Here is an 84,280-nt window from a genome sequence, read left to right on the forward strand (position 1 = left end):
TATTTGGTATTTTATCCATCATTACAACTATGTTTTGAGCCAATGAATATCTAATCACTACATATTTATCACTACCCGAAAATCAAACTCATGTAATCCGTGGTGGTTCGTGGCGTAATGAACCCTTACGATGTCGTTCTGCCAGCCGCTGGTACAATAATACCAACAAACCATCTCAAAATATTGGTTTCAGGATTGTTCGCTCTTTATAGCTGACTATATTCCAATATGTTTTTATGTCGTTACTATTCCTAAGCTATCTCATCTTCATCTATATATGCGTCGATTAAGGTTGTATCATCTGATTTTCTTCGTTCTGCTACTTTAGTTCTGTGGTATTCGTAGGCTTGAGGTACTCTTTCACATTTTTCAATCGTCAAAGTCCCAGTCTCTCGCTCAAGTTCTTGTACAATTTGCTCAATTTCATTGAATGAAACCCTAAAAAACTCTCTTCTTTCATTTTCTATATTCACTCTTCTATCATAAAACTGCTCATGAAAATGCTGTATTGTGGCTGAAGCATCGTCTGAAACAATCTTATAATGAATATCAAAGGGGAATGGAACGTAAGGATTCATGGTTCTGATATATACATCTGGGTCACTATTCTTCGTCATAAATATCCTATATACATCTCGTCCGAGAGAACCAATATTTGAAATGACATAAATGTAACCAGACTTGAGCATTCTGGAATATGAAATAACTTTTTCTTTAGCTTTTTCTTTATCTGTTTGAGCTTGAGAAAGCCCCTCTTTAAGATATTTACTTTGACTCTCATATTCTTCTGGCTGTAAACCAGCAACTTTTTTCTTTTCTAGACCTACAAGCTCTTCTTGATATTGCCTTTCTCTTTGCTCAGCTTCTTCAGCTTCTTGTTGCGCCTTTTCCATTTTTATGCGCTCTTTTTTTTCTTGTGCCATCTGTTCTTTGATTGCTCTTTCTCTTGCTTTTTCTTTCTCTTTTATATATTCTAATTCATACTCGATATCTAGCTGTATCAATTTAAGACTTAAATACTCTTCGGAAATCTTACAGTCTATTTTTTGCAAATACCTATTAATCTTGTCACAATAGTTATTTATCTTCTGCTTTAAATTGTCAAGGTTTTTATATGTAACTTCTTTGCAAACATACTTGCACTGTTCTTCAAATACAAATTCTATCATTTTTAAGAGGTTTTTTATCATTTTTTTACCTTCATTTTCTCCTTGTTTACCTTCTCCTATACTCCAGGGAGTATTAGAAATAAAAGCTTCGTTATTGCGTTGCATTTTTAGCTGTCTTTTTTCAACGTCTCCTAATTGTTGTAGATAATCTCCAGACTTTATAAAATCATATTTTGGTTCGTAAGCCTCTATAGATATCAAATACTCTTTAGCCTCAAGTTCACGCAGTTTAGATTGTAAGTTTTTGATAGATGTTCTTATGGCTTCCTGTTGTACATCCAGTTCTTGTAGCTCGTTTTGTTTTAACTGAATGTTTGAATCTAGTTGCTTTTCTGTTTCTTCCCTGGAAGTTAAACTCTGATACTTACTCAGAGCCTGTCTAAGCGAATCCCGATCGTGTCGCATTTGGATAAACGCTATAGTCAGGTAGATTATTAATGATATACCAACCAAGGCTACTATCGTGGTTAACAGAAGAGGTGTTGACAACATTTGACTCAATATTTTTACTTATGCGTTATTAACCTAGTTTACAGGATATTCAGTTCTGGGGCAAGCGTTACAGATAGGCGATCGCATTTACCAATCTTGGCATGGTATAATATCTATCTTCGATTCCCATCGACAACTCATGAAAACAGACACCATTTTCTACAGCCTGTTTCAAGAATTTCCCAGCTTCTTCTTTGAACTAATCGATCGCCCTCCAGACGAAGCCGCCGCCTATGAATTCACCTCCCGCGAAATCAAACAACTCGCATTCCGCATCGATGGGTTATTTCTGCCCACAACCGAAGCACCTGAAAAACCATTTTACTTGGCGGAAGTTCAGTTTCAACCCGATCCAGACTTGTACTACCGCATCTTTGGCGAACTCTTTCTCTACCTGCGACAATACAAACCAGTCAATCCTTGGCGCGTCGTTGTCATCTATCCCAGCCGCCGCATCGAACACGAACAGATGCTGCAATTTCAGGAACTCTTAACCAGTCAGCGGGTGCAACGGATTTACCTCGATGAATTGCCAGAAGCCGCAGATCGATCGCTGGGAGTGAAAATTGTTAAACTGGTAATCGAGCCAGCAGAGACAGTGGCAGAACAAGCACGGCAGTCGATCGCAATGGCCCGACAACAGTTGTCCGATCCAACCGTTCTACGCGATTTAATCAGCCTCATCGAAACAATTATTGTCTACAAACTCCCCCAAAAAAGTCGCGAGGAAATTGCCGCCATGTTGAATTTAAGCGAACTCAGACAAACCAGATTTTATCAAGAAGTCAAGCAAGAAGGTTTAGAAGAAGGACTCGAACAAGGTGAGCAGCAGGCGAAGTTAGAAGCCATTCGTCGGATGATCGCGTTTGGAATGAATTTAGAGACGATCGCGCAATTATTAGATTTGTCAGTAGAATTTGTGCGGCAAACAATTCACAAAATCCAACGCGAATCAATGTCAGTCTCCGAACAAAATATCGACTCATTGATCGAACTATTAACTCAGCAGCGATCGCTCTTCGGGGCCGAACAATTAACCGAACTAGCGCAGCTAATTGAACCTTTATCTGATGACAGCGATGTTCTTGCAGAAGCGATTTTATCCTGGGGTGAAAATTACCCTTCAATTCAGGAAGCTCAAGCCAAACTGCTCGAACCACTACCGCCGGCTAAAACATCAGAAAAAGCAGCAGTCAGCGGAGAAAGTAGTGAATCTCAAATTGGCGATCGCCTCAACAAACAAGCTCTCAAAAATGCCATTTTATTGTAGCGCGATATTCGATAATATTGTAGGGACACGGCACTGCCGTCTCCTAATTTCTAAAAAACAGAATAGTCTGAGCCCCGATTTTTTCAAGAAGTCGGGGCTCAGACAGTGAAAAAGTTGAGATTACTTTCTAGTTTAGTCGGCGGGAGTGAGGGAAACTAACAGAGTGATGCTGTCAACGCCGATGACATAAACAGTGTCTCCCGGTGTGAGGGTGATTTGGCGATCGCACCGTGCGGGCCACCAGCTACCTTGAAAGCGGACGCGACCTGTTTGATTTGGGTAAATCGATTCATCGACGACGGCTTCTTCGTTGAAGTAGTGAAAATTGGTGTTGATGTAGTTGTCGATTAACATATTATTTGCTGTGCTGTAGGTGTGAATAGAAAAAATAGAACCGAAAGCTTTTGCTAAATTGAACATTTTATTGACTCCTTTTGTGTTAAAATATATGGAATTTTTAGATGCTATTTCTGCTATTTGAAAGGCTGCATTTCCTGGTTTTTGATGCTGTGAATTAGTCGGCTGGAGCGAGGGAAACTAACAGAGTGATGCTGTCAACGCCGATGACATAAACGGTGTCTCCGGGTGTAAGAGTGATTTGGCGATCGCACCGTGCGGGCCACCAGCTACCTTGGAAGCGGACGCGACCTGTTTGATTCGGGTAAATCGATTCATCGACGACGGCTTCTTCGTTGAAGTAGTGAAAATTGGTGTTGACGTAATTTTTGATTAACATATTGTTGGCGGTGCTGTATCCTTGAGTGGAGAAGATAGAGCCGAAAGCTTTTAGTACGTTGAACATGATATTTACTCCTGTTGTGTTAAAATATATGGATGTGTAATTGTCTGTTTCTGCTATTTGAGAGGCTGCATTTCCTGGTTGAGATTGATTAATTTACCAGATATTTCATTGTTCGTGTCTGGGGTGCTTCCATCCGGATCAAAAACAAAAATTTTTTGATTTTTTTGGGGGATTTGAGCGGCGGTTGCGGGGAGTCTAAATTGAGTAATTCCGAGGTATTGAATTAAGGATTTAGCTGTCGATTAGTTGCTGGGATTTGTCTCACTGGTAGATGTTGTTAGCTACATTAGCGCTTGGCTGATTCCGCATTACTGCTGCTGTGAAAATGTTTTATTTTTGGGTTTGATGATTTTTTGAATCGGTTGTGACTCGCTTGCTTTACACTTACTAATTTATAAAAAGTCGAAGGTATGTGGTGCGATCGCCCTGACACTTTCTCTCTCTGGTATTGGCACAGGACAATTTCACAACCGCAATCAACGATTTATCAATTGTTTCAGCCTACGAATCTGGCTGATAGTTGTGCCAATTCAGCCAAGTGGACTACCGCAGGCTGTGAACTCTGAACTTACGCAATCTCTGTAGCCCCATCAGGAAGATCCATATATATCTAGTCCATGACTGACACCATCTCCGGTAAAATACCCGTTATGAGTTTGTAGTGACGAATGCAAGTGCGATCGAGTCTGATGAGGTAGAAGTTTTTGATGAATGCAGGTCGATCGCACCCTGCAATCGAGTCTGAGACGCATAATCTCTATATGTAGGGCGATGCACACTGCACCGCGAATCCTATAAGTAGCGTACAAAACCACTTTTTAGCTTTAGCCCTGTAATCGCAATTATGGAACAAGTCGAAATTAAAATCAATTCATAAATTCAGAATCTTAAATTCATAAAAGTCATACTTATAAAAAACTTTCTCGATACTGCATAATTGTTACAGGAATTCTGAATAAAATTTTAGCTAACTGAGACAAACCGAACTTAAATTTAAGCGACTGCGGCAAATCTTGCACGGAAACTTCTACAAAACCAAAGCGAGTATAAAATGCTGCAAGTCGCGTCCCCAAACATTCTAAGTATAGTGGTTTTGTAGCCTGTTGAATTAAATGTTTTGTGAGATAAATGCCCAAACCGCGATCGCGCCAATCCTTCGCCACCACCAAACTACCCAACTCTTGCGCGCCGGAAAAGTTCCGCAACTGTCCGCAAGCAGCCAACTTTCCCTCACATTCGATGACCCAGAATTGCTCCCAGCGCAACTGAGTAGGATCGAGTTTGGCACTCCAGACTAACTTTCTAATTGATTTGATATCTTGCTCCGACGCTTGGCGTAGAACGCATTCTGACGGTAAAGAAACAGAACTTGCAATCATGAGTTATAGCTGGAAACTACAGCAGCGATTCGTTTGAAAATGCGAAAAACTTCGTAAAGTTCGTTTCCGGGGTTCCGAATATCAAACAACTTAGATAAAGCATACTGCGGTGTATCTTGTTTAGTCACTTTGATGAATCGGAAACTGCTGCCATTGGTCAGAAGCCCAAACGTTGGTTGTTCTGAATTTGGGTCATTCAGCATATAAGATAGTAATTGAGGAAGTCCAGCTTCAACGGAATATTGCGATCGCTTGGCTTCGATCGCCACGATCCAAAAAGATTGCAGCAATAATAGGACATCTATGCTGCCCCTAACAATTATATCTTCATCTTCGACAATCAGTTCAACAGATTTTTCACATTCTATGTGAAAGGGAGTCAGGAAAAAATCTGCTACAAATAGCAAAGGAGCTAGTACCACCATTTTTACAGTATCTTCTAGGAAAGGGAATGAGGTACTGTTGATATAGCCTGCTTTTACTTTGTCGAGCGATCGCTTTTCTGCGTCTGCTATTTCAGGCAAATCATCAATCCATTCTCGAAAGAATTGCTCGTCTTCAGACAACTGTAGATTAAATTTAGTTTGAACATCACCCAGTGTCAGTGTTTTTGCTTGAACGGTTTGTGTCATAATTTTCAGTAGCTCTTAGCTATTTGTAACTTATTGTAGCATATCAAATGTCGATCGCCCCCAGCAACACCTCCGCGCCAAACCGCACCGGATCGGTACAAGGCAATCGCGTTTGTGCTTGAATTTCAGCTATTGCTAACAGCGCATCTGCCTCATTTAAGTGATGAGTGTTAAGGGCGATCGCGCTCACTTTGGCCCCAACAAAAGCACCCGCAGCCGCAGCCACCATTTCGTACAATTCAACCACTTTCGACAAACTCGGAATCGATACGTGCGGGTGATGGCGAAGGTGAATTTGTCCGGCTCGGTGCGCTAAAATTAAGTGAGTTGGCTGCGTACCACGCAACAGCGGCAGAGTCGCCGTCGAACCCGGATGCAGTAGCGAACCTTGCCCTTCTACGTGCAGAATATCGCATTCAGAACCCAATTTTATCACCGCTTGTTCCACTGCACCGGCGGCAAAATCAACTCGCACTGCATCCAAAGCAATGCCTTCATTTCCAATCATTAAACCCGTTTGTCCAGTTGCTAAAAATTTGGAACGCAAACCCCGCTGCAAACAAGTGCGATTGAGTTCCAAACTGGTTGACATTTTGCCAACGCTCATATCTGTACCGACAGTTAACACGCGGCGACAGCTTAATTTAGCAGCGGCCGCAGAGGCGATCGCCCCAACAGACTTCGGTTCCTGACGCACGTCCCAAATCCATTGATTTTCGGTTAACGGAACCGTTATCAAAGGTGCAAGTTTCCCGTGCAAACCGTTGACAACCGACAAGCCTGCTGCTACCGCTTGATTAATTTCTGGCAACCATTCCGGGGGCAAAACACCGCCAGATGGAGCGATACCAATTAGCAGAATATCCGGCACAAATTGCAGTGCTTCTGCAACGGAAGCAACAATCGGTACTTGTTGAGGAATGCCAGTTAATTCAGACAAAGATTTTCCTGTACATTGGCGGTCAATTACTGCTACAATTTGTGCTGCGCTGTAGCGCAAAAATGCTAAGCCTGTTTTGCCGGAATAGCCGAGAATTCCCTCGTGCAGCAAGATAGCAACTTTGCCATTTTTGATAGGATAGTTTTGAGTCATTGGTTCACTTTTAAGCTCGGATTGTAGATTGTAGATTAAATCTACAATCTACAATTGATTATTCGCTATGATTTGCGATTACTGGTTTAAAGCATTCGGATCTTCTCCCAATTCTCGCAATCTGGCCTCTAATCGCGAGGCTCGCTGTTGAGCAGCTTCTGCTTGCTGTTGAGCAGCTTCCGCTTGCTGTTGAGCAGCTTCCTCCGGTAACAGAATTAGATTGCCAGACTCGTCGTAGAAACGCGCCCAGACTGCTGTTTCTCGATCGACAATTCCTTCCCAAGTACCCAACCAAAAACCTAGGGTTTCGCACCACAGCCAACCCCGCTCGTCGGGCACTAACGGCTGATAGCGCAGGTTGGCATCTAAACGCCATCCCTGCAAAGAATTCGGATCGAAAGGATCGAATACAAAGTAATCAGGCGTTCTAAAAACCTGCTCGTAAATATCCTTTTTTTTGCCTGTATCCTGATTAGCCGTTGACGGCGACAGCAGTTCCACAATGACATCCGGGTAACGTCCGTTTTCTTCCCAGACTACCCAACCTTGTCGGGAAGTATTGCCGTCAACACCCAATACAGCGAAAAAATCCGGCCCTCTAAAATCCTGATTCCGAACCTGTTTAACGCTGTAATAAATAAACATATTACCACCGACAAAAAAATCGTTCCGGTGAGCTAAACCTTGTTCTAAGGAACGGATTAAAACAGTCATTGCTATACGGTGGCGGTTGCTTTCCATTTCTGCACCATCATCAAAAATTAAATCAGTCGGCGGCTTGTGTTCTTCAAAGAAAAGCTTGGCTTCTCGATCGATTCCCTGTCCAATTGATTCTACTGGTATCATACTATCTCCAGATTTATTTTTATCTGTCAACTGTCAACTGTCAACTGTCAACTGTCAACTGTCAACTGTCAACTGTTTAACGATACTTTTATTCTACAATGTCAATTCGCCGCACTCCCAATCCCGATCGCCCGTTTGGCACCAAACACCCATTTTCTATGCTTGCACCCGTGAAAGGATCGTCGATTAAATTTAAGTGACTGTCCAAATCCAAGTAATCAGCGAGGGGCGAAAGTTGTGCGGCTGCGGTATTGGCGATCGCACTATCGGAATAGCAGCCGAACATCACTTGCAAATTGCAGGCTTTGGCGATGTGAATCATCCGCATAGCTTCGCTCAATCCGCCGGATTTCATCATTTTGATATTGATGCCGTGGACGCATTGTGCTAACTTCGGTATATCCGAACTATTAAAACAACTTTCATCAGCAAAAATTGGCAGCGGTGATTGACGGTAAAGTTCTGCGAATTCAGCCAAATCTGCTACTGGTGACAGCGGTTGTTCGACATAATTTATGTTATATTTTTCCAGCCAGCGACACATTTCGATCGCGCCCTTTAAACTCCAGCCACCGTTAGCATCAACACTGATTTGAATGTTAGCTGGGGCTTCGTCTAACACTGCGATTAACATAGCTTTGTCGGCTTCAATTCCTTCGGGATTGCCCAATTTAATTTTGACGGCGCGGTATTGGATGCTGGCGGGCTCTGTCGCATTTTTGCCAAACCAATCGCGCACTCTGTCTCTCGCTCCAGACGGCGAATTTATGCCGATGGTGACGGATGTGGGGACGATGCGCGATCGATCTAATCCCCACATTTTCCACAGCGGCAAGCCTACTTTTTTGCCCAGCCAGTCGTGGATTGCCATGTCGATGCCGGCGCGGGCGGCCGAGGGTAACTCGACTTCGATGAAGATTTGTTCGACTTTTTGGCGATCGCACGGAGTAAACTTTTCTAGTAGTGGTGCAACTTTCTGCAAAGCTACTAGCAGACTCTCGGTAGTTTGTGGCTTAGCACCTGTAGAAAAGGGCGATGATTCTCCCCAACCTTCGATACCTTCATGGGCTAATTTGACCCACAAATTCGTACTTTGGGATGTTGTACCGCGACTGATGGTAAGCGCAAACCGCTTGCGGACAGTGAAGGTTTCTATTTTAAGCTGCATGATTAGTTATAAGTAGTGGATGGCAGTTCATTCAGTTGACAGTTGACAGTTGATAGTTGATAGGGGCGGTGCCAAGAGTGCCCGCCCTCTCAGTTGACTTTAAACCAATTATTTCTGATCAAAAAATTTTACTATTTTACTAAAAATTTGTAAAAAAACCAATTGCCAATTGTAGATTGTGGCATAATTATAGGTAGTGTAAAATGCGTAGTAAATCATAAAATACCACAAAATATTATGACAATTTACTTTTACAGCACTCGCAGCGAATACGGTAGTTTCTCTAATTTTTCCCGTCACGGATTCGAGTTAGACGGAGAACACTGGCCGACTACCGAACATTATTTTCAAGCACAAAAGTTTCCCCAAACGGAACACTGCGACCAAATTCGCCAAGCAAAAACGCCGAAAGATGCTGCGAAAATGGGGCGCGAGCGCTCTCGTCCCCTGCGCCAAGATTGGGAACAAGTCAAAGACGATATCATGCGAAAAGCTGTACTCCGCAAATTTGAAACTCATGCCGATATTCGCGAAATTTTACTCGCTACTGGCGAAGAGGAAATTGTCGAAAATGCACCGGGAGATTATTATTGGGGTTGTGGGAAAGATGGCAGCGGCAAAAATATGTTGGGACAGATTTTAATGGAAGTGCGAGAGATTTTGCGAAAAGGCACTTCATTCAGTTGACAGTTGACAGTTGACAGCGACCTCTACCTAAAAGGAAGAGGATTGGAGTAATGAATAGTTTTCTTTTAATTTCTCGCCTTTAAGGGAGAGGCTTTAAACCAATTCTTTCTGGTAAAACACAACCTAAGAAACCGGGGTTTTTACCTGAATTGTAGGCTGTAACAAAGTATTTTCGTAAAAAATCCGGTTTCTGGCTACCCGTGCTTCCAAGACTAGCATAACTAAAATTTTCCACAAAACTAAAGCAGGACTTATTTAATAGTAAGTCCTGCGAGGCTGCTAAGGGAGCATTACCTCAATTTTCTTAAACACCGAACTCAAAATTTTACCTGATCAACTCTCGAATTGTGTGCCAATCTCCTCGGACTGTTCTAGTAGAGGGTTTAGCCTCTCCTAGGAGACTGTAAAGCAGGGGAAACGGTAAAAACCCTGCACCACTTGTTTGTTTTAACAACTATTGTGAAACCGTAATTCACTTTGAGCGTGGCAAGTACAGCATTGTTCGCCAGTCGCCTCCCGGACACCGTTCTCCTTAGGTTGGCGATTCACAGGTTACACAGCAAAACACCTGTTCTGGTTAAGGTTTGTTGTTTATTTATGTTGTATGTTTCTATTCTGTGCGATTTCTCTAAAATGTTAGCTGTTGTACAGAATTCTTTACACTTTTTCGATCGAAAAGATGATCCGTCGGTTTTGAGTAAGGGATCGATCGCACTTTTGGAATCTTCCCTCAGACTTAAGTTTAGGACTCGCAGCTTAAGTGAGTTGCAACCAAATTTTAAGATTGCTGACTGTTAAGATTTTTGAGTTATTTAGCTGTATTCGCACCGAACTGCCGCCGTTGCTGTTGAATTCGGTTGAATTCTTTTTCTTCTTCTGTCAGTAAAGAATTGTCGATCGGCGATCGCATATCCCACTGCAACTCAGACAGTAAAATTAGACAGCCTGCGATCACAATTCCGGTTGTCAAATACTGCCAAGGTGCGACAAAGGGCAATAATCCGATCGCAAATAGATGAGTTAGCCCGATCGCCATAAAAGTGCGCGATCGCAAACCAAGCCCAGTACAAAAATAGCCGATCGCGCTCAACCCCAACCACAAATCGCACAGATGCAGCAACCAAAATCCCCAACTCGCAAAAATACTGCAATCCGTCAGCACCAAACCAGAAATCATCAAAATCGCCCAAGAGTAAAGAATCCAGCTAACACGCTCAACCTTTACCCAAAACAAAGTCAAAACCGCCATGATCGCAGTGCCAATTAGAGTCAAAGTTGACCACAGAATCGCCTGAAAGCTCCAACTAAGCGGGACAAACTGAGCCGTGAAAAAAATCCCCGCCGTCACCAAAGCCCAAAGCAAAAAAGTTTGGTCAATGCGGGTATAAAATCCTGAGAAAAGAGTAATATTTCCGACTTTCCAGTGGAGGCGCAAGAGGCCTGCGAGGTCTTGTACGTCGAGATGTTCTTGTTTGGAGCGGATCGGGGGTTCACAGGGGTTGAAGAAGGTCATCCAGTGTGGTTTAAAATATCAAGTTTTGCGTATTGTAACAAAACTACACGAATATTTTACAGATTTTTATAGCGTTTTTTCTAGTTCCCTGGCTCTGCCTGGGGACGTAGATCCAAAAAGATTTTTGGACGGGTTCTTCGGTTCATTCCACAGGAGAGGGGACGAGATCTTCGGCCCATCCCACAAGAGTTTGATTGATTTTGTGTGTCTAACCGGAATATACGTTGGATTTGACGTACAATGAAAACAACGTAGATTTTACGAATATAATTAAGGAGAGAATATGAAAGCAAATCCCGGTGGAACAATTGCGCCAGCAGAAGTCATGGGCAGAGACAAGCTGATTTTGGATTTGTGGGGGATTTTAGAGCAGCAAAGTGTCATATTGAGTGCTGAGCGGCGGATGGGTAAAACGTCGGTAATTAAGAAAATGCAAGCGGAAGCTACCGCAGATAAATTGCCGATTTATCGTGATTTGGAAAATGTGCGATCGCCCTTAGAGTTTGTCGAGACAGTTTTTAAGGATGTCGAAGAATATTTAAGCCGTTTTAATAGCACCGCCAAGAAAACTCGCGGATTCCTCACTCAACTGGGAGGTACAGAATTTAGCGGTTTCAAGTTGCCGGAGATTGCCGCGCCTCACTGGAAAGCTTTGCTGACTCAAACCATAGCAGATTTGGTCGAAAATCAAAACCGCACAGTCGTACTGCTTTGGGATGAAGTGCCGTATATGTTGGACAATATCGGCGATGCAGCGGCGATGGAATTGCTCGATACTTTGCGATCTATCCGCCAGATGTACCCGGCTGTCAGAATGGTTTATACAGGTTCGATCGGCTTGCATCACGTGCTTGGTGTCCTCAGAAAAGCGGGCTATACAAACGACCCGACTAATGATATGTATGTCCAAGACGTGCCGCCGCTATCCGATAAAGATGCAACTATTTTAGCTCGCAAATTGCTTGAAGGTGAAAAGATTGCCACACCGGACATCCAAGGAAGTGCAGTTTTTATCGCCGATGAATTAAGTAATATTCCGTTTTACATCCACCATTTAATTGCTAAACTCAAATTGCGCGATGATTCAGGGGACATCGCCGCTATTAAGGAAGTCATTGCTGATTGTTTGGACGACCCGCTAAATCCCTGGAAAATGGAATATTATCGGGAGCGAATTGATAGTTACTACGATGAAAAACAGCGTCCTTATGCCCTAAATTTGCTCGACATCTTGGCGGCGGCGGGCGCGTCTTTGTCCTTTGATGAGTTATTTGCTGGTATCAAGCAAGAGTCGGAAACTCAAGATAAAGAAATGGCGCGTAAAGTTTTAAGACTTTTGGAGCAGGATTATTATCTTTATAAGAAAGATGGCAGATATCAATTTCGGTATGCGCTGATTCAAAAATACTGGAAATCCTTAAGATGTTGAGATTCTGCTCGTTACCAGGAACAGGCTGGAAATCAATTAATCTTCTTGAGTCCGCGGAGGCGGACATCGTTTGTGTAGACGCGGTTTCAACCGCCGTCTCTTGAGTCCGCGGAGGCGGACATCGTTTGTGTAGACGCGGTTTCAATCGCCGTCTCATCTAAAACAACCAACACAATCAATCCATGAAAAACACATTAATCTCACGATTCACTCCCAGCTTGATGGCACCAGAAACCCTCGAAGCCATCCTCGTACAGCGTCACAAACTAGCAAACCATTTAGTAGAAAACATCCGCGAAAGCGCCCTCACACCCAACAAGCATTATCAACTGCTAATCGGGCCGCGCGGTATTGGCAAAACCCACTTAGTATCTCTGATTTATCACCGCATTTCTAAGATGGAGGATTTGCAGGATAAATTGCTAATTGCATGGCTGAGGGAAGAAGAATATGGGATAGCATCTTTCTTGGATTTGTTGATTGCGATATTGCGCGCCATTGGTAAAGAATATCCTGCCGAATATCAAGCCGAGTTACACGATGCTGTCGAAGGGCTTTATGAGTCGCCGGAGGATGCTGAATCTGTGGCGGCACAATTGTTGAGAGATTTTATTGGGAATCGCGTTTTGCTGTTGATTGTCGAGAATTTGGATGATGTATTTAGCGGGTTGGGCGATATCGGACAAAAGCAGTTTAGGGCTTATCTTCAAACTTATGGGTTTTTGACTATTTTGGCAACTTCCCAAAGTTTGTTTGATGGCATTGAATCGCGCGATCAGCCTTTTTACGGCTTTTTTTATAGTCATACTTTAAAAGAATTAGAACTAGATGATGCTGTAGCTTTGTTGCATCAGATTGCTAGCTTGGAAGGGAAAAGCGAATTAGCATCTTTTATTCAAGATTCAACGGGACGAGATCGCATAAAAGTTGTGCATTTCCTTTCTGGCGGCAGTCCCCGGATTTATATGGTTTTTTCGGATTTCCTGGTGAACCGGGAATCTCTAAATAAACTGGTGGAAACATTTATGGCGATGCTGGACGATTTAACGCCGTATTACCAGGATCGGATGAAATATATCTCAAATCAGCAGCGCAAGATTGTGGATTTTTTGGCGGATTTGCGCCACGCGGTATCGGTAAAAGAAATTGCTAAACGCTGTTTTATCACTCACCAAACTGCATCTAGTCAACTGAAAAATTTGCGGCAAAAGGGTTATGTAAAAAGTGAAGAAATCGGGCGGGAGTCTTGGTACGAATTGCGGGAACCGCTGATGCGTTTTTGTTTGGAAGTTAAGAAGCAGCGCAATGAACCGATTAGATTGTTGGTGGATTTTTTGCGGGTTTGGTATACGAAGGAAGAGTTGCAGCAGCGATTGGGATTGAGGATGGCGGATGTTGATTTTGCGGATAAGAAAAGTCGTTTTGAGTATCGGCAAAATTTGCCACCGATTCCACCTGATGCTTTGATGGAACGAGAATATTATACGCGGGCGCTGGAGGCTATTGATAGAAATGAGGAAGATCCGCGTTGGAAGGCTTATTTTGATGAAATTGAAAATTGTCGCGAACAGAAAGACGATGTTTCTGCTTTAGAATATGCGGAAAAATTGGTAACAAGTCGCGGGGAAGCAAAGGATTGGTCGGCAAAGGGACGCTGTTTAAATAGGCTGGAACGCTACGATGAAGCTTTGGAATGTTTAGACAAAGCTATTGAAATTGACTGCAATTATGCGAGGGCTTGGACTAATAAAGGTAATGTACTCACCAACCTCGAACGCTATGATGAAGCCTTAGTATCCTTAGATCGCGCCATCGAACTGGATGCCAATGATCAGTCGGCTTGGGCTTGGCGAGGCTACGTACTCGGCGAACTTAAATGCTATGAAGAAGCCTTAATATCTTACGATCGCGCGATCAAACTTGATGCCAATGATCAGTCGGCTTGGTTTAGCCGAGGCTGGACGCTGTATAATCTCGGCCGCTATGATGAAGCCTTAGTATCTTTCGATCGCGCGATCGAACTTGATGCCAATTATCAACGGGCTTGGTATTGGCGAGGCAATGTACTCAACAACCTCAAACGCTATGATGAAGCCTTAGCATCCTTCGATCGCGCGCTCGAACTTGATGCTAATGATAAGTGGGCTTGGTATTGGCGAGGCAATGTACTCAACAACTTCAAACGCTATGATGAAGCCTTAGCATCCTTCGATCGCGCGCTCGAACTTGATGCTAATGATAAGTGGGCTTGGGTGAATCGAGGCTATGTACTCAACGACCTCAAACGCTATGATGAAGCCTTGGTATCCTTCGATCAGGCGATCGAACTTGATACCAATGATCAAGGGGATTGGGTTTGGCGAGGCGATGTACTCGACAACCTCAAACGCTATGATGAAGCCTTAGTATCTTACGATCGCGCGATCGAACTAGATGCCAATTATCAGTGGGCTTGGTTTAGCCGAGGCAATGTACTCGACAACCTCAAACGCTATGATGAAGCCTTAGTATCTTTAGATCGCGCGATCGAACTGGATGCCAATTATCAGTATGCTTGGCGTATGCGAGGCGATGTACTCGACAACCTCAAACGCTACGATGAAGCCTTAGTATCTTTAGATCGCGCGATCGAAATTGATGCCAATTATCAGTGGGCTTGGGCTAATCGAGGCAATGTACTCACCAACCTCAAGCGCTATGATGAAGCCTTAGTATCTTACGATCGCGCGATCGAACTTGATGCCAATGATAAGTGGGCTTGGTTTAGCCGAGGCTGGATGCTGGATATTCTCGGCCGCTATGAAGAAGCTTTAATATCTTGCGATAAAGCGATCGCACTTGGTAAGGAAGGTGCATCTGTTTTCTTCAACCGCGCCATTGCCATTCTCGGATTGAATCGTTGGAATGAAGGCATCACCGCCTTAGACGACGCATTTAAACGCCTAGAACTCGATAATGAAGCAGATTCAGATGATGCCGAATTAATTATCAGCAACATATTCGCGAACACGAACGATCGAGCTACATGGATACCTCGCATCGCCAGCCTAATTGCAGTTTACGAAAAACACAAAAATCTCTCAGTCTTAGGACAGGGAATCGTGCGAAACATCCCCGCGCTAATGTCAGAAATGGTCAGCGACAAAGCCGCCCGCACTTGGTTAGAATTGTGGCAAGAACAAACCAGCAACTACGAACAATTTCAAATTCCCATCCGCCTGCTGAATGCCGCTGTCCGCTATAAAGAAACCAAGGGCGACAGACGAGTTTTGCTAGAACTTCCCATTGAAGAACGCAATCTATTAGAACCGTTGGTGTCAGGAAAAGTAGAATAGGCGATTAGAAATTACGGTCACGATTGAGGCCCCCGGCGATTGGAAATCGCGGCTACACAAACGATGTCCGCCTCCGCGGACGGAAGAAAGGAAATTCAACCCGCGGAGGCGGGTTTTGTGTGTGTAGACGCGGTTTCAACCGCCGGGTTTCCCCAACCCATGAACATGGTTTTTGTTGAAATAGGTATAAAATAGAAATTGATGATACTAGCAAAGGACTCATCCCCATGACCGCAACAATTCCCACTAAAACCTCATCAGAAATCATCTATCCCGACAGCGACGGTAAACCCATGTCAGACAATACCAAACAGTTTGAACTAATTGTCACCATTCAAGGCGGAATAGATGCCCTATACAAAGAAGACGAAAATGTCTTTGTAGCAGGTGACTTGCTCTGGTATCCCGTCGAAGGAGATAACAAAACTCGCCAAGCACCTGATACGATGGTAGTGTTTGGCAGACCGAAAGGTTACAGAGGTTCCTACCAACAGTGGCTGGAAGATAATATCGCCCCGCAAGTTGTCTTTGAAATCCTTTCACCTGGAAACCGAATGGGATCGCTGTTTAAACTGTTTAATTTTTATCAGAATTATGGAGTAGAAGAATATTATGTCTACAGTCCAGAGGATAATGAATTAATGGGTTGGCTGCGAAGTGATGGAAAACTCAACTATATTGAATTAATGGATGGTTGGGTGAGTCCGCGTTTGCAGATACTTTTTGAAACTGCATCGGGAGAATTGGAAATTTATCGGCCTGATGGACAGAAGTTTTTGTCTTATGTGGAGTTGTCAAGACAACAGGAGTTAGCACAGCAAAAAGCCGATCGCCTTTCCGACAAATTGCGAGAAATGGGCATCAACCCCGACGAAATCTGAACAAAGAAAACCGGGCGCTTGAAACCGCGTCTCTACTGATTTCAATCGCCATTTCCCGACTCTCCCGACAAAATCCCAACAAACTCCGCGTGTTCCGGCGAATTAATCCCCTCCTGCAAAACCGCCATCACCTGCGCCAAATCTCCCGACAACAAAGCGGGTACAGCCAACCACAAACCAGGAAAAACTAGACTCCGCACCACACCATTCTCATCAGGTTCCAGAGAAACATACTTGCCTTCATTCAAAGTAAACCAATGCAAACGTTGTTTGTTAATCTGCCAAACCATATACTCCTGCACTCCATTTCGCCGATAAGCCTTTTTCTTATCGTGCAAATCTTTAGATGCGGTACTAGCAGCTATTTCTACAACCAATTCCGGCGCACCTTGGATGTAATCATCATCAGTAATTTGCGAATTTCCCCCATTCTCAATTCGCAGCAAAGCATCTGGCTGCGGTTCGTTGTCCCCGTCTAAGAATACCGTTGCGTTATCACCCAGTCGCACCCCAGGCGTAGCAATCCGATAATTCCACAGCCACCCAATAATGTTACTGTGAGGTTCAGCATGAGGTACAAATCTTACTGGGGATGGCATATACACAATTCCTTCAATTAATTCGGCTTTCTTGACGTGCGGCATGGCGAGATAGCGATCGTGAAATTCAGGCCGCGAAAGCCGATCGCCATTTTCCAGCGGCAGCATTGTTTCGGATTCTTCAACAACAGGAGTTTGTCGATCGATATTTTTTGTACTTCTTACAGATGTTTGAGTCATAATGTATTACCTTAGAACGAGGTACAGAAACTCGAAACAGAAAATGATAAAATAAATCAGCAGTTATTAATATTATACACTTAACATTGTGTAAGTCATTTTATTTAATATCTTCAGGAGTTACGCACTCCGACGTAAGAAACCGGGTTTTTCGCGACAAGACGCATTGTGACGCGCAGATTCCCTAAAAAACCCGGTTTCTGAACCCCACGCGAAGTCCCAATTTAAATCATGCAAAATCCCCGCCAAATAGCCTTTCTCGCACTCCGCGAAGTCCACCGCCGAGGCGCATTCGCAGACGCAGCCCTCGATCGCACTTTCCGCAACTCCCAACTCAGCGACCTCGATCGCCGTTTAGTCACAGAATTAGTGTACGGTAGCGTTAGGAGAATGCGATCACTCGACTTCATCATCGACAAACTAGCCACAAAAAAATCCTCCCAACAACCGCCAGACCTCCGCACCATCCTGCATTTAGGCATATATCAACTGCAATATCTCAACAATATTCCCCCCTCCGCCGCCGTCAACACCACCGTTCAACTAGCAAAAGAAAATGGCTTTGCAGGACTCAGCAGTTTTGTCAACGGTTTGCTGCGACAATACATCCGTTTAACAGAAACCGACTTAAACCCATTAACAATTACTAACTATAAATCATCAGTCGAACGCCTCGGAATTCTGCACAGCTTCCCCGACTGGCTAGTAGAATTGTGGATCGAACAAATAGGCGAAACAGAAACGGAACAACTCTGTGAATGGTTCAATCAATCCCCCACAATTCACCTCAGAATCAATCCCTTAAAAACCTCGATCGCCCAAATCGAGACCGCCTTCCAAGCCCAGAACATCTCAACCAGCAGAATCCCCCATTTACCCCAAGCATTAAGACTAAATGGTAGCACCGGCGCAATCCAAAACCTCCCCGGATATAGCGAAGGTTGGTGGACAATCCAAGATAGTAGCGCTCAATTAGTCACCCATTTACTCGATCCACAGCCAGGGGAAATCATCATCGATGCCTGCGCCGCGCCGGGAGGGAAAACCACCCACAGCGCTGAATTAATGCAGGATACAGGCACTATTTACGCCTGCGACAAAACCGCTAGCAGACTTAAAAAACTTACTGAAAATGCCGATCGACTCCAGATGAAATCCATTAAAATTCATACCGGAGACAGCCGCGAGTTCCCAGAATTTATCAACCTAGCAGACAGAGTTTTATTAGACGCACCCTGTTCCGGCCTCGGAACCCTGCACCGCCGCGCTGACGCCCGCTGGCGACACACACCCGAAAATATTCAACAACAATCGCAACTGCAATCGGAATTGTTAGCAAATTCAGCGACATTTGTCAAGTCCGGCGGCGTCTTAGTGTATGCAACTTGCACGATTCATCCCTTGGAAAATGAACAGGTTGTGCGATCGTTCTTAGATAGCAATCCTGACTGGCAAATCGAAGCACCAACCATTGAGTTACCCGTACAGCCATCACCCGAAGGATGGGTGAAACTTTGGCCGCACAAACATATAATGGATGGCTTTTTTATGGTGCGACTCAAACGAAATTAAGAAGACCGGGCGGTTTCAACCGCCGTCTTATCTTATTGTGGCGGTTCTTGATAGGCTGGTTCTTGATAGGCTGGTTCTTGATAAGCAGGTTCTTGATAGGCTGGCTCTTGATAAGCAGGTTCGCGATACCGGGGTTGAGGATTGGGATTGTAAGGTACGATCGCACCATCCTCATTGACAATCATCCCCCGAATAATCTCGTTGGGCTTGACCGGTTTTGCCTTAATACTGCCTTTGCGGCCCTCCAACTTCGGCAACTTCGGAAACTCCTCAACCGGCATTCCTTTGACAGCTTGACTCATAAAATCGCGCCAATTATAAGCAGCCGTACCGCTAGTTCCCCCCGTCGGATAATTGTCATCATTCCCTAGCCAAACCCCAGTCACCACCTGCGGAATATAACCGATAAACCACAAATCCCGCACATTTTCTGAAGTACCAGTTTTGCCAGCAACAGCGCGATCGGCTAAAGCAGCAGGCCCGCCCGTACCCCCAGTCACCACACCCTCCAACATCCAAGTAGTAATCGCAGCACTATCCTTATCCAAAACCCGCTTCGGTTTAAAATCAGCCTGATAAATCACATCTCCCCGCTGATTAATTACCTTAGTAATTCCGTGCGCTTCAATAAAATTACCTTGGGATGCCAAAGTACCGTAAGCATTAGTTAACTCCAGCAAATTCACCTCAGAAGAACCCAAAGCCAGGGAATAAATCGGACTTAATTTAGACTTAATTCCCATATCGTGGGCTAATTTCATCGCCGGTTCAAAGCCGACATCGACCAACACCTTCACCGCCACCACATTCACCGACGCCCTCAAAGCGTCAGACATCGATCGCCAACCGCTAAACTTTTTCCCGTAATTATTCGGTTGATAGCCGTCGAAAATAATGGGCTCATCTTCATAGCTGTCGTAAGGCGAAAAACCGGCTGCTATCCCCGCCGCATAAACCAACCCCTTAAAAGTCGATCCGGGCTGCCGCAAAGCCTGCGTAGCGCGATTAAACTGACTTTGATTAAAATTTCCGCCGCCGACTAGCGCCTTAACTTCCCCTGTTTTGGTTTCGATCGAAACTAAAGCTGCTTGTTCAAAACCTTGACGGCGGCCATCAACCTCGATCGCATCTTTAACCACCTTTTCCGCTATTTTCTGCCACTTCAAATCCACCGTCGTCTCGACAGTCAAGCCACCCGATTCCAAAGCATCCTTAGAAACATAGCGCGGCAATTCCTTGCGAATGTAACTAGCAAAATAAGGCGCCATCACTTGAAATCGCTTCGGTGCACTTGGTTTAACAGTCATAGGTTCTGCCATCGCCTCCTTCGCCTGCGCTTCTGTAATTACCTTTGCTTCCTGCATTTGTTTGAGCACAATATTGCGGCGTTCCTTAGCAACATTCGGATTAACCAAAGGCGAATATTCACTCGGTGCCGGAGGCAAACCCGCCAAAGTTGCCATCTCTGCCAAAGTTAATTTATCGACTGTTTTGCTAAAGAAAACCCAAGCCGCATCTCCCACCCCGTAAGCATCCGATCCCAAATAAACCAAATTTAAATATCTTTCTAAAACTTGGTCTTTACTCAACTCCCGCTCTATTTTCTGAGCTAAAAGTGCCTCCCGAACCTTTCGCTTAAGACTTCTTTCTTGATTGAGAAAAACCACGCGAGCCAATTGTTGAGTAATTGTACTGCCGCCCTGCACGAAATCTCTCGCCATCACATTAGAAGCGATCGATCGCACAATACCTTGATAATCCACCCCGCCATGTTCGTAAAAACGGCGGTCTTCGATAGAAATAAAAGCTTTCTTCAACAAATCGGGAATTTCATTAAGTTTTAGCTTATCTCTAGTTGCGGGCCCCGACTGCAATAAAATCGTATTATCTGCCGCCTTAATTGTCAGCGTTCCATCACGGTTAAAAGCCGACAAATCGTTAACATCCGGCAAACCTTTATCTAAGGTGTGCAAAATCCATAAACCGTATATTAAAGCGCCACCGCCCATACTAGCCACACCTATGGCTATCCAAAATCTCGGGCGGCGGGACAGGAGTTTTTTTAACTTTTTCTGTGGTTTTATATCTTCCTGCGGTGCGCTATTTTCCGGTAGCTCAGTATTTATTGGCAGTTGGGTGTCCGCCAGCGCGCTATTTTCTGGTAATTCAGTATTGATTTGTTCCAGTTGGGTGTGCGGCAGCGCGCTATTTTCCCGTAATTTGCGACTATTGTATCTCTGGGATTTTTTGGGTGATTTAGTTCTGTGCCCACTCAATCCCGGCTGCAACAATTCTCTTCCCTTTGCTTGCAACGTAGTAATTAGAGGCTCAATTTCCAACCAAATAATTAAGCGCCTCAACCCTTGCCAATTGCGCTGGACTCTTGGATATTCATCGTCTTCTGAGTCAGAATAATATTCTGATGCTAATTCTGACTCTTCTGGAGGTTCAGCATCTTCTGATACCACATAATCCGATCGCGCATCTGTTGTCTGTGCAGACAATTGATCCGGAGATGGCGGCGAGTTTAGCCCGGTGCTATTGGCAGCATTTGGCGATTCTAGATCGGAATTACCGCCTACTCCCTTAGTGACTTTGCTCAATTTATACTTAATATTTGAGAAAAATTCTGACACGTTCAGACCTTCATACCTCATCAATTTAAGTTAAAAATTAAAAATTAAAAAGGCGAGCCATCTTCAATTTTTAATTTTTAACTTGATATTTTGTATCCAAGAACACTGTGCAGAGTCTTGAGTTATCTATTTTAAGCTAAAAACTCTTTAACTCAAAATAGATAACTCAAAATTCTTCTCAACCAGCATGGCCTAGCGCCAAACCCGCTACCAGCATACCCAACACCAGGAAAGGCTGAGCACTTGCCTGATATTTAACATCATTTTCCAGGGGATTGCGCAAAAAGTACATATCCTGAAAAGTGATTTGGGGAACGATCAGCAGCAAGAGAATGACAGCGTAAAGGTTTTGGTCAATGCTGATCAGGTAGCCTGCTATCCCTGCTTGAAATATGTCGATCATCAACACGCAAATCCAAGCTGCGGTGTCGATGCCAAACATCACTGGCAAAGATTTTAACCCTAATTGGCGATCGCCCTCAACACTTTTGAAATCATTAACTATCGCAATCCCCAGCCCTGCCAAACTGTAAAACAGGGTCAAAACCATAATGGTGGGATTTAGTGTACCAAACAAAGCTTGACCAGCCCACCAAGGCAGGGCAATGTAACTAGCACCCAGGGCATAATTGCCCAACCAGCCATTCTGCTTGAGTTTCAGCGGTGGCGCAGAGTAGATGTAAGCCAAAAATGCGCCGCCGAGAGTCAAAACAGTCATGATCGGGAATTCATGACCCGCCCACAAGTCTAGAGCATAGGCTACCGCAATGCCTGCGACTAATAATACCAAAATTTGCGTTACTACTTGAGGAATCGAGATGATACCAGAAGGAATCGGACGGTAGGGCTCGTTAATTGCGTCGATGTCGCGATCGTAAAAATCGTTCAAAGTTTGAGTGTAGCCAGTCAGCAAAGGCCCTGACATCAACATACACGCTGCGGCGATCGCAAAATTCTCTAAATTCCAAACATAGTTTCCCGAAGAAGCCGCCCCGCACACCACGCCCCACATCAGGGGAATCCAGGTAATCGGTTTCATCAGTTGCAAGCGAATCTTCCAGATGGAAGTTTCCCCGCTAGAGGCCCCTTTCATACCCAACATTTGGCGAGTTTTGGCACTGCGGCTTTCGGTAGCAGCGCTTGGAGGTGTGGGTTCTGGGGTGACTTGGGATGGAGGAGAGTCAGACATAAGTGTGATGTGAGCGGTACTGCTACTATTGTCTAGTTTTTGGTTTCAATAATAATTCTGTAGGACACCACTGATATTTCAGGCATCGTCTGGAAAACTTACCCAGGATTGGAGTTGATGCTAGAGAAAAATCTGGGTTTTACCAATATATTTAAATATCATTATTTTGTGAAAATGTCAAGAGGAGCAATAGTCAGTTGACAGTTGACAATTGACAATTGACAGTCTTCGTAGGGTGTCTAGCCATTTTTAAACTCTCGGATTCAATCGCAGATTAAGGCAGATTAACACAGATTAACGCAGATAATTTCAAGATATGTCTGTGAATGGCAATCTGATCTGGAATTGCTCGCCCGCGTACTTCACTTAATTGAGAAATGCTATGCCGTTAAATCGTCTCATCGGGCAGAAACTCTGGCAGAAATTCAGAATCTAGAAGCTGGACAGCAGAGTAGATACATGATGGCGGAAACCTGTCTACAGATAATCCAGTTTTAGCACTTGCTTGTTCTACTGCATCCGCATAACATTCAGCCAAAATTTCTTCAAGATATGGTTTGAGACTGGGGGAATCTTTTAGGGTTTTGCGAATGCGTCTGCGATGTTCAACAATGCTGCCTTTCCAACTACCACTTCTTCGATCCGGTTGAAATTGCCACTTCAGCAAGTGTAGGATAATTACCACAAGATTGCTTTCTAAACTCCGGCGTTCGCTTCGCCCCATGTCTTCTATTTCTGCAATCAAGTTTTCCCATTCGATGTTTGAAAAGTCGCGAATCCGCAACTTTTCTACAGTGGTTTCAATCCATCTGAGGTAATCGGTATCATACAATTTATGTCGATTAAATTCTAATTTTGTTGTCATAACTTGTTCCTGATTCAACAATTCCGACAGTTTCAGGACTTACGCACAGGGGCAAGAAACCCGGTTTTTACGAGTTTTGCGTCGAGTCACGAGAAATCTAGTCACAAACCGGGTTTCTGATCTCTGCGTGCGTCAAACTCTTGTGGATCGTTGATCCTACCCCGCCCCGAATATAAAATATAAATGAGCGACAGCTTAACAACGACCAATTAACAAATATGGCGGTATGAATCAAAAGGCAATCCCGTCCGTCGCTTGACATCAACAACTGATTTGTAGGCGCCTTTAATCTGCCTTTCTCTAACTATGGTTTCAGCAACCACCCGATCTAAACCGCTTTGGATCAACTCTTCCGGCGAAAGAATGTTTAACCGTTTCCAAGTAAACTGGGATTCTTTTTGATAATTGTAGCTGAAGCAAATCATCGGGGCGATGCGTCGGACGTGACTTTCGGGAACTCCGGCGATTTCCGATAACTCTTCGGCGTGGGTAAAAAGGTAGCCTTCGTTTTGCAAAGATTCAATATCGTTAGCATAGACGATCGGCAAACCCAAGATTCTCACCAAATCATCTTTGGTGCACTCGTTAATATCTATTTTGCCGCGCAGGTTGGCTAGTTCTTCGGCATTTGTTGCAGTTGCAGGAACCAGCAAACCTCTGGGTGCGGTTTTGATCAGATAGCGCTTTTTCAAAGTAAAAGCAGTGACAATTTGAGCTATCCAAACCAGCGTACCAAAATTAGCAGAAGAAGATAGTGCTAGTGCTGCTAAAGTAAAGCAAGCACCCCATCCAATCCAACTGCGCATATTTGACTTTTGGCCTGCATAACAAATTGACAATCCGCCGAAGTAGGGAATAAAAGAATACCACACCCAGTTTGGAGTTTGACGCAGCCAGTATAAATCTTGAGACACTTTAGTTCTATCCTCGATCTACTTTTATTTGATTCTTATTTAAATCCCACCCTTTTTCGAGTGGATTCTGTTCTTTCTTCTTCCTTATTTTTACCTTGAGGGAAAGCGAAGCCGAAAGGCTCTTTTCCTTCTTCCTTCTTCCTTCTTCCTTCAGAAATTACAATTCTCGCAGCAGTTTTTGGCGTTTTTCTTCATATTCTTCGGCGGTAATTGCGCCCATATCATAAAGTCCTTTCAATTCTGCGATCGCCCCAGTCACATCTTTTGCCCCTCTGAGGGCATACCCAGACGGCAACACTCCGGCATTGTACTGTACTTGAAAAGCTTGTTCCGACATCAGCAGCAGGCCGATAAAATCGAAAAACGCGAACAGTGACGGAATTAATGTCCAAGAAAATAGCAAATAAAATACTCCTGCTACATTGTTACCCAAATAAAATTTGTGACCTCCGAAACCTCCGATAAAGAAAGCTAACACAACTGCTACGGCTTTATCTTTTACCATTTTTCCCTTTCCCCAGTTTTTTTACTTTAACTTGTGCGATCGACCTTTAACGATCGAGTTCAGTAATCTTATGACTAATTTTTACCAGAAATAATTGGTTGAAAGCCGGAACCCTTGTAGTAAAACATTAAAACAAGACTATTCATTACTCCAATCCTCTTTCTTCTTTTGTCAAGTGCTGTCAACTGTCAACTGTCAACAGTCAACAGTCAACTGTCAACTGAATGAATCATTTATTTGGGTTTTTACGAAACTTGGACATCGCAAAATACAGGATAACTATACCGGCTTGAGCCTGTAGAATGACAAAGTAACCTCTCCAGAAATAATCGAGTTCGCTACTTGCATTCAGAGAAAATATTAAAGTGCCTAGGGCTGCGTAGGGTGCGAAACGCATCCAACTCGGCGTTCTCTCTAACTTGCGGCTGTTAAAATTGCTCATTAGTTCGACCATCCACAAAAACCGGACAAGGTATTACTTCCATGTTAAGACAAGTTTTTCCGTTTAGCTTCCAGATTTGGGAGTAAATTTAAGCTCAGGTGCGGGCGGCGCACCTGCCTAACTTCCTATTTCTCAAATTTGTGAAAAAAGCAAGGTTAATTCACAATTATTAACAACCGCCCGAATTAACTGGCGCCGCCGCCCAAAAGAAACAGACTCAAGAGAGTGCCGCTATTCCAAAGACTGTGGAGAAGCATGGGGGCGAGGAGATTGCGCGATCGCGTGTACACAAACCCCAACACCGCCCCCAACGTCGCCAAAGGCAGAATCTCAGAGACACTCAGGTGAGCCACCGCAAACAAGAAAGCCGAAGCTGCGATCGCCCCGGAAACAGGCAAATAGCGAGTCAGAGAAGGCAGTAGAAAGCCCCGAAACACGATTTCCTCAAAAACCGGAGCGGCGATCGCAGCAGTGCCGAAAAACACCGCCAGAGCCACGTTATCCCTACCTTCAAGGACGATCGGCAAAATCGGATTACTGCCACCTTGTCCCTGCCAGAATTGCTGATTGATCAACGACACCACAACCACCAAAGGCAAAGCAACCAAATAGCCGCCAAAACCCCACAAAAACCAATTTCCCCGCCAATTAATCCGAAACCAACCATCAGGTAAAGGCAAAAAAGACTTAACCGAAAAATACAGTACCGAAAGCCCGCCAGCCGACAGCAACAAATAAGTGGCAAAGATATAAAAAGCCTTTTCGCGCGGGTCAAAAGTAGCAGGACTCAGTTTAAAAACAGCCAGAGAAACTGGCAGTAATAAATAGGGAATCAAGATTTGCCCGACAAAGAAAAAGCCGACCACAAGCACCTGCCAAACAATCTCGCCATCCCAAGGCACATCCCAAGCCAAGCTCCCATTTCGCGCCAACAGCGGCCCGGAATCTGCTTGATCTAACTGCTTCCGTTGCAACAGCCACTGCACAGTCAAACCAACCAGCAAAACCGTGCCAATACAAAGAGAGATAGCCGGAACACCGACAATAATTGCCAACTTTTCTATAGCTTGTTCAGCCGTTACTTGCTCAGCAGCTTGCAGCGCCACTAGCTCCTTAGAACGTTCTTGCAGCTTGTAAAGTTGAGCTAAAGCGCGATAGCGAAACCAGCCGTCCAAAGACTTTTGAATCCGTGGCTCCGCATCCGGCAAAAGTTGAGGTGGATTGCTCCAAATTCCCGTTAAAACCTGAGCACTTGCCACGGAAGGGTCGGCATCAACGTCAGTTTTGTACCGCGTAACTAAACTTTTCCAAGTTTGGATCGCCTCATCATTTTTGCCGCTAGTTGCCTGCAAAATTCCCAGGCGCAACTCAAGTTCATTTAACAGCGTTGACTGTTGAATCACTAACTCTTGTACAGCCTTTTTTTGTGCAGATTTGATAGCAGGATTTTCCGATTTCGATACCAGTGTCGGCGGAATTTCTTTAAGTTGTGATTGAGTTATTTTGAGAGTTTTTTGAGTCGAGTCTCGCGCTTCTTGATATTGCGTCAAAGCCGTATTTAAAGGATCAGAACCGATAATATTGTTGCGCGCTGAACTTAAATTAGCACTAGAATTATTTTCTCCTTGCCACTCCGAGGCGTGTAGCAGCAAATTTGTCTGATAGAGTTCCAGCCGGCTTTGAATTTGCGGCTCATTCCAACTAGCAAGTAAAGATAAACCGACCAGGGCGATCGCGATCGCTGTTAAAATACCTAAAATTATCCGCTTCAGTGTCATTCCTGCTTTCCGTCCCGCGCGAATCTGTGGCTAAATCTTGTCCGTCTTTAATCATAGGTCGTTGCAGTCGAGAGTATCCCCTCTACTGGTAAAATTTCACTGGCTGATCTTTTTGACTCGCCTCGCACCCTTCGACTGGGTAAGGTACGCACCGCAAGGCGTGTCAACAACCAGCTCAAACGTAGTATCAGTCTACAGTTTGACGACTAGGCCCCGATCCCCCCTAGCCCCCCTTAAGAAGGGGGGGACAGGAAACGCTCAAAGTCCCCCTTCTTAAGGGGGATTTAGGGGGATCGAGACTAGGCTAAAAGCGAGATTTTTCAATGAGGTAAGGTGTGCACCGCGCACCCTTCGACTCGGTAGCAGCGTAAATCTAAAATCTAAAATCTAAAATCTAAAATCGAATGACTCGCATTATCCTAGTCCGTCACGGCAAAAGCACATACAATCAAGAACGGCGCATCCAAGGCCGCCTCGATAAATCAGTTTTGACAGAAGCAGGCCGCGCTGGCGCAAAGCAAGTAGGTGACATCCTGGGCAGTATCGCCTTTGATGCCGCCTACACCAGTCCCCTGCAACGAGCCAAAGAAACAGCGGAAATCATCGTGTCGCGCTTGACAAATCCGCCAGAACTCCAACCAACTGATAAATTGATGGAAATCGATTTGCCATTGTGGGAAGGAATGCTGCGCCAAGATGCGATCGACCAATTCCCCGAAGCATATCAGCAATGGCAACAACATCCCGACAAATTTTCCATGAAAATCCCCTCCCCCGAAGGAGAAATCGAACACTTTCCGGTACTAGCCGTTTTTGCTAGCGCCCGCAAGTTTTGGGAAGAACTTTTATCACGCCACACTTCTGGCACAATTCTAGTAGTAGGTCACAACGGAATCAACCGGGCGCTCATCGCTACAGCCTCAGAAATTGCCCCAGATTACTATCAATCAATTCAACAATCAAATTGTGGAATTAGTGTCATCAATTTTGGATTTACCGATGAAACAACAGAATCCAACAAGAAAATTGCAGTTCAATTAGAATCCTTAAATTTAACCGCCCATACCGGAGAAATCTTCCCAAAACCGAGAGATGGACACCGCGGCCCGCGCTTATTGCTAGTACGTCATGGCGAAACAGACTGGAACAGAGCAGGTAAATTTCAAGGACAAATAGATGTACCTCTCAACGATAACGGCCGCGAACAAGCTCGGCAAGCCGCAGAATTTATCAAAGATGTAAAATTAGATTTTGCGATTAGCAGTTCCATGCTGCGCCCGAAAGAAACTGCCGAAATTATTCTCAAATATCACGGCGGTTTGCAACTGGAACTCCGCGACGAATTGAGAGAAATCAGCCACGGACTTTGGGAAGGAAAATTTGAATCAGAAATAGAAGCATCCTATCCGGGTTTGCTTGCAGAATGGAAAATATCTCCCGAAAAAGTGCAAATGCCAGAAGGAGAAAATTTAGAGCAAGTTTCCATTCGGGCGATCGCAGCGTGGCGAGAAATCGTACAATCAGTATCTGGCACAGGAATTGTAGTTGCCCACGACGCCGTTAACAAAGCCCTTCTCTGCCACCTGTTCAATTTAGAGCCCGAACACTTCTGGAAATTCAAACAAGGAAACGGTGCAGTTAGCGTAATTGATTATCCCCACGGCCCCGACGGTTTACCCGTACTGCAAGCAATGAATATCACAACTCACTTAAGCGGCGGCGTATTCGACCAAACAGCAGCCGGAGCACTGTAATTAGTAAAGTTATCGGCACGAAGTATAGCAGAATAAATCCCCTCTGCTACACTTCCCCCGTCGAACGAATGTCTGAACTTTCATAGCAGAAACCCTTGCTTTCATTCCCTCCTCATTCCTCCCTCTTCCTTCGTGTCCTGAGCGTCTTCGCGATTCGTTATTCCCTCTTCCTTCTTCCTTCTTCCCTCTTCCTTCTTCCTTCTTTATGACTCGCGAACTGCTACAAAATGTAAGGGTGCTAGATCCAGTTTCAAAGATCGATCGCACCACTGATATTCTAATTACAGACAATCAGATCACAGCAATCCAAGAAAACATCACTGAAATTCCCGCAGACACAGAAGTGCGGGATTGCCAAGGACTAATTTTAGGGCCAGGATTAGCTGATATTTATAGTCATAGCGGAGAACCGGGTTTTGAGGAACGAGAAACCCTAGAATCCTTAATGCAGGCTGCCGCGGCTGGCGGTTTTACGCGAGTGGCAATTTTGCCCGATACTTCGCCGCCTATGGACAATTTGGCCGGTTTAGCTTTGTTGCAGCAACATATCCGCAATTTGTCGCCCTCCCTACCGCGTTTGTATTTTTGGGGCGCACTGACAGCGGGCGTTAAAGGGCAGCAGATGGCCGAGTTGGGCGAGCTTGCCTCCTCTACGGTGGTGGGGTTTGCGGACGGTTTGCCGCTGTCTAATCCGGCTCTGGTGAGGCGTTTGCTTGAGTATATCCAGCCTTTGGGCAGGTCGATCGCATTGTGGCCGTGCGATCGAACTTTGGCCGGAAACGGCGCAGCGCGGGAAGGTGCGGTGTCAGTGCGCTTAGGTTTGCCGGGAATTCCGGCGAGTGCCGAAACATCGGCTTTGGCGGCAATCCTGGAGTTGGTGGCATCTGGAGGTACTCCCGTGCACATCATGCGCGTTTCAACCGCCCGCAGCGTGGAATTGATTCGGGATGCTAAGGCGCGGGGTTTGCCGGTGCAGGCGAGTGTAACTTGGATGCACTTGCTGTTGAATGTCGGCGCAATTTCTGGAAATGCCAAAGATTGCGGAGGCGGGAAAAATGCTCTGACGGCTTCATTTCCTTACGATCCAAATTTACACATAGAACCGCCGTTAGGCACTCGCAACGACCAATTAGCGCTGATTCAAGCTGTGAAAGATGGGGTGATTGATGCGATCGCGATCGACCACAATCCGCGTACCTACGAGGAAAAAACCGTGGCTTTTGCTGATAGTCCCCCAGGGGCGATCGGCTTAGAATTAGCATTACCTTTGCTGTGGCACGGACTGGTAGAAACTGGCGAATTTTCGGCTTTGGAACTGTGGCGAGTGTTGAGTACAGGGCCGGCGGTTTGTCTCGGTCAAACCCCGGCTACGGTTACGCTGGGTGTCTCTGCTGAGCTGATTTTGTTCGACCCGCTCATGACTTGGACTGTTGAGGGGCATAGTCTGAAGTCGCGATCGGCAAACACACCTTGGTTGGGACAGCAAATAGCAGGAAAAGTTGTGCAAACTTGGATTAATTGACCCTTGAAATAGAAGTTCATCTGTTGTAGCACAGGCATCTTGCCTGTTTCTGGGAATGCTGATGTCAATCATCACAAAACATAAATACATGACTGCTGCTATTGATTCGTGGAATTCCCCACCGCAAAACCTGACATTAGACATCAACGAAATTCATGTTTGGCGCGTCTCTCTAGCTCAAACAGAATCAGGCTTGCAAACTTTAGCACAGACTCTCTCTACCGACGAACAGACAAAAGCAGAGCGTTTTCACTTTCCCAAAGGTCGATCGCAATTTATTGTGAGTCGCGGCGCACTGAGAGCAATTCTGAGTCGCTATCTGCACATAAATCCCAGCCATCTACGCTTTGAATACAACCCCTATGGCAAACCCTCTCTCATCATCGCCCAAAGTGGAAATACCCTGCGTTTCAATTTGTCTCACTCTCGGAGAATGGCTCTAATTGCTCTTACCAAAAATAGAGATATTGGTGTCGATATTGAAGGGATTAATCCCAACTTTCCTTGTCTGGATATTGCTGAAAGGTTTTTTTCACCATTAGAAAACTCTGTGCTGCGTTCACTTCCAGAGCATCTCCAACCCACAGCTTTTTTCACCTGCTGGACTCGCAAAGAAGCCTACATCAAAGCAGTCGGTAAAGGATTATCTATTCCCCTGAATCAGTTTGATGTCACCCTCGCACCAGGAGAACCAGCAGCACTGTTAAATATTGAACAAAACCCCGAAGAAGCATCGAGATGGTCTTTAATTGAATTAATTCCCAGTTCAGATATGGTGGGGGCTGTTGCGGTTGCAGGAGATTGCTGGAAACTTCATTGTTGGGAGTGGAAAGGGGAGTTTTGAGTTATAGTTCGCAGTCAGGAATGCAAGTCTTTCCTTGCGTCCCGGACTTAAATAAAATCCGATCGACTTTGGGGCAAAATTACTTGGATTTCCTGACAGCGTTCCAGATAATTTTGCGCCACCTTATCCAGGGGATTCTTTCGCACGCAATCAGCAAATAGCTCTGCCGCTTCTTGATGTTTAGCAGCAGCGTAATTATACAGTGCTTCGACAAATACGGGTAAAGTTGCTAACTTGCCCTCTTTTACTTCTGGTGTATCGGCATCAAACACTTCGTAAATTGTTACCAAATCTGATTTACCTTTTACTCGGACACAGCCGATATTTCGGATTGAGTAACTTGCCGGATTGCTCAACTGTAAAAAAGTATTTTGAGTAATCAACATCGACACTCCGTAACTTTTCGTCAAGCTTTCCACCCGCGAGGCTAAATTCACCGCGTCGCCAATCACCGTACTGTCCATCCTGTTAGTTGACCCCACTGTTCCTAACATCAATGAACCCGTATTGATACCAATCCCAATTTTAATCGGTGCGTAGCTGCAACTCATGCGATGTTGATTGTATTCGTCGAGACTATGCAGCATAGAAATTCCAGCGTTCACAGCATCGGCTGCACTGTCACCGAACAAAGCCATAATTGCATCGCCAATATATTTATCAATAAAGCCATTATTTTTAATAATGCTTGGCTCCATTCGACTCAAATAGGAATTAATAAAATTGAAATTTTCTTGAGGTGTCAGACTCTCAGAAAAAGCTGTAAAATCCCGAATATCGGAAAACAATATTGACATTTCCTTTTCCACGCTGTCGCCTAGTCGAACGTCGCTCAAGCTATCATGGCTTAGCAGCGAGACAAATTGATTCGGCACAAAGCGTTTAGCAGCTTCTGTTAATTTTAATTGCTGTGACAGGGCAACTTCTAACTCCTGATTGATTTTCCGAAGTTCGGCATTTTGTTCTGCTAGTTTTTTATCCAGACTGTAGCTGTGGACGGCTTCTGTCACAGTCAATTTCAAGTCTTGAGTTTGCCAAGGTTTGCCGATATAGCGGTAGAGTTTCGCGTGTTTGATGGCATTTCCTACCGCCTCAATAGTCGCCTGACCCGTCAGCATCACCTTGAGAGTTTTGGGAGAAATTTCGTGAACTAGCCGCAACAATTCATCTCCTTTCATGTCAGGCATTACATAATCCGAGATGATTAAAGGGATTTCATACCCGTCTTCGAGTAATTCAGCAATTAACTCTAGGGCATCTTGACCTCCTTCGGCAATTTCAATCTGATAAGTATTGCCCAAAGCCTCTTTTAATTCAGTTTTAAGACTTTTCAGAATTGTTTTTTCATCGTCAACGCAAATAATGACTTGTTTTGTCATAACGATAAGGCTGTTTTAATGGCTTCGATCAACTCTGATTCCGACCAAGGTTTTTGCAAACACCGATGGAGGTTGGCTTCGTCAAAAGCCCTCTTTACTGCCTGTTCATCGGCTTGACCTGTTAACATAATTTTGACTATTTTGGGAAATTTTTGATGAACGCGAATCAGAAATTCATCTCCTTTCATTCCTGGCATTAACCAATCCGATACAATCAATACAATCGAAATTTCGTCCTCATTTAATTCATCAATTAACTCTAAAGCCTCGGCGGGATTTTCCGCTATCTCGTAAAGATAAGCATTCCCAAAGGCAGATTTAAGTTGGGTTTTGAGGCTTTTTAAAACTACTGGTTCGTCGTCAACACACAGGATAATTGGTTTAGACATCTTTGATTATTTAACTAATTATTTAGGGGCGATTTATAGGTAGAACAACTGTAAAAGTAGTTTTGCCGGGAACGGATTCAACTTCTATTTTACCGTGATGTTTGTCAACTATTTTTCTGACTATATCGAGACCCAGACCGCTGCCTTCTCCGGGGGGTTTTGTGGTAAAGAAGGGAGCGAATATTTTGGGCATGACTTCGGTTGGAATTCCTGCACCGCTATCCGTAACGCCGACTTTGATATTGTTGCCTTCCTGAAGGATTTCTAGAGTTAATGTGCCTTGATTGTCCATCGCTTGCAGGGCGTTGTGAATCAGATTTGTCCATACTTGATTTAGTTGGTCTACATAGCACATTATGGGCGGTATTGTTTGGAAATTGCGGATAACTTCTACGCCGTATTTGAAGTTATTTTGATACAGGGTGAGTACGGTTTCTATGCCTTGAGTTATATTAGATTCAACCATCGTTTCTGATGAGTCGTAACGGGCATAGGTTTTCAGGGCAAAGACGACTTTAGAAGCGCGATCGGCTGCGGTATTGATTATTTGGGTTCCTCGCTGAATTTCTGAGAGTTTGTAAGCTATTTCTAAGATGCGATCGCGATCGACCTTTTGCAGCAGAGACAGAAAGTCGTCAGCCTCGTAAATGCCCATATCCACCAATGTATCCGCGATATTATCTGCTTCGTCAATGTCTTCGCCTTCGAGTTGACGAATCAAAGTCCGCTTTAACTTCCTTTCTTCTCTAGCTGTTAAAGTCATATCTTTTTGTAGCGAGCGATACATTAATTGACTAAAGTTTTCAGATTCTGCGGGGGAAAGCGACTGAAACAGTGAGGGCAAATTAGTGATAGTTTGACCCAAAAAATTAATCATATTTCCCGCACTCGATCGAATTGCACCCAACGGAGTATTCAATTCGTGAGCAACTCCGGCGACTAATTGACCTAAAGCTGCCATTTTTTCCGATTGAATCAGCTCTTCCTGAGTGGTTTGCAGGTTGTCCAATGCTGTTTTGAGTTCTTGGGTTCTTTCCGCGACTTGGATTTCGAGAGTGCGGTTGTATTCCGCTACCAATTTTTCGGCTTGTTTGCGTTGAGTGATATCGGCAAAAGCTGCGATCGCATAACTCACCTTTCCTTTATCATCATAGATGGGCGTGCCCCAAACCTCGATCGGAATAATCCTGTCAGGCTGGCGAATTTCCATATCATCAACATTAACACTAGCCCCTTTAAAAGCATTAATAATTGGATCTTTTTCGGCTGGATAAATTTCGTTGCTACCTGTCAGATGAATTTTATAAATTTCGCGAAGTTCCTCCGAAGTATTAGCGACTATACCTTTCCCTAATAAATCCTGAGCGCGAGAATTAACATAGTAAAGTTTGCCGCTAGACTCGGCGACAAATATCCCCACCGGAACGGCTTCTAAAATTTGGTTGAGCCGACTTTCACTCTCAGACAATTCGGCATTCAAAGCTTGCATTTCTGTGAAAGATACTTGCAGTTGCGCCGCCATACTATTAAATGAGTTGGCAAGTTCTCCGACTTCATCATCGCGATTAATTGTGACACTTTTGCCCCATTCACCTTTAGCAATATTTTTGGCAGCCTCGTTCAAAGATAAAATCGGTTTTGTTACCCACCTTGCCGTAACAACGCCGACAATTATAGCGACGATCAAAGCAGCAGCACACAACAAAATAGTTGCGGTAGTGTTGGCATTAATTTGTGCCATGAAATCCGCTTCGGGAACAACCACCACAATCAACCAATCCAATCCTTTGTCATCTTGCCAAGGTAGAACTTGTAAAAATTGTTTATTACCCTGAACATCAAATTCTAGTGACTGCGAACTTTTCAGAGATTGGAATTCGTTAAAATTGGTTGCTAAATATTGAGCAGTGGTTTTGGTGAAAGTATTGTTACTATCAATTGCTTTAACTCGTTCAGCGCCGTAGTCTTTTTTCACGGTATGAAACGGTTTTTCTCCTGTCGAAGTTGCGACCAGCATTCCCGATCGCTCTATAATAAAAACTTGTCCGGTTTTGCCGATTTTTAAGCTTTCCAAAAACTTGCCAATGGTGGACAAATTAATATTAGTTAATAGTACGCCTTGCAATTTGCCTTGTTTGTCGTAGAAAGGCATAGATGCGCCAAGATAAGCAGTAATGCCGGCCGTATTGGGATAAATCTGACTCCAGGTGGGTTTGCCAGCAGCTACCGCAGCTTTGTACCACGGGCGAGTGCGCGGGTCGAAATTAGTTTTGTTGTTTAAAAATTGGGCGATTTCACCGGATTCATTGGTAGTATATGTGCGGAAATCATAGTTACTTGCTGCTGTCGATATTCTCAAAGTCAGCGAGCCATTGTCGAGCCTTTCTGCCCCCAAGTTGTCTTTTTGTTCTAACCCTAAACCCGTAAAAGTGAGCGTGTCAAATATCTGAAGCTGCCGCCAAAAATGACGTTGTAAAATAGGTAAATCTTCCAGGTTCAGGGTGCCGAGTTCGATCGCCGCAGCATTGATCTGGTTGACCTGATGGGGTACAGTCAGGTAAGTACCAAGATTTTGTTGGACGCGGCTGCCTACTTCTGCCATTAGTCGATCGGCAATTTCGTTGACTGCCTTCTGTCCATTTTTAAACGAGAGATATCCTACCAGTCCCACCGCAGCGAAGAGTTGCAAGACGAAGGGAACTATCAGAACTGTTCGCAAGGTTCGGGAGCGAGCAGTTTTTGTGGCTTTGGGGCCAGTAGATTGGGTTGGGTTCACAACGTTGGTGCTTGTTTTGCGTAGAAACCGGATTGACGATCGTAAGTTTTATCTCTGTTATGGACTGTTGTCAAAGTCTGCTGATTTTTTAGATGCTACCTGTGAACTGCTAGCAGGCGGCAGAACTCTACAATATTTTTACGATCGAATTAATAAAATCAAAACGCCTGCTTTTGATTGTACAGCAAAATAGAGGTAATTTCGCGATCGCTAAGGCATTTGTTGCACTTTTTAACTCAGAGTGCGTGGTGTGCAAGCTTCGCCCTCGGCGCTAATTCGATCGCGGGCGAGAAACAAATAAGAAAGAAAATCCAGAAGGTTTGTATGTACTAATTTTTATGAATTGCAGATTTAGCCTTTCATCCCGTAAATCAACAACGCCAAATTTTGTGGCGAGCAATCTCTGTTCTTTTTTTCCTGGGAGGTCAAATCTCCCGATCGCACTCAAACCCGAATCTCTCACCTTTTGTAACACAACTCGCTGGACTTAAGTATAGCGATTCTCAAAAAAGTGAGGAGAGCCTCATGCCCTATGCCCTATGCCCTATGCCCTATGCCCTATGCCCTATGCCGTTCGCGTACCTCATTTTTCTGAGAAAGGCTATATATATTCGGCTCACTGGTGGTCGATCACACGGAAAATATGCACTACGATAATTACCCTACACATACAAATAAGGACACAAAAATGTTGTGTCCCTACGTTATATTTGACTGCAACTTGGAGCCCTACAACTAATTTAAACAATCAACCAAATCGATAGCCGAATCCCCGTACTGTAATGATGTAGTCCGGTTGACTAGGATCTATTTCCAACTTTTCGCGCAGCCAGCGGATGTGAACATCAACTGTTTTGCTATCTCCGATAAAATCTTGACCCCAAATTTTTTCCAGCAACCGATCGCGAGACCACACTCGCCGGGGATTACTCATAAATAGTTCTAGTAAGCGAAACTGTTTAGGAGAAAATTTTACTTCAATGCCGCGAACCAATACGCGGCATTCTTCGGGATACAGAGTTATGCTCTTATATTGCAGCATCACCGGCTGCGACAACTGACCGAGGCGTTGGCGACGCATCAGCGCTCGACAACGAGCGATAAATTCCCGCATTCCAAAAGGCTTGGTGAGATAATCATCTGATCCGGCTTCTAAATAAAAAGCGCAATTGTTGGCACTTCCTCTAGCACCGATAATCAAAATAGGTACGGGATTTCCTTGATGCCGTAACATTCGACACAGATCCAAACCATTAATTGAATCCATAATTAATAGGTTAAAGGCAAATTCACCGTGGTATGACGAGGAAGTCTGCACAGAAGGCAGAGCGTTGCGCCCGTCGCTAGTAACCACCACCTCATAGCCCTGTTCTTTCAGGGCTAAAGCTAGCATTTCCCGCAACAGGTCTTCACCTTCCAATAACAGGATACGGCCGGCTTGTCCAACAGCCAACCTTGAAGGACATTCGCTTAATTCAGCAGAAGACATAAATATCAGTGGGAGTTGTGTTTGTATGTGGCTAGCCGGAGGTGCGTTCTTCAGTAGCTGAGGCACTCTCGCGCTGCGATCGCTTTGTATTAACGATCGACTATTCAATCACTTATCATCTTTCGCCAGTCCATCCGACAGACATACGCTCGACTGTTTTTACTTGTTCGTGCAAGAAATATAGTCGTTGAGCAGTTGCGATAGCTGCGCTGTCTTCCTCAGTCCAGGCGTTAGAAGCCTGGTCATTGTTAGGGGTCGGTATTACTTTGTAAAACATTGCCCACTTTAAATTGACCAGGTTACACCCAATTTACTGGGAGATGGGTTTATCGTACAGGCAAAAGGTTATCAAAAGGTAAAGTTTTAGTAAATAAACGGTTAATTTATTAAAGCTGAGTAATGTTGTTCTTAAATTTCAACCGAACCCTACATTTTTAGTTGAAGATACAATCTCGATCGCATTTATGCTCGGAAACCTGATTGCTCTAAAAATATTGGGGAAAAGTCAGGATAAATCTGGGCATCAATCGAGTTTTTGAGGAATCGTGCGTCTTGGGTTGAACGCGATCGCCGATCGCGCTACAACTGACTCAGGCCCGCTACGATCGACAATAGTAAGTAAAAATTCTGTAGACTGCCTATAATGTTGCTGCATTTAACTACCTGGCCCGAAGTAGAAGCTTATTTAGAGAGCTCGCGAGGCATAATTATCCCGATCGGCTCCACCGAACAACACGGGCCCACCGGCTTAATCGGAACTGACGCGATTGCTGCTGGTGCGATCGCCCAGAGTGTCGGCGCAGCAGCGAATGCCTTAGTCGGCCCGACAATTAATGTAGGCATGGCCCTGCATCACACGAGCTTTCCCGGTAGCATCAGCCTCCGACCGCAGACGCTGATATTAGTAATTAGGGATTATATCACATCTTTGGCAAAAGCCGGATTTGAGAAATATTTTTTCATCAACGGTCACGGTGGCAACATTGCCACGATGAAAGCAGCATTTTCCGAGACTTACGCGCATTTGTCGGACTTGAATTTACCAAATGCCGATCGCATCCAGTGTCAAATTGGCAACTGGTTCATGTGCGGTTCAGTCTACAAACTAGCCAAAGAATTGTACGGAAACCAAGAAGGTTCCCACGCCACCCCCAGCGAAATCGCCTTAACTCAGTACCTTTATCCAGAAGCAATCAAGCAAGCACCGCTTTCGGAAGAAGTTGCATCCGGGCACAAAATTTATAGTGCTACAGACTTCCGCCGCCGATTTCCCGACGGGAGAATGGGTTCAAATCCAGCCTTAGCAACTCCCGAACACGGCCAGCAATTTCACGAATTAGCAGTCAAAGAATTAACTAATAATTATTTGGAGTTTTTGAACTCGGATTAACGTTTTTGCCTGAAAATCTTGATAAATCGCGTTTTGATCCGAGGCCAGATCCCCCTAAATCCCCCTTAAGAAGGGGGACTTTGAGATGAATCCTGTCCTTCTTCTTAAGGGAGACTTTGACAACTCCCTTGTCTTTCCCCTTTCTTAAGGGGACTTTGACAATTCTCTTGTCCCCCCCTTCCTAAGGGGGACTAGGGGGGATCTAGGCCTAACTATCAAACAGTAGATCCGTACTACTAAGACGTTAAGTTAACAAGATTTCTAAGCAGCGACTTCAGCTTCAGCTTCAGCTTCAGGTGCATCTGGGACATCTTGCTTGATCGTCAAATAGCGAATCACTTCTTCGCTCAGACGCATCGCGCGTTCCATAGGAAAAATTGCAGCGCCCGGAGCTGTATAGTTCATTTGAACGTATACTCCGTCGCGGTGCTTGCCGATTTCGTAAGCCAAGCGACGCTTGCCGCGGTGCTGAGTTTCGATATTTTCAGCACCTTGATCGCGCAAAATGGTTTGATATTTCGCGATCGCCTGGTCAGTCATTTCTTCACCCAAATCTGGGCGCAGAATGTACATTGTTTCGTAAATAAACGGTTTCATGGCAATAATCCCTTATGGACAAACAAGGCTTCTCACGAAGCAAGGACTTATTATCATATCCCAACTATGAACAATCTCAAAACTAAAAAATCAAATTCCCTAAACAGCCGTCCCTCGCGGTGGAGCACGCTGTGGACATACAGTATCATGGGGGCGATCGCACTTTTAATGCTCTTCCCCTTGCTGTGGCTGCTCAGCACATCCCTGAAATCCCCCAGCGAAAACATCTTCCAATATCCCCCGCAACTGTGGCCGCAACAGCCAACCCTCGAAAACTTCATTAAAGTCTGGCAAACCAACCCCTTCGGCCGCTACCTGTTCAACAGCAGCCTGATTGCAGGCCTCACAGTCAGCATCAACGTTTTATTTTGCGCCCTCGCCGCATACCCCTTAGCCAGACTCAACTTTCGCGGTCGCGAAGCCATCTTAATTACGATCGTTTCCACAATCATGATTCCCTTCCAAATAGTCATGATTCCGCTGTACATATTGACAGTACAACTAGGATTAAAAAATAGCTATTTAGGCGTAATATTTCCCGGACTAGCCTCAGCCTTCGGCATATTTTTATTGCGGCAAGCATTCCTAGCAGTTCCCAAAGAACTAGAAGAAGCCGCCCGCATTGATGGCTGCACAGAATTAGGCATTTGGTGGCACGTCATGATTCCGGCAATTAAGCCAGCTTTAGTGACTTTAGGAATTTTCGTATTTATCGGTTCTTGGAGTGACTTTTTGTGGCCGCTTCTAGTTTTAGACAGGCCGGAATATTACACATTACCGTTAGGTGTCGCGAATTTAGCCGGGACATTTTCTTTGGATTGGCGTTTGGTGGCCGCGGGTTCGATTATTTCGATCATTCCTGTTTTAGGACTGTTTTTGCTCTTGCAAAAATACATTGTGCCCACAGAAGCGGCCGCCGGAGTGAAAGGATAAAATCAATCTAACATCAGGATAAACCCAAAATTCATCTGCGTTTATCCGCGTACCCTTCGGGAAGGCGAAGCGCCTACATCTGCGGTTTTAAAACTCTTAAACTCAACACTTACCTAAAGTAGCCAAGGTTATTTGCCATGTACGAACTCCCAGAAATCCGCTGGATTGTTAACCGCGCTGCTGTCATAGATGCGATCGTAGCATTCGCAAATGCGATCGACGCCAAGGACTGGGACAAATTGCGATCGCACCTAGCCGACGAAATAGATATCGACTATTCAGACTTCAGGAGTGAAACTCCCAGACGAGTAACCGCAGAAGCATACATAAAACAGCGGGTAGAGGGACTTGCCGGTTTGCAAACGCTGCACGTCAGCACGAATCAAGAAGTAACTCTTAACAACGATACCGCCAAATGCCAATCGGCATACCAAATTTATCGACTTGACCCCACTCGCAAATTGGGAGAGAATCGACTGGATACAGCAGGAAACTATTTTCATTCCTTGATTCAAACAGACGGACATTGGTTAATCGACGGAATCAAGCAAACTGTCGTGATTTTGAGTGGCAATCCTCAAGTTCACGGTGCCCTGCGTGGTACATCTTAAAAGCGATTGCCTCTCAATAAAATCTTTAACTCTTTAACTCTAGGAATTATCTCATGTGGTAAAATACCCCATTTGAATATAAGTCCCAAATTTTAACTAGCAACTTATCTCTACCTCGGAGTAAAAACCGCACTAGGATAAGCAATCCGCTTGTGATTGAACTGTTCCCAAACCCGCACAAAAATCTCTGCAATTAGAGACATATCCTCCCGCGTTAAACCCGAATCAATCAACTGATTATCCTGCCAACGAGCTCGCAAAATCTTATTAACCATATTCAAAGCTTCCTCGTGAGTAGCATCCTTGAGCGATCGCAAAGCAGCCTCACAAGAATCCGCCAACATCAGAATCCCCGTTTCCCGCGACTGCGGAATCGGCCCGTCATAGCGAAAATCTTCCTCCCTCACTTCCCGACTTTCGATTGTTGACTTTAAATTACCCGCATCTGGCAAAGCAATCTTTAAATCTTCTGCTTCTTTTGCAGCAATTTGCTGCGCTTGGTGGTAAAAATAAGCAATTAACATTGTGCCTTGATGTTCAGGAATAAACGCCTGAATTGCCTTCGGCAATCGATGCTTCCGCGCCATCACCAAGCCCTCGCTAACGTGCTTTTTAATAATCTCAGCGCTCGCCCAAGGGTCATTAATTTCATCGTGTTTGTTACCCCCGCCCATTTGATTTTCACAAAATCCGAGCGGGTCGTGCATTTTTCCAATATCGTGGTATAATGTCCCAGCTCTGACCAGCTCAACATTGCAGCCGAGTTCCCGGGCCGCAGCCTCCGCCAAACTTGCCACAAACAGCGTGTGCTGAAAAGTCCCCGGAGTCTCGGCAGCCAATTTCTTCAACAGCGGGCGGTTGGGATTGGCAAGTTCCGCCAGCCGGATCGGCGTAATCAAGTCAAAAACGTGTTCCAAATAAGGGCTGATGCCGATCGCCACAACACTCCAAGCCAAGCCGGCCAAACTTTGCGCGCCCACCGTACCGAGCACGACGTACCAAATCGCACCCGCAGCCGCGCTGGCAATCAAAGTCCCCACCAGATAGACGCTGCCCTGAGTCAAGCCGACAGCCACGCCCAACAGAGCCAACTCCTCGCGCGATCGCAACCTTCCGGCCATAAAAGCGCCCAGCAATCCCCCCGCCGCGCTAGCTACCAAATGAATCAACTCTACACCCAAGCCAATGGGTAGCAGTGCCGACAGCAGCCCCACCACAGTCACTCCCACCGCCGAACCGTAGAAGCCGCCTGCTAAAATGCCGATCGCGGGCAAACTCGTCCAAGGCAGCCCCAAACTCACCAGCACCGGCGCGCTCAAAGTCAGCAGCAGCAATAGCAAATGATCTCTGCGGCGCAAGCGGTAGTGCCTTTCCACCAACAGTACGATCGCAATTGCCCCTGCGACTAAACAAACAAACCCCGCCAGCCCCAACCAATTCACCCCCCGCCGGCTCAAACCAAAATAGTCCAGCAACACGAAATCTTGCTGCGAGATATCTTTTCCTTGTGCAACAATTACCTCGCCCTGCTGTACTGCGATCATCACCGGTTGCACCTTTTGCGCAGCTAATTCAGCTAGCTGTTTGGTTTCCTCGCGATCTCTCACCAGATTTGGCTGCAAAATCGCTGTTAAACCCTCCACCGCCAAAGCTTGGGACTCTAACGGCACTTCATCAGCCACTTGCAGCTTCACAGCTTCTTTCAAAATCTCTTTTGGCAATCCCTGCAGGATACCTTGAGCCACCATCCTTTTTGCCGCGCGATTCATGCCTGTTTGGGTTTTCTGCCAAGCTGCATCCGACAAATCAAACACCGAAGTATCGTAAATCTGGGGGAACCCGGAAACCAACGGTTTTTCCAGCGCCTCCACAGCATTGAGATAGCTGCGGCGAGCAGAGGAAATACTGTCTGTCAGGCTTTGAAACTCTTCCGCCCGGACCGATCGGCTGTAAGCTTGCAATTGAGCGATAGCATCCTGCTGAGACTTGTTCTCCGTCGGCCCAGCAACTGCGGGAGAATCCAAACTCAAGCGATCGGAAGTTTGACTTTTTTCCTTAGCTTGCGCCAAAATAGATCGCCACTCCCACTCGGGACAGCCTCGCAAGTAAACCTGTGCAGCAAGTGAGAGCGCCGAGGATTTCGCAAACGGAAACGGCCCTACCGCCTCCCGTAGATCGCTCCCCTGCTGCAAAAATTGTTGCAATTCTTGATAAATTTGTCGATTGACCGCAGGATCTAGCATTAATATCGCTACAGCCCCGATCCGCGCTGCTTTCCGCTGTTCTTCAGTAGTTTTGTAATCCGGGACGCTAGCAGTATCAGGAGCCTTAATCGTCTGAGGAGCTTTCGTCCCCACATCCAGTTTCGGCTGGTTGTAGAAGCGGTGCCCCAAAGTGCTGCTGAGGGAAACTACCGCCACCAGCGCCAACATAGGGGAACGAGCTTGATTTTTGAGGCTTGATTTGGAGGTTTTACTTGTAAATTTAGTAGTAAAAGCCTCGGGAAGAATCCATTTCGGGCGCGACAAACGGCTCAGGAGAGGCCCGCCAGCGCGATCGGTATCTGCTTTGCTGCTGCCATTTTGCACTTTAGCAATGTGTTGGCGCAGTGAGCGCGCAGCCCCTAGCTGCTCAATCTGCCGCATCAATGAGGAGAGCGTATTCATTTGTGTCGAAGATATATCACTGTTATCCAGCAGCTTTGTCAGAATTTCTGACTATGCATCTTGATTGATTTTATCCGAACTAACCTGGCTGAATATTCAACCTTGTCTATCTTGAACAGAACTCGCGCGCGATCGCTAAAAACCTTGTTTATCCGTAGATTTTTCGTTTCCCAACCCCATATTCTCGTTTAAACCTGGCTTGTTGGGGCAGGCGCGTCCGATTTAATTTTTCACATTTAATTTTTCACTTTTTAATTTTTAATTGTCGCTCTCCTTCCACTTTCGCTTTTGACTTGTTAATGGCTACTTGCTAATTTCTGGTTTCCCCTTACCGTTAAAAGCTCCAAACTTTATATTTTACGAGGTCTAATGACATAAGGTGCAGCCACCGATCGGGCTAGCGCTGCGGAATCCAGTCCGGTATCGGGCTTGTAAACTCCCGCCCAAACAGCAAACAGGTTATTTGCTAACTCTACAATTTTTGCATCGCTGCCAGTTCCCCAGAGCGAGGGTTCTCGGCCCTCGGCTAGCTGCTGGGATTTAACCTCAGCCAAAGATACCTGTCGCCATTCTACAGGAATCCCCGCAACGCCGTTATAGGCTCCAGACAAAGCTCCCGTCAAAGCGCAGGTTATTTGTCCAGTTATGCCACAGCGGGCAGCACGCACCACTGACAAGCGCAAGTCTTCTGGGGTGTTCAAAAAGCAGTAGAAAGCTAAGGCAATGGGAATCAAATTTTCTGGGTTGACAATTGACTCGGTTTGTAATTTTTTTTCACCTTCGCCCTGTCTTTCTCGCAAAGCTGTCGCGCTTTTGCACAGATGAGTGGCGGCTGTTTCTAAATCGGCTCCTTTTTCTAGTAGTATTTGCACTTGCAGCAGCAGTTCTGTTAAGGCATTATCTGTTTTCAGGTAGGCAATTGTTTGTTCGATCGCTGTTGCGGGGTCAAGTCTTTGTTTGAGCGATCGGGCGATCGCATATCCGATAGCTAAAACGGCTGTTTGCAATTCTGCCTTATTTTCGTTGGGCAAAACATCTGTCGCCAGCATGATTTTTTCTCGCAGCTTAGCCTTATTTTCGTGAAAAAACATCGCGCACGGCAGCGCAGCAACCGCAACTTCACAAGGGTTAAGCAGGCTTTGAAACTCTGTGTTTTGCGAATGGTAGATTTCCGACTTGGCGAATACTTCCCAAGTATCGCCCCAATCTTTGAAATCTAAACCGTTACACCGAATTAAACTTTGAGCGGACGCCACTGCAAGTCTCCCGCATTTGGAGTGTTTGCTAGTTAGGATTTTGCTGCTGGCAGAATTCAACGCCAATTTTGCCCCACTCAGGGTCAATTGTTGGTGTTTCGTCAGTTGTAAAATCGGCTGCAAGTCTTCTGTTCGGCGAGGGATACCCGCCAGTTCCCTCTGGTATTGCAGGCCTATAGAGTCTCCTAAAACTGCCCCCAGGATGGTTCCTTGAAACTTGCTCAACAGGGAATGCCGCATTTGAATTTAACTTAAGTTGTTAGTCATTAGTCATTAGTCATTAGTCATTAGTCATTGGTCATTAGTCATTGGTCATTAGTCATTGGTCATTAGTCATTGGTCATTTTTTTGCTGTGTTATTACCCATTAAGCTGTTGTTGCATTTAAATTGTGTGTCAATAATCAATCAAACTCTTGTGGGCATTTGCTCCGAGCATCGCGCAGAATATGCAATTAAAATGCGCAACAGCTTACCAATTACCCATTACCAATTACCAATTACCAATTACCCATTACCCATTACCAATTACCCATTACCAATTCTTGTGATGAATTTGAATTAAACCCAAACATATAAGGGCTGGTTTTCCATCTAAAACCGGCCCTCATCCGATCGCTAGAATCGGTAAATTTTTAATTTTTCATCAAGTGACTAACGAGAGCTTGCAGCCCCAGCCGATAACTCTCCGAGCCAAAACCGCTGATTTGCCCGATCGCCACTGGTGCGATATACGAGTGCTGTCGAAAAGCTTCCCGCCGATAAATATTGCTCAGATGAACTTCCACCGCAGGAATATTCACAGCGGCGATCGCGTCTCTAATTGCCACACTCGTATGAGTATAAGCTCCAGCATTAATCAATAAACCTTGGTGCTGCCCCAACATCGAATGAATAGCATCCACCAAAACCCCTTCGTGATTCGACTGCTGAATAGAGACTTGCACCTGGAGAGCTTGCGCTTCTCGTTCTAGCAACTCGTTGATATCCTTTAAAGTCGCAGAACCATATACTCCAGGTTCTCGCTGACCCAATAGATTCAGATTAGGGCCATGAAGTACCAGGATATTTAACAATTTTTTAAATTCCAGCGCCACAAAACTTTGAGTTTTGACTTGAATTCGATCGCCAACATCAAATCTCAAACCCAGTCTCAACTATCGGCGATGCCTAGGTTGGTTAACTGGAATAGGAATCGGTTGCAGTTCCGGTTGAGCTTCGGGACTCAGAAGTCCTTCTATCAACTTGCGAACCCATTTTTCAATTTGTTCCAGCACCTTTTCAATGTTTTCCATTGAACGGATAGCTCCTTTTTTTATAGTCTAGACTGCTAAACCGACGGCTAAATTTCTGAAACATAAGCAAGCACGACTTTGAAATCAAAGGTCAAACTTGCTGTCTCGCTTGCTGGTTGTTTTGAGCAAAGGAGAGAGTTCAGTATATTTGCCAATCAGTTCTATCTTATTATCATAACGAATCTTTACAGATAATCAAGAGGTTATCAGAAAATTACGGAACAATCTGGGTTCGCAGAGTGTTAAATAAAGATTAAGCTTACTGCTAACAGTTGACAATTGACACGGCCTTGGATATTTTCTACGCTTTTACCAATAATAATTGACGCCGGAGTCGATCGAGCGCCGTACAGCTACTGAGATGCCGAATCCAATCGCGGCCTCGCGCATCGCCGAAACGGTATTCAAAACTTTCTGTCACGCCGTCGGGGCCAGCTAAACCGACATAAACCAGTCCCACAGGTTTAGCGTCTGTACCGCCTCCTGGCCCGGCGATGCCTGTAATGCTCAATCCCCAATCGGTATTGAGCCTCGCGCGCACTCCTGCCGCCATTTGTTTTGCTACTTGCTCGCTGACTGCGCCGAATTCGGCTAAATCTTGCGGATTAACACCTAATAATGATTCCTTAACCCGATTGTCATAAGAAATAATCCCGCCCCAAAAATAGCTCGAACTGCCGGCAACAGCCGTCAGCATCGCCCCTAACCCTCCTCCCGTGCAGGATTCAGCCACACTAAGAGTTTGCCCCGCATCCAGCAACAATTGCCCGACAGTCGAAGCGAGGGTATCGGTGTCGGCACCGTAACAGTCTAGGCCAGTAATCTGCTGCAATTGTTGCTCGATCGGCTCAATTAACTTTTTCGCAGCCGCTTCCGAGTCAGCGCGGGCAGAAATCCGCAATTTGACTTGACCGTGATTGGCGTAGGGAGCCACAGTAGGATTAGTTAAATTCAGAAAAGATTCTACTTTTTCCGCCAGCGCCGACTCAGCAATTCCCCAAAATTTCAACGTGCGGCTGAAAATAGTGGCGCTGCACCAACCGCCATTTTTCAGGTAAGGAACGGCGGTTTCTCTCCACATCAAGTGCATTTCCGCCGGTACGCCGGGAAATGTCATCACTGTCACGTTGGGAATTGGCTGCCAAATAATGCCCGGTGCAGAACCACTGCGGTTCGGCAGAATATCCGCCGTTTCTGGAAGTAAAGCTTGTTTGCGGTTGCTGGGACTCATGGTGCGTCCGCGCAGGGCAAATTTTTGTTCGATATCGGCGATAATTTCCGGTTTTTCGATTAAGGGAACGCCAAAAAAATCGGCGATTGTTTCGACTGTGAGGTCGTCTGGTGTCGGGCCTAGACCTCCTGTGAAGAGTAAAAGTTGCGATCGACCTACAGCGATTTGCAATACTTGTTTGATGCGTTCTGGATTGTCCCCCACCACGGTTTGATAATAGTGAGGGATTCCCAAACTCGCTAACTCCTTGGCTAAAAACTGGGAATTGCTATTGAGAATATCCCCTAACAGCAATTCAGTGCCAACACAAATAATTTCAGCAACCATTAGTTATTGGTAATAGGGCATTGGGCATTGGGCATTGGGCATTGGGCATTGGGCGAAGCGAAGCGGAGGGATTGGGCATTGGTAATTGCTAATTGTTAATTGTTAATTGCTAATTGCTAATTGGTAATTGGTAATTGCTAATTGCTAATTGCTAATTGGTGGTAAATGATAACTGTCAACTGTCAACCATCAACCATCAACTGTCAACTGTCAACTGTCAACTGTCCACTGTCAACTGTCAACTGACTATCGAGCGTGTCTCCAAACTTTCCAGCTAGCGTATCCCAGCAAACTTGTCGCACCCATCGCGTAAATGATGCCGCTTGGAACCGAAAAAGCTAGGGCTAAACTCCCTACCCACAGTGTCAGCGAGTAAATAAATAAAACCGCAAATTTATGGGATAGTCCGGCTTCTAGAAGTCGGTGGTGGAGGTGGCGCTTGTCAGCAATAAATGGTGATTTGCCGTTGCGGAGTCGATCGAGAATCACGGCTGACATATCTAAAATCGGTACAGCTAAAATTAAATATGGCAGCAACACAGAGGTAATAGCCGTAGTTTTAACTAACCCAATTACTCCCACTCCCGCGAGAGTGAAACCGATAAAATAAGCGCCGCCATCTCCCATAAAGATTTGAGCCGGATTGAAGTTGTAGCGCAGAAATCCCAAAGTGCCGCCTGCTAAAGCCGCTGCAATTAGGGCTGCTGCGGGTTGGTGCATTGACAGACTGACTATCAGCATCACAACTGCTGCAATGCCTGAAACTCCGGCTGCTAAACCGTCCAAACCGTCAATCCAGTTGATGGCGTTGGCCATACCGACGAGCCAAATTACGGTAATTGGCAAGCTCAGCCAGCCAAGATCTGTCAGTCCCAAGGATGGAACTGTGAGAAACTCAATTTGTACGCCCGCGTACCAAGCGATGCTGGATACGCCAATTTGCATGAGCAAGCGTTTGATGGCTGAGAGCGAAAATAAATCGTCTGCTAAACCGATGAGGAAGAATCCGACGCCGCCGAGGGTGACTCCCCAGATTTCGTATTCGTCTTTGCGATCGAGAATTTGTCCGCTAGCATCGATGAAGCCTCCTGAGAGCCAGACAAATAACAGAGCAGTCAGAGTGCCCATAAAGATGGACACTCCTCCCAAGCGCACCATCGGGCGCTTATGGACTTTTCGCTCGCCTGGCCGATCGACTCGCCCGCTTTTGAGACCAATTTTTTTGACTATTGGTGTACTGTAGAGGACGACGATCGCAGAAACCAGAAAAGCAACTACGTGGTACAGATACTGATACGGCATCTGAAATCAATTTTAAATAATAGTGCGGGGCAATTAGGCTGTCAGGCAGAGTCTACTACATTTCAGATGGCTTATCACAAGGAAACATCTTTAAAGTGCGACTGGGGGGTTTGGGAGCCGGAAATTTGTTGGAGTGGAAGTTGCCCGATCGCCAAAAAGTGAGATTTTTCACTTAGTAACTCTCAAATTAAGACCCTTGGGGATCTATGCTGTGATCGCGAGACTGTCGATCGACACATCGATCCGAGTGGATTTATCCCTGGAAGGGGGCGGGTAGATCGATATCTTTGGCTACCGACAAATATCTCGGGTAAAACCCGCCCCACGCGATCGATATATGTACGTTAAAACAGGGGGCGATCGCGAATGGCAACTCTCAATCTTTTCCGGCTCTTTTACCCTTTTACCCGTACACTTCCAACTACCAATTTCTCATTGCCAATCAGGAAAATTAAGCTAATGCCGGCACTTTCAAGAACAAGTGCGGATATAACGGGAAGCGATCGCAAAGTGCAGCTACTCGCCGCAGACAATCGGCGGCGACGCTTTCATCATCTGGATTCAGGAGTCGATCGGCAATAATATTACCAATTTCGGTAAATTCAGTAGTTCCCATGCCCCTGGTTGTCATCGCTGGCGAACCGAGTCTCAAACCGCTGGTGACAAAAGGCGATGCCGGATCGAAAGGCACGGTATTTTTATTAGCAGTAATATTCACACCGCTAACTAATTGGTCGGCTCGCTTGCCTGTCATGTTTGCCGATTGCAAATCTACTAGCATTAAGTGATTGTCCGTGCCGCCGGAAACGAGTTTTAAACCCCGCTGCTGCAACTGTGCAGCTAAAGCCCGCGCATTTTCTATTACTTGACCGGAATAAGTTTTAAATTCGGGTTTTAATGCTTCGCCGAAAGCTACTGCTTTGCCCGCAATAACGTGTTCTAAGGGGCCGCCTTGAGTGCCGGGAAACACTGCTTTGTCAAACTTTTTGCCAAGTTCGGGGTCATTAGTCATAATCAATCCGCCACGGGGGCCTCGCAGGGTTTTGTGAGTGGTGGTGGTGACTGCGTGACAGTGGTCAAGGGGGCTTGGGTGGTGGCCTGTGGCGACTAACCCGGCGATGTGGGCGATGTCGGCGAGCAGGTAGGCTCCGATTTCGTCGGCGATCGCTCTAAACTTTTCAAAGTCGATAATTCGCGAATATGCTGAATAGCCGCAAATCAGCAATTTCGGTCGGTTTTGTTTCGCCAGTGCCAAAATTTCGTCGTAGTCAAGCTGTTCTGTTTCTTTGTTAACGCCGTAGTGAAAAGCTTTGAACCATTTGCCGGATACGTTGACGGGCGAACCGTGGGTCAAGTGTCCGCCGTGGGACAAATCCATGCCCATAATTCCGTCCCCAGGCTCTAGCAAGCTCAAAAACACTGCAAAGTTCGCTTGAGCGCCGGAGTGGGGCTGGACGTTGGCGTGGGCTGCTCCAAAGAGCTGTTTGGCGCGATCGATCGCGATTTGCTCGATGCCGTCAATAAATTCGCAGCCGCCGTAGTAGCGTTTGGCTGGCAGTCCTTCAGCGTATTTATTGGTCAGCACTGAGCCTTGAGCTGCCATTACGGCTGCGGAGGTGAAGTTTTCGCTGGCGATCAGTTCTAGGTGGTCTCGCTGCCGCTGGAGTTCTTGCCCGATTAAATCGGCAATCTGCGGGTCGGTTTTGGAAAGGAATTCAAAGTTAGTGTCGGTCACAATAATCAACCTCTTGACAATTTTGGGATTGCGAATTGGGGATCTTTTACCCTACTACGGATTTCGCACGATTGATCCAAATATTACATTGTGTTCAGCTTAAGCCGTTTGTCCCAAGTTCCTGACATACAATGAAATTACTGGTATGAAACCTGCCGGAGGTATCAAATGTTAGTTATTCTAATGGAAAATCAGATGCTTGCCCCTCAGTGTGTTTGCCAAGGTTGTGTGCTCGCCGATCGCACGGGCCAACCGCGCTGGAGTGGTGGAGAGCTTCGCTGCGGGCATCCAGTTGCTAAACCTACGGAAAATTTGCCCGATCGATACGAGTGTCTAATGGGCTTCGTCATTGCCAATATCAAATAATCATGGGGCATGGGGCATCGGGCATCGGGCATCGGGCATCGGGCATGGTGACTATTGAACCCGACTCGATCTAAGTACCCCTGAATCTACTAGGCTCTGAGTGTGGGTAAATTCCGGGCGAGTCGGAACTGAGCCTGCTGCGTTATCCTGAGTTTAACGGGAATTGATAGTTAAATCGATCGACTCAGGAGAGTTCATTATGACTTGGCGCGGATCTACGACTGTTCCAGACCGGATTTTTGCTTGTTTGCCTTACTTGCTGCCGCTGATTGACGGGCTTGCCTTTGGCAGGTTTCTGTTTACACAGTTTCCTATCCTGCAACTGTTGTTGATACCGCTATCTCCATTGATGCAAATTTATAGTTTGCCCTTTGCTAGCTTGGTTATTTTCTTTGCCCTGTATTTAGGAGTAGTTAGAAACGAAAACATCAGTCACTTCATTCGTTTTAATGCGATGCAGGCGATTCTTTTAGACATTGTTTTGATGCTGTGCGGTTTGGTTTTGCCAATTTTCTCAAAAGGCTTGCAAGTCGCATTTATTGCAGAAACTCTGTATAACATGGTGTTTTTGGGCGTTTTGGCTGCATTTTTCTATGCAGTCATTCAGTCGGCGTTGGGACGCTATGCAGAGATTCCTCCGCTTTCGGATGCTGTTTATATGCAGGTACGTTAGTCAGTTGACAGTTGACAGTTGACAGTTGACAGTTGGCAGTTGACAGTTGGCAGTTGACAGTTGACGGTTGGCAGTTGTTAGTTGGTTATTATTTGTTGGTTCTAATGCCCAATGCCCAATGCCCAATAACTAATAACCAATAACTAATAACCAATAACTACGGTATTTTCCAGACTGCCAATACCTTCTATCTCAATGCGGACTCGATCGCCTATTTGTAGCGGCCCTACCCCTTGCGGCGTTCCTGTCAGTATCACATCGCCGGGAATTAGAGTCATGATTTGACTGATGTAGGAGACGAGAAAGTCTGGGGAAAATACCATGCGATCGATCTGGGATGACTGTACAGGTCGATCGCTCTCATTGACAAAAGTCTGCAACTGTGCAGCGGGACTCAGTTCGCGGACAATCCAAGGCCCCAAGGGACAAAATGTATCGAACCCTTTCGCCCTCGCCCACTGGTTGTCACGCTTTTGCAAATCTCTGGCTGTCACGTCGTTGGCGATGGTATAGCCCCAAATCTTGCCGTGTGCTTGTTCGGGAGTGCAGTTGCTACAATATTCGCCAATTACCAAGGCCAATTCTCCTTCGTAGTCTACCCTTTCCGACTGCTGCGGATAGCGAATCGCTCCACCTGCGGGGATGATAGCGCTGGGAGGCTTAAAAAACAGCAGGGGTTCTTCGGGTACTGGAGTACCCATTTCGGCCGCGTGATCGGCATAATTTTTGCCGACGGCTACAATTTTTGAGGGAGAGCACGGGGCGAGAATTTGGTAAGTATCTGGTTGGAGTTCCAAATCTGTTGGTTGTCCTTTTAACCACGGAGGTGCATCAAATACTTGAACGCTGTGGCTTAGTTGCAGCAAACCGTAATGGATGTGTCCTTGTGTTGTTTTAACTCGAACGTATCGGTGGGCCATAGGATTTTAGATTTTAGATTTTAGATTTTGGATTAAATAGGACTTTCAGTAGGATAGATAGGATTGATGCACGGGTGCCCAAAAACCGGGTTTTTTAACCAAAGTATTTGCTTAAAACCCTCAATCTCGGTTAAAAAACCCGGTTTCTTTGTGGGCGAGTGCGTTAGTCATAATACATATAAACATGGATCTAGGGATAATTGCTGAAAATTTATTGCTCGATCGACCTTCTGGATTTTTGCTGTATCATTTCTAACCCGCTTTCGGTGCAAATTCCGTGCAGCGGTTTGTCCCAGGAGTCTGCTGGTAGCTGGGCTAGCAAGGCAAATTCAAAGATTGTGGCGATCGTAATTTTTGATTCCCACTCAGGTAAACTCAGCATTCGATCGTAATAGCCGCCGCCATAGCCCAAGCGATAGCCGCGAACATCGCAACCAACGGCGGGTACGAGGATTAAATCTACTTCTGAGTGGTCGATTTTAGGAGCATCCGGCAGCGGTTCTAGTATGCCATAAGCTCCAGTATGTAAAGCATCTCCGGGCTGCCAAACGTGCCAGGATAAGTATGAGCCGACACAGCGGGGAAATCCCCATTTGCGGGGAGTTACAAATAGGGGACTTAAATCTGGTTCTTGGCGAAAGCTAAAGTAGGCAAGGATTGTTTTTGCTTGGGTAAATAGGGGCGAGTTGTGCAGGTGGTTGCAAAGGCGATCGCTCTTTTCTCTCCATTGTTGGGCTGATAGGGATTTGCGGGTGTTGAGGAGCGATCGTCTTAATTCGATTTTAGTTAATAAAGGTTTAGGAGTATTCATCTTTCATATTAAATCAGTTTAAATGGACGCAAAAAAGTAGGGAAACGGCTAAAAAAAATAGACACGGCTTCCCAAGGCCGATCGCCCTAATTATTCTTCACTCAAACTATGTCCGAGGCTAAAAGCCTCCCATCAACTCGCTCATATTCATCTTCCAGTAACCACGAGTGAGCCTCATCATAACTTGAGCTTAAAAACAGCAGTTTATAATTCAGCGATGGTTCGTAAATACCACACTTACTATTTTTGCCACCCACTAACATCAGAATCCGAGGCGGGAAAACAATCGCATCTACCACAACTCGATAAATTCCCAATTATTGACTTGTTCGCCGAGGTTTTGTGCGGATAACATCGCTTTTATCATAACAGCTAAAAGATATCTAAGCACTTTTCTCGATTAAATCCGCTTCAGCATCCCGCCGTCTATTCATCCCTTTTTCAATGCTCGTTCCCAGCCAAATTCGTTTCATTTTGCGAATTTGTTCAGCAATTTTATTCACATTCTTTTTCGTGACCAAATCACGAACTACACGCATTTCTAGGCGACGGTTTCCCTGCATACTCGTGCCGCGATTGAACACCAAACTTACCAATCCTCCTTGAACATCTGCGGGCAATTGTTCAAAACCGGGAAATGCTTCTTTTGTCAGATTGTAAAATTTCGGCACTGTGACAATATTAAAAACTTCCCAAGCTAATTCCCAGGGAATAATGATGTCTCTAACACTAGCTAAACGTTCTTTTGCTGCATCCTCTGTCAACCCGCAGCAGTTACTCAAACGTTTTTGGTCAGCATCCGCTAATTTATTCCAATCTTGATTAAAAACTTCTACACTGTTGTAACCTAGATCGTAGCCGATGCCGATCGTAATTCCCGATGCTCCTTCCGGCCAAGTTGGACGCTGCAAAAGGCTTTCGTAGTATTCCCGCCCGCCGCCGACCTCGAATTCTAAGATTAGGTCGATCGCCCTGTATGATAAAAGTGACGAGCCCAAAAGTTCCCCAGGGAACAACGCAGCGAGGGTTTTGGGGCCCGCGATTCCGTCTGCCAAAATTTTTTGATTGGTTTGAAACTGTTTGAGGGATGCTTCAGTTTTCGGCCCAAACTTACCATCTGCACTTCCTGGATTCAACCCTAACTCCAGCAAGCGTTTTTGAAGTTTCACAACATCGGAACCCGATGCACCTAATTTTAAAGTTTGCATAACCTGTTTTCCTGTAATGCGATCGGCACAATAATTTTTGCTTTATATTGTACCACAACCAGGATTTCCCAAACTATTGGATTAATTCAGCCTCAGTCAGCAGAGCAAAATCGCGCGGATTGTTTAGCACGAAACAGTCATTTTCTTTAATTAAATCACCAAAACACGTTACGGGCGATCGCGCTTCATAAGCCTTGAGGGCCAACTGATAATCAGATCCGCTCAATTCCAGATGAATTTTTCTCAGCTTCCCCACCACAAATCCCATTAATGTAATTTTGCAGTTTGCCGATTCTTCCCCGTGTACTTTATTAATCCATCCCGAAATTACAACATTAGGTAAAGAAGTGATTAAATCGCTGAGAATATCTAACTGAGAACGATTTTCTACTATTTCTAGCGTCTTAAAAGCTTCAGCAATAAGCTGAGGGGCATCAAATTCTTGTCTCACAGGCTGCTTGATTTCAAAAATCTGACCGACATCATTCTTTTTGTGCCAAATCCAAGTATTCTCATAAACTAAAGCAACTTTTTGCCAGCCATTTTTCTCTAAGTGTTCTGCTAACACATTTGGATCTATAGTTTGGAAAATTTCCTTGTCTTTGACAGTTACTTTCACGGTAAACCTCCTTGACTAAGACGCTGCATAATAGACTTGAGAGCCTCTACTGTGAACTGATTAGAGCGGGATAACTCAACTGTTACATTCGCTGTATTGAGTCTTTCTGGCAGCCCCCGCAGCGACACCCAGTAGGTGCAATACCTCATGCACATTTCGTCTTCAGACTGCTGCAACCAGTTTTCTAAATTTTCCGGCACTAAAACTACCACTAACAGGCGCGGAACCTGGGAATTGACGATCAAATCCCTGTAATTTTTTATCCTCACCGGATATCGGATGAACTGTCCGTCGAGTACATCTCTTGAGGTACATTTTAATTGTAAGTTAAGCTCAGGGGAAAAAACTACTCCCTCACCGCCTCTTGCCACAATCTTCAAATCAATGCTGTCATCATCTACCTCTGGCTGACTGACAGAGAAACCTGCCACGGCTGCAACGGCACGCACATAAGCTTTGCTAAAAAGTTCTTTCTGCTGGTTCAGTTCCATTACAAAATAAACATATGCGAAAATAATATATTTTACAATAAAGGTGTTCTACAAGTAATTATTGTAGGAGAACTCTCCCCAAAAGGCGATCGATTGGTATAAATTCTTATTCTTAGTCTGCGGAGGCAAACATCGTTTGTATGGTCTCAGTTTAAGCCGCCGAATCTCATTCAATAAAGCCCCGATTTATTCAATAAACCGGGGCTTTATTAACTCAAACTGCGTGTTTGCGATACCAATCAATCGTATTTTTCAACCCTTCCTTAAAGCCCATTTCAGCCACAAAACCAAACCTTTCCTTAGCCCTTTCGGTATCCAAACAGCGGCGTGGCTGACCGTTCGGTTTGTCTGTTTCCCAAACTATTTCTCCCTCATATCCCATCAATTCGCAAATTGTTTCCACTAAATCGCGAATTTTAACTTCACTATTAGTTCCCAAATTAACCGGGTCAGATTCATTGTAAGATTGAGCCGCCATCACAATCCCGCGCGCGGCATCTGTGGAATACAAAAACTCGCGGCTGGGGCTGCCGTCGCCCCAAACTGGCAATGTTTTGTCTCCCCTTTCTTGGGCTTCGTAGACTTTGCGAATTAATGCGGGGATGACGTGGGAACTTTTCGGGTCAAAGTTATCTTCCGGGCCGTATAAATTTACTGGTAGCAAGTAGATACCGTTGAATCCGTACTGCTGGCGGTAGGATTGCAGTTGCACTAATAAGGCTTTCTTTGCTATTCCGTAAGGTGCGTTGGTTACTTCTGGATATCCGTTCCAAAGGTTGTCTTCTTTGAAGGGAACTGGGGTTAAGTTTGGATAGGCGCAAATTGTACCGACGCAGACGAATTTTTCGACTCCTGCTTCGTAGGCTGCGTGGATTAGTTGCGCGCCCATCATTAAATTGTCATAAAATAGTTCTGCTGGTTTAATTAGGTTTAAACCGATGCCGCCGACGTGGGCTGCTAAGTGTATGATGATGTCTTGTTTGTCGGCGGCGCGCTTGCAGTTTTCCATAACGCGGAGGTCGCAGTCGATCGATCGCGTTACTGCAATTTTATCAGCATCGGCTCCTGCTTTGACTAACTGGTCGATTACTTGACGGCCGAGAAAACCCGCGCCGCCTGTGACTAGAATGCGCTTGCTGCTTAAATCCAAGCTTGTCATAATTTTATCCTGGTGATTGATTTTCAATAAAGGTCGATCGACAATTTCCATTCTCAAATTGTTGACTGTAGCTAAAAAAGCTTTCAGCTACAGGATGCGCGTGTCAACAAATCCGTTTTAGCTGCTGTAGATAAGCACAATACACCCCGTCCGAACCCAAAAATTAGACTTATGTGCCGCGAGTTCTCAGCGATCATTTTAATGTTTTTATTAGCTCGCAGATCCGAAAATTTTCCTAGCAATTAAGCTGATTCTTTGAATGCCCAAGCTAATAGCTGCAACAATCTTATTATCAGTTATGAACAATTTGTAGAGGAAATCCCGGTGTACCCCTTTCGCGGCGAATCGGGGCAGACACGGGGCACTACCCTACAAATTGTTAGCAGTGACCCCGCCCGGAAAAGGATACAAGCCCCTGACAGGAGTCGGGGAGTGTCAAAAATTTTAGACCCTAGTTCAAGCTTTCAGATTCATCTGTGGAGTAAATCTAAAATCTAACATCTAACATCTAACATCTAACATCTAAAATCGACTGACCGCTGAGTTTTGCGACTTAATCAAATCCGTTACCAGAACCTCGTTCCTGCTTTTCTAGAGCTTTAATGTCAGCATCTACCATTAAATGTACTAACTCCTGAAAAGTTACAGAAGGTTCCCAATTCAACTGCTTGCGGGCCTTGGTCGAATCGCCAATCAACAGTTCGACTTCTGCCGGACGCAGGTAGCGTTCGTCAAACTCCACATATTTTTGCCAATCTAAATTGACATAAGTGAAGGCCAAATCGAGAAATTCTTTAATGGAATGAGTCTCATTTGTAGCAATGACAAAATCGTCAGGCTTATCTTGTTGCAGAATTAGCCACATCGCCCGCACGTAGTCTTTAGCATAACCCCAGTCTCGCTTGGAATCGAGATTGCCCAAATAAAGTTTTTTCTGTTTGCCGGCGACAATTCTGGCAACAGCGCGAGTAATTTTGCGGGTGACAAAAGTTTCGCCCCGGCGCGGAGATTCGTGATTGAACAAGATGCCGTTGGAGGCAAAAAGTCCGTAGGATTCGCGATAATTTACTGTTTGCCAGTGACCGTAAACTTTGGCGCAAGCATAAGGACTTCTGGGATAAAAAGGAGTTGTTTCCTTCTGCGGAACTTCCTGCACCAAACCAAACATTTCTGAAGAACCTGCTTGATAAAACCGCACTTCTATGCCTGTGCGATTCTGGTAGTCCCGTATTGCTTCTAACAAACGTAATACTCCCATCCCTACGGCATCAACCGTATATTCCGGCGAGTCAAAACTAACTCGAACGTGAGATTGAGCACCTAAGTTATAAACTTCTACAGGCTGAACTTGTTCCAATATTCGGCGGAGAGTCGTGCCGTCGGTTAAGTCGCCGTAGTGCAGAAACAGCCGTGCACCCTCGCTGTGAGGATCGACATAGATGTGGTCAATGCGATCGGTATTGAAACTAGAACTGCGCCGGATAATCCCGTGAACTTCATATCCTTGTTCTAGCAGTAATTCGCTCAAGTAGGAGCCGTCTTGACCTGTAATACCTGTTATTAGCGCTCGCTTGCGTTGCGTCATCTGAATTTTCCTTTGACAGGCTGTGTTAATTCGCTTCGGACGTTTCGGACAGAGTTTTTTGTTTGCCGATCGTATGCTCAAGCTCTACCTTAACTCACAATTCTTCGATCGGCATCAAGGAAGTGTTTAGTTTTAGCAAAGAGTTTGTAGCTTGCTGTCAGTAGTCAGCATCAGTGGTCAGTAACAAAACAAACTAACTACCGATTGCTGACTGCGGACAATAATTAATATGCGCCGTTATTTTTAGGAAAAATCACAACTCCTATTGTTTTGAAAACAATCCACATATCCATCCAAAGGTTTTTGTCATTGGCGTAATAGAGGTCGATCTGGACTCGCTGGGGATAGGGAATGTCGTTGCGACCGGAAACTTGCCATAGGCCTGTAATTCCAGGTCTAATGGTGAGAATTTTGTTGATGTGACGGCCGTATCTCGGCAGTTCTTCTTCAACTAAAGGTCTCGGCCCGACGACGCTCATATCTCCTTTTAAAACATTCCAAAACTGGGGAAATTCGTCTAAACTGGTCATTCGTAAAAATCTTCCAATCCAGGTAATTCGAGGGTCTTGTTTCAGTTTGAAATTGTCCTCAAACTCTTGACGCAAATGCGGAGAATTTTTCATGATTTCCAGCAATATGTCATCCGCATTTTCCACCATCGTTCTGAATTTAAGGCAATAAAACATTTTACGGTTTTTGCCTACTCGTTCCTGTACGTAAAAGATAGGCCCGGACGAGCTTAAGGCGATTGAGAGAGCCAAAAGCAGGTAAACCGGAGCAAACAGGATCAGAACCGATAAGGAAAAGAGGATATCAAATAACCGCTTGAAAATTTCTCCGTCGAGTCTCTGTAGAGAACGACTTATGCGTCTATCTCCGTCGAGGACAGACCCAAAACCGCGTCTCGCGATCGCTCGAATTACCTTGCCGGAGATTAGTTGGCTGTCGGCAGTCATCTTACTCCTTCACTTCACACCACACACAGTCATGATCATAAAGCCTCAAGACGCTTTGTTCTCTGAATTATGTTTCAAATACTCAATTTTCTGAATTCAGAAGAAGGAAGAAGGAAGAAGGAAGAAGGAAGAAGGAAGAAGGAAGAATGGACAAGGTACTTATGTAGAGCGGTTTTGAGGGCTTCGGAAGCAATTGCAGAATATTTTCCAGGTCTCCGAGTCTGCCAGTGTCCCACTCGGACTCTGCCACTCTCAAGTCCCCGACTTGGAAAAATCGCCGGATTTAAATTCCTGATAGCACTGTTCGACAAAAGCCAGATAGCGCTGCTCAAAGACTTCGGGGGCAAACTTTTCGGCGTGCAACCGTGCCATTTCCGGCTGAAATTTTCCTTGCAACTGCTCAAATTCCTCGACGGCTTCGACTATCGCTGCTGCGCTTTGGGATGGAAAAAATAAACCAGTCCCTGTTTCTGGGTGTTGGCGAATGTCGAGCACTGTCTCCAAAGCGCCGCCTGCTGCATAGGCTATTACGGGTGTGCCGCCAGCTTGAGCTTCTACTAAAGCGATGCCAAAATCTTCACAAGCTGCATAGACAAAGGCTTTTGCTTCTGCCATGTACTTTTCCACTACGGATGCAGGCTGCCAGCCGAGTAGTTGCACGTTGGGTTTGGCGATTTGCCGAATCATTTCTAATTCTGGGCCGGTGCCGATAACAATGAGAGTATGCCCTAGTTGATTGAATGCTTGGACGATCGCACTTACGTTTTTGTAGCTTACCAAGCGGCACACTGTCACATAAAAGTCTTGTTTTTGCCGCATCAAGGAAAATCGCTCGATATTGACCGGCGGATAAATTACCTCGGCCCGTCGCCGATAACACCGCCAAATTCGGCGCGCCGTATGTTGGGAGTTGGCGATGAAATAATCGACGCGGTTGGCGGAAATTACATCCCACTGCCGCAGTCGGTGTAACAAATATCGCGTCAGGATGCCCGGAATGCCCCGTCCGGCTTTGCTGCTGCGTAAATAGTCAAAAGTTAAGTCCCAAGCGTAGCGCATGGGTGTGTGGCAATAGCAGACGTGCAGTTGCTGCGGACTGCTGAGGATGCCTTTGGCGACGGCGTGGGATGATGAGAGAATGATGTCGTATTCTCGCAGATCTAGTTGTTCGATCGCGATCGGCAGAAATGGCAAATATTTTTGCACGCCGCTGCGGGCCTTGGGAAAATGCTGCAAAAATGTTGTGCCAATCTGTCTTTGGAAAAGATAGCTTTCGGGATTGGCCGATTCAAAGTCAATCAGGGCATAGATATCAGCGTCTATGTATTTGAGGATTTCCTGCACTACGAGTTCTGAACCGCCGGTAGCTGAGGGTGTCAACCATTCGTGAACTAGGGCGTATTTGAGTTTTTTCACTTTTGTGTAGTCGATCGAACGATTTATTTGCGCCAATGCTGTCAATATTAGTCCTACTGAGCAATCACTTACGAACGATGGAACCACCAACCGGGTTTCTACGTAAGTATCTAGCTCCAGCTAAGGATTTTGGGAATCAACGGGGTTTTTCCGAAATCAAGGGCAGCCAAACCGCAATCTCCGGTAAAAATCCGCCCAATTGTTGACAAAAAATGCTATTAGACGGAATACTGTAGGGGATTTGCGATCGACTGAATTTTCGGAAAGGGCGATCGAATTAACGTGGTGTGAGGAAAAAAATGTCAAAATTTTTGTGGAAAGGACTTTTAGTCAGTCCCGCTGTATTAGCAGCAAGTTTACTCGTATCTTCGACAGCCCTAGCAGCAGAGCAACCCGTAGAAGTTGCCACAGCTCAAGCAAATCAATTGCAATTAGCAGGTGCTGCAACCGAAGCTACAAAGCCTGAAACAGCAACAATGACGGCTGAGCTAGCATCATTAACTAGCAACTTGACTGTTGAGACTATTGAAACAGAAATTGTTCCAGCCAAGGTAGCCCCAGTTACCGAACAAGCCGCGTCACCAGAAAACAATACAGTAGCAGCAGCAGAGTTAAGCGAAACCCAACCCGCAGTCGCGCCCGCAAACTCAAGCGCAACTCAACCTGTCGCAGAACAAATCCCCGCAGTCGCGCCCGCAAACTCAAGCGCAACCCAACCTGTCGCAGAACAAATCCCCGCAGTCGCGCCTGCAAACTCAAGCGCAACCCAACCTGTCGCCACACCGACTAATCTCAGCGCCGAAAAACCGGCCGCACAACCAGAGCAGATTTCCCAATCAACCGCTCCAATTGCCCAGCCTCCAGCGCCGTCAAATGTTCTAGAACAAATCAACCAATACAGCGCCGAAGGCGGCAGCGAAGATGCAGTCGGCCAAGTAACCTCAGTCTCGCAACTTTCCGACGTTCGACCCACCGATTGGGCATTCCAAGCTTTGCAGTCCCTAGTAGAGCGCTACGGGTGTATAGCTGGTTATCCTGACGGCACTTTCCGCGGCAACCGGGCGATGACTCGCTACGAATTTGCAGCCGGTTTGAATGCGTGTTTAGATAAAGTTACCGAACTGATCAAAGCCGGTACAACAAATCTGGCAACCAAAGAAGATTTGGCTTCTCTGCAAAAGCTCCAAGAAGAATTTGCAGCGGAATTGGCAACTTTACGCGGCCGCGTCGATGCTTTGGAAGCACGCACGTCTGAATTAGAAGCAAATCAGTTTTCGACTACAACTAAACTTAACGGCGAAGTAGTATTTGCTTTGACAGGTATCGCCGGCGGAGATGATGCTAACGGCCGCGAAGCTGATAAAACCACAGCTTTTGGCAGCAGGGTTCGTCTGAACTTTGACACGAGTTTCTCAGGCCAAGACTTGCTGAGAACTCGACTGCAAGTTTTAAATTTGGGTTCGTTTTCTACTAATAATACCAAAACCGCTGAAGGAGAATTGCGGTTTAATGCCGGGCCTTTCGGCGAGGCTAGCAATACTGTAGCTTTAGATGCGCTGCTTTACCAATTCCCCCTAGGTAAAAGCACTACTGTAATTCTAGAAGCCAACGCCGGCGCTGCTGACGATTTTACTAACACTGTCAACCCTTACTTTGACGGAGATGGTGGCAGCGGCGCTCTTTCTAACTTCGGTACTCGCAACCCGATTTACTATTTGACTGGCGGTTCTGGTATCGCTCTGCGGCATCAGTTTGGGGAAAAACTTGAGCTGAGTTTGGGATATTTGGCCGGCAACGCTGCGAGCCCGACGCGGGGTAACGGTTTGTTCAACGGTTCCTATGGTGCTTTGGCTCAGTTGACTTTCAAACCGACAAGCACTATGGCTTTAGGTCTAACTTACGTTAATTCCTACAACTTTGTTACCGGTACCGGCAGCAATGCTTCTAACTTCCCGGCGCGTCTCGGTTCCTTCGGAATCGACAGCGACAGCAATCTGCCAGTTTCTAGCAATTCCTACGGCGCGCAGGCTTCGTTGAAACTGGGTCGCCGAATTGCTCTTGGCGGTTGGGCTGGTTACACCAACCAGCGCATTTTATCCAATTTGGGTTCTGTGCAGCGGGGAGACCAAAAAATCTGGAACTGGGCTGTTACTTTGGCTTTTCCTGATTTGTTGAAAGAAGGAAATGTGGCGGGGATTCTGGTAGGTATGGAACCGAGGGTAACGAGTTCTACTAATAATACTTTGCCGGAAGATAAGGATACTTCGCTGCACATTGAAGGGTTCTATCAGTTTAAGTTGAGTGACAATATTTCGATTACTCCTGGTGTGATTTGGCTGACTGCTCCTGACCACAATAAGAATAATTCTGATTTGGTGATTGGGGTGGTGAGAACTACGTTTACTTTCTAGGAGTTGTATGTGTAGGGTGCGCAATGCGCACCGAAAAAGTCAACCTGTGCGCAGTGCACACCCTACAAAATACCAAATTTCAAGCGTTTTACGGACTTCAAACCAAGCTTAACAAACACGCCAGACTTTCTCTGGCAGTGCGCGCCTTACCGCTATAAGTCAATACGATTCAGTTAACGACGTTTATGATTGCGAGCTGGCGCGGGCGTTGCAATCGTAGTATCTGTACGCAGATTGATTTCAAGATAGTTTGCGAACAAAAGCAATTAAAGTCTATTTTGTTTAAACAGAAACGACCAGCTTTAGTAAAAGCTGGTCTGCACAAATAGTTAAATCCGTTGTTTGTTGTTCTCACAGTGTTTTTATCACAGTGAGGAAACCCAAATTGCACGTTTCTTTGCAGCGGGTTCTAAGAAACATATCATCTGTCTTAAGTGGTACTTTTGCAATAAAATTTATTTTTTTGTAATAAAACTTTACATTAGAAGCTGATTTTTGGGTTTGTAGTGAGGACTTCAGTCCTCGGATGTTGATGAGGACTGAAGTCCTCACTACGAACCTATTTTAGTCGGGTTGTTCGATCGCACATCATATCATGCCGGGGCTTGCTGCGGTCTACCCCAGACAATCCGCTCTTGCTTGTACACAACCATACCAGGCTTCGCACCCTTCGGCTTGTAGACATATTTCGGTTCGGTATAAACCACGGGGACTTGTTCGCTGTGGCGGGCGCGACTGTAGTATGCAGTCATGTCAGCCGCAAATTGTAAATCGGTTTCTTCAGCAACTGTACCGGGTGTCAGACGCAGCAAGGCGTGACTTCCGGGAATCTCTAGGGTGTGAAACCACAAGTCGTAGTCGTTGGCTGTGCGAAAGGTGAGTTGGTCGTTTTGGCGGTTGTTGCGCCCGATTAATAATTCAAAGCCGCTGGGGGTTTGGTAGCGGTGAAATTCGATCGCAGCATTTTTGTCACTGCCACGGTAATCTGATACAACTAGATATTTTTGCTGGATCAGTTCTTCACGGATTTCGGCGAGGGTTTGCAAATCTTGGGTGTTGCGGTAGGTTTCCAATACCGAAAGTGCAGCTTCGACTTGTTCTAAATAGTCGATTTCTTCTTGTACGGCGGCTAACAAAGGTTCTACTGCAATGCGGGCTCTTTTCAGTTTTTGGTGCTTTTTGTAGATTGCTTGAGCGTTTTGAACTGCGTTTTTTTCCACGTTTAACGGAATGATTACTGGTTTTTCAGTTTCAAAGTCTGGGAGGGAAATTGATTTCATTCCGGGTTCCCAATGCTGCAAGTTTGCCATCAGCAAGTCGGCTTGGGATTTGTGGGTGTCTGCGCCTGCGGATTGCTGCAATCGTTGTTTAAATGTGTTGGCTTTGAGGCGCAGTTTTGCGAGGACGTTGTTGAGTTTTTGGGTAAGCTGATGTCGCAGTTGGGCGAATACTTGTTGGTTGATTTCACCGGTGTAGTAACTGTTGAGTATTTCTTGGACGGAACAGTTCGGCAGCGGATTTTGTGGGGGATGTAACGGATTGGGGGAGTTAGATTCGTTTTCGGGATTTGTCTCTTTTTCGTCTGGTGTTGGCCAGTCGATGACGCTGTAGCCTTCGGGGGTAAAACTTGCGTGAAATTTGGAGTTTTCTAGACATTGCAGCCAGTATAGCCAGCGCTGGAATAGTTGCTGCCATTCCTGGGGATTGAGGCTGTCGGTGGATTGTTCGGGGTCGAGATTTGCCGATCGAATCATGGACACAACTAAGACCTTACTCAACCCTCGGTAATTCTTCAACAGATTGGTCTTTAATTGCCCAGGAACCAGGCTAATTCGTTCTTGCCAGCGATCGAGAGATTCGCTCAAACTCGGCACTGCATCGGTCAAAGACGGGGGCAATTCGTAGGGTTGCCCGGTTTGGATGGGGCGGACGCTGGACTGTTTGGCGCTGACTTGGTGGGCGCAGGTGACAACCAGATTATCTTCGGCGGTGAGGATGACATTGCTGTATTTGCCCATGATTTCGGCGTAGAGATGCCAGAGGGCTGGTTCGCCCGGACGTTTGGCGAATTGCAAGTCGATGACTCTTTCCCAAGGGGAGACGGGGGCGATGGAAACTAAGGCTAAACCGCTGAGTTGGTGGCGCAGTTGTTCGCTGAAGGTGAAGGTGTCGGGAATTCGGGGCGGGGAGTCGCCGACGCAGATGCGGGCTGCTGTTGGATGGGATGAAATGTCTATCCAGCCGCGTTGATTCATGGTGCGGAGGGCTAGGGACACTGTAAATCGATCGCGCTGGTAGACTTGTTCTAAGCGCGCTGGCAGCCATTTGGCTCGCAGTTCGCTGCAAGTGGCGGTTAAAGTTGTAAAGTCTACGGGTTGCACGGTGGCCTCTTTTGCGATCGATCGAAGTATGTATTTCTATACTGACAGATATTGGTCGTATTTAACCAATATTATCAAAGTTTTGAAACCCGATTTGAAAAGATGTATCAGAGGCAGGCATCTTGCCTACCCACAATCAATCTCTCTCTTTCTTGTGGAACAGGCCAGAAAGCCTGTTGCCTATTAGAGGCAGGCATCTTGCCTACCCCACAATCACTCTCTCTTCTCTCTTCTTGTGGAACAGGCCAGAAAGCCTGTTCCCAAATATCTTCGATCGACCATAGTAAATTTCTGTTATTATTAGTTAAATGGAAAACATATCAATTCTAGAACAAGCCGCTAAATCGAATACTAAACCATCTACCGCCACCGTAGTCGCATCCCTTCTAGAAGCTGAGAAAAACGCGAAAAAAAATAAAATTCGCTATTCTTTCGAGCAGTTAACCGGCAATTGGCGCTTGTGCTTTATCACCGGCACGAAAAAGAGTAGACAAAAAGCGGGAATTGTGTTAGGCGCGGGACGTTACATCCCTGAATGGGTGGCGAAAATTCAAATTGCTTACTCAGCCGAACCTGTTGCTGAAGGCGAAATGCCTAGTGAAATGGGCAAAGTGGAGAATTCGGTGCTCGTAGGTGCGATCGAGCTAACTCTTTCCGGGCCGACTAAGTTTTTGGTTAATCAGAATATTTTAGCTTTTGATTTTACCAGAATTACGGTGAAATTGTTGGGTAAAACCCTGTATCAAGGATTTATTCGCGGTGGTGAATCGCGGGAGGCAGAATTTTTTAGTTTAAGTGTGGGGAAGCAGGCTTTTTTTGCATATTTTCTGGTAGAAAGTGGGATAATTGCTGCGAGGGGAAGGGGCGGCGGATTGGCTTTGTGGGGGAGAGTTTAAGCTGTGACTCATCAACTGGTTTTGTTGGCGGCTTTGATCCTCTCCAAAATTGTAGCTTCCAGGGTGCGATCGCCTATTTGTCGCGCGATCGCCAAAGCTTGGTTGTAGTATTTCAAAGCCTCTTGCGGCTGAGAAATGCTGTCGTAGGTTGCACCGATATTCGTCAAAGTAGTAGCTTCCTCTCTGTGATCGCCCACTTCCCGCACAATCGGTAAAGCTTGGTTATAATATTTCAAAGCCTCTTGTGGTTGAGAAATGCTGCTGTAGACTGCACCAATATTAGTCAAAGTAGCAGCTTCCCCAGAGCGATTGCCCTCTTCCCGCGAAATTACCAAAGCTTGGTTATAATATTTCAAGGCTTCTTGTGGTTGAGAAATACTGTTGTAGACTATACCAATATTAGTCAAAGCAGTAAATTCCCCAGAGCGATTGGCCTCTTCCCGCGAAATTACCAAAGCTTGATTATAATATTTCAAGGCTTCTTGTGGTTGAGAAATACTGTTGTAGACTATACCAATATTAGTCAAAGCAGTAAATTCCCTTAAGCGATCGCCCACTTTCCGCGTAATTACCAAAGCTCGGTTATAATATTTCAAGGCTTCTTGTGGTTGAGAAATACTGTTGTAGACTATACCGATATTACCCAAAGTAGCAGCTTCTCCAAAGCGATCGCCCACTTCCCGCCAAATTGGTAAAGCTTGGTTATAATATTTCAAGGCTTCTTGCGGCTGAGAAATGCTGTTGTAGACTAAACCGATATTAGCTAAAGTAGCAGCTTCTCCAAAGCGATCGCCCACTTCTAGTGCAATCGGCAAAGCTTGGTTCAAGTATTTTAATGCCTCTTGTGGTTGAGAAATGCTGTTGTAGTTAAAACCAATGCCAATCAGTGCTAAGACTTCAAGTTTTCTAATTTTAATTTTTTGCGAAATGACTATAACTTGCTGCCATGTTTCGATCGCCTGTTTGTGTTTTCCTTGCTGTCCCTGTTGCGTTGCTTGCTCTATAAGTCTCTGGAATTCTTGACTCTGTGTACTTGGGCTTTGTGCCCAACTAGGTTGCACCATCAGCGGCACAGTCAGAGGACTCAAACACGCACCCAAAACCAAAACACTGCTGATAATTCGTTTCATATTATTCATAATTCACTAGCGACAGCGACAGGTTTCAACCTATCGCCGTCGTTATAAACAACCAATTCGCCTAATGACTACTGACTAATGAATAACGCAATACAGTTCAGATAAGAGATTATCAAAGGGAAAATCATGGAAAATAGAAACTGCGATTGCTTCGTTCCTCTCTTCGGACAATCTTAACTGAACCGTATTGAATAATAACGCTAACGATCGGGAACAGCACTACTGACAACCGACAACTGACAACTATCAACTGACAACTGTCAACTGACAACTGACAACTGTCAACCGACAACTGTCAACTGACTAATCAGCAAAGCTGTGGGAAAGTAACTGAGAGCTTCACCAATTGCCAGCGTACCGTTACTTTCTACCACCTGATTAGTAATCGCATCTTTCCAAACCGACGGCATTTGCTCCGACAATACCAGATGAGTATCTTTCCAGACTTGTTTGCCGATCGCAATTTCTTCCGATTTGACAACTCCCGTCAAAAACCGAGGAGCGATCGCAATAACTGTCGTATCTCCAAAGCTTCTGGAAAAGGCAACAACATTATCCTTAAACGTGCCAACTACCTCCAAAGGTCGATAGTCGCCTGATTTAAAGACTTCCAAGTATTTTTTTCTAGCTTCTAGCAATCTTGCCGTCAAAAACAACTTAATTCTAGCATCTTCCCGCGTCGCAATCAAATCTTCAACCAGTGCCAAAATATCCGTCTGAGCTTGCTGTTTGATTTCCCGCAAAACCTTGATTCTGCGGTCAAAATCTACCGGACGGCGGTTATCTGGATCGACGTGGCTTAAATCCCAGAATTCCGTGCCTTGGTAAATGTCTGGAACTCCAGGTGCCGTGATTTTTAGCAGCGTTTGAGATAAAGAATTGAAAATGCCGTAATGAGCTACTTTTTCCCAGAAAGGTAGAAATTTTTTGAGGAATTGATTTTGTTCCGAAGGTTCGAGAATGCTATCAATAAAGGTCATAAACCCAGTTTCGTAGTCATTATCCGGTCTCAGCCAAGCCGTATAAACTTTGGCTTCGCGCACGGCTTTGATCGCATAATCTTTGAGGCGATCGACATAATCAGTGTTTTCAATTCCCTCAAACGGAAAACTGCCGAGCAAAGTTTGGTACAAGAAGTATTCGTCATTAGTATCGGGAACCATTCGATTCACAAAATTGACTTTCTTAGAAGAGTTTAGCTCTCTCCAAGACCTGACTTGCTGTTCCCATTCCTCAGGAATTTCTGAGAGTACATTAATTCGGGCTCGCACATCTTCCCCGCGTTTGGTATCGTGGGTAGCCGTAGCGTTCATTTTGTGCGGCCAAGCTGCTTGCTGCTGCTTGTTGAACTCATGAAAATCCGCCAGAGAAACACCGAACTGACTGGGGTTTCCTCCGACTTCGTTGAGGGATAAAAGTCGATAATAGACGTATAATAGCGTGTCTTCAACGCCTTTAGCCATCAACGGGCCTGTCAACTGCTGGAGTTTCATCACAAAGTGCCGGCGCTGCTCTTTTTGTTCGGTTGTCAGGGTTTCTTCTGCTTCCAGCAACAGCACCGTTTCGATAAATTTCAGTTCTTTGAGGAGTCGTGGCACTTGCTCTTTGGCGTGGGCGATCGCATATTTGACGTAAGTGCGATCGGACTCTCGCAAACCCTCTTGATTTATGTAAGTTCGGTACACTGGAAAAATCGTCAAAACTGCTGACAGCGCTTTTTCCAAACCCGGACGAGTAAAGTCATTTCCCTGTCGGGATTGACCGGAAATATTCTTTAAAAGTTGAGCCAGATTGTCTACATCTCCCGCCAAATTCTTCTCAACAATTAGCCCTTTTTTATCTAAAAATAACTGTTCATAGGGAACATTCAGTCGAGTAAATCTCTGATAGATTTCAGTAAATTGCTGTTCGCGATCGCACCGACAAAAAACGCCGTTTACGTAATTTAAAAAATCGTAGCCACTCGTTCCCTCAATTGGCCAATATGACGGTAAATCTTCTTTATGTTCCAGAATTTTTTCAACAGTAATATAAGTGTCTCCGGTTCTCTCCCGGAGCCGTTTCAAATATTCTGTGGGGTCGTAAAGTCCGTCGATATGGTCGATTCTCAATCCGGTAAACTTGCCCTGTTCCACCATGTCGAAGATCAGAGCATGATTTTTGTGAAAAACTTTAATCTCTTCAACTTTTACCGAAATTAGTTCGTTAACCGTAAAAAATCTTCGGTAGTTGATTTCTTCGGCCCCAACTTTCCAGAAAGCTAGACGATAAAACTGCTCGGAAAGCAACTCATCTAGCAAATTAAAGCTTTCAGAATTGCCCTTTTTTCCGTTGAAAAAATTGATATTTTCATCGATAAATTCCTGCACAATGGGATTTTGGTTGTACAGTTCCCACAGTAGTCCTTTGACAAAAGCTATCTGATCATATCTTTCTTTGCCTTTAGTTTCTGAAGGTGTATTTTTAATCAGATAAAAAATCCCCAGAAACTTGATAAAATCTGGATGACGCCTGCCTAATTCCCTGCCTAAATGCCCCAAATTATGACTGATAAAATTAGCATAAGATTCAATTTTTACTGGCAGTTTTAAGCTGTAGTAATTGATAGTCAGCCCAATTTCGCTGTATTTCAGTTGAATCTCGCTATTTTCCAGACACTCTCCATAAAAATTGCCCAGCAACGGAGCCAGCACTCGACCTCTGAGATGTTCGTAAGCGTGATTCCATTCAATATCGAAGTAGTCGAAATAGTCGGAATCTGGGCCGTGTTCCAATACATCTAACAGCAACAAGTTTTGAGTGTCGTAGGCCATGTGGTTCGGAACAATATCTTGCAGCCATCCCATGTTGCGTTGATTGATTTCGTATGTGAGGGCTTCAAAATTTTCTGAGGTTCCCAATTCGGGATTGATTTGATTTGAGTCAACCACATCGTATCCGTGACTGCTGCCTTTTCTGGCTTTAAATATTGGTGAGGCGTAAAGGTCGGTAATTCCTAATTCTTCCAGATAGCTCAGGATTTGTTTGGCGGCTTCAAAGTTAAAACCTGCATGAAATTGAATCCGATAAGTTGTTGTGGGAATTCTCAGCACTGTTAATTTTACTCCTGATTGATTGGTTGCTCGGTTTTTTTGTTTACTATTAGAAATAGTTGGTTCGGTAGAACGGCAGCGCCCAGTGTCAACAATCGCCTAAAAACATTTATATCTCTCGCTTATAGGCTAGTCTAGATCCCCCTAAATCCCCCTTAAAAAGGGGGACTTTGAGGAGTCTCTTGTCCCCCCCTTCTTAAGGGGGTTAGGGGGGATCGCGAAGACTAGGAAATCAAACAGTAGGCTGATACTAAATTTGAGCTGGTTGTTGACACTAATAAGCAGCGAAACCGAATCTACTATTTCTATCTTAATTCGTAGAGTGCGAAACTCTGTGGTTTAACAGTCAACTCTTGCTCAGAGTTGATCTTTTCAGGCAAGCTAGAACCTGAACCCATCCATTTTAGATCAGCAGAGTCTAAAATTTTGTGACCATTGCCTTGGGGAAGTGCAGCCGTAAAAGCCACTTCTTGGCTGTTGAAGTTTAGAATGCAGAATATCTGGCTGTCATCTGTCCATCGACGGAGAAACAAGATTTTTTCGGCTTCAATGCTGGAGACTTCTAGATTGTTTTTATCGAGTTTTTTCAGGGCGGGAATTGTCCGCCGCAGTTGAATCAAATTTTGATGCCATTCCCAGAGGATTTTGTGTTTTCCTGCTGTTTGTTTTTCCCAATTTAATTTGCACTTGTGGAAGCTGTCAGGACTCTGGGGGTCTTGAAATTCGCCTCGACCTTCAAAAGCTTTAAATTCTTGTTGTTTGTCTTTGCGGATAGCTTCAATTAAGTCAGGGTCTGAGTGAGAAACAAAGTACAGAAACGGCGCTGTTTCTCCGTATTCTTCTCCCATGAACAGGAAGGGAATGTAGGGAGAAATTAACACCGTGCCGGCTGCGAGTTTCAGTGCTTCAAAGTCAACTATTTGCGAGAGTCTGTCTCCCAAAATGCGGTTGCCGATTTGGTCGTGGGTTTGGGAAAATACCAAAAATTTATCGCCCGGTTCATCTTTGACTGAATTGCCGTGTTTTCGCTTTCTGTGGGGGGCGTACTGACCGGAGTAAACAAAGCTTTCTTTGAAGGCTTTTTCGAGGTGTTCACACTTGCCGAAGTCTTGGTAATATCGGTCATTTTCTCCCGTAAGTAATGTGTGCAGTGCGTGGTGAAAATCATCGCACCATTGAGCATCTAATCCGAAGCCTCCGAGTTCTTTAGGACGTACTGTGCGGACATCGTTTAAGTCACTTTCTGCGATTAAGTAAAGTTTCCTTCCGAGTTCGTGGGAAATCTCGGCTGTGGCATCGGAGAGTTCTTGCAAAAATGGTCTGGCACCGACTTCAAATATTGCTTGAATTGCATCTAATCTCAGGGCATCAATGTGATAGTCTCGAAACCAGTAGAGGGCGTTTTCAATAAAGTAGTTGCGCACGCCGTCGCTGTATGCGTCGTCAAAGTTGAGGGGGTCTCCCCAAATTGATCCGTATTTTGAGGTAAAGTAGGGGCCGAAGTCGCGGAGGTAGTTGCCTTCGGGGCCGAGGTGGTTGTAAACGACATCGAGGATTACTGAAATGCCGTGTTCGTGGCAGGCGTTGATGAGTTTTTTGAAGCCTTCGGGGCCGCCGTAAGAGTTTTGGACTGCGTAGGGATATACGCCGTCGTATCCCCAGTTTCGATCGCCGGGAAATTGGGCGACTGGCATGATTTCTATGGCGTTGATTCCCAATTCTGTGAGTTGTTTGAGTTGGGGAATTATTGCTTCAAATGTTCCGGCTTGGGTGAATGTACCGACGTGCAGTTCATAAATTATTGTGTCAGCGAGCGGCACGCCTTGCCAATTTGTATCAGTCCAAGTAAAGTCGTTTTCATCTATTACTTGGGATGGGGAATGTACGCCTTGGGGTTGATATTTTGAGGCTGGGTCTGGTCGGTCGGTTTTTCCTTCGATTTGGTAGGTGTAAAGGGTTCCTGGTTGAATGTCTGTAGCTGTGGTTTGCCAGTAACCTTCTACGGATTGTTGCATTGGTATCAGGCGTTTGTTTGGGGAAACAATTTGGAGGGCTATTTGTTTGAGGGTGGGCGCCCAAACTGTAAATTCACATTGGTTGTTGCCGAGGTAGTTGGCTCCTATCTTCACTTTGAGTTGTTCTCCTTATTAAAATAGGTTGGTTGTCCGATCGCCCTTTGGGCGCTATCAAAGGCTGTGTTGTTAAGGTGCAGCGCCTGTGTAGAGGGTAATATTACTTTAAATAATAAACAACTAACTTTAGACAGAGCAACGGTTAGAATTGTCGCTGAGGCAAAAGTAGCGGTTGGTTATCTCTAAATTAGACCATGAATCTGGATCGGGCGATCGCCAATCTTGACCACCTACAATAGTTAATATTTCTTGTTTATATAATGTCTAAAATATATCTAAAGGTAGATCACAAATCAGCGTGAGCGTGTATTTTATGGCTATTACTTTTGGACGGGAAATCTGCTGCAATCTGGACTCGGCGGAGTCTCGCGAGTGGTTAGTCACCAACGGGATCAGCGGTTACGCTAGCGGGACGATCGCAAATCTCCTCACCCGCCGCTATCACGGCCTACTGGTAGCTGCCCTCAAACCCCCGCTGGGACGCACTTTGATGCTCGCTAAGCTGGACGAGACGGCTGTGTATGCCGATCGCGCCTATCCGCTTTATACCAACCGCTGGGCCGATAGTACGATCGAGCCCCACGGCTACAACTGCATCGAAAGCTTCCACCTCGAAGGGACGACGCCAGTTTGGAGGTTTGCCCTCGCCGACGCTATCCTCGAAAAACGGATTTGGATGCAGCAAGGTGCTAACACAACATATATTCAGTACCGCTTGCACCGCGCCTCACAACCGATCGCCCTCGCTGTCAAAGCCCTAGTCAACTACCGCGATTACCACCACATCACCAGCGCCGACGACTGGCAAGTGAGGCTAGAAACCTTGACAGAGGGGGTTTGCGTGACTGCTTTTGAGGGAGCATCGCCACTTTATCTGCTGACAGATGCCACAACAGAAGCTAAATTTCGAGTCTCTACGAATTTATACAATTGGTACTACGGATTTGACTTATCAGCCGAAAAGCGGCGCGGCTTGGAGTGTTGTGAGGATCACTTGCACGCAGCGACTTTTCACTTGGCGATCGCACCGGGGCAGTCTCTGACATTGATCGCCAGTACCGAGAAAAATCCCCAGTCATTCCGTGTCAAACACCCGTCTATTGCTCAAGAGGGGGAGAGGGGGAGAGGGAGAAATTAGCGACTAACATTCAGGGGGGAGTAAACTCGGCTTTGGTGTTAAACGGCGATGCAGCTTTAGAAACGCGCCGCGCGGGCGATCGAGCATTGCTGCAAAACTGGTCAAAAGTGAGTGAATCTCCCGACTGGATCAATCACTTAGTGCTAGCAGCCGACCAATTTATCGTCAACCGCCCGCAGCCCCAGGAACCAGAGGGCAAAACGATCATAGCCGGATATCCCTGGTTTAGCGACTGGGGGCGCGATACCACGATCGCCCTGCCCGGTCTCACAATCTCTACCGGGCGATGGGAAATTGCGCGATCGATTTTGCGGACTTTTGGGCGGTATGTCGATCGGGGAATGCTGCCGAACCGCTTCCCGGATGCGGGCGGCGCACCGGAATACAACACCGCAGACGCGACGCTATGGTACTTTGAGGCAATTCGCGCTTACTACGACTGCACCGGCGACGATGAACTTTTGACCGAACTTTGGCCGACATTATGTGAGATTGTTGATTGGCACGTACAGGGAACTCGGTATAACATCCGCGTCGATCCTGACGACGGTTTAGTGTACGCGGGGGAAACTGGCGTGCAATTGACTTGGATGGATGCGAAAATCGGCGATTGGGTGGTCACGCCTAGGATTGGTAAGCCGATCGAACTCAGCGCGCTTTGGTACAATGCTGTACAAGCTATGGCAAGTTTTGCTCGAAAATTGGGCAAGTCTCACAATGAATATCAGCAGTTGGGCGATCGCACCGCCGCCGGATTCCCTCGCTTCTGGAACGACTCAACCAGTTACTGCTACGACGTTCTGGACGGCCCAGACGGACATGATAGCTCCCTGCGCCCCAATCAAATATTCGCCGTTTCCCTGCCCCTGGACTCGATTCCTGGGCACTCCGACAACTCCTTGTCAGCGGGGACGCGCCAGGAAACCCGCTATACACCGTTACTCACGCCCATCCAGCAGCGCGCAGTAGTGGACGGCTGCGCTGAGGGGCTTCTCACTTCCCACGGCCTCCGCAGTCTCTCGCCGCAACACCCGCAGTACCGCGCCACCTATGGAGGCGACCAATTGCAGCGCGACAGCGCCTATCACCAGGGCACAGCTTGGGGCTGGCTGATTGGCCCGTTTGTCTTGGCGCACTTGCACGTATACAAAGACCCAGCACAAGCTCGCGAATTCCTCGCACCGATGGCACATCATATAATGGCCAGCGGAGTTGGCAGTTTGGGCGAAATTTTTGAGGGCGACGCCCCGCACTCGCCACGGGGCTGCACGGCTCAAGCTTGGACTGTGGCTGAGGTGCTGCGGGCTTGGTTGGCAATTAATACTATGGGTGTTTAAATGGGGAATGCGATCTTTAGTTCAATAAGAAGTTTATGGCATTATTATTAGCTGGTGACATTGGCGGAACTAAAACTATTTTGCGATTGGTAGAAAGGACTGCTGATGGTGAAATGAATGCTCTTTATGAGTGTCGCTATCCGAGCGGAGAATTTCCAGATTTAGTGCCGATAGTTCAGCAGTTTTTGGCGGAAGCTGCGATTAAGTTGAATTTGGCGCCGGCACCGGAAAAAGCTTGTTTTGCGATCGCCGGGCCGGTAGTCAACAACACCGCCAAACTGACTAATTTGCCTTGGGTGCTGGAAGCTCATCGTCTGAAACAAGAATTAGGCATATCCCGCGTCAGTTTGATTAATGATTTTGTGGCGGTTGGCTACGGTGTGTGTGGTTTGGAGGCTAAAGATTTGCACACTTTGCAAGTAGGAAAACCCCGCCAACACGATCCAATTGCTGTTATTGGTGCGGGTACTGGTTTGGGCAATTGTTTTGCAATTCCTGAAGCAAATGGTATCAGGGTTTTTTCTTCGGAAGGGGGACACGCTGACTTTGCTCCTCGCTCGCAGTTGGAGTTTGATTTGCTGAAATATTTGTTAGCAAAACATGACATTCAAAGAATATCGATCGAGCGTGTAGTTTCGGGACAGGGGATTGTTTCAATTTACCAGTTTTTGCGGGACAGAAAGTTTGCTCCTGAATCAGCCGAGGTGGGGGAAATGATTAGAAAATGGGAGTCCGAAATTGGTAAAAGCGAGAAAACTATCGATCCAGGGGCGACAATTGCGCAGGCTGCACTCCAAAAGTGCGATCGGCTTTCGGAACAAACAATGCAAATGTTTGTAGAAGCTTACGGTGCGGTGGCGGGAAATATGGCTGTGTCACTTCTACCTTATGGCGGTTTGTACGTAGCCGGCGGCATCGCTGCAAAGATTTTGCCACTGATTCTAGAAGGGGGTTTTATGCGAGCTTTTACTCACAAAGGTCGGATGGATTCGCTGTTAGAAATGATGCCAGTTCAGGTAGTTTTGAATGACAATGTAGGGTTAATTGGAGCCGCAGTTTGTGCGGCCAGTTTGTAGGAAATTGTAAATATTTGTGGCACAGGCTAGGAGGGCCTGTGCCACAAATGGAGCTTATCTCATCTTTAAAATCTTCTCTACCGCACCTTCAGATATCGGCATCACCGATAACCGATTACCTTTTCTGACAACCAAAATCTCATCAGCACTAAACTTTTCTTTCAGTTCATCCAAAGATATTAATTTAGCGAATTCCTCGACAAACTCGACTTTCACAGTTTGCCAGCGAGGTGCATCAAACGCTGATTTAGCATCATAATATTCGCTATTTATATCAAACTGACTTGGGTCAGCGATATTAGCTTCAATCACACGCATCAATCCCACAATTCCCGGTATTTTAGTATTGGAATGGTAGAAAAGCACTAAATCTCCAATACTCATTTCTCTCATAAAATTGCGGGCTTGATAGTTGCGAACACCATCCCAAATCGAAAATTTATCTGATTTCAAATCGACAATACTATAAACATCCGGTTCCGACTTCATTAGCCAATAATTCATAAAAATTATTCCCCTTGGTTCTCCAAATATCCTTGAATATTATCTAAACACTGCTGCATCGCTTTCTGCATAAAAACCTGCACTAACAATAATCCAACCGGATAGAATAGCGGAGAAGTCAGCATAAAATAAAACTCCCAATCAATCCGAGTACCTTTTGGCGTAGCAGTGAACTTCCAATCTCCACCACCAGACTCAATCAGTAAAGAAATCGGAAACTTAAACCCTCTAACCAGTCGGTAGGTTTGTCTTTCTGGCTTTTTGAAAGTAATTATTTCTTCATCAATCACCGACCCATCGGAATGTTTGATCCGCCGCACACCGCCTTCACGCATCTGTCCACCATCAGCCATTTCAGCTTGATTAATTGCTGGAATTAGACCAAATCCACGAAAGGATTTTGGCACATTTGATAGTGATGCCACAAAATCAAAGACCACTTCCGGTGATGCAGAAACTTCTACTAATGCGTTGGCTTTAACTAACATTTATCCCTCAAATTATTGGTAACATTAATCAAATGCAGATTTCTAATTATATAATACTTATGCACGAGTATTCAGTTGACTTTGATACCCATAAAAATTCGTACTGGTTGACTTTTTTAATGCTTTTTGACGCACCATAAAAGATGAGCTAGTGCGCAATGCGCACCCTATAAACTACGATATTTTAGGTGTTTGAGAGACTTTTATTCAGACTCAGCAAGAACCTTGACAGGGCTGGGTGCGCACTGCGCACCCTACTTTACCATTTTAGTATCAACGGTTTGATTCCCCTACTCTTTAACAGTCAACTGTCAACTGTCAACTGTCAAATGCTATAAAATATCTTTCCGCTTCTGCAACCACAGAGTCAACATCAAATACACGAAAATATGCACGCACAAAATCCCCCAGTTCAAACCCAAATTCTCCCAAGTTGGATCGTAAACAGGAGTAGGCACAAACGGCTGAGGAAGTGTGCTTCCGTCCGGCAATGTAGTAGGTTCGGGAACCAGCGAATTCACATTAACTAAAGAGCCGTAAGCACCCACAGACCAGCGGCTTAACATCAACCAAGAAAATTTGCTCGCCACACCTTCCATCTTAAACAATACTCCAGAAAAAATAATCTGAGGTAGCAATATTAGAGGTAAAGCGCTGTTAGCTTGAGAGCCATTTTTTACAATCGCAGAAACCAGCAATCCGAGACTTATGCAGCTCATTAAGGTCAAAAATGTGGTAATAGCTGCTCCCACTGGCCAGGAAATCAAACTCGGTTCTGGGGATTTAAAAGCAATCAGAATAACTCCTACCATCAACAGCGTTTGCAAGACTGCTAAGCCGGAAAGTATGAAAAATTTTGAACCCAAATAAGCAAATAATCCTAAATTTACTAAACGTTCGCGCAAATAAATAGCAGATTCCTTGACAATTTCTTGCAGCGAAGTTGCCAGTCCCACCCAAATAGCCGCGCAGGTAAATACAAACAAAACTCGCATCGCTAAAGGTGCTAAAGTTGCCTCCGGCGCGCCAATTAATGGGTCTTTATCTCTGACGGCAAGCCGCAGCAAACTAATGCCGATCGGAGCCGTTAACAGAGCTAAACTCAAGTTAACTGAGTCGCGGGAAATAAGCTGAAAATAGCGTTGGGCGAGCAGAACGAGTTGTTTGATAAAAGATACAGAGTTTGGCTTGGGAGGTGCTTGTTTTTTTCCTGCGTTGCCGGTGCTGAAGTGGTTGACAATGTAGCGCTGATAGTATGGAGATTTATTGAACTTTTCTGCCCAGCTTTGAACATTAGTTTCTCCTGTTTCTAATTCGTTGTAAATGTCGGCAAAATCGTCGGTTTTGATATCGAAAAAATCTAGCGATTCTGTGGGTGGGCCGAAGTAACAAAGCCGTCCGCCACGCCCCATAAACACAATACGATCGCACATCGTGATATTTGCCGTCGCGTGAGTCACCAGAATCACCGTCCGGCCTTGACTTGCCAACTTTCGCAACAGTTGCATCATCTTCTTATCCAAACCCGGATCGAGCCCAGAAGTCGGTTCGTCTAAAAAGAAAAGTTTCGGATCTGCTAACAGTTCAACTCCGATGCTAACCCGTTTTCGCTGTCCGCCGCTAAGCTGTTTTACAAAAGCCGTGCGGCGGTGAGTCATTTCAATATCTTCTAAAGTTTTTGTGACTACCTGCTGAACATCTGTATCGGGAGGTAAGCGCAATTTAGCTGCATAACTCAACACTTCTTCTACTGTCAAATCTGCGTGAATAATATCATCTTGAGGCACGTAACCAATTTGATTCCGATAAATATTGAAGTTTTCGCGCAGATTATCACCATTGAGAAACACAGCGCCCTGAGTAGTTTTCTCGATACCTAAAAGCGTCCGCATTAAAGTAGATTTTCCCGCACCGCTACCGCCGACTAAAGCCACAAACTGCCCCGGTTCGATCGCCAAAGTGATATGATCCAAACGCTTCGGAATCACCAAACTGTCAGCATCCAGACGAATTTGATTGCCTCGGTCTTGCATTTCTAACATACCGCTGCGGTAAGTTAGAGTAAACGGGCCGATCCGAATCGCATCTCCCTCGGCCAACTGTACAGAATTTGTGATTCGCTGACCGTTCACAAAAACGCCGTTAACACTGTGATCGCGTAAAATATAATTGCCGCGACTGTCAGCATCGATTGTCGCGTGTCGTCTAGAAACCAGTGGCGCATCTAATTGCAGCGAAGCATTTGGATCGCGACCCAACAAAACCGATCGATTGCTGAGAGGAATTGACTGTTTGCTGGCGGGAAAGATTTGATTCGCCAGCGGATTAAAATAAGTCACCAAAACTTGATTTTTGGGATCGAGACCGATGTTAATTTCTGTACCGTTTTTCAGACAATAACCGTCGTTGGGAGTGATGCGAGTGCGATCGACAAATAAGCCATTAGTGCTCGGCCGCTGCCCGTCACCGTCGTAAATCCAGTAATTATCCCCAATTTGGCGCAACACAGCGTGAACGCCGGAAACTGCCCGCCACGGTTCGGGAAGCACTAAATCAGCACGAGTGCGATCGCGCCCCAATACGTGCTGCGACTGTTTTAACTCTAACTGTATGCTTTTATCTTGACACGTTAATACTAAATAAGGACGATCGCTGACAGCAGTCGGTTGTCCTATTTTACCTATCATATTTAAATTGCGTTTTTTACACTCACGTTTGTCAGCATATCAAAACTCAGGCAACAATTAACTTATTTATTTTAAAACTTCTGGAGTTTTTCTAAATATCTAGTGCCCATTGCGAACCTTAAACTTGTATTACCAATTACCAATTACCAATTACCGAATTTCCAATAGTTTAGCTGTGGCATTGACAACAATTTGAGCGGAACCGGCGAAAAAAGGTCGATCGATATTTGCGAGTGTATCCGTAGACTGGTGATAGTGGGGCGATCGCAAATTTGCAGTATCCGTCACCAACACAGCACCAACTCCTTTATACCAGAACGGCGCGTGATCGCTGCGCAAAACATCAGGAGTCAGCACCCCTTTCAGTGGCACCGGCAACGTCATCACAGGCGGTAAATCTGCTTTTGGCGACTCCGCAAAAGTACCCAACAACAGCGGATGTTCCGCATCCCCAATCACAGCGATAAACTCGCCCTTATCGGGAGAAGTCACCCCCGCTGCATCTAGAAAAGGTTGCGGTGTCAATCCTTCGGGATATTGCTGACACCCCGGCGTGTGGCAGGCATAACCGATCATATCCAGGACGATCGCACCCTGCAAATTTTTTAACCGTGCCGCGCTACCCGCGAATGCTAAACTACCTAAAAGCCCGATTTCTTCCCGGTCGAAAAATGCCACTTGCAATGTCCGAGAAGTCGCACGATCACCCAGCAATCTTGCGACTTCTAAAACTGCTGCAACTCCCGTCGCATTGTCGTCAGCGCCGGGGGACTTGGTTACAGTATCATAGTGTGCAGCAACGAGAATTGCCCCAGCCTTTGAGTCACTACCTTTTCTTTCGGCGAAAACGTTGATTCCGCGATCGAACGGCTGCAATTCTGGGGAAAATCCGAAAGTTTTCAGTTGTTGCGAAATGTAGTCTCTCGTGAAAGTGCGATCGCGTTCTGCCACCCGTTCTCCTGCTAAAATCTCGACGTGTTTCCACAACCGGGATGCGTCAACTTTTGGCAGATTGACTGTATTGTTTTCAGCCATCAGCGGCGAGGGAGACGGGTTTTGAGAAATGTTGATTTTGCGATCGATCCAAACTTCCGGTACAGCCGACAATCGCTGCCATGAGTCAGAACCCCAACCCACAGCCGCCACCGCAACCAGAATAAATAGCGCTATCCAAATCAATTGTTTCATCAGTAAGTCTATTTGAAATTTTAGACTGTTAGATTTTAGATTTTACCTTGACATCAGAGTTAAAAAAAATTAACTCAGAAACCCGGTTTCTTTTTATATTTCTTGTCACTCAACGTAAAACTGGTAGAAACCGGGTTTCTAGCCACCAATGCGCAAGCCATGAAACTGCCGAAGTGATCACCTAAAAAATTAGGTAAAAACCTTTATAGCGGTTCTCAAAAAAGTCAGGTATGCCCACGGAAGCCTATGCCCTATGCCGTTCGCGTACCTGATCTTTCTGAGAAAGGCTATAAATGTCGCCGTCGAAGGTGTCACACTTATTTGCCAACTCAACGGCGACATTCAACCCCACTGATTTACCTCCAAAATTCATCATTTACAACTATTTTTTATCCCACTCAATCTCCTTATTGGCCAATATCAACCCGCTGCTGCTACCCGCAGCATAAGGAATAGTTGTTGCAGAAAATTCAACAATTTGAGTTGGTTGTTGAAACCACTCGGAATAACTGGGATTGAGTTCGTCATACAAGGCTTTCAAAGCTTGGATCTCTGCTTCTAGTTGCGCTGCTGCTTGATTGATTCTGCGAGCTTGTGCTTGCAAGCGCTTTTCTCCGGTTTGAACGTGGTTTTCTACTTCTTGCCAGTGCTGTCCGGCCAGCAATTTGTCTAGTTCGTCTTGTTTGTAATTGAGTACCGCCTGTTTTGCTTGCAGTTGCTTTTCAATAATTTGAGTTTCTCGGTCAATTTCCTGGATTTGCTGCAACCACTGCTCCCCAAAGGCAGCATTTTGCTGGTGGAATTCGGCAAGTCCCTCAGGAGTATTATTCTTGGGAAAACTGACTGTCACTCGGCACTCTGAGCGCTGTACGCAAAGTTTTGCCCGCGACTCTTGCAGGGTGGCAACTTCTGCTTGTAGCGCGTGGACTTCTGTTTGGAGTTCTGGGATCGTCTGACTCATTGGTTCAATTCGTAGATCTCTGCATCGATTTTAAGCTAATTGTTTATTTTTCTAACAAATTTCCGCCACCTCTCGGCGGCGATTCTCTAATTTTAGCGCGATCCCAGCCGATGTCTAGGCATAATGGCGGATAATTTGTGGCACAATGGCTGATCACACATTTTAAATTAAGATTAAAATTATAATTAGTTACGAGCCTAAATTCTTATTTTTGAGATATTCAATTTACAAAGACCACATAAATTCCGGTGCTATTTTTCATATCATTCCTCAATATATGCTCAAAATCTTCATATTTATTGAGACATGAAGGCATCTATTTAAACTTAGAAACTGGAGCAAATAAAGATTACGTACTAATTGATTTTTGCATCTTTAAATGCTGCTATTTTTGGTGTTAAATATTGCATTAATTCAATAAAATTGCCTGCAAGTGCAGGGGATGATCGCTCAAATCTATCAGTGGCAGCGTCCAATCGCCCGCAGCAGCGACAACCTGTATCGGTTGCCCTTCCACAGCGGCAAACGCAGTTCTCAAAACCTCGTGCCGCTCGATAATTTTCTCAATACTTTGCCTGAGTATTTCTGCATTGAGCTGTCCTGTAATCCGAACTGCACCGCAGAGGTTATAAAGGGGGTTTCCAGGTTCCAATTGGTCAAAGAACCATAAGCGCTCTTCAGCAAAAGACAGGGAAAGATGGCGTGAGCGAGAAACTGGCCCAATGACGACTGCTTTGGTATTTCCTGTCAGTTGCTCTAGAATTTGCACTGCCAGTCGAGCAATGCTCCTATCCTCAAACAAATCGGCAACCGATACAGTAACGCCCAAGTCACTCTCTATTTAATTTTTTAACTCAAAAATTCTTAAAGAATCTAGTCCAAAGCTACTAAGCGGTTGATCAATAATATTTTGCGTTTTCCCCCTGGCACTGAAGTGGATTGAAGATTCATCTTCAGTCGCCTTTAGCCGACTTTGGCTATTAGCCGGGGAATGAATTCCCCGGCGATTTACCTGCTGCCAAAGGTAAGCCTCAAGAAGCGACTGCCGTTCTGCTAACTCGGCTGTTAGCAGATTTTCTCGCGTGAAGTGATTCTCTATTTCAACAAAATCAGATATCTCTAAAACGCTACTGGCGACAACTTCCAAATTGTCAGCTATAAAGTCAGCATAGGCGGCGCGACGTTAAATTTTACCGCTGGTCGTTTTCGGAATGCTTCCCGGCTTAATCAGCACTACTCCATAGGCTTGCACTTCATATTCTTGAGCAATGCTGGAGCGGATGCGCTGATAATTTCTTCAGCATCATTCGGCGCTTTGCGAGCTTCTAATTCTTGCACGATAATCAGTTGTTCTTCGCCATCAGCTTCTACCGAGAATGCCGCGATCGCCCCCTGCCGCAAACTGGGATGGCTGCGATCTGCCGTTCTTTCTATATCTTGGGGGTAAAAATTGCGACCTCGGATGATAATCAAATCTTTGAGTCGCCCTGTAACAAACAGTTCTCCGTCGCGTAAAAAGCCTAAATCTCCGGTTCGCAAAAATGGCCCTTCGCTGGTATCTGAAAGATATGCTTGAAAGGTTTTTTCTGTCTCTTCAGGGCGATTCCAATAGCCTCGCGCCACTGTTTCGCCAGCTACCCAAATTTCTCCGACTTCGTGCGGCTGGCATTGCGTTAGAGATTCGGGATTGACGATCGCACGCTTTGGCGTACAAACATCCAAAAAAGGCGGCGAGATAGTCCAATCCGGGCCCGAAAAGCAGTAAGACTCGTTCGC

68 protein-coding genes and 2 pseudogenes are annotated in these 84,280 nt (G+C 45.5%); 19 read left to right on the top strand and 51 right to left on the bottom strand.

The annotated features are described in order from the left end of the window. Positions 1-53: 53 nt before the first annotated feature. Positions 54-212 carry an SUMF1/EgtB/PvdO family nonheme iron enzyme gene (locus QUB52_RS29245; RefSeq protein ID WP_442923185.1) on the top strand — a complete coding sequence of 53 codons (159 nt, stop codon included), beginning with the start codon at positions 54-56 and terminating at the stop codon, positions 210-212. Between the two features lie 39 nt (positions 213-251). Here QUB52_RS29245 and QUB52_RS09615 read toward each other — a convergent pair whose 3' ends face one another. Beyond that, complete coding sequence (locus QUB52_RS09615; protein ID WP_332973116.1) at positions 252-1,661, bottom strand: DUF4041 domain-containing protein; 1,410 nt, start codon at positions 1,659-1,661, stop codon at positions 252-254. A gap of 139 nt (positions 1,662-1,800) precedes the next feature. Here QUB52_RS09615 and QUB52_RS09620 point away from each other — a divergent pair, with 139 nt between their 5' ends. Next, on the top strand, positions 1,801-2,931 hold the full coding sequence (locus QUB52_RS09620; RefSeq protein ID WP_332973117.1) for an Rpn family recombination-promoting nuclease/putative transposase: 1,131 nt from the start codon (positions 1,801-1,803) through the stop codon (positions 2,929-2,931). A 132-nt stretch (positions 2,932-3,063) separates the two neighbouring features. Here the strand turns inward: QUB52_RS09620 and QUB52_RS09625 are convergent, their stop codons facing one another. The 7 genes from QUB52_RS09625 to QUB52_RS09655 form a co-directional block, all read right to left on the bottom strand. Beyond that, a complete protein-coding gene (locus QUB52_RS09625) occupies positions 3,064-3,351 on the bottom strand; it encodes an NfeD family protein (RefSeq protein WP_265234400.1) in 288 nt (95 codons plus the stop codon). Positions 3,352-3,445: 94 nt separating this feature from the next. Continuing rightward, a complete protein-coding gene (locus QUB52_RS09630; protein ID WP_332973118.1) occupies positions 3,446-3,733 on the bottom strand; it encodes an NfeD family protein in 288 nt (95 codons plus the stop codon). Between the two features lie 908 nt (positions 3,734-4,641). Further along, a complete protein-coding gene (locus tag QUB52_RS09635; protein ID WP_332973119.1) occupies positions 4,642-5,112 on the bottom strand; it encodes a GNAT family N-acetyltransferase in 471 nt (156 codons plus the stop codon). Next, positions 5,109-5,744, bottom strand: a complete 636-nt coding sequence (locus QUB52_RS09640; protein ID WP_265234402.1) for a type I restriction endonuclease — start codon at positions 5,742-5,744, stop codon at positions 5,109-5,111. The genes QUB52_RS09635 and QUB52_RS09640 overlap by 4 nt, the downstream gene beginning before the upstream one ends. A gap of 43 nt (positions 5,745-5,787) precedes the next feature. Then, positions 5,788-6,837, bottom strand: coding sequence for a DUF1611 domain-containing protein (locus QUB52_RS09645; protein WP_332973120.1), 1,050 nt, complete (start codon positions 6,835-6,837; stop codon positions 5,788-5,790). A gap of 78 nt (positions 6,838-6,915) precedes the next feature. Next, on the bottom strand, positions 6,916-7,683 hold the full coding sequence (locus QUB52_RS09650) for a Uma2 family endonuclease (protein WP_265234404.1): 768 nt from the start codon (positions 7,681-7,683) through the stop codon (positions 6,916-6,918). Between the two features lie 88 nt (positions 7,684-7,771). Beyond that, positions 7,772-8,851: a dipeptide epimerase gene (locus QUB52_RS09655; RefSeq protein WP_332973121.1), complete on the bottom strand. Its 1,080-nt coding sequence runs from the start codon at positions 8,849-8,851 to the stop codon at positions 7,772-7,774. A 237-nt stretch (positions 8,852-9,088) separates the two neighbouring features. On the opposite strand from QUB52_RS09655, the gene QUB52_RS09660 reads away from it, so the two are divergent. After that, a complete protein-coding gene (locus tag QUB52_RS09660) occupies positions 9,089-9,538 on the top strand; it encodes an NADAR family protein (protein WP_332973122.1) in 450 nt (149 codons plus the stop codon). 808 nt (positions 9,539-10,346) lie between these two features. Here the strand turns inward: QUB52_RS09660 and QUB52_RS09665 are convergent. Beyond that, on the bottom strand, positions 10,347-11,051 hold the full coding sequence (locus tag QUB52_RS09665) for a hypothetical protein (protein WP_265234407.1): 705 nt from the start codon (positions 11,049-11,051) through the stop codon (positions 10,347-10,349). A gap of 283 nt (positions 11,052-11,334) precedes the next feature. Between QUB52_RS09665 and QUB52_RS09670 the strand changes: the two genes are divergently transcribed. The 3 genes from QUB52_RS09670 to QUB52_RS09680 all read left to right on the top strand — a co-directional run bounded on the left by QUB52_RS09670 (position 11,335) and on the right by QUB52_RS09680 (position 16,696). Beyond that, positions 11,335-12,480, top strand: a complete 1,146-nt coding sequence (locus tag QUB52_RS09670; RefSeq protein WP_332973123.1) for an AAA family ATPase — start codon at positions 11,335-11,337, stop codon at positions 12,478-12,480. 182 nt (positions 12,481-12,662) lie between these two features. Beyond that, on the top strand, positions 12,663-15,815 hold the full coding sequence (locus tag QUB52_RS09675) for a tetratricopeptide repeat protein (RefSeq protein WP_332973124.1): 3,153 nt from the start codon (positions 12,663-12,665) through the stop codon (positions 15,813-15,815). Positions 15,816-16,042: 227 nt separating this feature from the next. Further along, on the top strand, positions 16,043-16,696 hold the full coding sequence (locus QUB52_RS09680) for a Uma2 family endonuclease (protein ID WP_332973125.1): 654 nt from the start codon (positions 16,043-16,045) through the stop codon (positions 16,694-16,696). Positions 16,697-16,737: 41 nt separating this feature from the next. Here QUB52_RS09680 and QUB52_RS09685 read toward each other — a convergent pair whose 3' ends face one another. Next, entirely contained in the window at positions 16,738-17,403 is a 666-nt protein-coding gene (locus QUB52_RS09685) for a Uma2 family endonuclease (RefSeq protein ID WP_442923186.1), read from the bottom strand. Between the two features lie 303 nt (positions 17,404-17,706). On the opposite strand from QUB52_RS09685, the gene QUB52_RS09690 reads away from it, so the two are divergent. Beyond that, positions 17,707-19,047, top strand: a complete 1,341-nt coding sequence (locus QUB52_RS09690; protein ID WP_332973126.1) for a 16S rRNA (cytosine(967)-C(5))-methyltransferase — start codon at positions 17,707-17,709, stop codon at positions 19,045-19,047. A 32-nt stretch (positions 19,048-19,079) separates the two neighbouring features. On the opposite strand, the gene QUB52_RS09695 is transcribed toward QUB52_RS09690, so the two are convergent. The 7 genes from QUB52_RS09695 to QUB52_RS09725 form a co-directional block, all read right to left on the bottom strand. After that, a complete protein-coding gene (locus tag QUB52_RS09695; RefSeq protein WP_332973127.1) occupies positions 19,080-21,704 on the bottom strand; it encodes a transglycosylase domain-containing protein in 2,625 nt (874 codons plus the stop codon). A 157-nt stretch (positions 21,705-21,861) separates the two neighbouring features. Next, a complete protein-coding gene (chlG, locus tag QUB52_RS09700) occupies positions 21,862-22,872 on the bottom strand; it encodes a chlorophyll synthase ChlG (RefSeq protein ID WP_332973128.1) in 1,011 nt (336 codons plus the stop codon). A gap of 388 nt (positions 22,873-23,260) precedes the next feature. After that, positions 23,261-23,737 carry a DUF29 domain-containing protein gene (locus tag QUB52_RS09705; protein WP_265234415.1) on the bottom strand — a complete coding sequence of 159 codons (477 nt, stop codon included), beginning with the start codon at positions 23,735-23,737 and terminating at the stop codon, positions 23,261-23,263. A gap of 209 nt (positions 23,738-23,946) precedes the next feature. Next, positions 23,947-24,651 (bottom strand): helix-hairpin-helix domain-containing protein, encoded by a 705-nt coding sequence (locus QUB52_RS09710; protein ID WP_332973129.1) that lies wholly within the window; start codon positions 24,649-24,651, stop codon positions 23,947-23,949. Positions 24,652-24,808: 157 nt separating this feature from the next. Further along, on the bottom strand, positions 24,809-25,156 hold the full coding sequence (locus QUB52_RS09715) for an NINE protein (protein WP_332973130.1): 348 nt from the start codon (positions 25,154-25,156) through the stop codon (positions 24,809-24,811). Between the two features lie 229 nt (positions 25,157-25,385). Next, entirely contained in the window at positions 25,386-25,598 is a 213-nt protein-coding gene (locus tag QUB52_RS09720) for a hypothetical protein (RefSeq protein ID WP_265234419.1), read from the bottom strand. Positions 25,599-25,783: 185 nt separating this feature from the next. Beyond that, positions 25,784-27,376, bottom strand: coding sequence for a CPBP family intramembrane glutamic endopeptidase (locus tag QUB52_RS09725; RefSeq protein WP_332973131.1), 1,593 nt, complete (start codon positions 27,374-27,376; stop codon positions 25,784-25,786). 404 nt (positions 27,377-27,780) lie between these two features. Here QUB52_RS09725 and QUB52_RS09730 point away from each other — a divergent pair, with 404 nt between their 5' ends. The 3 genes from QUB52_RS09730 (at position 27,781) to QUB52_RS09740 (ending at position 31,496) form a co-directional block, all read left to right on the top strand. After that, the gene (locus tag QUB52_RS09730) at positions 27,781-29,130 is read left to right on the top strand and encodes a histidine phosphatase family protein (protein ID WP_332973132.1); all 1,350 of its coding nucleotides are present in this window, start codon (positions 27,781-27,783) and stop codon (positions 29,128-29,130) included. 205 nt (positions 29,131-29,335) lie between these two features. Beyond that, complete coding sequence (locus QUB52_RS09735; protein ID WP_332973133.1) at positions 29,336-30,652, top strand: dihydroorotase; 1,317 nt, start codon at positions 29,336-29,338, stop codon at positions 30,650-30,652. Between the two features lie 61 nt (positions 30,653-30,713). Continuing rightward, positions 30,714-31,496, top strand: coding sequence for a 4'-phosphopantetheinyl transferase family protein (locus QUB52_RS09740; protein ID WP_332973134.1), 783 nt, complete (start codon positions 30,714-30,716; stop codon positions 31,494-31,496). A gap of 47 nt (positions 31,497-31,543) precedes the next feature. Here QUB52_RS09740 and QUB52_RS09745 read toward each other — a convergent pair whose 3' ends face one another. The 5 genes from QUB52_RS09745 to QUB52_RS09765 all read right to left on the bottom strand — a co-directional run bounded on the left by QUB52_RS09745 (position 31,544) and on the right by QUB52_RS09765 (position 38,184). Continuing rightward, positions 31,544-32,875 carry an adenylate/guanylate cyclase domain-containing protein gene (locus QUB52_RS09745; RefSeq protein ID WP_265234425.1) on the bottom strand — a complete coding sequence of 444 codons (1,332 nt, stop codon included), beginning with the start codon at positions 32,873-32,875 and terminating at the stop codon, positions 31,544-31,546. Continuing rightward, positions 32,872-33,264 carry a response regulator gene (locus tag QUB52_RS09750; RefSeq protein WP_265234426.1) on the bottom strand — a complete coding sequence of 131 codons (393 nt, stop codon included), beginning with the start codon at positions 33,262-33,264 and terminating at the stop codon, positions 32,872-32,874. Before QUB52_RS09750 ends, QUB52_RS09745 begins: the two co-directional genes overlap by 4 nt. 22 nt (positions 33,265-33,286) lie before the next feature. Further along, positions 33,287-36,040, bottom strand: a complete 2,754-nt coding sequence (locus QUB52_RS09755) for an ATP-binding protein (protein ID WP_332973135.1) — start codon at positions 36,038-36,040, stop codon at positions 33,287-33,289. A gap of 748 nt (positions 36,041-36,788) precedes the next feature. Continuing rightward, positions 36,789-37,529 (bottom strand): winged helix-turn-helix domain-containing protein, encoded by a 741-nt coding sequence (locus tag QUB52_RS09760; RefSeq protein WP_265234428.1) that lies wholly within the window; start codon positions 37,527-37,529, stop codon positions 36,789-36,791. 523 nt (positions 37,530-38,052) lie between these two features. Further along, on the bottom strand, positions 38,053-38,184 hold the full coding sequence (locus tag QUB52_RS09765; protein WP_265234429.1) for a hypothetical protein: 132 nt from the start codon (positions 38,182-38,184) through the stop codon (positions 38,053-38,055). On the opposite strand from QUB52_RS09765, the gene QUB52_RS09770 reads away from it, so the two are divergent. Then, the gene (locus QUB52_RS09770) at positions 38,173-38,919 is read left to right on the top strand and encodes a creatininase family protein (protein WP_265234430.1); all 747 of its coding nucleotides are present in this window, start codon (positions 38,173-38,175) and stop codon (positions 38,917-38,919) included. The genes QUB52_RS09765 and QUB52_RS09770 overlap by 12 nt on opposite strands. Before the next feature lie 261 nt (positions 38,920-39,180). Here QUB52_RS09770 and rpsF read toward each other — a convergent pair whose 3' ends face one another. Then, positions 39,181-39,516, bottom strand: coding sequence for a 30S ribosomal protein S6 (gene rpsF / locus QUB52_RS09775; RefSeq protein ID WP_265234432.1), 336 nt, complete (start codon positions 39,514-39,516; stop codon positions 39,181-39,183). A gap of 66 nt (positions 39,517-39,582) precedes the next feature. Between rpsF and QUB52_RS09780 the strand changes: the two genes are divergently transcribed. After that, positions 39,583-40,449, top strand: coding sequence for a carbohydrate ABC transporter permease (locus tag QUB52_RS09780; protein ID WP_265234433.1), 867 nt, complete (start codon positions 39,583-39,585; stop codon positions 40,447-40,449). A 137-nt stretch (positions 40,450-40,586) separates the two neighbouring features. Beyond that, a complete protein-coding gene (locus QUB52_RS09785) occupies positions 40,587-41,060 on the top strand; it encodes a nuclear transport factor 2 family protein (RefSeq protein ID WP_265234434.1) in 474 nt (157 codons plus the stop codon). A 110-nt stretch (positions 41,061-41,170) separates the two neighbouring features. On the opposite strand, the gene QUB52_RS09790 is transcribed toward QUB52_RS09785, so the two are convergent. From QUB52_RS09790 to glyA, 7 genes are all read right to left on the bottom strand, one after another. Then, the gene (locus QUB52_RS09790; RefSeq protein WP_332973136.1) at positions 41,171-43,726 is read right to left on the bottom strand and encodes an HD family phosphohydrolase; all 2,556 of its coding nucleotides are present in this window, start codon (positions 43,724-43,726) and stop codon (positions 41,171-41,173) included. Between the two features lie 350 nt (positions 43,727-44,076). Then, positions 44,077-45,222 (bottom strand): ADP-ribosylglycohydrolase family protein, encoded by a 1,146-nt coding sequence (locus QUB52_RS09795; protein ID WP_332967779.1) that lies wholly within the window; start codon positions 45,220-45,222, stop codon positions 44,077-44,079. Positions 45,223-45,615: 393 nt separating this feature from the next. Beyond that, entirely contained in the window at positions 45,616-46,056 is a 441-nt protein-coding gene (gene aroQ, locus QUB52_RS09800) for a type II 3-dehydroquinate dehydratase (RefSeq protein ID WP_332973147.1), read from the bottom strand. A gap of 81 nt (positions 46,057-46,137) precedes the next feature. Then, positions 46,138-46,275, bottom strand: a complete 138-nt coding sequence (locus QUB52_RS09805; RefSeq protein WP_265234438.1) for a hypothetical protein — start codon at positions 46,273-46,275, stop codon at positions 46,138-46,140. 301 nt (positions 46,276-46,576) lie between these two features. Continuing rightward, positions 46,577-47,833: a competence/damage-inducible protein A gene (locus QUB52_RS09810; protein WP_332973137.1), complete on the bottom strand. Its 1,257-nt coding sequence runs from the start codon at positions 47,831-47,833 to the stop codon at positions 46,577-46,579. A 246-nt stretch (positions 47,834-48,079) separates the two neighbouring features. Further along, positions 48,080-49,135 (bottom strand): glycosyltransferase family 4 protein, encoded by a 1,056-nt coding sequence (locus tag QUB52_RS09815; protein WP_265234440.1) that lies wholly within the window; start codon positions 49,133-49,135, stop codon positions 48,080-48,082. A gap of 451 nt (positions 49,136-49,586) precedes the next feature. Next, entirely contained in the window at positions 49,587-50,870 is a 1,284-nt protein-coding gene (gene glyA / locus QUB52_RS09820; RefSeq protein WP_332967783.1) for a serine hydroxymethyltransferase, read from the bottom strand. 168 nt (positions 50,871-51,038) lie between these two features. Here glyA and QUB52_RS09825 point away from each other — a divergent pair, with 168 nt between their 5' ends. Beyond that, positions 51,039-51,236, top strand: a complete 198-nt coding sequence (locus tag QUB52_RS09825) for a hypothetical protein (protein ID WP_106149203.1) — start codon at positions 51,039-51,041, stop codon at positions 51,234-51,236. Positions 51,237-51,435: 199 nt separating this feature from the next. Next, entirely contained in the window at positions 51,436-51,909 is a 474-nt protein-coding gene (locus QUB52_RS09830; protein WP_265234442.1) for a Tic20 family protein, read from the top strand. Positions 51,910-52,052: 143 nt separating this feature from the next. Here the strand turns inward: QUB52_RS09830 and QUB52_RS09835 are convergent, their stop codons facing one another. The 10 genes from QUB52_RS09835 to QUB52_RS09880 form a co-directional block, all read right to left on the bottom strand. Beyond that, on the bottom strand, positions 52,053-52,829 hold the full coding sequence (locus tag QUB52_RS09835) for a fumarylacetoacetate hydrolase family protein (RefSeq protein WP_265234443.1): 777 nt from the start codon (positions 52,827-52,829) through the stop codon (positions 52,053-52,055). A gap of 211 nt (positions 52,830-53,040) precedes the next feature. Next, the gene (locus QUB52_RS09840) at positions 53,041-53,640 is read right to left on the bottom strand and encodes a 5-formyltetrahydrofolate cyclo-ligase (protein WP_332973138.1); all 600 of its coding nucleotides are present in this window, start codon (positions 53,638-53,640) and stop codon (positions 53,041-53,043) included. A gap of 101 nt (positions 53,641-53,741) precedes the next feature. Beyond that, positions 53,742-53,939: a hypothetical protein gene (locus QUB52_RS09845; protein WP_265234445.1), complete on the bottom strand. Its 198-nt coding sequence runs from the start codon at positions 53,937-53,939 to the stop codon at positions 53,742-53,744. Between the two features lie 84 nt (positions 53,940-54,023). Beyond that, a complete protein-coding gene (locus QUB52_RS09850) occupies positions 54,024-54,848 on the bottom strand; it encodes a peptidoglycan-binding protein (RefSeq protein WP_265234446.1) in 825 nt (274 codons plus the stop codon). Positions 54,849-54,921: 73 nt separating this feature from the next. Beyond that, entirely contained in the window at positions 54,922-55,467 is a 546-nt protein-coding gene (locus tag QUB52_RS09855; RefSeq protein ID WP_332967790.1) for a hypothetical protein, read from the bottom strand. Next, positions 55,464-55,958 (bottom strand): DUF4365 domain-containing protein, encoded by a 495-nt coding sequence (locus QUB52_RS09860; RefSeq protein WP_332967791.1) that lies wholly within the window; start codon positions 55,956-55,958, stop codon positions 55,464-55,466. The genes QUB52_RS09855 and QUB52_RS09860 overlap by 4 nt, the downstream gene beginning before the upstream one ends. Before the next feature lie 214 nt (positions 55,959-56,172). After that, entirely contained in the window at positions 56,173-57,117 is a 945-nt protein-coding gene (locus tag QUB52_RS09865) for a GDP-L-fucose synthase family protein (protein WP_265234448.1), read from the bottom strand. Positions 57,118-57,670: 553 nt separating this feature from the next. Continuing rightward, positions 57,671-58,702, bottom strand: a complete 1,032-nt coding sequence (gmd, locus tag QUB52_RS09870) for a GDP-mannose 4,6-dehydratase (RefSeq protein ID WP_265234449.1) — start codon at positions 58,700-58,702, stop codon at positions 57,671-57,673. Positions 58,703-58,926: 224 nt separating this feature from the next. Next, positions 58,927-59,658, bottom strand: coding sequence for a sugar transferase (locus tag QUB52_RS09875; protein WP_265234450.1), 732 nt, complete (start codon positions 59,656-59,658; stop codon positions 58,927-58,929). 252 nt (positions 59,659-59,910) lie between these two features. Then, positions 59,911-61,074, bottom strand: coding sequence for a glycosyltransferase (locus QUB52_RS09880; RefSeq protein ID WP_332973139.1), 1,164 nt, complete (start codon positions 61,072-61,074; stop codon positions 59,911-59,913). Between the two features lie 299 nt (positions 61,075-61,373). Between QUB52_RS09880 and QUB52_RS09885 the strand changes: the two genes are divergently transcribed. Further along, complete coding sequence (locus QUB52_RS09885) at positions 61,374-63,485, top strand: iron uptake porin (RefSeq protein WP_265234452.1); 2,112 nt, start codon at positions 61,374-61,376, stop codon at positions 63,483-63,485. Positions 63,486-64,078: 593 nt separating this feature from the next. Here the strand turns inward: QUB52_RS09885 and QUB52_RS09890 are convergent. After that, positions 64,079-65,866 carry an Rqc2 family fibronectin-binding protein gene (locus QUB52_RS09890; protein WP_332973140.1) on the bottom strand — a complete coding sequence of 596 codons (1,788 nt, stop codon included), beginning with the start codon at positions 65,864-65,866 and terminating at the stop codon, positions 64,079-64,081. 308 nt (positions 65,867-66,174) lie between these two features. On the opposite strand from QUB52_RS09890, the gene QUB52_RS09895 reads away from it, so the two are divergent. After that, positions 66,175-66,762, top strand: coding sequence for a hypothetical protein (locus QUB52_RS09895; protein ID WP_332973141.1), 588 nt, complete (start codon positions 66,175-66,177; stop codon positions 66,760-66,762). A gap of 11 nt (positions 66,763-66,773) precedes the next feature. Here QUB52_RS09895 and QUB52_RS09900 read toward each other — a convergent pair whose 3' ends face one another. The 3 genes from QUB52_RS09900 to treZ form a co-directional block, all read right to left on the bottom strand. Continuing rightward, positions 66,774-67,901 carry a tetratricopeptide repeat protein gene (locus QUB52_RS09900; protein WP_265234455.1) on the bottom strand — a complete coding sequence of 376 codons (1,128 nt, stop codon included), beginning with the start codon at positions 67,899-67,901 and terminating at the stop codon, positions 66,774-66,776. Positions 67,902-68,182: 281 nt separating this feature from the next. Next, the gene (gene treY / locus QUB52_RS09905; protein WP_332973148.1) at positions 68,183-70,990 is read right to left on the bottom strand and encodes a malto-oligosyltrehalose synthase; all 2,808 of its coding nucleotides are present in this window, start codon (positions 70,988-70,990) and stop codon (positions 68,183-68,185) included. 308 nt (positions 70,991-71,298) lie between these two features. After that, positions 71,299-73,122 (bottom strand): malto-oligosyltrehalose trehalohydrolase, encoded by a 1,824-nt coding sequence (gene treZ, locus QUB52_RS09910; protein WP_332973143.1) that lies wholly within the window; start codon positions 73,120-73,122, stop codon positions 71,299-71,301. Between the two features lie 316 nt (positions 73,123-73,438). Here treZ and QUB52_RS09915 point away from each other — a divergent pair. Both QUB52_RS09915 and QUB52_RS09920 read left to right on the top strand, forming a co-directional pair. Continuing rightward, positions 73,439-75,600 (top strand): annotated as a pseudogene (locus QUB52_RS09915) (amylo-alpha-1,6-glucosidase). A 35-nt stretch (positions 75,601-75,635) separates the two neighbouring features. Beyond that, on the top strand, positions 75,636-76,676 hold the full coding sequence (locus tag QUB52_RS09920; protein WP_332973144.1) for a glucokinase: 1,041 nt from the start codon (positions 75,636-75,638) through the stop codon (positions 76,674-76,676). Positions 76,677-76,730: 54 nt separating this feature from the next. Here the strand turns inward: QUB52_RS09920 and QUB52_RS09925 are convergent, their stop codons facing one another. The 7 genes and pseudogenes from QUB52_RS09925 to QUB52_RS09955 form a co-directional block, all read right to left on the bottom strand. Beyond that, positions 76,731-77,180: an EVE domain-containing protein gene (locus QUB52_RS09925; RefSeq protein WP_332970452.1), complete on the bottom strand. Its 450-nt coding sequence runs from the start codon at positions 77,178-77,180 to the stop codon at positions 76,731-76,733. Positions 77,181-77,185: 5 nt separating this feature from the next. Next, positions 77,186-77,668, bottom strand: coding sequence for an SRPBCC family protein (locus QUB52_RS09930; protein WP_332970453.1), 483 nt, complete (start codon positions 77,666-77,668; stop codon positions 77,186-77,188). 332 nt (positions 77,669-78,000) lie between these two features. Next, positions 78,001-80,355 carry an FHA domain-containing protein gene (locus QUB52_RS09935; RefSeq protein WP_332973146.1) on the bottom strand — a complete coding sequence of 785 codons (2,355 nt, stop codon included), beginning with the start codon at positions 80,353-80,355 and terminating at the stop codon, positions 78,001-78,003. A gap of 150 nt (positions 80,356-80,505) precedes the next feature. After that, a complete protein-coding gene (locus QUB52_RS09940; RefSeq protein WP_265234811.1) occupies positions 80,506-81,543 on the bottom strand; it encodes a M20/M25/M40 family metallo-hydrolase in 1,038 nt (345 codons plus the stop codon). Between the two features lie 382 nt (positions 81,544-81,925). Continuing rightward, positions 81,926-82,504, bottom strand: a complete 579-nt coding sequence (locus QUB52_RS09945) for a hypothetical protein (protein WP_265234810.1) — start codon at positions 82,502-82,504, stop codon at positions 81,926-81,928. Positions 82,505-82,913: 409 nt separating this feature from the next. Next, the gene (locus QUB52_RS09950) at positions 82,914-83,333 is read right to left on the bottom strand and encodes a condensation domain-containing protein (protein ID WP_265234809.1); all 420 of its coding nucleotides are present in this window, start codon (positions 83,331-83,333) and stop codon (positions 82,914-82,916) included. A 404-nt stretch (positions 83,334-83,737) separates the two neighbouring features. Next, positions 83,738-84,280, bottom strand: a pseudogene (locus QUB52_RS09955) (hypothetical protein); the annotation flags it as partial.

The organism is Microcoleus sp. A6-C6 (assembly GCF_036705955.1).
Taxonomy (GTDB): domain Bacteria; phylum Cyanobacteriota; class Cyanobacteriia; order Cyanobacteriales; family Microcoleaceae; genus Microcoleus.

Bases quoted from the DNA above. Each gene is read 5' to 3' on its own strand.
- QUB52_RS09615 (WP_332973116.1), bottom strand. From the start codon at position 1,661: ATGTTGTCAACACCTCTTCTGTTAACCACGATAGTAGCCTTGGTTGGT.
- QUB52_RS09620 (WP_332973117.1), top strand. From the start codon at position 1,801: ATGAAAACAGACACCATTTTCTACAGCCTGTTTCAAGAATTTCCCAGC.
- QUB52_RS09625 (WP_265234400.1), bottom strand. From the start codon at position 3,351: ATGTTCAATTTAGCAAAAGCTTTCGGTTCTATTTTTTCTATTCACACC.
- QUB52_RS09630 (WP_332973118.1), bottom strand. From the start codon at position 3,733: ATGTTCAACGTACTAAAAGCTTTCGGCTCTATCTTCTCCACTCAAGGA.
- QUB52_RS09635 (WP_332973119.1), bottom strand. From the start codon at position 5,112: ATGATTGCAAGTTCTGTTTCTTTACCGTCAGAATGCGTTCTACGCCAA.
- QUB52_RS09640 (WP_265234402.1), bottom strand. From the start codon at position 5,744: ATGACACAAACCGTTCAAGCAAAAACACTGACACTGGGTGATGTTCAA.
- QUB52_RS09645 (WP_332973120.1), bottom strand. From the start codon at position 6,837: ATGACTCAAAACTATCCTATCAAAAATGGCAAAGTTGCTATCTTGCTG.
- QUB52_RS09650 (WP_265234404.1), bottom strand. From the start codon at position 7,683: ATGATACCAGTAGAATCAATTGGACAGGGAATCGATCGAGAAGCCAAG.
- QUB52_RS09655 (WP_332973121.1), bottom strand. From the start codon at position 8,851: ATGCAGCTTAAAATAGAAACCTTCACTGTCCGCAAGCGGTTTGCGCTT.
- QUB52_RS09660 (WP_332973122.1), top strand. From the start codon at position 9,089: ATGACAATTTACTTTTACAGCACTCGCAGCGAATACGGTAGTTTCTCT.
- QUB52_RS09665 (WP_265234407.1), bottom strand. From the start codon at position 11,051: ATGACCTTCTTCAACCCCTGTGAACCCCCGATCCGCTCCAAACAAGAA.
- QUB52_RS09670 (WP_332973123.1), top strand. From the start codon at position 11,335: ATGAAAGCAAATCCCGGTGGAACAATTGCGCCAGCAGAAGTCATGGGC.
- QUB52_RS09675 (WP_332973124.1), top strand. From the start codon at position 12,663: ATGAAAAACACATTAATCTCACGATTCACTCCCAGCTTGATGGCACCA.
- QUB52_RS09680 (WP_332973125.1), top strand. From the start codon at position 16,043: ATGACCGCAACAATTCCCACTAAAACCTCATCAGAAATCATCTATCCC.
- QUB52_RS09685 (WP_442923186.1), bottom strand. From the start codon at position 17,403: ATGCTGCCGCTGGAAAATGGCGATCGGCTTTCGCGGCCTGAATTTCAC.
- QUB52_RS09690 (WP_332973126.1), top strand. From the start codon at position 17,707: ATGCAAAATCCCCGCCAAATAGCCTTTCTCGCACTCCGCGAAGTCCAC.
- QUB52_RS09695 (WP_332973127.1), bottom strand. From the start codon at position 21,704: ATGAGGTATGAAGGTCTGAACGTGTCAGAATTTTTCTCAAATATTAAG.
- chlG (WP_332973128.1), bottom strand. From the start codon at position 22,872: ATGTCTGACTCTCCTCCATCCCAAGTCACCCCAGAACCCACACCTCCA.
- QUB52_RS09705 (WP_265234415.1), bottom strand. From the start codon at position 23,737: ATGACAACAAAATTAGAATTTAATCGACATAAATTGTATGATACCGAT.
- QUB52_RS09715 (WP_332973130.1), bottom strand. From the start codon at position 25,156: ATGGTAAAAGATAAAGCCGTAGCAGTTGTGTTAGCTTTCTTTATCGGA.
- QUB52_RS09720 (WP_265234419.1), bottom strand. From the start codon at position 25,598: ATGAGCAATTTTAACAGCCGCAAGTTAGAGAGAACGCCGAGTTGGATG.
- QUB52_RS09725 (WP_332973131.1), bottom strand. From the start codon at position 27,376: ATGACACTGAAGCGGATAATTTTAGGTATTTTAACAGCGATCGCGATC.
- QUB52_RS09730 (WP_332973132.1), top strand. From the start codon at position 27,781: ATGACTCGCATTATCCTAGTCCGTCACGGCAAAAGCACATACAATCAA.
- QUB52_RS09735 (WP_332973133.1), top strand. From the start codon at position 29,336: ATGACTCGCGAACTGCTACAAAATGTAAGGGTGCTAGATCCAGTTTCA.
- QUB52_RS09740 (WP_332973134.1), top strand. From the start codon at position 30,714: ATGTCAATCATCACAAAACATAAATACATGACTGCTGCTATTGATTCG.
- QUB52_RS09745 (WP_265234425.1), bottom strand. From the start codon at position 32,875: ATGACAAAACAAGTCATTATTTGCGTTGACGATGAAAAAACAATTCTG.
- QUB52_RS09750 (WP_265234426.1), bottom strand. From the start codon at position 33,264: ATGTCTAAACCAATTATCCTGTGTGTTGACGACGAACCAGTAGTTTTA.
- QUB52_RS09760 (WP_265234428.1), bottom strand. From the start codon at position 37,529: ATGTCTTCTGCTGAATTAAGCGAATGTCCTTCAAGGTTGGCTGTTGGA.
- QUB52_RS09770 (WP_265234430.1), top strand. From the start codon at position 38,173: ATGTTGCTGCATTTAACTACCTGGCCCGAAGTAGAAGCTTATTTAGAG.
- QUB52_RS09765 (WP_265234429.1), bottom strand. From the start codon at position 38,184: ATGCAGCAACATTATAGGCAGTCTACAGAATTTTTACTTACTATTGTC.
- rpsF (WP_265234432.1), bottom strand. From the start codon at position 39,516: ATGAAACCGTTTATTTACGAAACAATGTACATTCTGCGCCCAGATTTG.
- QUB52_RS09780 (WP_265234433.1), top strand. From the start codon at position 39,583: ATGAACAATCTCAAAACTAAAAAATCAAATTCCCTAAACAGCCGTCCC.
- QUB52_RS09785 (WP_265234434.1), top strand. From the start codon at position 40,587: ATGTACGAACTCCCAGAAATCCGCTGGATTGTTAACCGCGCTGCTGTC.
- QUB52_RS09790 (WP_332973136.1), bottom strand. From the start codon at position 43,726: ATGAATACGCTCTCCTCATTGATGCGGCAGATTGAGCAGCTAGGGGCT.
- QUB52_RS09795 (WP_332967779.1), bottom strand. From the start codon at position 45,222: ATGCGGCATTCCCTGTTGAGCAAGTTTCAAGGAACCATCCTGGGGGCA.
- QUB52_RS09805 (WP_265234438.1), bottom strand. From the start codon at position 46,275: ATGGAAAACATTGAAAAGGTGCTGGAACAAATTGAAAAATGGGTTCGC.
- QUB52_RS09810 (WP_332973137.1), bottom strand. From the start codon at position 47,833: ATGGTTGCTGAAATTATTTGTGTTGGCACTGAATTGCTGTTAGGGGAT.
- QUB52_RS09815 (WP_265234440.1), bottom strand. From the start codon at position 49,135: ATGCCGTATCAGTATCTGTACCACGTAGTTGCTTTTCTGGTTTCTGCG.
- QUB52_RS09825 (WP_106149203.1), top strand. From the start codon at position 51,039: ATGTTAGTTATTCTAATGGAAAATCAGATGCTTGCCCCTCAGTGTGTT.
- QUB52_RS09830 (WP_265234442.1), top strand. From the start codon at position 51,436: ATGACTTGGCGCGGATCTACGACTGTTCCAGACCGGATTTTTGCTTGT.
- QUB52_RS09835 (WP_265234443.1), bottom strand. From the start codon at position 52,829: ATGGCCCACCGATACGTTCGAGTTAAAACAACACAAGGACACATCCAT.
- QUB52_RS09840 (WP_332973138.1), bottom strand. From the start codon at position 53,640: ATGAATACTCCTAAACCTTTATTAACTAAAATCGAATTAAGACGATCG.
- QUB52_RS09850 (WP_265234446.1), bottom strand. From the start codon at position 54,848: ATGCAAACTTTAAAATTAGGTGCATCGGGTTCCGATGTTGTGAAACTT.
- QUB52_RS09860 (WP_332967791.1), bottom strand. From the start codon at position 55,958: ATGGAACTGAACCAGCAGAAAGAACTTTTTAGCAAAGCTTATGTGCGT.
- QUB52_RS09865 (WP_265234448.1), bottom strand. From the start codon at position 57,117: ATGACAAGCTTGGATTTAAGCAGCAAGCGCATTCTAGTCACAGGCGGC.
- gmd (WP_265234449.1), bottom strand. From the start codon at position 58,702: ATGACGCAACGCAAGCGAGCGCTAATAACAGGTATTACAGGTCAAGAC.
- QUB52_RS09875 (WP_265234450.1), bottom strand. From the start codon at position 59,658: ATGACTGCCGACAGCCAACTAATCTCCGGCAAGGTAATTCGAGCGATC.
- QUB52_RS09885 (WP_265234452.1), top strand. From the start codon at position 61,374: ATGTCAAAATTTTTGTGGAAAGGACTTTTAGTCAGTCCCGCTGTATTA.
- QUB52_RS09895 (WP_332973141.1), top strand. From the start codon at position 66,175: ATGGAAAACATATCAATTCTAGAACAAGCCGCTAAATCGAATACTAAA.
- QUB52_RS09900 (WP_265234455.1), bottom strand. From the start codon at position 67,901: ATGAATAATATGAAACGAATTATCAGCAGTGTTTTGGTTTTGGGTGCG.
- QUB52_RS09920 (WP_332973144.1), top strand. From the start codon at position 75,636: ATGGCATTATTATTAGCTGGTGACATTGGCGGAACTAAAACTATTTTG.
- QUB52_RS09925 (WP_332970452.1), bottom strand. From the start codon at position 77,180: ATGAATTATTGGCTAATGAAGTCGGAACCGGATGTTTATAGTATTGTC.
- QUB52_RS09930 (WP_332970453.1), bottom strand. From the start codon at position 77,668: ATGTTAGTTAAAGCCAACGCATTAGTAGAAGTTTCTGCATCACCGGAA.
- QUB52_RS09935 (WP_332973146.1), bottom strand. From the start codon at position 80,355: ATGATAGGTAAAATAGGACAACCGACTGCTGTCAGCGATCGTCCTTAT.
- QUB52_RS09940 (WP_265234811.1), bottom strand. From the start codon at position 81,543: ATGAAACAATTGATTTGGATAGCGCTATTTATTCTGGTTGCGGTGGCG.
- QUB52_RS09945 (WP_265234810.1), bottom strand. From the start codon at position 82,504: ATGAGTCAGACGATCCCAGAACTCCAAACAGAAGTCCACGCGCTACAA.